We start from the raw sequence: 115,343 nt of genomic DNA, 5'->3' as shown, positions 1-115,343 counted from the left end.
GCCACCCGACGTTGCGCCAACTACTGACGAAGGCTCAGCGCCATAGACCTTTGAAGATCACAGATACACCATACGGAATCCTTACGCACAAGAACTGTCATTATGGTGTGTGTACGTTACGCCCCTTTTGTAGGCCTAGTTTATTGGATTATCGTTACCGACAAACCATCAATTGCCGCTGGAGGGCCCGTCCGTAGTTCCAGACCAAAACAACGCTAAGAACTGAGGGTTGATCAAAGGTCTGTCCCGAGCCATAGCGTGCCGTCCGTTTGGTGACGGCCGATGCTTAGGCGGTGGGTTCGTGGCGCCTCAGGATGTGTTCTCGGCGGAGGAACTGGCGCGGCTGACCCGGGGCCTGAACCTGGACCTAATCACGGACATGTGGGACGACCTGCTGCGAGTCTCCGCGAGCGTGCAGGGCGGGCACGCCACCGCGGCGTTGGTGGTCGGCAAGCTGTGCTCCTCGAAGCGGCAGCAGAACGCGCTGACCAGCGCGATCAAGGAATACGGAGCGCTGCACCGTACGGTCTACGCCGCCCGCTACCTGGCCGACGAGACGTACCGGCGGCGGATCTCCCGGCAGCTGAACAAGGGCGAGAACCTGCACGCCCTGCGCCGTTCCCTGGCCTACGCCGGCGAGGGAGCACTGCGGCGTCGGCACCACGAGCAGCAAACCGAGCAGATGTGGTGCCTCACCTTGGCCACCAACGCGATCGTCTGCTGGTCCACCCAGTACCACGGCCTTGGCGTGGCAGCGGTGCGCCGGACCGGCCGCGACATCGACGACGAAGTCGTGGCGCACATCTGGCCGACCCACCACGAGAACATGCACTTCTACGGCACCCACTCGGTCGACATCGACGGCGAGCTCGCCCAGCTCGACACCGACGGCTACCGGCCGCTGCGCGTCGCCGGACCGGGTGCGGCCGGATAAACGACGGGCCGCCGTCGGTGTTCGTGCAGAACACCTAGGCGGTGGTGGGAGTGCGGACGGTTGCGGAGTGTGGCCAGACGCAGCAGACGATGATGGCCAGGATCGGTACCAGGGATAGGATCGCGAGCGGCTCGGCTCCGTAGATCACGAAACCGCCCCAGTAAACCGCGGGGCCGGAGCCGTTGCGATCGGTGTTGGCCAGCAGGGAGCCGGTCGAGGTGGGGATGTTGCCAAGACAGGCTGGGGCAAGCATCAGCAGTGTGGCGAGGCAGAGTCGCGAGTACAGCCGCTGCATCCCGGGGCCGTACCGGCGCATGCGCTTGGCAGTGGACAGCCCAACCAGGGCGCCGAACAAAGCGCCGGCCAGACCGCCGACGATGGTGTCGCGTAGGTGGCCGGGCGGCTCGGCCCACATCAGGGCAAAACTCAGGGACGGCTGGTAATCGCCGGCCTGGGTGAATTGCACTGCGGCCAGGTATCCGTTGCGCGTGCCGGCCACCTCGGCGATCGCGCCGGGCGAAGTCAGCGCCCCATTCCGGCCCGTGGTGCGTACGTCCTGCCAGCCCTGTGCGCGCATCTGACTTGTGACGGCGGCGGCGACCTGTTCGATGCTGGTGTTCTGCGGCACGGTGCCGGTCACTTGCGCCCGGCCAACACGTACGCCGGTGCCGCCGTGCAGGCTTTCGTTGCTGTACGGGTTCCAGAAGGTCTGCCGCCCGAAGTATTCGACTTCGTCGTCGAAATGGCCCGGCAGGACCGCTTGCGCGAAGTTGATCGCTGTGGTCCGGTCCGGCGCCATCGAGTCCACGTCCCGCCAGGCCAGCCAGGACCCGAGCGCGATGCCATTCAGCCCGCCGAGCACGGCGGCGAATGCCGCGACCACGAACGCCCGACGCCCGAACTCGGCGACACGTTGGCCCAGGCCATGCCGGAGCAGCAGGGCGGCCTCGCGAGCGGCCGGCCGCGAGCGGCCGGGGCCAGCGGCGTCGAGCAGCGTCGCGAGGATCTCCGGACCACGCTCGTGTCGATATTCCGGGGGGTAGGACAGCAGCCACCGACGGTATCTGCGGGCCAGACGCGTGGTGCGGAGGTCGTCGGGCATGTTGATCCCTTCGGTGTTCGGGGTCTGTGAGGGCGATGCCGCTCGCGGGTCGGTCAGGCAGCGCGGGGAGCACCAGCGGGGCCGGCGCCGCGGAGCCGCTGAGCGACCATCCGTGCGTCGCGGCGCATCTGCTCGGCCTCGGCGGCCAGTGCGGCGATGCCCGGATCGGTCAGCCGGTAGTGCCGACGGAGCCTGCCGTCGACGGTTTCCTCACGGTCGACCTCGATCAGGCCCTCGTCGCTCAGCCGGTCGAGCGCCGCGTACAGCGTGCCGGCGGCGAGCTGCGTCCGGTCGCCCGACAGCCGCGACACTTCCTTGATCACCGCGTACCCGTGTAGCGGGCCCAGCGCGAGCGCCGACAAAATCAGAAAACTCGGTCGCCGCATGCTCGCCATGGAGGGTCAATATACAGATGATCGAGCTATAGGCGGAGCCGGATATCGATGTCAAGCCGACGTCGTGGGGTGAGGGACCCCGCTCGCGGTGTTCTACGACCATCGGTCTATCGACCCCTTCCGTCGAAGCAGGTCAATTCCAGACGCGCCCTCGTGGTTGCCCGCCATCCGAGCAGGGGCTGTTTCGCAGAAACGGTTGTGTTTGGTCTGGAAACTACGGACGGGCCTGGAGGGTACGCGACGACGCGGTGAGGTTTCGAGCGCCCTGTCCCTGAGTCGTTCCTACGAAACGACACCAGGCAGCGTGGGACGTGGACGCCCACGTATGGGCCCCCGATGCGGTTCAGCTCAACCGGCGGTGGTGCGACCTGATCAGCACGTGGATCCCGTCAAGGCCCGATACGCGTCAGCGTCCTCGCGGGGCCAGGGCGACTCAAAAGAACCGTCACCTCGGGTCGCCCACCAGCAGCGTCGCAGCTCAGAAGCGGTGACGACCGCGATCTCGGTGCTCCCGGCGACCTCCACCCCGACACGAGCACCGACGGCGGCGGAATCCCGGGTGGTGTCGGTGGCCGCGCGGGACACCACGCCGGACGCTGTGCTACTCGGCGTACCCCGAGTTGGAGGCGGCGCTGCGGCAAACCGAGCGTCTCGGCGGCGCCCGCGTGCCGGGACCGCATCCCAACCGCGACGGGACACTGGTGGTCGGCTTCTTCACCGACACCTCGTCAGGCTGGCCGCCGCCGGACAGCGGCGGTGATTTGACCCTCGACCGGGTTGAGGCCCGAGCATCGGCGACATGGACGACCAGCCGACCCCCGACCCGACCATGACGCGCATCATCGAAGCGGTGCAACTCGGCCAATCCGGTGCGCGACCGCAGGCCCGCGAGTTGCTGACCTCGCTGTGGGACGAGATCGGCCCCACCGGTGACGCCCTGCACCGCTGCACCCTCGCCCACTACCTCGCCGACCTGCAGGACGCCGCCGAAACCGAACTCGTGTGGGACGAACGCGCCCTCGCCGCCGTGGCCGACCTCACCGACGACCGTGCCCGGCACTACCACCACACGCTTCAGGTGCAGGGCTTCCTGCCGTCGCTGCACCTGAACCTCGCCGACGTACACCGGCGGTTGGGTCACGCCGGCCCGGCCCGCGAGCACCTGGCCACCGCTCGCATGCGCGTCGCGCAGCTGCCGGACGACCAGTACGGCGACCTGGTCCGCGCGGGCATTCAGCACGTCGACCAGGCCCTGGCGGCGGGCTCGACACACCGTCTCGACTCGCATCCCGCGGTGGACTGAGCGGCCCTCGGTCAGGGGGCGGTGAGTGTGTGTCGGTGACCGTCGAGGGGGAAGGGCGGCCGGGCCGCCAACACCTCCTGGAACAGGTAGCCGCTCTTCTGCGCCACCCGGCAGGACGCGACGTTGTCCACCTGGTGCAGCAGGTCGAGGCGCGCCAGCCCGGGGAACCGGTCGAACGTCCACCGGCTGAGCGCGGTGACCGCCCGCGGTGCGACGCCGCGCCCGCGCGCCCACGACGCCGTCCAGTAGCCCACCTCGGCCGCCGGCCGCTCGGGCGTGACCCCCTTGAGCACCACGTTCGCCACCAGCCGTGGACCGTCCACGGTGTCCTCGAGCACGGCGAAGCTGTACCGCCGGCCGTCGTCCCAGTCCTGCCGCGTGCGATTCAGCCACTGCCGGCCCTCGGCGGCGTTTGCCACCGGCACACGGGTCCACCGGCGCAGCACCGGATCCCGGTACGCGGCCAGCAACGCGTCCAGGTCGTCCTCGCACCAGGGGCGCAGGATGAGCGCCGGAAAGGTGTCCGACGCCTGTGACTCGATCAACATCAGTACAGTCTGCCGCTGCGGGGACCACCGTCGAGGGATGGGTGGTCGCCTGCGAGGCGACCACCCATCGCGTCACGGTCAGGTCCAGCTGATGCCACGGTTGCGGACGCTGCGCATGCGCTTCTCCTCTCCCCTAGGTGACGGCCCCCGTGCCCGCCAGGTGACCTCAGCGTCGCCCGCCGCCCGCTTCGACGGTAGGGCTGTCGGCGTTCGAAGTCGTTCGGCTTTGTTCGATCGGAAACTCGAACATCACCGGCGTGGAGGCAGGTCGCCGCGGCCACCGCGGTACGAAGGCGAGGACCGCCACCGCGCCCGACAATCCGCTGAACCCGATCACCGTGGTGGCCGGCCACCGGTCGGCGGCCAGACCCGCCATGACCATCGCCGTCCCCTGGAGCCCACTCAGACCGGTGATGGCCACCCCGAACGCGCGCCCTCGATACTCCGCCGGCACCGCCCGGCCGAACAACGCGTTCAGCGGGATGGCGAAAGCGCTCGCAGCGCCGGCCAGCACCAACAGCAGGAGCACCATCCACAGTGGAGGAACAAGCCAGGTCACCGCCAGCACCCCGGCCGACAGCGCGGCCAGAGGCAGGATGAGTCGTGGCCGGGCCGCCGGTGGACAAAGCCGGGTGAGGGCGACTCCACCGAGGGCCATCCCCAACGGCGCTGCCGCCAGCAACAGTCCGACGGTGCCGGCGCCGCCGCCGTACTGTCGGGCGAGCGGTGCCATCAGCCCCTCGGCGGCGTAGGTGAAGGCGCTGGCCGTCCACAGCACGAGGACGTAGGAGCGCAGCCGGGGATCGGCGAAGATCACCCGCAGACCGGCCGCCCGGCCACGGCGGGTCGAGCTCAATGGCGGTCGGGGCGCGGGGCGGGAACGGACGCCGATCGTGATCAAAAGGGCGGAGACCAGGAACGTGCCGGCATCCACCAGCAGCGCACCGCGCAGCGACAGCAACGCCACCAGACTCCCCCCGACGGCGAAGCCGACCACCTGCACGACCTGGGCGCAGATGTTGTCCACGCCGTTGGCCACCGCGTATCGGTCGCCGTCGAGAACTTCCGGCATCAACGCCGCCCGCGCGGTTACGAACGGTGGCCGCATCAGGTTGACGACGAAGAGGAGCACCACCAGGGCGGGCGCGGGGAGGTCCGGCAGCGCCGCCGCCGGGATGAGCACCACGCGGGCAAGGTCACACACGACCATGACGCGTCGCCGGGGGAACCGGTCGGCGAGTCCGGACAGCAGCGGTCCGCCTGTGAGCCAGGCCAGGTAGGAACTGGCGTAGGCGGCCGCCGCGAGCGCGGCGGAGCCGGTTCGGCTGTAGACGAGGTACGCCACGGTCACGGCCGTGAGCTGGTCGCCGGCCAGGGACAGCAGGTACGCCGCGAACAGATAGCGGTACTCGCGCACCGCGAACACCTCGGCGTACGTCGCGGCGCGCTCGGTCACTTCGCCCCCGTCGGGTCCCAGCGCCGACTGTCAGCAAGGCGCCCGGCCCAGACCGTATCCGCGCTGGCGCGGTCAGGGCCGGGACCAGGCGTTCGGATCCGTTCGGAACGAGTTCGGACGCGGCCGGCGGGGAGTTGCTGACGGGACGGGGGTCAGCCCCGGCGGCGCCAGCGCAGCCACCAGCCGTGGCGAGGCCGGCGGACCGGCGCGACACCGGTCACCGGCTCGGTGGCGGGCGTGCGGACCTCGCGCCGGGCGCGCCAGTGGTGGACCACCTCGTCGGCGTTCACCGGACGCACCACGACGCGAGGGCCGTCAGGGTTGCGCAGCCAGGCCACGATCTGCGCGTTCAACTGCCCCACGAAATCGCGTACGGACTGCTCGGTGGGCAGGTCGCGGACCTCGTCAGGGACCTGCTCGATGCGCCGGCGCAGTTGCAACGGGGTGGGCAGGAGCAGATCGCTGGGCAGCGCCTCACGCTCCAGGAAACTCTTGATCCACCACGACTCGTCGTACGGCGCGCCTCGGCCGGGGATCGGCTTGCCCATGCCGGGCAGGTCGTCGAACTCGCCGCGTTGCACGGCTCCCCGAATCTGCGCCTCCACCGCGGCGTCCCATGCCTCCGTCACCCTGCGGCACCTCCCCCGGCCACCGTAACGCGCAGCCTCCGGACGGCGCGCGCACTGCAACGGTCAGCGCACCCGGTCCGGTGACAATTCCCGGCGGACGCCCGCAAGGTGGCTTTCCGCCCTGGTGACCGGTTTGATTCGGCAGGCCACGACCTGCCCGTTGGCCCTGCTCGGGGATGGTCGCCTCACCTACGGTCGGTACGGGTATCGGTGAACGGGGGGATCGTCATGGTGGGTACGGGTGCACTGCTGGGCATCGCGCTGGTCGCGTTGGGGCTGGTGCTCACGCCCGGCCCGAACATGGTCTACCTGGTGTCCCGGTCGGTGGCGCAGGGCCGCCGGGCCGGCCTGGTCTCGCTGCTCGGGGTGGCAGCCGGGTTCGGCGTCTACCTGGCAGCGGCGGTCGCCGGCCTGGCCGCCGTCTTCGTCCTGGTGCCGACGCTGTACGCGGCGGTGAAGCTCGCCGGGGCCGGCTATCTGCTCTGGCTGGCCTGGCGAACGCTGCGTCCGGGTGGGCGCTCGCCGTTCACGCCAGCACCGCTACCGCCGGACCCGCCCCGGCGGCTGTTCACCATGGGCCTGGTCACCAACCTGCTGAACCCGAAGATCGCCATCCTCTACGTGTCGCTGCTACCGCAGTTCATCGACCCGACGCGGGGGCACCTGGCGATGCAGAGCCTGCTGCTCGGCCTGACCCAGATCGCCGTCGCGCTGAGCATGAACGCGCTGATCGTGCTCAGCGCAGGCGCGTTGGCCGGGTTCTTCGCCCGCCGACCGGTGTGGCTGCGGGTGCAGCGCTGGGTGACCGGGACGGCCCTCGCTGCGCTGGCCGTCCGGATCGCCGCGGACCGGTCCCGCGCGGCGGTCGCCACACCCTGAGCCGACGGTCACTGTCCCCGGTCGCGGCGGCGGACCATCGCGGCGGCCAGCGGCGCGGCGGCCAGGTCACCGGCGGCGAGCCGGGCGTGTGCCGGTCCGACCGCCATCTCCAGGCGTCCGCGCCGCTACACCCTCGACGCGACCGCCTGGGCCGCGAGCCGACCCTGCACGTGTCGTCCAGGTGCCGGCACTAGACTTCGCCCTCGATGGACGTCCAGCCCAACACCACCGAGACCCGCCCATGCGCCCACTGTGGACAGCCGGTGCCGCAACGGATCGGCGCGGGCCGACCGTTCCGCTACTGCCGGGACAACGACGGCGCCTGCCAGCGTGCCTCCCGCAACAGCCGGATGCGTCACCGCAACGCCCCCGGTCTGCCCGGGCAGGTGGCCCGCACCTGGGAGGCGGTGGACCGGCTCGACCAGATCGTCGAGACGTTGACCGAGTCGCTGCACGCCGAGCTGTCCCCGGTGGGTGTGCAGCGGCAACTCGCCCAGGTTCGCGCGGAGGCCGCGACCGAGGTCGCGGCGGCGCAGACCGAACGCGACGAGGCCCGCGACGACGCCGAGACCGCGGCGGCCGGCGCGGCGCGCGCCCGTGAGCAGGCCCGCGGTGCCCTCGCTGACGCCGACGACGCCCGGCAGCGCGCCGAGCAGGCCGTGCGACAGGCCACCGCGGCCGACGAGCGGGCGCAGCGCGCCGAGGTTGCCCGCGATCAGGCGCGGCACGACGTCAGCGCCGCCGAGGCGCTGCGCACCCAGGCCGAACGCGACCGCGACCAGGCCCGCGACGAGGTGCGGGACCTGCGGGCGGAGCGGGACGCCGAGCGGCAGCGGGTGGCCGACCTGACCGTCGAGCGTGACGCGGTGCGCGCCGACGCCGAGCGGGCCACCCGGGCCGCCGCCGAGGCGACCGAGCGGGCCGGGCGTTGGCAGGCCGAGGTGCAGGACGTGCGGCGGCAGATCGAGCAGGCCCGCGCTGACGCCGAGCGGGCTCGCGCCGAGGCCGCCGACGCCGCCCGTGCCCGGGAGCAGGCCGACCGGGCCCGCGACCGCGCGCAGGTCGCCACCCAACAGGCCGACGACGCCCGACAAGAGGTTGCGGAGCTGGCGGCGCGGCTGCGCGCGGAGCTGGCCGCCACGGCCGCCCACCGCGACACGCTCACCACCGAACTGGCCGCGGCCCGGCAGGCGGCGGCCACCGCCGAGGGCAGTGTCACCGCCCTGACCGTACGGCTCGACACCGCCGAAACCGACCGGGACCTGGCCCAGCGACGGGTAGCGCAGCTCGGTGACCAGGTCAGCGACCTGGCGCTGGCGCTGGCGCGGCTGAGTGCCGCCACTCCCGACGACGCCACCCGTTGATCGGAGCTGACACCGGCGCAACCTTCGCCGCGCTCGGGCGGTTAACATCCCCGGTGGCACTGGTTACCCGTCACCGTTGCGACCCGCCTGGGGATCACCTGGCCGGGTGACCGTCCCGGCCGGCTACCCTTGGCCTCGGCCCACCCGTGGACGCCTCACGCCCTCGGGCGGGAATGACTCGACGGGAACGCACCGTTACACCCAGAAGACCAGCACCACGAACGAGGGGAAGTCGATCATGGGCGACCGTATGCTGCGCGGAAGCCGCCTTGGCGCGGTGAGCTACGAATCCGACCGCAACACGGAGCTCGCGCCGCGTCAGACCCGCGAGTACCTCTGTGCCAAGGGCCACCAGTTCGAGGTGCCGTTCGCCGTCGACGCCGAGGTCCCGATGACCTGGGAATGCAAGTTCGACGGCAGCGTCGCCCGACTCGTCGACGGCAACGAGCCGGAGCAGAAGAAGGCCAAGCCGCCGCGTACCCACTGGGACATGCTGCTGGAGCGGCGCTCGATCGCCGAGCTCGAGGACATCCTCGCTGAGCGGCTGCAAGAGGTTCGGACCCGCCGCGGCCGCGCCTGAGCCGCGCGAACGCACGAACACGGCGCCCCCGGGGTTTCCCCGGGGGCGCCGTGATTTCTGTGCTCAGTGGCGACCGGGCTCGACGATCTCGCCCTCGATGGCCCGGCCGCCGTCGACCACCACCGGCTGTTCCGGCTGCGGGGTCGGTTGCGGCGCACCCTGGCGCACCCGCACGGTGCGGGGCCCGAACAGGTCACCGGCGACCATCGACGACACCCGCCGCTCGGTGACGCGTTGCACCCCTGCGCGGGCCAGCCGACGCATCGGCGGCACCAGCAGCAGCAGCCCGACCACCCCGCTGACCAGGCCGGGAACCGCGAGCAACATCGCCCCGGCCAACCCCACCATTCCGTCGGTCACCTGCCGACCCGGTGGTTGCCCTGCGGTGGCGGCGGAGCGGAAACCACGCCAGGCGCGCATTCCCTCGCGGCGCATCAGCACCAGCCCCAACAGGGACGCGGCGAACACGAGCAACACCGCCGCCCCGAACCCCAGCGCCCGCCCCACACCGACGAACACCGCCAGCTCCAGCACCACCGCCAGCAACAGGGCCAACGGCACGAACTTCAGTCCTCGGCGCATCTCACCTCATCGCCATTCCCGCGACACCACGGACGCGTCGCGTCCATCCAGCATGACACGGCCGCGCTCACGGCCACCGCGCCTGACCCGTGGCGGTGCCGTGCAGGCTGCGGCGTACCGCCTGCCGCCGGTCCTGCACACCCCAGGCGGTGATCCGCCACAGCGCCTCGGCCACGATCCGGGGGCTCATCTTGCTGTCCCCGCGTTCCCGTTCGGCGAAGGTGATCGGCACCTCCACGATCCGCACCCCCGCCTGGTGCGCCAACCGGGACAACTCCACCTGGAACGAGTAGCCCTGCGAGGTCACCGACCCCAGGTCGATGGCGTCCAACGCGCTGACCCGGTACACCCGATAGCCGCCGGTGGCATCCGAGACCGGCATGCCCAGCGCGAGACGCGCGTACAGGTTGCCGCAGCGCGACAGCAGCAGCCGCCGCAGCGGCCAGTTGAGCACCTGCGCGCCGCTGGTCCACCGCGACCCGATCACCACGTCGGCGTCCCGGGCGGCGTTCAGCAGCGCCGGCAGGTCCTCCGGGGCGTGGGAGCCGTCGGCGTCCATCTCCACGACCGCCTGGTAGCGGCGCTCCCGCGCCCAACCGAACCCGGCCAGGTACGCCGCGCCGAGGCCCTCTTTGCCCTGGCGGTGCAGCACCTGCACGTGCGCGTCGCCGTCGGCGAGCGCGTCGGCGATCGCACCGGTGCCGTCGGGGCTGTTGTCGTCGGCGATGAGGACCTGCACCGCTGGGGCGGCGCGCCGGACCCGGCCCACGATCGCGGCGATGTTGTCGGCCTCGTTGTAGGTGGGGATCACCACCAGCACCCGGCCCACACCGGGTACCTCATCCGGGCGTCGGATCGTATCGGTCGCCTGGATCACGGTTCCTCCGCTCCCGCCGGCGTACCGGCTGTTGCTATCCGGGCATGGCCCGCTGCCGTCGCCGCAGCACCGCCGCGCCGATCAGGGCCGCCGCGGCCAGCCCGGCGAGCGCCACCTCCGGCCACCAACCGAGCCGGGTGGCGAGGGTACGTCCGTCGTCGAGCCGCAGCTGCCGCACCACGACCTCTCGGGTGTTGAACCCGGTGGCATCGCTTACCCGCCCGTCGGGTGCGACGAACCCGGACACCCCGACCGTGGAGGCCATCAACGCCGGCCGGCCGTGCTCCACCGCCCGTAACCGCACCATGGCCAACTGCTGGCGGGCCTCCGCCTCGTCGAAGGTGGCGTTGTTGGTCTGCACCACCAGCAGCTGCGCGCCGCCGATGACGGTGTCGCGGACCACCCCGTCGTAGGCGACCTCGAAGCAGATCACGTCACCGAGCACGGCGGGGCCGGCGCGTACCACGCCCGGGGTGCTCCCGCCCACGAAGTCCGCCCGGATCAGGTCGACCTTGTCGCTGACCAGGCGGGCCACGTTGCGCAGCGGCACGTACTCGGCGAACGGCACCGGGTGGCGCTTCGCGTACAGCTGGTCCAGATCGGGGCCGGTGCCGGGCTGCCACAGGATGCCCACGTTGCGGACCTGCCCTGCGCCGGGGCCCAGCAGCACCGCGCCGACCAGGATCGGTGCGCGGATCGTGTCGGCCGCCTGGGAGATACGTGCCCCGGCGGTGGGGTTGCGCAGCGGGTCGATGTCGCTGGAGTTCTCCGGCCATACCACCAGGTCGGGTTGACGTTGGGTGCCGGCGGCGACCTGCGCGGCCAGCTCGATGGTGGCGTCGACGTGGTTGTTCAGAACGGCCTGCCGTTGGGCGTTGAAGTCCAGGCCCAGCCGCGGCACGTTGCCCTGCACGATCGCCACGGTGACCGTGGTGCCGGACCCGGCGGCAGCGACCGGCACGAGCAGGCACGCGGCGGTCAGCGCGACCGCCACAGCGACCGGTACGGCCACCGAAGCCCACCGACGCGCCGGCGTCCCGCCCTGCGGGCCGTGCGCGTGCGGCGCGTCGTCGGGTGGCGTCTCGCGAGCGGTGACCCAGCCCCGCCAGGCGGCGGTGACCAGCAACCCGCCGGCGAGCGCCACCGCGAAGGTCACCAACGGCGCCCCGCCCAGCGAGGCCAGGCGCAGCAGCGGTGAGGTGTCCTGGCTGAACGCCAACCGCCCCCACGGGAACCCGCCGAACGGGGTGCGGTCGCGCAGCGCCTCCTGCCCCACCCACAGCAGCCCGGTCAGCGCCGGCCACGCCCAGCGGCTCCGGTCGGCCAGCGGCGACACCCAGGCGGTGCCCGCGCCCAGCAGCGCCAGATAACCGGCCTGCAGCAGCGACAGCAGCACCCACGGCAGGTAACCGGTGTGCAGGTTCGTCCAGGCCAGCAGCGGGGCGAAGAACGCCACCCCGGTCAGGAAGCCCAGACCGGCGCCGGCGCGCAACCGCCGACGGTGCACAGCGGCGGCCAGCAACGCCACCCCCACCGGCGCGAGCGGCCACACCCCGTACGGGGGGAACGCCACCAGCAGGGCCAGCCCGGCGGCCACGGCCAAGGGCACGGCGACCCTCAGCGGCACCGGCCGGCCGGTCACGACCGGCTGCTGGGGCAGCACCGCCGGAGTGTGGGTCTCATCCCGGTCCAGGGTCGTCACCGCTTCACCTCGATCACGGGGCGAAGGTTACCTGGCTGGCGGCCGCGCCGGCCGCATCGGGCCGCCCGGCACAGACCCCCCAGCGGACATCAAATCGGGGCGCGGCTCTCGCCGCGCCCCGATGCTCCCAGGCCCTTCCCGGCCGGTGTGGCGAGGATGGGGCACGACGACCTTCGGACCGACCGGACGCGGACTGGCTGCCCCCGCCGGGCCGTTGTCTACTGGCCGTGCACCTCACCCTGCCCGTACACCGGTAACCGCGGCCGGTTCGCGCCGCCCCGCCGACCCCCGCCCGCTGGACCTGGCCGCCGCGACGATGACGCTCAAAAATGTCGCTCGGCCAGCGGACGAAGGGACGAAGCGAACAACAGCCGCTTCCCGTGGTAGGACTCAAAGACGGTACGTGCCAACCCCCGTCGGTTGTCAACCCACACCCGGCCTGTCGTGTGTTGCGACACGGCGTGTCGGGTCGGCGAGTCTCAATGCGTGCGGAGATGGTGGCGCAGCAGCGCCCCGGCCGCCGCCCGATGCTCCTCGGCGAGCAACCCCCCGGCGGCCAGCACATAGTCGGCGTCGACCACCGCGGCGGCGGCGCGCGGCAACGCCCACCCGCCGGCGTGATCGGCGAGGACCGCCGCCAGCACCTGCCCGGACGCGGCCGTCGGCGCGTGCCGCAGCACCCCACCGGAACCCACCATCAGCCGCACGTCGCGCAGGTCCCGCCCGGCCCGCTCGCCCGTGGACGCGCCCCGGGCGTGCCGCCGCAACGCCACCGTCGCCGCGAGGGTGGCGATGCGCCGGTCCACGGCCCGCTCGTCGTCGTCCACGGCCAGGAACGCCGGGTCGGCGGCCCGGCGCGCCGCGGCGGCCGCCAGGTCGTCGGACTCACCCGCGGCGAGCAGCCGCTCCTCGGTGGCCGCGCGCACGACCCCGGGGGCGCTCCACCGCATGCCCAGGTCGCCCTCGACGGTGCGGGCCCGCCACAGGTTACCGGCGACCTCCCGACCGGGCCCGGTGGCCCGCTCGTCGGGGGTGAGCACCGAATACACGTCGGTGGTGGCCCCGCCCACGTCGACCACGGCGAGGTCACCGCCGATGGTGTCGGCGAGCACCTCCACGCCGGTGAGCACCGCGTCGGGGGTGGCCGCCCGTACCAGCCGCGCGAATCGGGTGCCCTTCGACAGCCGTTTCCCACCGATGACGTGGCGCAGGAACACCGCACGGATCGCCGCCCGCGCCGACGCCGGTGCGAGCACCCCGATGCGCGGCAGGACGTTCTCCGCGCCCGTCACGGGCACGCCGGCGGCCTCCAGCAGCCCGGTCAACTCCTCGCGGACGTCGCCGTTGCCGGCGAGGACCACGGGCACCCGCCAGCGGGCGCGGGCCAGCCGGGTCGCGTTGTGGGTGATCGTCTCGGCGTCGCCGCCGTCGGTGCCGCCGACCAGCAGCACCACGTCCGGTCGGGCCGCCCGCAACGCCGCCAGGTCCGCCGCGCCGAGCCGACCGGCCGCCACGTGCACCACGTGCGCGCCGGCGGACAACCCGACCCGCCGGCCCGCCTGCGCGGTGACCAGCGGCTCGTAGCCGATCACGGCCAGCCGCAGCCCACCACCGGCCGACGAGCACACATACCACGGCGCGTCGGGCACACCGAGCCCGACGGTGGCCGCCGCGACGGCGGCGTCCAGGCCGTGCAGCACGTCGGTGCCCACCGTGGTGGGCGACGACGCCGCGCCCACCAGCACACCCGCGGCCAGATCCACCACCGCCACCTTGGTGTACGTGGACCCGACGTCCGCGCAGACCGCCAGGGTCACGACGCGGCGGGAACGACCACGGTGCCGGTCGCAGTGACCGCCACGATCGGCGGGTCCAGGACCTCGGCGGCGGACTCGGAACGGTCCGGGCGGCCCCGGCACACCACCGCGCAGCTCAGCTCCAGGGTGCGGCTGCGGGTGCCTACCCGGGACACCCGCGCGGTCACCTCCACCACGTCACCGGCGCGGATCGGCGCGTGGAACCGCACGTCGGCGTACCCGGCGAACAGGCCCTCGTCACCGTCGGTGCGGATACACACCTCGGTCGCCACGTCCCCGAACAACGCGAGGGCGTACGCCCCGTCGACGAGGTTGCCGGCGTAGTGGGCGTGGGAGTACGGCACGTACCGCCGGTGCGTCACCGTCAACCCGAGCCTGGATTCGGTCATGCCATCGCCTTCCGCTGTGTGATCAGGGCGTGCACGAGGTAGCTGGCCACCTCGCCGGGCGTGGTGCCCCGGCCGAAGATCCGGTCCACGCCCAACTCGTCGGTCATCGTCTCGTCGAACCGGGGACCGCCGACGATCAGCAGTGGCCGCCGCCCCGCCGGCATCGCCTCCCGGAAGGCCGCGGACATCTCCCGCGTGTTGTGCAGGTGCGCGTCACGTTGGGTGACCACCTGCGACACGAGCACCGCGTCGGCCTTCTCCACCCGGGCGGCCTCCACCAACTCCGGCACGCTGACCTGCGCACCCATGTTGGTGACTTTCAACTCCCGGTAGTACTCCAGGCCCTTCTCCCCCGCGATGCCCTTGACGTTGAGGATCGCGTCGATGCCCACGGTGTGCGCGTCGGTGCCGATGCACGCCCCGACCACCGACAGCTTGCGCCGCAACCGCTGCTTGATCACCGTGTTGACGTCCTTCGCCGACAACAACGCGAAGTCCCGTTCCACCACCTGCACCGCGTCCAGGTCAACCAGGTGATTGACCCGCCCGTAGACCACGAAGAAGGTGAACCCGTCACCCATCGGCTTGGCGTGCACGACCATCGCCGGGTCGATGCCCATCCGGTTGGCCAACTGCGTCGCCGCGCCCTCGGCCCGCTTGTCGTGGCTCACCGGCAGGGTGAACGACACCTGCACCATCCCGTCGCCGGTGGTGTCCCCGTACGGCCGCACGATCTGCTTCTGCGCCTCGCTGCTGTGCTTGCCGGTTCGCTCGCTCACGCCGCCGCCTCCAGGATCTCGGTGGCCGGGTTGCAGTAGTCCGCCTCGTGCGCCGCGACCCCGTCGAGGCCCTTACCCCGATCCGCGGGCCGCTTCATGATCCCGAACGTGCCCTCCGCGATCGCCGTGAGCAACGTCTGCTCCCCGATGCGCTCCAGCAGGTCCAGCGCCTCACCGAGCACCTGGTTGGCCCGGCGTCGGATGAACCCGCCCGGCGCCGGCACGAAGTCCTCGTGCAGCCCACCGGCCGCACCCAGCACGTACCGCACGTTCTGCAAGGCGATGTCCCGGTCCGACAACCACGGCGTCACCACCGCCTCGGTCATCATCCCCACCAGCAGAATGCCCTGACCGGTCAGCGCGCCCGCCAGGTTGAAGAACCCGTCGAGCAGATTGCCCCGGAACACGTCGCCGGTCATGTGCTTCGTCGGCGGCATCCACTTCAGCGGGGCGTCGGGGAACAACTCCCGGGCCAGCAACGCGTGCGCCAACTCCAACCGGAACGACTCCGGCACCTCCGGGTTGATCTCGAACGCGTGCCCCAACCCCAACTGCCAGTCCGCCAACCCCGCCTCGTGCGCGAAGAACTCGTTGAGCAGCTGCGACACCGTCACCGTGTGCGCCTCGTCGACGGCGTCGGCGGTGGTCAGGTAGTTGTCCTCACCGGTGTTGATGATGATCCCGGCGCGGGCGTGCACCTGCCGGGAGAACCGCTGGTCGACAAACGTACGAACCGGGTTGATGTCGCGGAACAGGATCCCGTACATCGAGTCGTTCAACATCATGTCGAGGCGTTCCAGGCCCGCCAGGGTCGCCATCTCCGGCATGCACAGCCCGGACGCGTAGTTGGTCAACCGCACGTAGCGGCCCAACTCCTTCGACGACTCGTCCAGGGCCGCGCGCATCAACCGGAAGTTCTCCTGCGTGGCGTACGTGCCGGCGAAACCCTCCCGGGTCGCACCCTCCGGCACGAAGTCCAGCAACGACTGCCCGGTGGAGCGGATCACCGCGATGACGTCCGCGCCGGCCCGCGCCGCCGCCTGCGCCTGCGGAATGTCCTCGTAGATGTCCCCCGTCGCCACGATCAGGTAGATCCACGGCCGCTGCTTCGGGTCACCGTGACGCTGGATGAGGCGGTCACGTTCCGCGCGCCGCCGGTCGATACGCCGGATGCCCGCACCGACCGCCTTGCGCGCCGCCGACCGGGGGGCCGTCGCCGCCCGACCGGTGGGCTGGGCGAAACGCACCGACCCGGCGGCCGCCTTCTGCGCCAACAACGTCACATCGGTGCTGCCCTCACGCACCAGCGCGTCGAACACCGGCACCGCCACCCCGTGCCCCAGCCCCACATCCGCGGCGACCGCGTCGACGAGCCGGTTCACCCACGGAATACCGTCCGGATCGGCACCGGTCACCCCGGCCAGCCGCAGCACCGCCCGCTCCACCGACACCGTGGTGTGGCTGCGCGCCAGGTCCACCACCGGCTGCCCGGCCCGACGCGCCAACTCCCGCGCCCGCGCCACCAGCACCGGATCAAGATCAAGCTTCCCGGTCACAACGACCCTTCCTCATAGATGACCTCACCGCGCAGCACCAGGCTCCGACACACCGGCAACGGCGTCGGGTCCTCCGGACCCCGCAACTCCGGGTCCTCGGCCAGCAGCACCGGCAGACCCCGCTCCACCCCCGCCGGCGTCGACCACACCGCGAACGTCGCCGGCGCACCCAGAGCGAGGACGCCCTCGACATCCAGGTGCACGGCCCGCCACCCACCACGGGTGTGCGCGGCGAACGCCGCCCGCACACTCATCCGCTGCGCCGGGTTGTGGTGCGCCGCCGCCGCCCGCACCGACCCCCACGGGTCCAGCGGCGTCACCGGCGAATCCGAGCCGAACGCCAACGCCACACCCACCGAGTGCATCGCACCCACCGGGTTCGACTCCAACGACCGGTCCAGACCCAACCGCGCCTCGTACATCCCGCCCGCGCCACCCCACAACCGGTCGAACGCCGGCTGCATGCTCGCCACGACCCCGTACTCCACGAACCCGGCGATCAACCGCTTGGTCATGACCTCCGCGTGCTCGATACGGTGCCGCGCGGCCCGCAACCGCTCCACGCCCACCGTCCGCGCCGCCCCCGCGAACCCTTCCAGCACCGTGCCGACCGCCGCGTCACCGATCGCGTGGAAACCGCCCTGCACGCCGTGCGCCGTGCAGTCCAGCAGGTGATCACGCACCTGCTCCGCCGACAGATACCCGTGCCCGCAGCCGTCACCGTCACCGTCGCCGTACGCCTGCGACACGTGCGCCGTGCGCGCACCCAACGCCCCGTCGGCGAACAGGTCACCACCGGCGCCCACCGCACCCAACTCCCGGGCCCGCGCCGCACCACCCAACTCACCCCAGTACCCGTACACCTCCGGCAACCCCGCACCGGAGATGCCCAACAGGCCGGTGAAGTCCTCCTCGTCGGAAATCTCCGGACCACCGCATTCGTGCACCGCCGCGATACCCAGCGACGCCGCGTGCGACAGGGCCACCCGCTGCGCGACGACCCGCTGCGCCCGACTCACCGACCCCTGCGCCGCGGCCCGCACCACATGATGCGCGTCACGACGCAACCACCCCGACGCGTCGTACCCGGCCGCCTCCACCACCTGCGGACACGCCGCCAGCAGCGCCGACGACACCAACGCCGAATGAATCGACGCCTGCGACAGGTACACCCTCCGCCCACTGGCCGCCCGATCCAATGCCGCCGCGTCCGGCAACGTCGCATCCGACCAGACCGACTCGTCCCAACCGTGCCCCAGCACCACCGCGTCCGCCGGCAGACCCGCCGCGAACCCGGCCACCGCGTCCAGCAACTGCCCCGCCGAGCGCACCCCGGACAGCTCCAGCCCGGACAACGCCAACCCGGTGTCGGTGGCGTGCACGTGCGCGTCGACGAACGCCGGCGTCACCAACGCCCCATCCAGCTCCACCACCCGGTCGGCCGGCGGCGCGTCACCGTCGGTCCCCAACCAGGCGATCCGCCCACCGGACACCAGAAGCGCGGTCGCGTTCGGGTCGGCGGGGCAGTGCAGCACGCCGCCGCGGTACAACGTCGAGGGGTTCGTCATGACCTCAGTCTGCCGCGACTCGCGCCGCGAACAGCTGACGCACCCCAGGCTCGGCGCGTAGCAGCCCCAACGCCAACTCCGCGTGCCCCGGCACGTACCCGTTGCCCACCAGCATCGTCACGTCCGCGGCCAGCCCCTCCGCGCCCAACGCCGCCGCGGAGAAGCTCGTCGCCATCGAGAAGAAGATCACTGTGCCGCCGTCCGCGGTCGCCAACACCGCCCCGTGCTCACACCCCGGCACGTCCACGCAGACCACCGTGACGTCCGCCGGAACACCCAGGGCGGTGGTCACCGCCGTGGACAGCCCCACCGGGTCCCGGGCGTCGGCCAACGCCACCACCGACGCCAGGCCGGCGGCCGTCAGCGCGTCACGCTCCGCCGCCACCGGCACCACCCCGACGGTACGCGCGGCACCCGCCCGCCGCGCCGCAGCCAACGACAGTGACCCACTCTTACCGGCCCCGCCGATGACCGCGACCCGCACCGGCGTCGGATCACCGGCCCGGCGACGATCCTCGACGTAGCGCGACACCACCCGCGCGGTCAACGCGGGCGCCCCGCACACGTCCAGCACCGCCAGGGACAACTGGGGGTCCTCGTCGTCGGGCAGCACCGCGGCGATGGAACGGGCGAACAGGATCGCCCACCCGTCACAGGGCACCTGCTCGCTGCGCCCGTCCCAGCGGGCCAACCCGTCGGTCACCACCAGCGGGGTCAGCGTCAACGACACCAGGGTGGCGACCCGCTCGCCGGGCCTGAGCCCGAGCGGGGAACGCCGGCCAGCCTCCTCGACCGTGCCGATCAGCATCCCGCCGGACCCGGTCACCGGGTTCTGCATCTTCCCTCGGGTCGCGATGATCTCCAGCACCTCCGCGCGGACCGCGTCGCCGTCCCCGCCGTGCTTCTCCGACAACTGCCGGAAGCTCGCCGCGTCCAGGTTCAGCCGCTGCACCCGGATCCGCACCTCGTTCGGCCCGATCGCCGCCGACGCGTCCAGGCGCCAAGCCGCCTGCGGCAGCACCCCCGCCGGTTGCACGACGCGGTGCAGTCCCACCGGTGACGTCACGCCGACCTCCCCTGTCCAGCCGCTCGAAGCCCCGGTCAAGGCTCGCGTAACGGGAAAACTTACGGCAGACTAGTTTCTGTACCGAATATTTTCCAGTAGCCTTCGGGCCCGTTGAACATCCGCTACACCGAGGAGGGGCCGTGACCCAGACCCAACCGGTTGAGACCATCCCTCAGCCCCGTCACGCCCCGGTCGCCGTACCGACCGCCGGGCAGCCCTACGAATACCACCGCCGCCCCCTGGTCGAACCCGACTGGACCCGCTTCCCCGGCTGGCGTCACATCACCCGCGACCAGTGGGAATCCGCCCAGTGGCAGCGCGTCAACTGCGTCAAGAACATCAAGCAGCTCCGCACCGTCTTCGGCGACCTCATCGACGACAGCTTCTACACCGACCTCGAGGCCGACCAGCAGGCCCTCGCCACCATGTCAATGCTGGTGCCACCCCAAATGATCAACACGATGGTGCCGTTCGCGCCCCTCACCACCGAGGCGCTGCTCGCCGACCCCATCCGCCGCTACATGATCCCGGTCGCCTCCGACCGGCGCACCGACTGGCCGTCACACCCCTACGCCAGCCGCGACAGCCTCCACGAGCACGACATGTGGGTCGCCGAAGGGCTCACCCACCGCTACCCCACCAAGGTCCTCGCCGAGCTGCTCTCCACCTGCCCCCAGTACTGCGGGCACTGCACCCGCATGGACCTCGTCGGCAACTCCACCCCCGCCGTGGACAAGCTCAAACTCACCCTCAAGCCCGTCGACCGCTACGACGCCCACATCGGCTACCTCAAAGCCCACCCCGGCGTACGCGACGTCGTCGTCTCCGGCGGCGACGTGGCCAACGTCCCCTGGCGCAACCTCGAGTCGTACCTCATGCGCCTGCTGGAACTGGACACGGTCCGCGACATCCGGCTCGCCACCAAGGCCCTCATGGGCCTGCCCCAGCACTGGCTGCAGCCCGACGTCGTCGAAGGCCTCGAACGCGTCGCCCGCACCGCCGCCCGCCGTGGCGTCAACCTCGCCATCCACACCCACGTCAACCACGCCCAGTCGCTCACCCCACTGGTCGCCAAGGCCGCCCAGACCGCCCTCGACGTCGGCGTCCGCGACGTCCGCAACCAGGGCGTGCTCATGCGCGGCGTCAACGCCACCACCCCCGAACTGCTCGACCTCTGCTTCGCGCTCCAGGGCGAAGCCGGGATCCTGCCGTACTACTTCTACATGTGCGACATGATCCCCAACGCCGAACACTGGCGGGTGCCGGTCTGGCACGCCCAGCAACTCCAGCACGACATCATGGGCTACCTACCCGGCTACGCCACCCCCCGCATCGTCTGCGACGTCCCGTTCGTCGGCAAGCGCTGGGTGCACATGCTCACCGACTACGACCGCGAGCGCGGCATCTCCTACTGGACCAAGAACTACCGCACCTCCATCGAGTCCGCCGACCTGGAGGCGCTCAACAAGCGCTACGCCTACTACGACCCGATCGACACCCTGCCCGAGGGCGGCCAGCAGTGGTGGGCAGACCACCGCGACGACTGACCCACCGAAGACGGCACCCCCGGAAGCTGGCCTCCGGGGGCCGTCCGTTCTGCCCGACGCGCTCAGGCACAGCCCAGCGCCTCGCGGTACCCGGCCGGCACAGCCCCGGCGACGACCCTGTCGGCGTTCTCCCAGAACACCTCCGGCCAGTCACCACGGTCGTTCATCTGGTGCAGCACCCGCCACCCGTGGCTGCTCCGCAGCGCGTCGCCGGCCCGCCGCACCGCGGCGTCGTCCCCGCTCGCCTTCGCCCGCTGCCACTGCGCGATCCACGCGCAGCCCACCCGAGACGTCACAGCGACGCCGAACTGGTAGGGATCGTTGACGCCAACGTCAGCCAGGGCCGCCACGTCGAAGGCCGGCGGGAGCGGCACGTCCGCGAGCACCTCGGCCGCCCGCGCCCGCACCCGCTCGGGAGTGACAATCTCCGCCGGAAGCGCGCCCAACCACGTACGCGCATCCGTCCGGACGACGTTCGCGAGGACCCGATCGAACTCCTTCCGGGACCAGTCACCCCCGGTACGCATCTCGACGAAGACACCGTCGCGGGGACGGAGCATCACCGCGAAGTCACCAGCGGAGTACTCGAACAGGTGCCCCGGCCAGCCGTCGACCTGCACGGCCTTCGGCGGACTGACGTTGAGACGGTCGGCGTAACGGTCGGCGTAATTACCAGCCGGATACCAGTTCATCTCCAGCTCGCGATCGCCTCGGCGAAACACGATGGTGCCCTGCTCCTGGGTGAACCCATACACGGTGGCCGCCTTCCAACCGGGCCGGTTGATCAGCAGCCGCGGATTCTTCTCCGCGGCCCGCATCGCCACCGGCGAGTAGACGACCGGAGCACCGGCGGTGGGCGCGGGATCCGCCTCACCGACCTCCTCGGGCTCACGCAGCAGAACGGACCCGGACAGGACGCTGGCGAGGACCGCGACCGCCGCCGCCACGCTGGCGAAGCGACGCACTCTCCGCCCCGCCCGCGGTTGCCGTTGCGGTGGTTCCACGAACCGATCGAGCGTCGAATCGGACATGATCTCCTCCAGGAGGGTCTGCTTCACCCCACTGAGGTGCCCGATGACGTCCAGTCGAGCGGGATCAGCTTCCCGAACCAGCCGGTCAAGGTGTTCCTCGGTCATCTCTCCTCCTTCCGGGTGGCTGCGGTCAGCACGTCGAGTACATGTCCAGGCGGGCCGAGGTCGTCACCGACCAGTTCGCGCAGCCTGGCTCGCGCGCGCGACAGTCGAGTCCGGACCGCGGCGGGACTGACCCGAAGGACCGCGGCCACCTCGCGCGGCCGCAAGCCCTCCCACACGGTGAGCATCAGCACCTCCCGGTCCAGCTCGCCCAGACCCGCCAGCACCGCCCGAACAGCGAGCCGTTCGGGCACCTCACTGCCCGGATCGGCGGCGACCGTGGCGACGATCTGCTCACGTAGCCGCTCACCCAACCGCTGCCGGCGAACGCCACCCCGGTGATGGTTGGCCAGCACACGCCGGGCCACCCCGTACAGCCAGAGGCGAGCTTCACCGTCGGCCGGAATGTCATGCCTGCGGCGCCACGCGACCAGGAAGGTCTCCGCAACGACGTCGGCCGCGTCCTCGGGATGCGCGACGCGCCGCAGCGCGTACGCCAACAACGGCTCGAAGTCCTCAAGGTAGACGCGCCGGAAGCGGTCCTCGTAGTACTCAATGCCGGAGCTCACGTTCACTCCATGTCCGAGGGGACCTCAACCGTGACAGGTCGCGCGAGCCCGTTCCCGGTACCTCGGTCTGCCCGCCCGCGTGACGCGGACATTGCGGTCTGCGCGCGACGGGCCGTCAGGCGGTCAACACCTCGGACAACGGCGCCGGCACCAGCCCTCGCTCGCGCAGCCCGGCCAGGATGTGCGGCAGCGCCTCGTCGGTCATCGCGGCGTTCGCCTCGGTCACATGCATGATCACGATCGACCCGGGGCGTACGTTGTCCAGCACTGCCCGCACGAGCGGCTTCCAGGAGGTGGCGAACGGGTCGCCGCTGACCACATCCCCGTCGACGACCGTCAGCCCGAGCGGAGCAAGCGCGTCCAGCGCCGCCGCGTCGTGGCAGAGCCCCGGAAAACGGAAGTACCGAGTCTGCCGCCCCCCGTACGGTGTGATCACCTGGAAGGTCTTCGCCACGTCGTCGGTCATGCCCTTCGCGGGCACCCGGGGCAGGTCGTAGCAGTTCGCGGTGAACGCCAGATGCCCGTACGTGTGGTTGGCCAGCTCGAAGCGCGGGTTGTCGGCGATCCGCCGGGTGAGATCCGGATACTGCTCCACCCACTTGCCGGTCAGAAAGAAGGTGGCCGGGACCTGCTCCCGCTCCAGCAGATCGAGGATGCGCAGGTTGGCGTACGACTTCACCCGACCGGCACGCAGGTTGCCCAGCATTCCGTCGGTCATGTCCGCGTCGAAGGTCAACGCAACCCGGTTACCGGTCCGCGGCCCATGATCGACTACTGGGGGCCGGCTTCCCACCCGCGTCGCGCCCGGGACAGTGGGAACCGTCTGCTGTGGAGTGGCGCTGACCGCCGGCACGGCCGGAGAGTCGGACGGGCCGACGAAGACCGGCCCGTCCGGCGATACCGCCCGGGAGGCCGCGCACGCGGTGCTGCCGAGAACGGCCGCCACAATCAGCACGAGACACAACGGGCGAAGCCGAGGCCGGATTATCACGGCGCTGATTGTCGCAGACGCGTGCGACGCGTCCCGTAGGCAGCCCGAACACCGAGGCCACAGCCGCTTCCGTGATCACCGGAACGCCCGCCTAGACCGGCAGCTGCCGCAGCCGGACACGCACCGCCTCCCGATCGACGTTCAACTTGCTCAACACCTCAGCCGCCGGATCCGGATGCGGCGCATCCACAATCGCCATCATCAGATGCGCCGGGGTGATCCGCCGACCCCCACCAGAACGCGTTGCCCCCACCGCACGCCGCAACACCGACCGCGCACCCGAGGTGAGCGGGGTGCGTTTGGACGACAGCGGCACCGGCGCCCGCTCCACCCCTCGCACGTCCACTCCCACCACCGCCAGCGCCTCCCGGTCCAGGTCGGCGAGCGTGGCCCGCACCCGACCCAGCTCAACACCGAACTCCCCCAGCGGCGCCAACTCACGCGCGTGCAGCACCCCCAGCAACAGGTGCTCGGTGCCCAGCCGACGGTCACCCCGCTGCCGGGCCTCCTCCAGCGCCGCCCGGACCGCGGCCCGCGCCTCTCCGGCGAACTGCTCGAACACCGCGCTCACCTCCCGTGCTTCACGTGCACCGACTGCCGGGACACGCCCAGCGCATCACCGATCTGCTCCCAGGACCAACCCGCCTCGCGGGCTCGGGCAACCGCCGCGGCCTCGACCTGCTCGGCCAGCCGGTGCAGCGCACCCACCGCCCGCAGCCCGACCCTCGGGTCCTGCGACCGCAGCCGGTCGGCCAGTTCTGCGCTCTCCACGGCGTCAGTCTGGCTTGACAGTGGTGAGTTTGTCAAGCCAGACTGACGAGAGTTGCCGTCAGTCCAGACTGACAGAACCTGCCGAGAGGACACACCATGACCAGCGACGTCATCATCATCGGCGCCGGACCCGCCGGCCTACTCCTGGCCGCCGAACTGCAACTCGCCGGCGTGTCCACCACCGTCCTCGACCAGAACGCCCGACCGGACACCACACCCCGCGCCAACGGCCTCGTCGGCCGGATCGTCCAGGCTCTGCACCTGCGCGGCCTCTACCAACCACTCTCCGGGCAACCAGACGCTCCCCAACCCACACCCAGATACCAGTTCGGCGGCCTTCCCCTCGACCTGAACACGCTGCCCGACAACCCGCTCTACACCCTGCCCGTACCCCAGCACCGCATCGAACAGGTCCTGCACGACCACGCAAGCGCCCTCGACGCCGACATCCGCCGCGAACACCAACTGACCGCCCTCAGCCAGACCCCCGACCAGGTGACCCTGCACGTACGCACCCCCGACGGCGAACGCGAACTCACCACTCGCTGGCTGATCGGCGCCGACGGCGCCCACAGCACCGTCCGCCGGCAAGCAGGCATCACCTTCCCGGGCCACACCGACCACCGCTTGGTCTCCCACATCGGCCACGCCCACCTGCCCGCCGACCGCCTCAACCCCGAGGGCACACTCACCCTTCCCGCCGGCGGCCACACTCGACCCTTCACCCACCACCGACTCCCCGGCGGAATCTTCACCTTTGCCCGACTGCCCGGCGCAGCCACCGGCGCCTACCTGATCGCCACGATGGAATGGACCGGCCCACACCACGGCACCGACACACCACCCTCACCGGCGTCAACCTCCGCCAGGCCGACACGTACCGCAGCGGACGGATCCTGCTCCTCGGCGACGCCGCCCACGTCTACCCGGCAGTCGGCGGCCCCGGCCTCAACCTGGGCCTCAACGACGCCCTCAACCTCGGCTGGAAGCTCGCCGCCCAGGTGCACGGCACCGCAGCACCCAACCTGCTCGACACCTACCAGACCGAACGAGTACCCGTCGCCCGGCGCGTCGCCCTGCAAACCCGCGCCCAACTCGCCCTACTCGCCCCCGGCGACGACGTCACCGCGCTCCGGGGCCTCTTCACCGACCTGCTCGACAGCGACCACACCCGCCACGAGGTGGCCGCACTGCTCGCCGGCGCAGACCGCCCGTACGACATGGGCGGCACCGACCCGCATCCGCTCACCGGATCCTGGTTGCCTGACCTGCTACCCCGACTCACCGAGGGCGCCGACGCCGTCCGCGACGCACTCCGAAGCGCCCGGGGCGCTCTGATCGATCTCACCACCGACGGCGTATCCCTGCCGCCCGCGTGGCGCGACCGGCTGGACGTGATCCCGGCTCGCGGCGGAATCACCGCGGACGCCGTGCTCGTCCGCCCCGACGGCTACCTGGCCTGGGCCGGCACCGGGACGGACGACGTCACCGAGGCGCTGCGACGGTGGTTCGGCCCCGAATCAGCCGCCGCACACGACGGGTCCCCGGGCGACGGTGCGCCCGGGGACCCGTGGACCGCTCAGGTCACTTCGTGAAGGAGTCCTTCACGTTGCGGCCAGCGTCCTTGACGTTCTGACCGGCCTGCTTGGCGCGCGCGTCGCTCTGCTGGCTGGCGCCCTCGCCACGCATCCGCTCGTTGTCGGTCATGTCGCCGACGCGCTCCCTCGCGGCGCCGGCCATCTGCTCAACCTTGTTTCGTGCCTTCTCGGTGAAGCTCATTGCGCCTCCTCGGTCTGGCGGTTGTCCTTCCTCGCTTGCCCGGTCCCTGGGTGCCGAAACCGGTGGTGCCGGTCGGCACACCCGGTAAGGCGTCCTAGGAAGATAGGTTGCGGGGATGACTGCGGTGTCCGTGCCCACCGCATGCCGACCTGGCCTCGATGGTTAACTGACGGCATGGGAGAGCTCCTGCTGATCCGGCACGGCGAGACCACCTGGAGCGCCACCCGACGGCACACCTCGTACACCGATCTGGAGCTGACCCCCGACGGCGAGCGACAGGCCCGCACCCTCGCCGCGTTCCTTGCCGGGCGGCGCTTCACGACCGTCCTGGCCAGCCCCCGCACCCGGGCGCTGCGCACCGCGCAGCTGGCCGGCCTCACCGTGGACGCCGTCGATGAGGACCTCAGCGAGTGGAACTACGGCGAGTACGAGGGCCGCACCACCGTCGACATCCACGACGACCAGCCGCACTGGAACATCTGGACCGACGGCTGCCCCGGCGGCGAGTCACCCGCCCAGGTGGGCGAACGGCTCGACCGCGTGCTGGCCCGCGTCACCCCGCTGCTCGACCGGGGCACCGTCGCGCTGGTCGGCCACGCGCACAGCCTGCGGGTGCTCGGCGCCCGCTGGATCGGCCTACCCCCGTCCGCCGGCGGCCTGCTGCGGCTGGACACCGCCACGGTCAGCGCGCTCGGTCACGAGCACGAGCGGCAGGTCATCCTGCGGTGGAACCAGCCGGCTCCTCCGGCACCCGGGACCGCGACCGAATCGGTTGCGCGGCACTGATCTTCGGCGGCCGGTTCTCGTACGGGGTGGACAGCACCACGGTGGTCCGGGTCGTGACGTTCGCCGAGGTGCGGATCTCCTGCAGCACCCGCTCCAGGTCGGTCGGGCTGGCCACCCGCACCAACAACATGTAGAAGTCCTCCCCCGCCACCGAGTAGCAGGAGTCGATCTCGGGCAGGTGGGCCAGCCGCTCCGGCGCGTCGTCCGGCTGCGACGGGTCGAACGGGCGGATCGCCACGAACGCGGTCAGCGGCAGGTCCAACGCCTCGAACGAAACCCGGGCGGCGTACCCCTTGATGACCTCGCGCTGCTCCAGCCGGCGCACCCGCTGGTGCACCGCGGACACCGACAACCCCACCTTCTCGGCCAGGTCGGTGTACGACAGGCGGCCGTCAGCGGTCAGCGCGGCGACGATAGCGCGGTCGATCTCCTCCACGGCGTGCAACCTACCGGGAAAACCGCCTGACGGCGATGAAGCGCCCGCCGCACCGCGCGGACGGCGGCTGCGGTAGACCCACCGCAGCCGCACCACCACGCACCGTTATCAGCCCTTCGCCAGCGCTCGGGAGATCACCATCCGCTGGATCTGGTTGGTGCCCTCCACGATCTGCAACACCTTGGCCTCGCGCATGTACCGCTCCACCGGGTGGTCGGCCACGTAACCGGCGCCGCCGAGCACCTGCACCGCGTCGGTGGTCACCCGCATCGCCATGTCGGTGGCGAAGAGCTTCGCCTTGGCCGCCTCGATCGCGTACGGGCGGCCGGCGTCGCGCAGCCGGGCCGCCGCGAGAGTCAACGCGCGGGCGGCGGAGATCTGGGTGGCCGCGTCAGCGAGGATGAAGCCGAGCCCCTGGAAGTCGATGATGGACCGACCGAACTGCTGCCGTTCCCGGGCATAGGAGACCGCGTAGTCGAGGGCCGCCTGGGCCAACCCGACCGCGCAGGCCGCGATGCCCAACCGGCCGGAGTCCAGCGCGGACATCGCGATGGTGAAGCCCATCCCCTCGCCGCCGATCAGGCGGTCCGCCGGCACCCGGGCCTCGTCGAACGCGATCTGCGCCACCGGGGAGGCGCGCAGCCCCATCGTCCGCTCGGCCGCCTGCGGGGTGATGCCCGCCGTGCCCGAGTCGGCGAGCAGGCAGGAGATCCCCTTCGGCCCGGGGCCCCCGGTGCGGCAGAACACGTTGTAGAAGTCGGCAGTCCGGGCGTGGGTGATCCACGCCTTGGTGCCGGAGACCAGGTACGCGTCGCCGTCCCGAACCGCCCGGGTGCTCAGCGCCGCCGCGTCGGAGCCGCCCTGCGGCTCGGAGAGGCAGTATGCGCCCAGCAACTCGCCGCCGAGCATGTCCGGCAGCAGCTTGCGCTGCGCGTCGCTGCCGAACCCGGCCACCGGGTAGCAGGACAGCGTGTGCACGCTGACCGCCTCGGCAACCGCGAGCCAGCGGCTGGCCAGGATCTCCAGCACCTGCAGGTACACCTCGTACGGCTGGGCCGCACCGCCGTACTCCTCGGGGTAGGGCAGGCCGAGCAGGCCGGCCCGGCCGAGGGTACGCAGCACCTCGCGGGGGAACTCGGCGCGCTCCTCGAAGGCGGCGGCCTTCGGCGCGAGCTCGCGGTCGGCGAGCTCGGTGGCGAGACCCAGCAGGTCGTGGGCCTCGTCGGTGGGGAGGATCCGGTCGACAGTCATAGTGCGATGAGCTCCGTGGGGGTGGTGTTGAGCCGTTGCACGCCGTCCGTTGTGCAGACGACGATGTCCTCGATGCGGGCGCCGTGCCGGCCCGCCAGGTAGATGCCGGGTTCGATGGAGAACGCCTCCAGCGGCCGGTCGTTGCCGGCCACCAGGTAGGGCTCCTCGTGACCGTCGAGACCGATGCCGTGGCCGGTGCGGTGCAGGAACGCGGGGCCGTAGCCGGCGGCGGCGATCGGCTCCCGGGCCGCGGCGATCAGCCGATCCGGCGGATACAGCTCCTCGATTCCCACACCACCCAGCTTAACGGTCGTTTGGGCAAACCCCATATCGACGCCGGCGGCCCGGAAATCCATCGTTGTTGATTGACGCGGACAGTTAACCTTCTTTAAGATTTGGCTGCCTCGAGGCCCACCCGTCCCTGCGTCCCCACCTCCCGCCCGTGGACAACCTGCGCGGGCGGGTGTCGTCCCTTGCCCACGGGAAGGCCCCCGATGTCCTCACCACTGCGCCGCGCCCTCGCCGCCGGCCTGCTCGCGCTGGCCACAGCCGGCGCCACCCTCACCGTCACCCCCACCGCCGCGCAGGCCGTGGTGCTGCCGAACAACTTCAAGAGCGTCGGCTACCTGCCCTCCTGGGCGGGCGACGTCACCAGCATCCAGTACAACAAGCTCACCCACATCAACTACGCCTTCGTGCTGCCCAACAACGACGGCAGCCTGCGCGCGGTGGAGAACCCGGGCAAGCTTTCCTCGCTGGTCTCCCTCGCGCACGTCAACAACGTCAGGGTGTCGATCGCCGTCGGCGGCTGGAACGACGGCAACGACTCGGCCTTCGAGGCCCTCGCGGGCAACTCCGGCAGCCGGACCACCTTCGTCAACAACCTGGTCAACTTCGTCAACCAGTACAACCTGGACGGCGTCGACATGGACTGGGAATACCCGGACCCGGGCACCTCGGCCAACAACTACACCCAGCTCATGACGCAGCTCAGCAGTGCGATGCACAGTCGCGGCAAGCTGCTCACCGCTGCCGTGGTGTCCGAGGGCGGCAGCGTCCAGGGCGTTCAGACGGCCGTGTTCAGCCAGGTCGACTGGCTCAACATCATGGCGTACGACGGCGGCAGCCCGCACGCCAACTACGACTGGTCGATCAACAGCATCAACCTGTGGAAGAACCGCGGCCTGCCGGCCAGCAAGGCCGTGCTCGGCATCCCGTTCTACAGCCGCCCCGGTTACTACACCTACACGGCGCTGGTCGCCCTGGACCCCGCCAACGCCAACCGGGACTGCACCACCGCCGGCGGCGCCCAGCAGTGCTACAACGGCATCCCGACGGTCAAGCGCAAGACCCAGTGGGCACTCGCCAACGCCGGCGGCGTGATGAACTGGGAGCTGTCCCAGGACAGGAACGACTCGACCTCGCTGGTCAGCGCCATGTACGACACCATCATGGGCGGCACCACCCCGCCGCCGACCGGCCGTACCGGCCGGATCACCGGAATCGCCGGCAAGTGCGTCGACGTGGCCTCGGCGAGCACCGCCAACGGCACCGCCATCCAGCTCTGGGGCTGCAACGGCACCACCGCCCAGACCTGGACCGTGGCCAGCGACAGCACGCTGCGCGCCCTCGGCAAGTGCGCCGACGTCGCCAGCGGCTCCACCGCCAACGGCGCGAAGGTCCAGCTCTGGGACTGCAACGGCAGCGGCGCGCAGGTCTGGCAGGCGCAGTCCAACGGCACCCTGCGCAACCCGCAGTCGAACAAGTGCCTGGACGCCAGCGACAACAGTTCCGCCGACGGCACCCGACTGCAGATCTGGGACTGCTTCGCCGGCGCCAACCAGCGCTGGACGCTCCCGGCCTGACGATGCGGCCCGCAAGGTCCCCGGTCGACGCCCAGCGTCAGCCGGGGATCCTTGCGTGCTCGCGGGCCAGGGTGAGCATCTCCTGCACCGAGCCGGCTGGATCAGTGACCGGGAACTGCACAGCCCGCACCACTGCCGTCGGGTCGACCAGCAGCGTCAGCCGCTTGAACCGGGTCACCCCGCCGGTGCGGAAGACGGGCAGCAGCAGCCCCGCGGCCAGCCGGCCGTCCTGCTCGGACAGCAGCGGAAACGGCAACTCGGCGTACGCGGCGAAGTCGGCGAGCTGGTCGGGCCGCTGGGTGCTGATCCCGTACACCCGTACCCCGGCGGCCTGGAAGTCGGGATGACGCTTGGCGTAGGTGGTCGACTCCAGGGTGCAGCCCCGGGCACCGGGGATCTCCGCCCAGCCCGGCGGATAGCCGTGGGTTCCCGGCGCGTACGCCCCGGGGAAGAAGTAGAGGACGGTCCACGCGTCCGTCGCGGCCAACGCGATCGGCTGACCATCGGGGCCGGGCAGGACGACCTCGGGCAACCGCCGCCCGATCAGGTCGTGCGCCCGGCGCGCCTCGGCCGAGCCGCCGGCGGCCGTCGCGGTCACCTCACCGTCACCCATCAGGTGCCTCGTCCCCCAGTCCTGTAGTGCGATCAACACCGGCAACAGCCCCTCGCCCTTCCCGGTCAGCACGTAGTCGTACCGCGGTGGGTGTCGGGAGTACGGCCGGCGCTCCAGCACGCCGTGCTCGACCAGAGCGGCGAGGCGTTCGGTCAGCGCCCGCCGGCTGACACCCAGCTCACGCTGCAGCGCGTCGAAACGGGTCGTCCCACCGGCGACGTCGCGCACGATGAGGAACGTCCACCAGTCCCCCAGTACGCCGAGCGCCTGCGCGATGCCGCAGTCCGCATCGGCAAGATCCTCTCGCCGCACCTGCTTCCTCCGTCCGTTCCCGCTCGACTATAGTCCGTTCCAAATTGGAACGCACCAGCTCGACGAACGGGGGCCGGCGACATGCGCGTCGACGAACGGGCCGGAGTGTTCTGGCGCTGGTGGACCGCCGGCACGACCAGCATGATCGGGTCGGCGGTCGGCGCGGTGGCCCTGCCGCTGACCGCGCTCACCGTCCTCGACGCCTCCGCGTTCCAGATGGGCGTGGTCGCCGCAGCCAGCTACGTCGCCTGGATCGTGATCGGGCTGCCCGCCGGCGTCATCGTGCAACGCCTGCCGCTGCGCGGCACCCAGGTGGGTGCCGACCTGGCCCGCGCGGTCGCCGTCGCGTCCATCCCACTGGCCTGGTGGTGGGGCCACCTCACCGTCGCCCACCTGGTGGTCACCGCGCTCGTGGTCAGCTTCGCCAACGTGCTCTTCGACGTGGCCAACTCGACTTTCCTGCCCAGCATCGTCGAACGGGAGCAGTTGCAGTCGCGCAACAGCCTCACCTCGGCCACCCATGCCGCGACCCTGCTCAGTGGCCCGTCCCTCGGTGGGCTCGCCGTGCAAGCGCTCGGCGCGGTGCCCACCCTTCTCGTCGACTCGGTCAGCTATCTCGTCTCGGCAGCGCTGCTGCGCACCCTGCCCGCCAGCCGCTTCGACATACCGGACCGCTGGCCTCCGGTCGGTGAAATGATCCGCGAGGGCTGGCGCTTCGTCGCGTACCACCCGGTGCTGGGGCCGAGCATGTGGGCCGCCACGGCGATGAACTTCGTCTGCGGCGCACAGTTCGCGCTCTTCCCGCTCTACCTGGTCCGCGAGCTGCACGCCCCGGCCGGCCTGGTCGGGGTCCTGCTCGCCGTCGAGGGCGTCGGCGCGCTGGTCGGGGCGGCGCTCACCACACGGATCACCACACGGATCGGCACCGCCCGCGCGCTGATCGCCGCCGGATTCACCACGGTCGCCGGTGCGTTCCTGATCCCCGGGGGCACCGGTTGGCTGGCGTACGCCGCCTTCGCCACCGGCAGCATCGTCTTCTCCCTCGGGACGGTGGTGCTCAGCGTGACGACCCGGACCTATCGGCAGATCGCCAGCCCACCCGCCCTGTTGTCCCGGGTGATGGCCACCGTGCGGTTCGTGTCCTGGGGCGCGATCCCGGTCGGTGGGCTGGTCGCCGGCGCGCTGGCCGGCCCGCTCGGCGCCCGCGCCACCCTGTTCGTCTTCGCGGCGACCCTGGTGTGCGCGCCGCTGGTGCTGCTGCTCTCCCCCGTCCGGCGCCTGCGCGACCTCACCGACCACGACGGGGACGACGACCCCCGTCCCGCCGCGCCCACCGTCACCGCGGGCAGCCGGTGACCGCGCTTCGCAGGATGGTTTCCTCATCGCGCGGCGCTGACACCACCGACGGCCCGGGCGTACCCCTGTTCGTCGGAGGGCTGTGCCAGGCTGTCCGGCGTGGCACACCGATCCCCGATCCTGCTGATCGACGCACCCAGCCTCTACTTCCGGGCCTACTTCGGCATTCCGGAGTCCGCCGCCCGAGCCGAGGACGGCACCCCGGTCAACGCGGTGCGCGGTTTCCTCGACATGCTCGCCACCCTGATCCGCGGGCGCGGCGCCGACCGGATGGTCTGCGCGATGGACTACGACTGGCGGCCGGCGTGGCGGGTCGACCTGCTGCCGTCGTACAAGGCGCACCGGGTGGCCCCCCAGGGTGGCGAGGTCGTTCCGGACACGCTCTCCCCGCAGGTGCCGAAGATCCTGGAGGTGCTGGCCGCGATCGGCATCACCGTTGTCGGCGCGACCGGCTACGAAGCCGACGACGTGCTCGGCACGCTCTCGGTAACCCAGCCGGGCCCGGTGGAGGTGGTCTCCGGCGACCGGGACCTGTTCCAGCTCATCGACGACACCCGGCCGGTCCGGCTGCTGTATGTCGGGCGCGGCGTGGCCAAGCTCGACGACTGCGACGACGCCGCGGTCCGGGCCCGCTACGGCGTGCCGGCCGACCGGTACGCCGACTTCGCCGCGCTGCGCGGCGACCCCAGCGACGGGCTGCCCGGGGTGGCGGGCGTCGGCGAGAAGACCGCCGCCCGGCTCATCGAGCGGTACGGCAGCATCGCCGGAATCCTGGCCGCACTCGACGACTCCGACTCGTCCTTCGCGCCGGGCCTGCGCACCAAGCTGGCCGCAGCACGCGACTACCTGGGCGTCGCGCCGACGGTGGTCCGGGTCGCCCTGGACGTGCCGCTGCCGGAGCTGCCCACCGCGCTGCCGACCGCCCCGGTCGACCCGGACCGGCTGCTGGAGCTTGCCCAGCAGTGGAACCTGGCCGGCTCCGCCCGCCGCCTGGTCGACGCCCTCGCCGCCCGCACCGACGCCTGACCGCCGGCCTCGGCGGCGCTCGACTGCCGCTGGCGCGTCTGTCACAGTGAACTGCACCCGCCTCACCGCGTAATCTCGGCACATGCGGATGGTGCGCGGTGCGAGGTGCCCCGGTGGCTGACGCGGATGACGTACGCCGGGTGGCGCTGGCCCTGCCGCACACGGCGGAGATCGCCAGTGACGGCTTCGACTTCCGGGTGGCGGACAAGGGCTTCGTCTGGTCCTATCCCGAGCGCAGACCGGGAAAGCCGCGGGTGATCCGACTCGACATCGCGGTGCTGTTCGTCGGCGACGAGGCCGAGAAGCAGGCTCTCCTGCTCGGCGAGCCGGACGTCTTCTTCACCACACCCGGCTACGACGGCCTACCTCTGGTGCTGTTGCGCCTGGCGACGGTCGACCTCGAACGCCTCAGCGAGCTCGTGACCGACGCGTGGCGGATGCGCGCGCCGGACGCGCTGCTGAGCGACGTCGAGGGCGCTGGCAAATAGCGACATCAGCACGCAACGGGTTGGACACATTGACGGGGATCTCAGTGCTCCACTACCGTGGCTGTGAGAGCGCTCTCTCACACGACCTTCCCCCCAATTCAGGCGCAACGCGTCGGACCCGGCACGGGCCGCACCCCGGCGCGCGCGATGGAGGCACCATGAAACCTCCCGTCCCCCACCGTCGATGGGCCCTGGCCGCCGCCACCGCTCTGGCCCTGGTCGTCGGCGGCCTCGCGATCCCCGTCACCCGCGCAGCCGAAGCCGCGCCTGTCGGCGCCGGCAGCTACACCACCACCCCGGTCGGCCCGCTCCCCAGCGGCTGCGGCGCGATGTCCAGCAACCCCCGGCAGTTCGCCACCGCCAACGCGCCCGCCGGACCGATACCCACCAACGACTGGTGGTCCTCGCTGCTGTGGAAGCGCACCGACTGCGCCTTCAGCGAGCCCCTGCACGCCCACCCGATCTCGTACGACACCTTCACCGATGGCCTGGGCTTCTCCGCCAACTCCACGCCCGCCATCAGCGGCACCGCGACCGGCGTCGGCGAGTTCCACTACCCGTACGTCCAGGACATCCGGGTCGGCGTGGCCGGGCTCGGCGCACCCCTGGTCAAGGTCGACGGTTGGACGGACTGGACGGTCAGCCCGCACTGGAGTGACGGCACGCGGACCATGCGCGCCACCATCGGCCACGGCCTGCCCTTCGCGTACTTCCAGACCACCGGCGGCGACGCGGTGATCAGCACCGCCGGGACCCCCGACGTCTGGTCCCAGAGCGGCGCCACCATCGGCTTCCGGGTCAACGGCCACGACTACGTCGGGTACGCGCCCACCGGCGCCAGCTGGACCGTCGCGGCGGGCCGGATCTCGTCCACTCTGGCCGGTCGGGGCTACTTCTCCGTCGCCCTCCTGCCACCGACGTCGAGCGCGGCGGAGCGCGCCGACCTGGCCGCCACCTACGGCCGGTACGCGCACGCCCACGTGACCGGCACCCAGGTGTCGTACGCCTACAACCCGGCGACCAGCGGCCTGACCACCACGTACGCGTTCACCACGACCGCCCGGGAGGGGACGGCCACGCAGACCGTGGTCAGCCTCTACCCGCACCAGTGGAAGTCGCTGAGCGGGTCCACCGCGATCACTCCGACCTACCCGTCGGCGCGCGGCCGGATGAAGGTGCTCACCGGCGTCAGCCAGTTCCGCACCGCCATGAAGTTCCAGGGCGTCCTGCCGGAGCTGCCGGCCGTCGGCGACGGCAGCGGAAGCGACCTGGCGACGCTCACCAGCCAGCTGGCAGCCGCTCGCGCGAACCCGATGGACCAGCGCGGCAACGACACCTACTGGACCGGCAAAGGGCTCGGCCGGGCCGCCCGAATCGCCGAGATCGCCGACCTGGTCAACGACACCGCGACGCGGGACAGCGCGCTGAACGCGATCCGCAGCACGCTCACCGACTGGTTCACCGCGACCAGTGGCAAGACCAGCAGGGTCTTCTACTACAACAACGACTGGGGCACCCTGATCGGCTACCCGGCGTCGTACGGCTCCGACCAGGAGCTCAACGACCACCACTTCCACTACGGCTACTTCGTCGCCGCCGCCGCGACGCTGGCCAAGTTCGACCCGGCCTGGGCCGCCACCAGCCGCTACGGCGGCATGGTGGACCTGCTGATCCGCGACGCCAACAACTACCGCCGCGACGACACCCGCTTCCCGTACCTGCGTGACTTCGACATCTATGCCGGCCACGACTGGGCGTCCGGGCACGGCTCGTTCGGCTCCGGCAACAATCAGGAGTCCTCGTCGGAGGGGATGAACTTCGCCAACGCCCTGATCCAGTGGGGGCAGGCGACCGGCGACACCGCCGTCCGTGACGCGGGCGTCTTCCTGTACACCACCCAGGCCGCGGCCATCCAGGAATACTGGTTCGACGTCAGTGACCAGAACTTCCCCGCCGCGTTCGGGCACTCGACGGTCGGCATGGTCTGGGGCGACGGCGGCGCGTACGCCACCTGGTTCAGCGGCGAGCCGGAGATGATCCAGGGCATCAACCTGCTGCCGGTCACCGGCGGACACCTCTACCTGGGCAACAACCCGGCGTACGTGCGGACGAACTACGCCGAACTCGTCCGCAACAACGGCGGGCAACCGACGGTGTGGCAGGACATCCTCTGGCAGTTCCAGGCCCTCGGCGACGCTGACGCGGCGCTGGCGAACCTCCGCGCGAACCCCGGCTACACCCCGGAGGAGGGGGAGAGCCGGGCGCACACCTTCCACTGGATCCGCAACCTCGCCGCCCTGGGCACCGTCGACACGACGGTGACCGGCAACCACCCGCTGTCGGCGGTCTTCTCGCGCAACGGGGCCCGCACCTACGTGGCATCGAACCCGACCGCCTCGCCGATCACGGTGACGTTCTCCAACGGCACCACCCTCACCGTGGGAGCCGGCAAGACGGCCACCACCGGGGCGTACACCTGGAGCGGCGGCAACGCGGCCGGCGGCGTACCCCCGGGGCCGACGCCCACGGACCCCCCACCGACGACCACCCCGCCGCCGACCCCGGGCAATCCGACGCGGTACCTGCTGCCCGGGGGTGGGTTGGGCGCCGCCGGCAGCGCGGCCACGACGACGGTCGTGGCGGCCAACGGAAACCACGACGGTACGCCCACCAACGCGCAGGTCTTCACGGCGACCGGCCTCAACCTCGCCTATTCCGGCGGGCAGACCGCGTTCGACCTGTTCGTGGACGCCGCAACGGCGGTCGGCAACGGCGTGCAGGTGCGGATCTCCTACGACCTCACCGGCAACGGCAGTTGGGAACGGGTGGAGACCTCGCGCTACTTCGCCACCGACCCGGTCCCCGGCTACGAGCACTACACCCAGAACACCGGCCTGTTCTCGGCGACCGGCACGTTGGGCGCGCTGAGCAACGGCACGGTCCGGGTGGAGATCTGGTCGGCGATCGGCAACAACCCCAGCACCGTGGGCATCGGCAACCAGTCGGTGCTGCGGCTTCCGTACTCCTGATCGACCCGCACGCCGCGACACCAGGTTGGCCGGTGCGGAGGACCAACAGCGGTCCTCCGCACCGGCCGACGCCGGGCGGGTCAGTCACTCATTCCGTGGTCAGGAGGCAGTGCAGGTGGGCGTCATGCCGGACCCGCTGCCATTGCCCTGGAAGCCGAACTCGGTGACCTGGCCCGCGCCGAGCCGACCGTTGTAGTCCACGTTGGTGAACCGCACCGTGCCCGTGGAGCCACTGGCCGTAGCACTCCAGGTGTTGGTGACACTCGCACCCCCAGGGAGCGTGACGCTGACATTCCACCCGTTCGTACCGGCGGAACCAGAGGTCACCCGAACGGTGGCGACGAAACCACCGGTCCACGAGTTCAGTGACACCGACGCCGAGCAACCACCCGGACCCGGCGGAGGCGTCGTGGGCGGAGGCGTCGTGGGCGGAGGCGTCGTCGGCGGCGGGGTCGTCGGCGGCGGGGTCGTCGGCGGCGGGGTCGTCGGGATGCCTACGCCGGCGTTGAGGGCGTTCAGGACGTTGGTGTACGCCGCCTTCTTGTTGCCGCTGCAGTCGAAGAGCAGGGCGTTGTCGGAGCCGCGCCAGGAGTCACAGTCCCGCACGCCCCACACCGTGATGCCGGTGCAACGCGAGACAGCCATGCAGGCGCGGGTGACCGAGCCGAAGATGTTGGCCTGGTTGCCACCGGTCATCACGTCCAGCTCGGTGATCTGCACGTCGACGCCAAGGTCAGCGAAACGCTGCAGATTCGCCTGATAGTCGCCCGCCAGCGAAGTGCCCAGGTGCGACTGGAAACCCACACAGTCAATCGGCACGCCACGAGACTTGAAGTCCCGCACCATGTTGTAGATACCGGTCGACTTCGCGTTGACCCCGTCGGTGTTGTAGTCGTTGTAACACAACTTCGCACCCGGATCGGCCGCCCGCGCCGCACGGAACGCCGCCTCGATCCAGTCGTTACCGGTGCGCTGCAGATTCGAGTCACGCCGCCCACCACCACCGCCGTCAGCGAACGCCTCGTTCACCACATCCCAGGCATAGATCTGCCCCCGAAAATGGGTCGCCACCTGGGTGACATGGTTGATCGCCGCATTACGCAACGCACTACCGGACATACCCTGCGCCCAACCCGGCTGCTGCGCATGCCACAACAGAGCATGACCACGCACACTCATACCATTGGCCCGAGCATGACTCACCAGACGATCACCGCCGGTGTAACTGAAACGGCCCTGCTGCGGCTCAGTCGCGTCCCACTTCATCTCGTTCTCGGGCACGACGCTGTTGAACTCACGGTTCAGGACAGTCACATACGTGTTGTCGGAGAGTTTGCCCGTCGCCACGGCGGCGCCGAAGTAGCGGCCCTTCTCGGCCGCCGACGCTCTCAGGGTCGTTCCGGCACTGGCCGAGGTGGTCAGCGCCATCGTCATGCCGGCGGCGAGGGCGCCAGTGACTGCGATGGTCACCGCCGCTCGCAGGGCTCTCTTGTGATTCATCCGAATTCCTTCTCTGTGGTGGTTCGGGGATGGAGGTACAGCGCCCGAATCTGCTTCCGCGACGTCGGTGACATCAGTCCAGCCACGGAGTCGTCCCACACCGGCGAGACCATGACGAGCGAGAGCCCGGTCGCCGTCACGGCAGCAGTGCACGAGAGGCCTGACACGACGTCCGGCATGCCCTGGGCGGACGTCGTGCTCCGAGGTGCGACCAGCAGGATCGCCCGGTGAACCACAGGTGCGTCGCCCTCAACCATCGACTGTGAGCGATAACATGGCGTTCGTCAAGTCGTCACGATCCGCGTCGCGAGCGAGTCGCTGTGGTCGTGCGGTCGGGGTGCCGGAGCCGCGCAAGCACGACTCCGGCACCTCAGATCACTGGAACGAGGCGTCGTCGACGAGGAGACTGTCGGTGCCCGCTGCCGTCTCGACGTAGAAGGTGGCGCTGGACAGCGTGCCGCTCCATGACGCCGTCGCCGTGCCGGTGAGCAGGGTCCAACCGTTGGCGTTCACCCCCGCCGCCGGGGTCAGCTGCACGTAGTTCGTCGTGCCGTTGGCGGTCAGCGCCAGGGTCGCCTTCGCGGACGGTGTGCCGCTCTGCGACCGTACCCAGACGTTCGTGGTGTAGCTCTTGCCGTTGGTGAGCTTCGAGGTCACGTCCTGGCTGGGGCCGTTCCACGCGGAGGCCCGGCCGGTGATCGACAGTGAGCCGGCGCCGCCGTGCACGACGGCGGTGTTCGACGACAGCGTCCCGCTGCCGTTCACACCCCAGCCTGTCGTGCCACTCTCCACGTTGCCGTTGGTGAGCAGGTTTCCGGTGCCGCCGGTGCCGCCGCCGAACTGCCACCAGTTCATGTTGAACAGGTTGCCGGTGCCGCCGGCGAAACGGAGGAACAGGTCACGCGTCCCGGTCGCCCCGTTCACCGCGCAGGTGGCGGTGGCCCAGGTCTGCCAGCCGCCGGTGCCCGGCACGGTGCAGGTGCCCATCAGTGGGCCGTTGCTGTTGTCGAGACGTACCTCGATGCGGCCGCCGCTGGTCGCCGAGGCTACCCGGGCGGTGAACGAGGTCGCACCAGCGCCGAACGCGACGCCCTTGACCTTGACGTAGTCGCCGTTCTCGATCCAGCCGACGTTCATACCGCCCTCGCTGGACGGTTCGGTCTCGATACCCGAACCCCACGCGATCGTCTCGGCCTCCTGCCGCACGTACGGGTCCAACGTGCCCACCTGCGGCGCACCCGTGGTGCTCATGGTGATCGTCGGGAACGTGCCATTGGAGTTGTAGGTGAACTTCTCCACCGCGACCGACCGGGTGTAGCCACCACCACCGGGCAACGCCCCGTTGTGATAGAAGAAATACGAACCGCCGTTGAAGTCCACGACACCCGCGTGATTGGTGAAACTACTGCCCTGCCGGGGCATGATCGTCCCCCGATACGTCCAGGGCCCGGTCGGACCCGGAGCAGTCGAGTACGCGATGAATTCCGAGCAGCACTCCGCCGCGAACACGTTGTAATACAAGCCGTTGCGCTTGAACACCCACGGCCCCTCCTCATACAGGGTGGGCCGACTCGCATTCCCGCTACGGGTGCCGAAACCCGCCGTGGTCAGCGGAATCCTGGTTGCGCTACCCGAGAACGAAATCATGTCCGCGTTCAACTTCACGTACCACAGACCCGGGTTGCCCCAGTACAGGTATGCCTGACCATCATCGTCAACGAACACGGTCGGGTCGATCTCATTGTTGCCCACCAGGGGCCGACCGATCGCGTCCCGGAACGGCCCGGTCGGGCTGTCCGCCACCCCCACTCCGATCACCATCTGCCCATTCGAGCGCTGGCGTACCGGCACGTACCAGTAGAACTTTCCGTTGCGGGCGATGACCTGACCAGCCCACGCGTTGGCGTCCGCCCAGGCGAAAGTCGCCAGATTCATCGGCGAGCCATGGTCGGTCCAGTTCACCATGTCGGCGGATGACCACACCCGCCACTCCCGCATGGTGAAGTACGTGGAGCCGTCCTCGTCATGTCCGGTGTAGAGGTACACCCGGCCGTTGTGCACCAACGGCGCCGGGTCCGCGGTGTAGATGTGCTGAACGATGGGGTTGTCGGCCTTGGCCGTGCCGGGGACCAGTGCGAGGACGCAGAGCAGGCTCGCCAGCCAGGCGATGGCGCGTCTGGCTCTGCGGTTGGTCCGATTTGTGGTGCCTCTTGTCACCTTCACAATTACTCCCAGAGAGGGGGCCGTGCACGATGTCGGGCTCGGTGTTATCGCTAACAGAAGGTCAACGGCGCCCCCTTACTCACTTGACCTGGGCTTTTGTCTGCGCGAGATGAGCGGCGTAACCCCACCGCAGCAGCGATGCAGCAGTGCTGACATCGAAGGGTTACGATGCACGGTACTGAGGGTCGATGTGGGCGTCAACGGAACGACAGCCGCTCACCCGGAGTCACCGCCCGCCACTCACCGCTGCGGCGCACCGGGTCATCAGCCCCACTGACGTCCATTTCGGACGTAGCCGGCAAGGCGACGACGCGGGGGTTGCGGGCATGTTACGGAACAACTATGTTAGCGATCACATCGACATGTCCCTATAAGCCTGGCCGTACGCGGAGTCCGCGCGGCAGCACCACCACACCAGACAGCGCGGACGCCTACCACCATCGATGGCCGCTCTGACGCGCTGCCGTTCCGGGCGGCGCTGGCCACCAACCCGTCCCGCTGTCAGAAAGGTCGCCTGCCGTGCCGCTGACCAGACGCGCGTTCACCCTGGGCGCACTGTCCACCGCTGCCGCCACCACCGGCATGCTGAGTCTCCCGCATGCCGCCCACGCTGCGGCGAACACCGCGTACGTCATGGCCTACTTCACCGAAACTCCCCAGTTCCAGGGCGCGGACTACGGCCTGCACCTCGCCGTCAGTCGCGACGGCCTCAACTGGACGCCGCTCAACCAGAACAACCCGGTCGTCACGCCGACAGCCGGCCAGTTGGGCCTGCGGGACCCGTTCGTCCTTCGCAAGCAGGACGGCACCTTCGTCGTGCTCGCCACCGACCTGAAGGGCACCAACTTCGGCCTGAACAGTCAGTACCTGCACGTGTGGGACTCGACCGACCTGACGAGCTTCACCGGATACCGCCGGATCCGGATGCACACGCTGAACACCCACACCTGGGCCCCCACCGCTTTCTGGGACACCGCCCGCGGCCAGTACGCCATCGTCTACTCGGCGAACAACGGCCAGGACGTCTTCCTGGTCAACTACACCAGCGACTTCCACACGGTCAGCTCGCCGCAGGTGTTCTTCAGCCCCGGCTTCGGCGTCCTCGACGGAGACGTCGTCGTCGACGGCGGCACCACCTACCTCTACTACAAGAATCTCGGCAACGGGAACCTCTACGGCGCCCGGTCCAGCACCGGTGCCCCGAACAGCTTCACCACGTACACCAGCGGGCTGTTACAGGGCACCGGCATCGAGGCCCCGCTGCTGGTCAAGGCGATCGACGGCAGTGGCTGGCGGCTGTGGGGCGACTCGTACGGCCCGGTCAACAACGACTACTACGCCTGGTCGAGCGCCGCCATCGGGGGCAACTCGTGGACCCCGATGAACCAGCGCGACTACACGCCGCCGATGAACGCGAAGCACGGCTCGATGATCGGTATCACGGACGCGGAGTACAACAGCCTGATCGCCCGCTGGGGGACACCGAACTGGGTCCGGTTGAAGTCCTCCAACCTGCCCGACCGTTACGTCCGGCACGCCGACAACGTGGCCCGGCTGGACGCGTACCCGTTCGACCCGTACCAGGACCAGATGTGGCGGATGGTGCCCGGCCTCGCCGACTCCACCGGGGTGTCCTTCCAGTCGGTGAACTATCCCGGCTCCTACCTGCGGCACTACAACTACGAGGTCCGGCTCGCCGCGAACGACAACACCTCGGTGTTCCGGGCCGACGCCACCTTCTACCGGACGGCCGGGCTCGCCGACGCCGCCTGGACGTCGTTCCGCTCGTACAACTTCCCGACCCGCTACCTGCGACACGCCAACTACGTGTTGCGCATCGATCCGCTCAGCGGCAGTTCCAGCGCCGCTGACCGCCAGGACGCCACCTTCCGACTCACCCCGTAGCACTCCCGTGGAGGATCCATGTCACCCCTGCCCCTCAGCCGCCGCCACCTCCTTCAGGCCGCCGGAGCCACCGTGGTGCTCTCCGCGACCGGCACCACCATCGCCGCCGGAAGCGCGGCCGCGGCCGTGGTGCCGCCGGCCCGTACGGACATCGGCGTCTCGGCGTATCCGTTCGACCTCGGTCAGGTGCGGCTGACCACCGGCCGCTGGATGGACAACCAGACGCGGACGCTGAACTATCTGCGGTTCGTCGACGTCGACCGCCTGCTCTACAACTTCCGTGCCAACCACCGGCTGTCCACCAACGGTGCCGCCACCAACGGGGGCTGGGACGCGCCGAACTTCCCGTTCCGGACCCACATGCAGGGGCACTTCCTGACCGCCTGGGCGTACGGGTACGCGGTGCTGGGCGACACCACCTGCCGGGACAAGGCGAACTACATGGTGGCCGAGCTGGCCAAGTGCCAGGCGAACAACGGGGCTGCCGGGTTCGGCGCGGGTTACCTCTCCGGTTTCCCGGAGTCCGACTTCACCGCGCTCGAGGCACGGACGTTGTCCAACGGCAACGTGCCCTACTACTGCATCCACAAGACCCTCGCCGGGCTGCTCGACGTCTGGCGCTACACCGGCAACACGCAGGCCCGCACGGTGCTGCTGGCGTTGGCGGGTTGGGTCGACACCAGGACATCCCGGTTGAGCTCCAGCCAGATGCAGTCGATGCTGGGCACCGAGTTCGGTGGCATGAACGACGTGTTGACCGACATCTACCAGCAGACCGGTGACAGCCGGTGGCTCGCCACCGCCCAGCGTTTCGACCACACCGCCGTGTTCAACCCTCTGGCTGCCAACCAGGACCAGCTCTCCGGGCTGCACGCCAACACGCAGGTGCCCAAGTGGGTGGGCGCCGCCCGGGAGTTCAAGGCCACCGGGACCACCCGTTACCGGGACATCGCCAGCAACGCGTGGAACATCACCGTCGGCGCGCACTCCTACGTCATCGGCGGCAACAGCCAGGCCGAGCACTTCCGGGCGCCCAACGCGATCGCCGGTTACCTCAGCAACGACACCTGCGAGCAGTGCAACACGTACAACATGCTCAAACTGACCCGGGAGCTGTGGCTGCTCGACCCGAACCGGACCGACTACTTCGACTTCTACGAGCGCGCGATGATCAACCACCTGATCGGTGGACAGAACCCGGCCGACAACCACGGCCACATCACGTACTTCACCCCGCTCAGGCCGGGCGGGCGTCGAGGCGTGGGCCCGGCGTGGGGCGGCGGCACCTGGAGCACCGACTACAACTCGTTCTGGTGCTGCCAGGGCACCGGCCTGGAGATCAACACGAGGTTGATGGACTCCATCTACTTCTACAACGGCACGACGCTGACCGTGAACCTGTTCACGCCGTCGGTGCTGACCTGGTCGCAGCGCGGCATCACGGTCACCCAGAGCACCAGCTACCCGGTCAGTGACACCACCACCCTGACGCTGTCCGGGTCGATGAGCGGCTCGTGGAGCATCCGGGTGCGGATCCCGTCCTGGGCCAACGGCGCGACGATCGCCGTCAACGGCGCGGTGGAGAACATCGCCACCACACCGGGCAGCTACGCCACGGTCACCCGCACCTGGGCCGCCGGCGACACCATCACCGTACGACTGCCGATGCAGGTCGCCGTCCGAGCCGCCAACGACAACGCCAACGTCGCCGCGATCACGTACGGCCCGGCGGTGCTGGCCGGCAACTACGGCAACACCGCCCTCAGCGCCCTGCCGTCACTCACCGTCTCCTCGATCACCCGCACCAGCACCACCTCGCTCGCGTTCACCGCCAGCGCGAACGGGTCCACGGTGCCCCTCGCCCCATTCCACGACGCCCACGGATACAACTACACCGTCTACTGGAGCACCACCGGCGGCACCACCGGCGGCAGCAGCCGCCTGGTCAACGTCGGTACCGGCCTGGTCCTCGGTATCCAGAACATGTCCACCGCCGACGGTGGACTTGCGGTGCAGTGGGGCGACAGCGGCACCGCGGACCACAACTGGGTGGTCGTCACCGACGGCAGCGCCGTCCGGTTCCGCAACGTCAACAGCGGCAAGGTGCTGGGCGTGGAGAACATGTCCACCGCCGACAACGCTCGGGTCCTGCAATGGTCGGACAACGGCACCGCCGACCACCGCTGGACCCTCGTCGACAACGGCGACGGCACCTACCGGATCCGCAACGTCAACAGCGGCAAGCTGCTCGGGATCCTGAACGGATCGACCGCCTGGGGCGCGCAGGCCGTACAGGATTCGGACAACGGCAGCGCGGACAACCGGTGGAGGCTCGTCCGCAACGCCTGACATCGCACCCGGGCGTGCGGCGGCGGTCCGCACCCACCGAGCAACCCGAGGGGTACGCGCGAGGCGGCGTGTGCCCCTCGGCCGCCCGCGCGGGTTCGGTCGCCGACCGATCGCCGGTAAGATCACCGGCACCTCGGCGAAGACTGTCGCCTGCTCGACCCGGAGTCCGCGTGGCCGACCGTTCGTACCGATTCCTGCGCCGAGCCCTGGCCGTCGGCTGCCTGATCGCCGCCGCCGGACTGCCGGCCGGACCGCCAGCCGGACCGCCGGTGGCCGTCTCCACCGACACCATGGAGACCCCCGAACCCACGATCCTGCGGGTGCTCCAGATGAACCTCTGCAACAGCGGCCGCGCCGGCTGCTACACCGGCCGGTCGGTGGCCACGGCCACCGAGGTGATCAGCGCCGAGGCACCCGATCTGGTCACACTCAACGAGATCTGCCAGGGCGACGTCGCCGCCCTGGCGCGCGTGTTCGAAGCCGTCCACACTGATCGGACCGTCGTGTCCGCGTTCCAGGCCGCCGGCGACCGCCCCAGCGGCGACGACACCCGGTGCCGCAACGGCCAGCCGTACGGCGTCGGGCTGCTGACCCACGTGGAGGCGCCGGACACCCCACGCGCCGTGTACGGCGGGATCCACCCGACGCAGGACCTCGCGGACCCCGAGGAACGCGCCTGGCTCTGCGTCAACGTCGACGGCATCCTGCTGGCCTGCACCACGCACCTGGCTGCCACCAGTCACCGTGTCGCACTCGCCCAGTGTGGCCATTTGCTGGACACCATCCTGCCGGCGATCAGCAGGAGCGCGGGATACGAGCCCAGCGTGCTGAGCGGCGACTTGAACCTTCGGGCCGGCGGGAGCCGCACCGTGCGGTCGTGTGAGCGGCCGGGCTATCAGCGGATCGACGACGGCAGACTGCAACACATCATGGCGACCGCCGACATCACGCTCTGTTGCCGCAGGTCGGTGCCCATGCACGGGGCGACCGACCACCCCGGGCTGCTGGCCACCCTCACCATCGATCGCAGCCGTCCCGGTCGCCCGCCAGCCTGACCCGCACCGGGCGCGGCTGATCGGCGGACGGATGGTCCCTGCGCACGTGACACGGCCTCAGCGGGGCGGCGTGTCCCCACGGGACGGAAACGGCGTACCCGGCTGACCGAGGGTGGAGCGGGCGCGCAAGCCGACCGGATCCGGGGCAGGGGTCGATGTCGCGGCTGCCGGTTCCGAGACCCGCCGCCCGTCCAGGTAGGCGGCGGCAGCCACATCGTCGTCGGTCGGCGCGGCGAGCAGCGCGTAGAGCAGACCGACCACCCCGAAGAGCACTGCCAGCACGATCGGCACCAACAACGTGCTTCCAGTGGCGCCGGTCGTCACCTCACCCACACGTTCGTGGCGGTGCACCGACAACGCGCTCATGCCGGTGAAGTGCATTCCGTTCACGGCGACGCCCATGACCAGCGCGGAGACGAAGATCGCCAACCCCCGGCGGACGGTCATCGCGAGCCACAGCGCGACGGTGGACGCCACGACAGCGATGACCACCGAGAGCGCGACCCGGAGGGTGTCGTAGCCGAGGCTGCCGTTGAGTCGCATCGCCGCCATACCGGTGTAGTGCATCGAGGCCACACCGGCACCGGTGAAGATGCCACCGGCGATCAGTCGTACCGGATTCAGTCGGCCGGTGCCCACGATGGCCAGGCCGATACCGACCGCCACCACGGCGATGGCCGTGCTGGCCACGGTCAGCGGCACGTCGTACCGGATGCGGGTGTTGTCGACGGCGAAGCCGAGCATCGCCATGAAGTGCATCGCCCAGATGGCGGTGCCGCCCAGAGCCCAGGCGGACAGAAGGCCCCACCAGGCCCGCTGGCCCGTCGTACGCGCCGTGCGGATACGCCCCGCGCAGACCAGCCCGAGGATCGAACCGAGCACGGACAGCGCGTAGCTCAGCGCGGGCGTGATCCACCCGTACTCAAAGTGATTAATTTCCGCCACGGCGGTCTCTCCCCATTCGTTACCGGCGCGTAAAGACGGTGCCCGAGCAATGATCAGGGGTGCCTCGAACAGGCACGACAGCACCCCCCGGGCTTTCCGAGGGGTGCTGTCGCGGTGACCGTCCGATGCGTCGATTAGCCAGTTCTAGTGACCGACAGTGATCTTCAGGCGGCGGTGTGGTATGCCAGGACCCCCCGGTTGACGGCGGCGATCGCCTGTCGGGCGGTGGAACGCAGTTCCGGAGACGCGCCGCCAGAGTCGGCAAGTTGACCCAGAAGGTCGACGACCTGTCGCGCCCACCGGACGAAGTCCCCGGCGGGCATCTCACCGTCGATCTCGTGACCACTGCCGAGCACCTTGGCCAGTGCCTCGCCCCGGGCCCACCGGTAGACGGGCCAGGCGAAGCCGAGATCCGGCTCCCGGGTCGCGGTCAGCCCACGCGCCGCCTCGTCGGCCTCGATCTCCCCCCACAGCTTCAGCGTCTCATCCACCGCGTCGGCCACCGGCCCGCGCGGCAGCGACGCCCGCTCGTCGACGTCGCGGCGCGCCTCGAAGACCACCACGGACACCGCGGCGGCCAACTCGGCCGGGGACAGCCCGTTCCACACTCCCCGGCGCAGGCACTCGGCGACCAGCAGGTCCGCCTCGGTCCAGATCCGGCCGAGCATCCGGCCGGCATCGGTGACCGCGCCGTCGCGGGCGAGGTAACCACGCTCGGTCAGCAGCGCCACGATCCGGTCGAACGTCCGAGCGAGGGACCCCGTACGCCCGGAGACCCGCTCGCGCAACTCCTCGGTGTCGCCTTCCAGCCGGCGACGCCGTTCCGCCCAGCGGGCGTGGTCCTCCCGCTCCGGGCACGCGTGGCAGGGGTGGTTGCGCAGCTCCGTGCGGAGCTGGGTGAGCCGGTGGTCCTCGCCGGTCACCTGCCGGGAACGGCCACCCCGTCGGCCGCCGTGCCGGTCCAGGCCGGTGCCGCTGACCTCGGCGGCAAGGTCCCGCCGGGCGGCCGGTGACCGATGGTTGAAGTGCTTCGGCACCCGGATCCGGGCCAGCACCTCGGCGGGGGTGGTGAAGTCGCCGGGACTGACCCGCCCGGCCCAGCGGTCCTGGGTGAGCACCAGCGGCCGGGGCTCACCGAACCCACCGGTCGCCGGGTCCAGCACGACGGCCAGCCCGGCCCGCCGGCCCGACGGCACCCGGATCACGTCGCCGACCCGCAGTCGCTCCAGCGACGTCACCGCGGCGGCCTTGCGCTGGGTCTGCCCCTGCCGGGCAATCGCCTTCTCCCGGTCGGCGATCGCCACCCGCAGCGCGAAGTACTCGTCGAAGTCGCCGTGATGGCAGGCGGCCTCGGCGCCGTACGCCTCGATGCTCTCGGTGTTGCGCTGCACCTGCCGGGCCAGGCCGACCACCGACCGGTCCGCCTGGAACTGGGCGAACGAGGACTCCAACAGAGCCCGGGCCGGCTCCACGCCGACCGTGCCGACGAGGTTCACCGCCATGTTGTACGAGGGCCGGAAGCTGGAGCGCAACGGGTAGGTGCGGGTGGAGGCGAGCCCGGCCACGTGCCGTGGGTCGGTCTCCGGGGACCACACCACGACAGCGTGCCCCTCCACGTCGATGCCACGGCGGCCAGCGCGCCCGGTGAGCTGCGTGTACTCCCCCGGGGTCAGGTCGACGTGCGCCTCGCCGTTGTATTTCACCAGCCGCTCCAGGACCACGCAGCGGGCCGGCATGTTGATGCCCAGCGCCAGGGTCTCGGTGGCGAAGACCGCCTTGACCAGGCCGCGGACGAACAACTCCTCGACGACCTCCTTGAACACCGGCAGCATGCCGGCGTGGTGAGCGGCCAGGCCGCGCTCCAGGCCGTCGAGCCACTCCCAGTACCCCAGGACCGACAGATCCTCGCCGGGAATGGCGGTGACCCTGGACTCGACGACCCTACGGATCTCGGTCCGCTCCTCGGACGAGGTGAGCCGCAGCCCGGCGGCGAGACACTGCTGCACCGCGGCGGCGCAGCCGGCCCGGCTGAAGATGAACAGGATCGCCGGCAGCAGACCCTCCCGGTCCAGGCGGTCGACGATGTCCGGGCGCAGTGGGCCACGCCAGCGCGGGCCACGCCGGCCGGCACCGGGCCCCGCGCTGCGTCCCTCGCCCAACTCCAGCCGCCGCGCGGTCTCCCGGGTGTAGCGCAGCAACTCCGGGTGCACATCGTGCTTGCGGGCGGCGTCGGCGTCGTGGAACAGGTCGAACATCCGCTTGCCGACCAGCATGTGCTGCCACAACGGCACCGGCCGGTGCTCACTGACCACCACGGCGGTCTCGCCGCGCACGGTGACCAGCCAGTCGGCGAACTCCTCGGCGTTGGACACGGTCGCCGACAACGAGACCAGGGTGACCGAGGGGGGCAGGTGGATGATCACCTCTTCCCACACCCCACCGCGGAACCGGTCGGCCAGGTAGTGCACCTCGTCCATCACCACGTACGCCAGCCCCTGCAGAGTGCTGGAGCCCGCGTAGAGCATGTTGCGCAGCACCTCGGTGGTCATCACCACCACCGGCGCGTCACCATTGATCGCGTTGTCGCCGGTCAGCAGGCCGACCTGCTCGGCGCCGTACCGGGCGACCAGGTCGTGGTACTTCTGGTTGGACAATGCCTTGATCGGCGTGGTGTAGAAGCACTTGCGCCGGGGCGGCCGGGTCGCCGCGTCGTCGGCGGGCACCGGATCGTCGGGCCGCCCGCGCAACGCCAGGTGGACGGCGAACTCCCCGACCACGGTCTTACCGGCCCCGGTGGGGGCGCAGACCAACACGCCGCTGCCCCGCTCCAGCGACTGACACGCCTTCCGCTGGAAATCGTCGAGGTCGAACCCCAGGTCAAGGGCGAACTCGTCCAACGCCGGAAACTCTACGGCCTGCGCGGCCCGGCGGCGCGCCGCTGTGTACCGCTCGGCGGGGCTCGACATGGCACCAAGATTAGTGCGTGCCGGGACACGACACCCCACAAGGCCGTCCGGAGGAGCCATCGGGGCCTGTCGGTAGGGTGCACGGCGTGCCGGACCATGCCGAACCGCCCCAGACCCGTCCGCCGGGCAGTGCCGAGGCCCCCGCCGCCCCCAGGGCGTCCCGACGGCCCGTCAAGGCGGTGCTCTTCGACTTCCACGGCACCCTGGCCCAGGTGGAGGAGCCCCGGCAGTGGGTGCTGGAGGCCGCAGCGGCGTGCGGGGTCACCCTGGACCGGGTCCGCGCCACGTCGCTGGCCGACCGGCTGCTCACCGCCGGACGCGCCGGCGGGCCACTGCCAGCGCGGGTGCCGCCCCGGCTGGCCGAGCTGTGGGCCGACCGGGACCTCTACCAACACGCCCACCGGGGCGCGTACACCGGGCTGGCCGAGACCGTCGACGCGGGCATCGAGGGCTTCGCCGACGCGCTCTACGAGCGGTTGTTGACTGCCGAGGGCTGGCTGCCGTACGCGGACACCGCGCCCACGCTGACCGCGCTGCGCGCCGCCCGGGTGCCGGTGGCGGTGGTCAGCAACATCGGTTTCGACCTGCGGCCGCACTTCGACGCCTGGGGGTTGACCGACCTGGTCGACGCGTTCGTGCTCTCGTACGAGGTGGGGCGCTGCAAGCCCGATCCGGCGATCTTCTGGCGTGCCTGCGGGATGCTCGGCGTCGACCCGGAGCAGACGCTGATGGTCGGTGACACCCCGGCGGACGCGGGCGCGGTGAGCGCCGGCTGCGCGGTGCTGGTGCTCCCGGCCGCCGACCCGGGTCGGGAAAACGGGCTGGGCGCCGTGCTCGATCTCGCCCTGCCGGGCTGACCGGTACCAGCCCGGCCCGCGTCGTGGCCCGCCCGGGAGTGGCCTCAGCGGCCGCTGTGCCGTCAGGTCGGGATGCGAATCACCGGTAGATCGCCGTCACCGTACCGGTCCTCCCCGGTGAGGATCGAGGCGTCGTGTTCGAGGACGGCCAACGCGGTGGTGGCCAGATCGGCACGGCCCGTCAGCGTGCGCCAGAAGCTGAGTTCGTGCCAGGAGCGCCCCTCGGTAGAGAGCACCTCGCAGGCGTCCAGGGTCAGCAGCCGCTGCAGGGTCGCCCGTTCTTTTGGGTCGCTGACCATTGCCAGGGCCTCTGCCGCCGTCACGGCGGTGACGCCGAACCTGTTGCGGTCCTGAATGACCTCGTGCAGCGGCTCACCGACGTGCACCGAGCCCGCCAGGTAGGCCAACAGTGCCGACCGGTCCAGCACAAGCCGGACCGGTCGATCGTTCTCGGCGGTCACGCTGCCGGCTGCTCGAAGGCGCCGGCGCCGGCGCCGACGTCCAGTGCGTGCTGACGTGCCCGCTCACGGATGGCATTCCGGCGCTCCGGCGACCACTCGGCTTCAACGGCGGCGCGGCGGGCGCGCGCCTCGGCCACGCCCTGCTCGGTGATGTGGATGCCCTGGTGGGCCAACTCCGCGTCCAGTGCGTCCAGGCGCATACGGTCCCGAACACCCTGCGTGACGTAGGCGCTGGCGTTGGCCTCGTGCTCCAGGCGCTCAGCCACGTCGGGTGGCACGGAGATCGACAGTTTTCGCATGCCGCTGGTCATACCTCGGACGGTACGCCGGTAGCACCGCGTTGGCGACCGTCCACGACCGTGTCGGCGCGCGCGGTCGGTTTCGTGTGGTGGACACCGCCGGAAGGCGGGCGGAGCTGCCCGCCTACCGTCATGCCCGTGACGGAAACCCTGCTGCCCGCGTCGAGCCCGCCGGACACACCACCGGCCCGGCGCGGTGGCGTCGTCGCCGTGGGCCTGGTGCTCGGCGGGGCCCTGTCGGTGCAGTTCGGCTCGGCCGTGGCCGCGCTGCTCTTCCCGCGCACCGGGGTGGCCGGCGCGGTGACCCTGCGGTTGACGATCGCGGCGGTGCTGCTGCTCGTCGTGTGCCGGCCCCGACTGCGCGGGCACGACCGGTCGGCCTGGCTCGCGGCGGGCGCGTTCGGGCTGGCGCTGGCCGGCATGAACTCGCTGTTCTACCAGGCCATCGAACGCATCCCGCTGGGCCCGGCGGTGACTCTGGAGGTGCTCGGGCCCTTGGCGCTGTCGGTGTTCAGCGCCCGGCGACTGGCCAGCTGGGGCTGGGCGGGGCTGGCGTTGGCCGGGGTGGCGCTGCTCGGCCAGGGCGGCTTCGACCGGCTGAACCCGGCCGGGGTGGCCTTCGCGTTCGGCGCCGGGGCCATGTGGGCCGCGTACATCGTGCTGAGCGCCCGGGTGGGCGGCCGGTTCCCGGGCGCCGACGGGCTCGCCCTCGCGCTGGCGCTCGCCGCGCTGGTCACCCTGCCGCTCGGCATCATCGACGGCGGTGCCGTGCTGCTCGACCCGACGGTGCTGGCGCTCGGCGCCGGCCTCGCGGTGCTCGCCTCCGGGCTGCCCTACACCCTGGAGCTGCTGGCGCTGCGGCGGATGCCCACCGCCACCTTCGCGGTGCTGATGAGCCTCGGCCCGGCCACCGCCACGCTCGCCGGGTGGCTGGTGCTGCGGCAGACGTTGACCCTGCTGGAATGCGCCGCCATCGTGCTGGTCATCGCGGCCAGCATCGGCGCGGTACGGGTCAACGCAACAGCCGCACGGCGCCCGGGACTGCGCTGATCGTCACCGGCAGGTCCAGGGAACGTTCCCCGTCGGCGTACGTGGTGATGCCCTCGGCGGTCAGCTCCACCGTGCGGGCACGGAAGCTGCGCACGAGCGGGTGACTGACGTGGGTGCCCTGGTAGATGCGCGGCTTCACCCGGATCAGGGTCCGCCGGTCGACCCGACCCGCCACCACCACGTCGAGCAGCCCGTCGGTCGGGTCGGCGTCCGGGCAGATCCGCATCCCGCCGCCGTACGTCGGGCAGTTGCCCACCGCCACCAGCACCGCGTCCAGCTCCTGCGGCACCCCGTCGAGGCGCAGTGTGTAGCGGCGGGGCCGCAGCCGGGCCAACTCGACCAGGATCGCCAGGTCGTACCGGCGTGGGCCACGCGGCCAGCGCATCCGGTTGGCCCGCTCGTTGACGATCGCGTCGAACCCGGCCGCGAGGACCGCGCCGTACCAACGCTCGGTGCCACCGACGCCGACCATTCGGGCCAGGTCGAGGGTGTGGCTGCGACCGTCGCGCAGCGCTGACGCGATCACGTCCGCCGCCGCCAGCGGATCGGCCGGGAAACCGGTGTCCAGCGCGAAGTCGTTGCCGGTGCCGGCGGGGATCGGGCCGAACGGCACGTCGGTGCCGGCGACCGCCTGCAGCGCCCGGTGCACGGTGCCGTCCCCGCCGATCGCCACCAGGGCGCCAGCGCCATCGGCGACCGCGGCACGGCAGGCCGCCTCCGCCTCGGCAGGGCTGGACGCCGGCAGCAACCGGACCGGCCGGCCGGCGGCGGCCAACCCGTCCAGCAGCCGAGGCAGCAGGGCACGGTGCCGTCCCCGACCAGCGGTCGGGTTGGCGAGCACGGCGACCGGGCCGGGCAGGTGATCGTCTGCGGTCACGGGCAGCACCGTACCGGTCGGACACCCGCCGTTCACAGGGGCGGGTGCCGTCAGGATCAGTCCCGCTGTCGAGGCTCGGGGTGAGGTCGCGACACGACGCCGACGCCGCCCCCGGGAAACGGGGACGGCGTCGGCGGAACGGTTGGCGCGGGGCCGTCAGGTCATGTCGTCGTAGCGCCGCTCGATCGGGGCCGGTGGCGCGATCGGATCCGGTACGCCGATCGGCGCGGTCGCGTCGACCCGTTGCCCGGCCACGACCGGATCCGCGTCGTGCTCCAGCGGCGACACCTCGTCGTCGTCGAGGCCCGCGTAGATTTCCTTGCCGCGCCCACGCCGCTTGTCGTTGAGGAACGCGATGCCCACCGCACCGAAATAGAGCGCGGAGAGGCAGATCGCTAGAGCGGTCATCCCGAACGGGTCCGGGGTGGGGGTGACCACGGCGGAGAAGGCGAAGAACACGAAGATCGCCACTCGCCACCAGCTGAGCAGCCGCTTCGCGCTCGTGATGCCCACGAAGTTGAGCATGAGCACCAGCAGCGGGAACTCGAACGCCACACCGAACAGCAGGATCAGGTTGGTGACGAAGGAGATGTATTTGGTGATCTCCAGTGTTGTGCTGATCTCGCTGTCCGCGATGCTGAGCAGGAACTCCAGGCCCTTTGCCGTGACGAAGTACGCCAGCACCGCGCCGGCCGCGAACAGCGGCGCGGCCAGGGCGGTGAAGACGTAGGCGTAGCGCCGCTCGTGCCGATGCAGCCCGGGCGCGATGAACGCCCAGAGCTGATAGAGCCAGACCGGCGCGGCGACGATCAACCCGACCCAGAGCGCGACCTTCAGGTTGAGCAGGAACAGGTCGGCCGGCCCAAGCTGGACGAACTCACACTTGCCGTTGACAATCCTGGCCTGCGGCAGGTCACAGTAGGGCTGCTGAAGCAGGTGCAGCACCGGCTTGGCCAGCCAGAGGCCGACGCCGAAGCCGATCATGATCGCCACGGAGGCGCGGAACAGACGGTTGCGCAGTTCGCGGACATGCTCGATGAGCGTCATCGAGCCGTCGGAGGCCCGCTCGAACGTGCTCGGGCCGCGTTTACGCAGTGCGAAGGCCACGGTGGTGGGGCCCTTCGGTCAGTTGTCGCGGACGCGGTGCACCGGTTCGACGACCGGCTGCTGCGTCGGTGCCGGCTGGTAGGGCGCCTGCTGCGGCTGCGCGGCGTAGGGCGCCTGCTGCCCGGCGTGCGGCGGCAGCGGCTGGTAGCCGGCCTGCGCGTCGGCCTTCTCGGCGAGGTCGCGGTCGTCGTCCTGCAGGCTCTTGGTCTCGGCCTTGATAATCCGCAGCGACCGACCCAGCGAACGGGCCGCGTCGGGGAGCCGCTTCGCACCGAAAAGCAGGATCAGCACAACCACGAGAACAGCGATGTGCCACGGCCTGAGGGCACCCATGAGAAGCTCCAGTCGCTCTATGTCCGAGGGGTGGTACGCAGCCCATCATACGTGCGGATCGACTGCCTGGCACCCGCCGGGTGGTGGTGGTTCGGCCCGAAGGGTGAAGTCTTGACCAACGCGCGATGATCCGTCAACCGTCGCCGGACGCACGCTCGGGCGGAGGCCCGATCAGCCGCGCTTGGCCTTGATCAACGCGAGCCGCTGCTGCGTGGTGTCGAGTTGACGTTGGACACCCTCGGCACGCTGTTGCAACGCCTCGGCGGTCTCCCGCAGCGCCTCGGCCTCGGCGGCCCGCCGCTGCAACGCCACCGCGGCGCGGCGTAGCCGGGGCAACCGGGTCAGCACCGGGCGCACGGCCAGCGCGAGCGCCACGAGAGGGAGCAGCACCACCGCGAGCACGATCCAGATCAGCACGGCGGTCAGCCTACTGGGTGCGGCCGGCCATTGCCGGGTCGCCCGACGGCACGCCCACCGGACTCGCGAGGTCGGTCGGCCCGGAATCCGACGCGGGCCGCCGGAGCGCGGCTGTGGGCACGGCGTACGCGTCCAGAGCGGCGGCCACCGTCGCCCGCACCTGCTCGGCCAGCTCGACCGGGGCGACCACTGTGGCGTCCGGGCCGAGGCCGAGCACGAACCGACGGGCCCACCCCAGGTCGGTCACCCGCAGGGAGACGAGCCACTGGTCGCCGTCGCCGGCCTCGACCCGCTCGCACGGGTAGTACTCGGTGATCCACCGCTCGCCCCGACCGATGCGCAGCGTGATCAGCGGCAGGTCGGGCGAGGGGCGGAAGACGCCCTCGGTGAGGTCGTGCGGGACAGCCTGCGGCGGAACGGTGGCGGGCTCGGCCAGCTCGGTGATCGCGTCGATCCGGTCGGCCCGGAACAGGCGGACCGCCTCCGCGCGCCGACACCACGCCTCCACGTACGCCCGGCCGCCGACCATCAGCATCCGCAGCGGGTCGATGACGCGCTCGGTGGTCTCGTCCCGGGCCGCCGTGTAGTAGGTGATGCGCAGTGCCTTCCCGCCCTCCACGGCGGCGCGCAGCGCCTCGACCCGCCGGGTGTCCCCGGGCAGCCGGACCGCCACCGGCGCGCCGACCAGGTCCCCCGCGTCCTCGATCTTCGCCAGGGCCCGTTCGACGGCCTCGCGGTTGGCCACCCCGGGCGTCTCGGCGAGCATCCGCAGCGCCACCACCAGCGCGAGGGCCTCGTCGGGGGTGAGTCGCAACGGCCGGTCGATGCCGGCGTCGTAGGTGATCGTCACCCGGTCACCGTCGAACGCCATGTCGATCAGGTCACCGGGACCGTAACCGGGCAGCCCGCACACCCAGAGCAACTCCAGGTCCTCGCGAAGCTGCCGCTCGGTCACGCCCAGGTCGCCGGCCGCCTCGGCGATCTCGATGCCGGGCCGGGCCAGCAGGTAGGGCACCAGGTTGAGCAGCCGGGCCAGCCGATCGGCGGACGCTCGGGAGCCGCCTCGGGCGGCCGGGCGGGTCACCGGGCACCCCCGGTGACGGCCAACTCGTCGTGTCGGACGGCGATCTCCTTGAGTCGTTGAATGACCGCCTCGCGGACCTCCGGTGGGTCGAGCACCCGGATGTCCGGGCCGTAGCCGACGAGGTGGCCGGCCAGCCCGTCCGGGTCGGCGTACGGCAGGATCAGCCGGTCGCCGTCCGGCCCGGTGGTCACCTCCACCGCCCAGCGGCGCAGCCCGGCGGCCCGACCCGGTGCGGCCAGCACGGTGGCCCGGCCGGTGCGCTCCACGGGACCCGACCAGCGGGCCACGTGGCTGATCAGGTCGACGTTGGCCGGCGGCTCGTACGCACCGGGCGCGCCGGTCACCCGGACCGCGCCGACGACCCGGGACAGCCGGAAGCATCGGGTCGCTTCCCGATCCTGGTCGTGGCCGACCACATACCACCGGCCGCGCCAGCAGACCACGCCCCACGGTTGCAGCCGACGACGGCTGGGCGCGTCCCGGTCGGGCACCCGGTAGTCGAACCCGACCTCGCGGCGGTCCCGGGCGGCGGCGGTCAACGGCGTGAACGCCGGGTCGACCGTGACCATCGGCTCCAGGCCGAGGGTGGCCTGCGGGTCCACGTCCACGCCGGCGGCACGCAGCTTGGCCAGCCCGGACGATGCGGCGGCGGCCAGGCCGGCGTGCTGCCACAGCCGTGCGGCGATGCCGACCGCGGCGGCCTCGTCCGGCTCCAGGAGGATGTCGGGCAGCGCGTATTCGCGGTGGGCGATCCGATAGCCGGGCTCAGCGTCGAAGGCGCTCGCCGTGCCGGTCTCCAGGGGCACACCCAGCTCGCGCAGCTCGGCCTTGTCCCGTTCGAACTTGCGCTGGAACGCTTCGTGGTCGCGCGCGTCGTCAGGATCGTGCTCGTAGCCGGGCACGGTCGCGGCGATCTGCGCGGCGGTCAGGAACCGTCGCGTGGACAGCAGGCAGATCACCAGGTTGACCAGGCGTTCGGTGCGGGTCCGCGACACGGGTAGACGCTAGCAGTCGACGCGCCCGCGACGTGCACCCGCGCGGGCGTGCCGCACATCTGTTCGGATCGGGCTCACTCCGGGCCACTCCCCCAGCGCGTCGCCGTCACCAACATAGGGTGACTCTCATGTCGCAAGCGGACGACAAGACCGAGAGCGAGAGCGTCGGCACCGTGGTCGTCGCGGGCGCCGCCAACCTCGCCATCGCGGTCGCCAAGCTGGTCGCCGGGGTGATCTCCGGCTCGGCGGCGATGCTCTCCGAGGCGGCGCACTCGGTGGCCGACACCACCACGGAGGCGCTGCTCTACCAGGCGCTGCGCCGCGGCGCCCGGCCGGCGGACCAGCGACGCCCCTTCGGGTACGGCAAGGAGAGCTACGTCTGGGCGTTCTTCGCCGCGATGTTCACCTTCGTCGCCGGCGCCGGTTTCGCCGTCACCCACGGCATCACGACCATCCTCGTGCACAAGCACAGCGGCGATTTCCTGATCTCGTACATCGTGCTGGGAGTGTCGTTCGTCATCGAGTCGATCTCCCTGGCCCGGGCCGTGCGGCAGGTCCGCAACGAGTCGCGGCGCTGGAAGACCACCCCCCGACGCTTTCTGCGGCTGACCGCCGACACCACCGTCAAGGCGGTCTTCCTGGAGGACAGCGCGGCCCTGATCGGTCTGCTGCTGGCCGGGGCCGGCGTCGGCCTCTCCCACGCCACCGGCGACGAGGTCTGGGACGGCCTCGCGTCGATCCTGATCGGGTTCCTGCTGCTGACGGTCGCCGGGATCCTCGCCAGCAACAACCTGTCGCTGCTGGTCGGCCGAGCGGTGCCGAAGCGGCTACACCACGAGATCGAGCAGGAGTTGACCGGGCTGCCCGAGGTGAAGCGGATCGACACCCTGATGACCATGCAGCTCGGCCCGGACGACATCCTCGTCGCCGCGAAGGTCGACTTCCACGACGAGGCCACCGGCGCGGCCATCGAGGCCACCGCCGACGATGCCGAACGGCGACTCACCGGGCGGTACCCGGAGATCAGTTACGTCTTCCTCGACCCCACCCGCTCGTTGCCCGGCGCCACCGGCCGGGCCCGGCACACCCAGGCCGAGCCGGACCCGGGCGCCGGCGACGAGCCCGACCGCCCCTGAACCCACGGCCACGGCAGCACCCGGGCGCGGACCGGCGGGCCCGCGCGGCTAGCGTGCCCGTCATGGTGCGATGGCGTACGGGGACGGTGGCGACGCTGCGACGGCAGTGGACCGGGGCGGTGGAGCTGGACGTCGACCTGTCCGACGGCACACGCATGCGGGCGCTGGCCTATCCCGAGCTGGTCGGCACACCCGAGCCCGGCGACCGGGTGCTGCTCAACGCCGGGGCGCTGCTGATGGGGTTGGGCACCGGTGGGTACGCCCTGGTGGTCGCCCTGCCGGACCGCCTGCCGCCGGACCCGCCGGACGTCGGCGACACCCGTGACGCCGGGCACCTGGTCAAGGCCCGCTACACGCCGTTGCAGCCGATCCTGCTCGGCGTCGACGAGGAGGCGTCCCCGCACCGCGATGTGCTGGCCGATGTGGACGACCTGGGCGGTCTGCCGGTGGTCACCGCCGACCTGCACTCGGCGCTGCCGGCGATCCTGGCCGGTATCCGGGTCGACGCCCCGCAGGCGCGGGTGGCGTACCTGCTCACCGACGGCGGGGCGCTGCCAGCCTGGTTCTCCCGCACCCTCGCGGGCCTGCGCGCCGAGCTGGCCGGCACGATCACCGTCGGGCAGTCCTTCGGCGGTGACCTGGAGGCCACCACCCTGCACGGCGGCCTGCTCGCCGCCCGGTACGTGCTGGACGCCGACGTGGCCATCGTGGCCCAGGGACCGGGCAACCTGGGCACCGGCACCCGGTGGGGCTTCTCCGGCGTCGCCGTCGGTGAGGCGGTCAACGCGATCGCCACGCTGGGCGGTCGGCCGGTCGGCTCGTTGCGCATCTCCGACGCCGATCCCCGCCCCCGGCACCGGGGCGTGTCGCACCACAGCCTCACCGCGTACGGCCGGGTGGCACTCGCCCCGGCGGAGCTGGTGGTCCCCGACGACCTGGATCCGGCGCTGGCTGCCGAGGTGGACGCGTCGCTGGCCCCCCTGGCGGCCCGGCACCGGATCGTCCGGGTGCCCACCACCGGACTCGACGTCGCGCTGCGCGCCAGCGCCGTGCCGCTGTCCACCATGGGCCGTGGTCTCGACGCCGACCACGCGTATTTCCTGGCCGCAGCCGCCGCCGGCCGACACGCCGTCACCCTTCTCCCCTGACGAGCCCGGTGGGCGCGACGGGAGCACGGGGATCAGGCGAAATAGATCAGGGCGAGCCAGCCGCCCACGATGAGCGCCAGCGCCAGGGCCAGCACCCACGTCGGCACGGTGTATTCACCGCGCCGGTTACGGTCGACCTCGGCGCGGATCTTCTCCCGCCGGCGTTCGACCCAGTTCTGCCGCTCGGTGCCGCGCTCGGAGCGGTCGGAAGGTCCAGAAGTCGTCATGGCGCGCCCAGCTTACCGGGCCGCTCACCTGGCGGGCCGCGGAGCCCACCGAACCGGCCAGCCCCGCCGGTGGACACCACCGCCGGGGCCGGCACCTCGGTCACATGCTGGCGATCAGCCGCTCCACCCGCTCGTCGTACGCCCGGAACGGGTCCTTGCAGAGCACGGTGCGCTGCGCCTGGTCGTTGAGCTTCAGGTGCACCCAGTCGACGGTGAAGTCCCGTCGCTTCTCCTGGGCGTGCCGGATGAACTCGCCCCGCAGCCGGGCCCGGGTGGTCTGCGGCGGCGTTTCCTTGGCCTCGAAGATCTCCGGGTCGGTGGCCACCCGGTCGACCTCGCCGCGGCGCTCCAGCAGCCCGTAGAGGCCCCGGCCGCGGCGCACGTCGTGGTAGGCCAGATCCATCTGCGCCACCCGGGGGTGCGACAGCGGCAGGTCGTGCTTGCGCTGGTAACGCTCGATCAGCCGCAACTTGCTGACCCAGTCGATCTCCCGGGAGACCGGCTCCAGGTCGCCCGACTCGACCGCGTTCAACACCCGGCCCCACAGCTCGACCACCCGCTTGGCGGCCTGGTCACCACCACGGCGCTCGACGAACTCGGTGGCCTTGGCCAGATATTCCTGCTGGATGTCCAGCGCGCTGACCTCCTTGCCGGAGGCCAACCGGACCTTGCGCCGGCCGGTGATGTCGTGCGACACCTCCCGGATCGCCCGGATCGGGTTTTCCAGGGACAGGTCGCGCATCACCACCCCGGCCTCGATCATCCGCAGCACGATGTCGGCCGTGCCGACCTTGAGCAGCGTCGTGACCTCGTTCATGTTGGAGTCGCCGACGATCACGTGCAGCCGCCGGTAGCGCTCGGCGTCGGCGTGCGGCTCGTCGCGGGTGTTGATGATCGGGCGGCTGCGGGTGGTCGCCGAGGAGACGCCCTCCCAGATGTGCTCGGCCCGCTGCGAGAGGCAGTAGACCGCGCCGCGTGGGGTTTGCAGCACCTTGCCAGCCCCGCAGATCAACTGCCGGGTGACCAGGAACGGGATGAGTACGTCGGCGAGCCGACCGAACTCGCCGTGCCGGGAGACCAGGTAGTTCTCGTGGCAGCCGTACGAGTTGCCGGCCGAGTCGGTGTTGTTCTTGAACAGGTAGATCTCACCCGCGATGCCCTCGTCGTGCAGCCGCTTCTCCGCGTCGACGAGCAAGCCCTCCAGGATCCGCTCGCCGGCCCGGTCGTGGGCGACGAGATCGGTCACCGAGTCGCACTCCGGTGTGGCGTACTCCGGATGCGACCCGACGTCCAGATAGAGCCGGGCCCCATTGCGCAGGAAGACGTTGCTCGACCGACCCCAGGACACCACGCGGCGGAACAGATACCGCGCGACCTCGTCCGGGGACAGCCGCCGCTGCCCGCGATAGGTGCAGGTGACGCCGTACTCGGTCTCGAGGCCGAAGATTCGCCGCTCCATGGTGTGACATTAGCCGCCCGGAGGCCCGGTTCGTCACTGTCAGACCACAGGTCGTGCCCCGAGCGCGGTCACATACCGGTTGAGTGCGACATTCCGTCCGGGCCGAGGCTCGCCACGAACCGCCGGCAGCTCTCGTACTCCGGCAGCAGGCCACGCTCGCGGGCCTGCGCCAGAGTCGGCGCGGCGTCGTCGCGCGCGGACAGCAGCGGGACGTCGGCGGGCCACTCGATGCCCAACTCCTCGTCCAGCGGGTGCACCGCGTGCTCACCGGTCGGGTTGTAGGTGGCCGAGCAGAGGTAGCTCAGCGTCGCGTCGTCGGTCAACGCGCAGAACCCGTGCCCCAGCCCCTCGCTCAGGTAGACCGCCCGACGGTCGGTGTCGTCCAGCCGGACGCCCTCCCAGCGGCCGAAGGTCGGCGAGCCCACCCGAAGGTCCACGATCACGTCGAGGACCGCGCCGCGCACACAGGTCACGTACTTGGCCTGCCCGGGCGGGACGTCGGCGAAGTGGACGCCGCGCACCACGCCACGCGCGGACACCGAGAGGTTGGCCTGGGCCAGCCGCAGCGGATGCCCCACCGCCTCGGCGAGGTGGTCGAAGCGGTACCACTCCATGAACATGCCGCGCGGGTCGCCGTGCTGCTGGGGGGTGATCTCCCAGGCGCCCTCGATGCTCAGCTCCCGGATCTTCATCGGCCGGCCTGCGCGCCGTGGTTGTCGGCCAGCAGACCCAGCAGGTAGTCGCCGTAACCGCTCTTGGTCAGCGGCTCGGCGAGCGCGCGCAGTTGCGCGTCGTCGATCAGACCAGCCCGCCAGGCGACCTCCTCGACACAGCCGATCTTCAGTCCCTGCCGCTCCTCGACCACCCGGACGAACTCGGCGGCCTGCATCATCGAGGTGAACGTGCCGGTGTCCAGCCAGGCGGTGCCCCGATCCAGCACCGTCACCGACAGCTCCCCGATCTCCCGGTACGCCTCGTTGACCGCCGTGATCTCCAGCTCGCCGCGGGCGCTGGGGGTGAGCTTGCGGGCGATGTCCACGACCCGGTTGTCGTAGAAGTAGAGGCCGGGCACCGCGTAGCGGGACTTCGGCCGGGCCGGCTTCTCCTCGATCGAGAGCACCCGACCGGCGGCGTCGAAGTCGACCACGCCGTACTCCTGCGGGTTGGCCACCTGGTAGGCGAAGACCCGCCCACCGATCGGGTCACCGTGGGCGGCGAGCTGCCGGCCCAGACCCACGCCGTGGAAGATGTTGTCGCCGAGGACCAGCGCCACCGACTCGGCGCCGATGAAGTCCGCACCGAGGATGAACGCCTGCGCGATGCCCTCCGGGCGCTCCTGGCTGACGTACTCCAGTCGCAGCCCGAACTGGCTGCCGTCGCCGAGCAGCCGACGGAACTGGTCCTGGTCGTCCGGGGTCGTGATCACCAGGATCTCCTTGACCCCGGACATCACCAGGGTGGAGAGCGGGTAATAGACCATCGGCTTGTCGAAGACCGGCATCAGCTGCTTCGAAACCGCCCGGGTAATCGGCCAGAGCCGAGATCCGGTGCCGCCAGCAAGTAGGATTCCACGCACCCGGGAAGCCTAGCGGCACGGGCACGAACGTGCGGGGGGTCGCGTCCCGGGAGTTGCGCCGGACTTCGCGTATACTTCCGGACCCGTGAGGATCCTCGTCACCGGCGGAGCCGGATTCATCGGGTCAGAGTACGTTCGACTGCTGTTGGGCAAGCCCTTCGGCAGCGCCGAGGGCGTACCGCCGATCGAGCCGGCGCTCGTGACCGTGCTCGACAAGCTGACCTACTCGGGCAACCTGGCCAACCTCGAGCCCGTGCGCGACGACCCGCGGCTACGGTTCGTGCAGGGCGACATCTGCGACCCGGTCGTGGTCGACGAGGTCGTCGCCGAGCACGACGTGATCGTGCACTTCGCCGCCGAATCGCACGTCGACCGGTCCATCGCCGGGGCTGCGCCGTTCGTCACCACCAACGTGCTGGGCACCCAGACGCTGCTCGACGCCGCGCTGCGCCACGGCACCGGTCGATTCGTGCACGTCTCCACCGACGAGGTCTACGGCTCGATCGACGAGGGCTCCTGGACCGAGACCTGGCCCCTCGCCCCGAACTCGCCGTACTCGGCGTCCAAGGCCGGCTCGGACCTGCTCGCCCTGTCGTACCACCGCACCCACGGCATGGACGTGGTCGTCACCCGCTGTTCCAACAACTACGGTCCGTACCAGTTCCCCGAGAAGGTCATCCCGCTGTTCGTCACCAACCTGCTCGACGGCGGCACCGTCCCCCTCTACGGCGACGGCGGCAACATCCGCGACTGGCTGCACGTGCACGACCACTGCCGTGGCATCGCCCTGGTCCAGCAGAAGGGCCGCTCCGGCGAGGTCTACAACATCGGCGGCGGCACCGAGCTGACCAACAAGGAGCTCACCGGCCAGCTGCTCGAGGCGTGCGGCGCCGGCTGGGACCGGGTCGTCCCGGTCGCCGACCGCAAGGGCCACGACCGCCGTTACTCGCTGGACATCTCCAAGATCAGCGACGAGCTGGGGTACGCCCCGAGCATCGACCTGGACCGCGGCCTCGCCGAGACGGTTCGCTGGTACCAGGAGAACCGGGCCTGGTGGGAGCCGCTGAAGTCGGCCCCGACCGCATGAGCCGAGTGCTCGTCACCGGCGCCGGAGGGATGCTCGGGAACGACCTGGTCGCCGTCCTGGCGACCCGGCCCGACCTCAAGGTGACCGCCGCCACCCGGGCCGACCTGGACATCACCGACGCCGCCGCGGCCCTGAGCGCGGTGGCCGGCCACGACGTGGTGATCAACGCGGCGGCGTGGACCAACGTCGACGGCGCCGAGACCGACGAGGCGGCGGCCACCGCCATCAACGGCGGTGGCACGGCCAACCTCGCCGCGGCGTGCGCGACCAGCGGCGCCCGACTGATCCAGGTCTCCACCGACTACGTCCTCGCGGGCGACGCGCACACCCCCTACCCGGAGGACGCGCCCACCGCGCCGGTCAACGCGTACGGCCGCGGCAAGCTGGTCGGTGAACAGGCCGTCGCGCGGCTGCTGCCCGACAACGGGTACGTCGTCCGCACCGCCTGGCTGTACGGCGCGCACGGCCCGAACTTCGTGGCCACCATGCTCCGGCTCGCCACCCAGCACGAGCACCTCGACGTGGTCGACGACCAGCACGGCCAGCCCACCTGGTCCCACACGCTCGCCGAGCGGCTGGTCGCGCTCGCCGACGCGGCGCTGGCCGGTCACGCGGCGCCCGGCGTCTACCACGGCACCTGCGCCGGACAGACGACCTGGTACGGGTTGGCCCGCGCGGCGTTCACGCTGGCCGGGTTGGACCCGGACCGGATCCGACCTACCACCAGCGACCGGTATCCGCGTCCCGCCCCCCGACCTGCGTACAGTGTGCTAGGGCACAGCCGCTGGGCTGCCGCGGGTCTGCCGCCGCTACCGGACTGGCACAGCGCCCTGGTTGACGCGTTCGACTCCCCCGCTCCACCCGCCCCGTGGAAGGTCGCATGAAGCTCACCCTCGTCACCGGCCTGACCGGCCTGCTGCTCCTCGGCACCATCGTCGAGTTGCTGCGCCGTCGTCAGCTGCGCGAGAAGTACGGCATGCTCTGGCTCGCCGTACTGGTCGTCGTGATCCCGCTGTCCCTGTTCCCCCGGCTGCTCGACAACGTCGCCGGGCTCCTCGGCGTCGCCTCCGGTGTCAGCCTGGTGCTCTTCCTCGGCATCGTCTTCCTGCTGCTCGTGTGCGTGCACCTGAGCTGGGAGGTCAGCGCGCTGGAAGAAGAGACCCGCACCCTGGCCGAAGACTTCGCCCTGCTCCGCGCCCAGATCGACGCGGACCGGGCAGCCCGAGACGAACTGGTGTCCAGCGATGGTTAACGGCAAGCGCACCTTGATCATCATTCCGGCCCTCAACGAGTCGGGTTCCATCGCCGAGGTCGTCGGCGAGGTCCGCGGTGAGCTGCCCAGCGTCGACGTCCTCGTCGTCGACGACGGCTCCACCGACCGCACCGCGGCCGTCGCCGCCGCCGCCGGCGCCCGCGTCGCCAAACTGCCGTACAACCTCGGCGTCGGCGGCGCCATGCGCCTCGGCTACCGCTACGCCCGCGACCACGACTACGACGTGGCCATCCAGATCGACGCCGACGGCCAGCACGACCCCCGGTACGTCCCGAAACTCGTCGACCTGCTCGAAGACAACGACCTGGTCATCGGGGCACGGTTCGCCGGTGAGGGCGACTACAACGTCCGCGGCCCCCGCCGCTGGGCCATGGTGATGCTCTCCGCCGTGCTGTCCCGGGTCGCCCGCACCAAACTCACCGACACCACCTCCGGCTTCCGGGCCGCCAACCGGCGGGTCATCGAGATGTTCGCCACCTGGTACCCGGCCGAGTACCTCGGCGACACGGTGGAGACCCTGGTGCACACCGCCCGGCGCGGGTACCGCATCCGGCAGGTGCCGGTCGCCATGCGCAAGCGGATGGCCGGCACGCCCAGCCACTCCCCCGCCCGGGCGATGATCTACCTCGGTCGCGCGTTCGCCGTCCTCACGCTGGCGCTCATTCGCCGGTGATCCGCCGCCTGCTACGCCTGATCCCGCCCGGCACCATCGCTGTTGGTGCCGGGCTGGGTCTTCTTGGCCTCGCCTCCTACGTCCACCTCGCAGTCGCCGGCCACAGCCTCAGCAAGGCCGACTACTCGTCCCTGTCGGTGCTCTGGTCGATCGTGTTCACCCTCGGCATCGGCGTGTTCATGCCCATCGAGCAGGAGGTCGCCCGGGTCGTCGCCGCCCGACACAGCCAGGGGCTGCCCCCGGGGCCGGTGCTGGCCCGCGGCGTCACCGTCGCCGCCGTGCTGCTCGCCGTGCTGGTACTGGCCGTCACCGTCGGCCGTCAGCCGCTCGCCGACAAGCTCTTCGCCGGTGACGGCAACCTGGTCACCGTGCTGATCGGCGCACTCGCGGCGATGGCCGTCGCCTACGCCACCCGCGGCGTCCTCTCCGGCCTGCAACTGTTCCCCTGGTACGGCACCCAACTCGGGATCGACGGCGGCCTGCGCATCATCATGGTCGCGCTGCTCGGGCTGGCCGGGGTGACCTCCCCCGTCTGGTACGGGCTCGTGCTCGTCGCCGCCCCGCTGGTCAGCGTCCTGCTCACCCTGCCACCGGTGCTGCGCACCATCGGCGGAGGCCCACCGGTGGCCTGGGCCACCCTGCTGCGCGGCCTCGGCCTGCTCACCGCCTCCAGCCTGCTCTCCCAGGTCGTGGTGAACATCGGCGTGATCAACGTGCAGCTGCTCGCCCCCTCCGACGCCGCAGCCGCCGGCGCGCTGCTCTCCGCCCTCGTGCTGGTCCGCATCCCCCTGTTCGTCTTCGGCTCGCTGCAGGCGTCACTGCTGCCCGGCCTGGCCACCACCGCCACCACCGGCGACCAGGCCGGCTTCCACAGCCTGCTGCGTCGGGCGCTCGGCATCGTCACCGCGCTCGGCCTCACCGGAGCCCTCGGTGCCGTGCTGCTCGGCCCGTGGCTGGTCGACACACTGTTCGACGCCCCCGGCGTCCTCGGCCACGGCGACTTCGCCTGGTTGGCAGGCGCCACGCTCGCCTACCTCTGGGCGATGGTGCTCGGCCAGGCCCTGCTCGCCCTCGACCGGCACCGCGCCCAGGCCCTCGCCTGGACCGTCGGCGTCGCCGCCCTGATCGCCGTGACGCTGGTCCCGGCTCCGGTCACCCTGCGAGTCGAGTTGGCATACACCATCGGCTCCGTCATCGTGTCCGCCACCATGGCGGTACTGCTGCTGCGCGGCGGCGTCCGTCGACCCACCACCCCCACCCGGCCGCTCGCCGAGGCCGCCGCCCCTGCCGTATCCGGAGGCATCCGATGACCCGCCCACAGGTGACCGCGGTAATGCTCGCCTACGGCACCGAGCCGTACCTGGTCGACGCCGCTCGGGCCGTCCTGGCCAGCACCGACGTCGACATCGAGCTGGTTGTCGTCGACAACGGTTGCACCGGCGACGGCATCGACATCGTCAAGGGCTTCCCCCAGGTCCGGGTGGTCCGCCCCGAACAGAACACCGGCTACTCCGGCGGCTGCCGGGTCGGCGCCGCCGAGGCCACCGGAGACTGGCTCGCCTTCGTCAACTCCGACGCCATCGTCGCCCCCGACGCCCTCGCCAAGACGGTCGCGGTCGCCGCCGAACCGGGCGTCGGCGCCGCGATGGCCTCCATCCGGCTCGCCGACACTCCCGAGCTGATCAACACCTCCGGCAACCCGCTGCACTTCACCGGGCTGTCCTGGGCCGGCGGCAACGGTGAGCCGGCCACCGCCCACGCCGTACGCGCCAGCGTGCCGTCTCTCAGCGGTTGCTGCTTCGTGATCAGCCGCCAGCGTTGGCAGGAGCTCGACGGCTTCGCCGCCGAGTACTTCGCCTACCACGAGGACACCGAGCTCAGCCTGCGGCTCTGGCAACGCGGCCTGCGCCTGGAGTACGTTCCCGACGCCGTCGTGCGCCACCACTACGAGTTCTCCCGCAACGACCTGAAGCTCTACCTGGTGGAACGCAACCGGTTGGTCACCCTGCTCACCGCGTACCAGACCCGGACGCTGGTGGTGCTCGCCCCGATGCTGCTGCTCACCGAGGTCGCCATGCTCGCCGCCGCGCTCGCCGGCGGTTGGACCAGGCAGAAGACCCGCGGCTGGGGTTGGCTGTGGCGCAACCGGTCCTGGGTCGGTGCCCGCCGCCGTCAACTCCAGGCCGAACGTACCGTGCCCGACGGGGTGATCGCCGAGCTGATGACCGCCCGCGTCGCCCCGTCGAACGTCGACTCGCCCCCCGGTATGGGCGTGTTCAACGCGGTCGCCGCCGGCTACTGGGCCCTCGCCCGGCCCCTGCTCCAGCGCCGCTGACCCGGCCCACAAACACGAGTGTCGGGGACCGCACCTGCGGTCCCCGACACTTTTGTCACACGATCAGCCGTCGGCCTGCCCCGGCCGATCCTCCAGGTCCGCGGAGCCCGCCGAACTGGTCGGCTTACCCGCGTCCCCGGTCGGCACGCTCGGCGTGTCCGGCAGGTCGCTCGCCGGCGGCGCCGCCTTCCCATCCAACAGCGCGGTCAGCGCGGCACCGGTGATCCGCCGGAACGTCCGGCCGACCCGCTGACGATCGAGCACCGCGACCTCAAGCTGGTTCGCGGCGATCGTCCGGGCGGCGCCGCCCTCCCCGCCGACGCTGCTCAGTGCCTGCACCGCGACCTGGACCGCCTCCCCGAGCGACATGTCCGGCCGGTGGTTGGACTTCAGCACGCCGGTGATGGCCTCAGCCTGACCGCCCATCGCCATCCGCCCAGGCTCGTCGTTGACCGAGCCGTCGTAGGTGAGCCGGTACAGCTCGTCATCGGCGGCCGTGGCCCCGACCTCCGCCACGCAGATCTCCACCTCGAACGGCTTCGACTGCTCGGTGAAGATCGCACCCAGGGTCTGCGCGAACGCGTTGGCCAGGGCCCGACCGGTGACATCCCGGCGGTCGTAGCTGAGCCCGTTCAGGTCGGCCATTCGCACGCCGGCCCGACGGAGGTTCTCGAACTCGTTGTAACGGCCGACTGCGGCGAAGCCGATCCGGTCGTAGATCTCACTGACCTTGTGCAGGGCGCTGGAGAGGTTCTCCGCGACGAAGAGCACCCCGCCGGAGTAGCTCAGGACCACGGCGCTGCGCCCCCGAGCAATGCCCTTACGGGCCAGCTCGGAGCGGTCACGCATGATCTGTTCGGGCGAGGCGTAGAACTGCATGGCCACGGCGGCGGTTCTCCTTACGGCGCTGTGCTGTCGATGCTGGCTGGTGGGGTGGGCGGGGACTAACCGCCCGGGTTCTCCATCCGGCCGGCGACCACGCCCTCGGCGATCGTCGCCGTCTCGGCGTCGGTGAGCCGGTGGGTGCCCTCGGCGGTCGCGGTCATCACCACCGGATAGATCCGCCGGGTCAGGTCGGGTCCGCCGGTCGCGGTGTCGTCATCGGCCGCGTCGTAGAGCGCCTCGACCGCGAGCCGAGTCGCGTCGGCGACGGACAGCCCGGCCCGGAAACGCTTCTTCAACGCGGACTTGGCGAACAACGACCCGGACCCGATCGCGTCGTAGCCGGTCTCCTCGTACGGACCACCGGTCACGTCGAAGCTGAAGATCCGACCGGCCCTCGCCGGGTCGGCGGCAGCCAGGTCGAAGCCGGCGAAGAGCGGCACCACGGCGAGCCCCTGCATGGCCGCGCCCAGGTTGCCCCGGATCATCGAGGCCAGCCGGTTGGCCTTGCCGTCCAGCGAGAGCATCGCGCCCTCGATCTTCTCGTAGTGCTCCAACTCCACCTGGAACAGTCGCATCAGCTCGATCCCGATGCCCGCGGTGCCCGCGATGCCGACCAGCGAGTACGCGTCGGCCGGGTGCACCTTCTCGATGTCGCGCTGGGCGATCAGGTTGCCCATGGTCGCCCGTCGGTCGCCGGCCATCACCACGCCCTCCGCGGCCGCGATGGCCACGATGGTCGTCGCGTGTGGTGCCAGGTCGGCGGCCATGCCCGGTGGCAGCGGTCGCCGGCCGGGCAGCATCTCGGGGGCCACCCGGCTCAGAAACGTCGTGAAGGAGGACGTCCCCGCGTTGGTGAACACATCTGGTAGACGCCCGGATGGATCAAAGCCCGCTGCCACGTGGTTCCTCTCAGGTACGTGATCGCCCTGGCCAGCCTCATCGGACTGTCACGGAACTGGCCAAGACCACCGTTGCAGTTGAAGCAGAGTATCCCGCGCACCCATCCGGTGCGATGGTCGTGGTCCAGATGTTGCGGGTCGGCGCCGCCACAGATCGCGCAGATCCCACCCTGCTCGGGACCTTCCGCGCCTCACGCACCTCACGGCCGTGTTCCTTCTTCACTCGCTTCGCGTAGCTGGCCTTCGACCGCTGGTTGAAGCACGGCTTGCAGTAGCTGCCGCGACCGCTGGGGCGCTTACTGCTCGAACAGAAATCGTCGAGCGACTTCCACTCCCCGCAGTCGCGGCAACGCCGTCGGCCATCCTGGTCGTCCGAAGAAAGTGGCATGTCCAATTCAAGCCGGTTTGTCTACTGACCGCCTTTTTGTACGTAACCTCTCACGAATTCTTCCGCGTTTTCTTCGAGGACGGAGTCGATCTCGTCGAGGAGGTCGTCGACGTCCTCGGTGATCTCGGCGTGCCGCTCGGCCACCTCAGGGTTGGCCTCGGTGGTGACGTCCTCGATTTCCTCGCCCTGACGGGACTTGCCGGACTGCGACTGGCCGCCGCTGTCATGAGTGGCCACTGCTGCCTCCTCCACGATCGTCTGCGATGAACTTACCTCGCGCGGGCGACGAAAAGCCCGCCGCGCGCCGGCTTGCGGCACACGACGGGCATTCGGCTTCCGGACTAACCCCCGGTCAACGTCTCCAGCAGGTCCTTGGCGCTGGCGCAGCGATCGAACAATGCCCCGACGTGCGCGCGAGTGCCCCGCTCCGGCTCCATCATCGGCACCCGGACCAGCGACTCCCGCCCCACGTCGAAGATCACCGAGTCCCAGCTCGCGGCGACCACCTCCGAGGCGTACTGGGCCAGGCAGCGACCGCGGAAATAGGCCCGGGTGTCCTCTGGGGGCTCGGTCATCGCGGTGCGGGTCTCGTCGTCGCTGAGCAGCGTCTTCATCGCCCCACGGGAGACCAGGCGGTGGTAGAGGCCCTTCTCCGGCCGGACGTCGGAATACTGCAGGTCGACCAGCTGAAGCTTGTGCGAGCCCCAGCCAAGCTTCTCCCGCTCCCGGTAGCCCTCCAGCAGCCGCAGCTTGGCCACCCAGTCCAACTCGTCGGCGCAGAGCATCGGATCACGGCCCAACCGGTCCAGCACGCTCTCCCAGCGGTCGAGCACGTCGATGGTCTGCTCGTCGGCGTCGGTGCCGTAGCGGTCGTCGACAAAGGACCGGACCCGCTCCAGGTACGCCCATTGCAGGTCGAGTGCGGTGAGCCGACGGCCGTCGCGCAGCCGCATGCGGTGTGACAGGGCGGGGTCGTGGCTGACGGCGCGCAGCTCGCTGACCGGGTCGGCGATGCCGAGGTCGGCACCGAGCGCCTTCTCCTCGATCATCGTGAGGATAAGCGCGGTGGTGCCGACCTTCAGGTAGGTGGAGATCTCCGAGAGGTTGGCATCGCCGATGATGACGTGCAGCCGGCGGTATTTGTCGGCGTCGGCGTGCGGCTCGTCGCGGGTGTTGATGATCGGACGCTTGAGCGTGGTCTCCAGGCCGACCTCGACCTCGAAGAAGTCGGCGCGCTGGGAGATCTGGAAGCCGCTCTGGCCGCCGTCCTGCCCGATGCCGACCCGGCCGGCGCCGCAGACGATCTGCCGGGTGACGAAGAACGGCGTCAGGTACGCCACGATGTCGGCGAACGGGGTCTGCCGGCGCATCAGATAGTTTTCGTGGGCGCCGTAGCTGGCCCCCTTGTTGTCGGTGTTGTTCTTGTACAGGTGGATCGGCTGGCTGCCCGGGATGGTAGCGGCCCGGCGGGACGCCTCGGCCATCACCCGCTCGCCGGCCTTGTCCCAGCGCACGATGTCCCGGGGGGTGGTGACCTCCGGGGTGGAGTATTCGGGGTGGGCGTGGTCGACGTAGAGCCGTGCACCGTTGGTGAGTATCACGTTGGCCAGGCCGAGGTCTTCGTCGGCCAGCGCCTCAGCGGGGTCGTAGGCGGCTCCGGAGTAGGTGAAGCCACGGGCGTCGCGCAGCGGCGACTCTTCCTCGTAGTCCCAGCGGGCCCGCCCGCCCCGGTTGAGTTCCGGACGTGCCCCATAGGCGTTGACCACCTGCGATGAGGTGACCATCGGGTTGGCCCCAGCTTGTCCGGGCACGGAGATGCCGTACTCGACCTCGGTGCCCATGATCCGACGTACCGTCATGCGACCACTCGCTTCGCTCGCCCACGGAGCCGGCGTGCCCGCCGCTCACACCATCGAGACTAGTCCGCCCGGTGGCACGCCGCGCGACCCTGACTGTCGGCGCGGCGCGGCTACCGGGGCGTGGCGGGTTTGAGCGGCACCACGGCCAGGCCTTCGCGCAGGGCCGGGTCTGCCGTGAGCGCCCCGTCGATGGCCTGCTGGGCCGCCGGGTCGGCCACGATGAGACGCAGCGGGCGGGGAACGCGGCGCAGGATCTCCGCGGTCCGGGCGGGCTCGTCGTAGATTTGGAAGTAGATGCCGGGCTCGGTCTGGCCGCTGGTGCCCTGCATGGCGGACAGGAAGATCGACTCCCGGTAGCCGTGCAGGCCCTGCTTGTCCACGACCAGGGTGACGGTGCCGGGGATCGCGGGATAGGCCCGGTAGGCGACGTTCGTGACCGATGCAGGGCGGGTGATGGCCCGCACGTCGCGGCCGGCCCAGTCCTTCGCCCACGTGCCGTTACCACCGTTGCGGTGGAAGAAGCCACCGGTCCAACCGACCAGGCCGGTGCCGGCGAGCACCGCGAGCGTCACCAGGGCGGCGGTGGCGACGGCGGGGAGGGCACCGGTGATCGGGCGGCGGCGCGGCTCGGTTTCGGTGCTCTGGGCGGGCGGCACCGGGAGCAGGCGGGCGAGCGCGGCGGCGCCCACGATGAGCACGAGGATAACCAGGTGCGCGGTCTTGCCGAAGTAGTAGGCGGGTTGGGTGCCGTTGGCGAGGTTCACGGCGGCCATGCTTGCGGAGAAGAGCAGGGCGACGGTCAGGACGACGAGGAAGCGCCGCCAGGTGGATTCACCGAGGTTGCTCCGGACGAGCACGGCGGCGACGACGACCGCGCCGAGCCCGAGGATGGTGTTGTAGGTCTCGACCGGCGGTGTGCCGCCGGGGGCCGCGAGCGCCTCGCTCTGGCCGGCGACGAGCACGCCGATGAGGGCGACCAGCGGGGCGAGCACGGCGGTGAGGACTCCGACGATGGCGACGGTGCCGGTGCGGGTACGCAGCCGGCGCCGGTCGGCGATCAGCCAGCAGAACACCATGGCGCCGGTCGGGAAGAGGAAGAGGTAGTAGCTGAAGCCGATGCCGATCAGCAGCGCCCCGACGAGGATGAGTTGTTCGCGCAGCCGGTGCAGGGGGCGGGCGACGAGGGCGACGAGAATCGCCGCGAGGCTGAGCCCGAACGTCTCGCTGGGGTAGCCGGCGACCAGCAGCCGGGGCAGCTCGGTGCCGAGGACGAGCGCGGTGACGGCGACGACGAGGACCAGTCGGCGTAGCGGGTGCAGAGGACCGGCGACGTGCTGGGCGGCCCAGATCAGCGCGAGCAGCAGCAGTCCGAAGGTGGCGAGGCACCAGAGCACGTAGTGGTCCATGAGCCGTGCCCCGGTGGGCGGGTCGCCAGCGCTGCGCAGGAAGCCGTCGAGCAGTGCGGTGGTGAGGTGCCAACCCTGCGGATAGTGGACCAGGCCGGAGAAGATGTGCTCGCGGGCCGTGTCGGGGTCGAGGAAGAGGTATCCGCCGAGGCGGCCGATCACGTCGAACAGGGCCGGGTGGCGGCCGTTGTCCTCACCGACCATGGCGAGGTTGAGCCGCTGACCGAAGCCGCTGGCCCGCAGGTAGGGGGTGGCGAGGTAGCCGGCGGCGAGGGCCGCGGCGGCCAGCGAGACCAGGTCGGACCAGCCGGGACGGGGCAGCCGGGGAGTGCGCCGGGACAGCACAGCGGCCAGGGTCAGGATGGTGAGCGCCAGGCCGGTGACCGGCACCGGGTGCAGGCCCCAGGGCCAGACGGTGAAGAGCAGCCCGACGGCGCCGGTGAGGCCGGCGAGCAGGGCCAGGGCGAGCACCACCCGGTCGAGCAGGCTCCGGCCGGAGCGCAGCAGGCTGGCCGTTCCGAGCAGGACCACCGGGGGTAGCAGCCATGCGGCGTGGACGGCGTTCGCGGCGAAGGAAACGAGCCAGCAGGCGAGGAGTATGCCCAGCAGCAGACCGATGCGGGGACGCCGAGCGGCCGGCGAGGCGCTTACCGGATCTTGGCTGTCCGTGGTGTCTGGCACTGCTGGCGTTTCCACGGTGGCGTCGGCACGCACGGGAATCCTCGATCGGTAGGTCAGCAAAGTCGCCGCAGTCTAGCCGGAACGCAAAGGAACGTAGTCCCGCTGATGGCGGTGGTCGCGACTCGGACGCGCGCAGCGGCGGCACCGGAGGAGATCCGGTGCCGCCGCTGGACGGTCAGAGGTACTGGCCGGTGTTGCTGGCGGTCTCGATGGACCGGCCGGCCTCGGCGCCCTTGCCACCGGAGACGAGCGTGCGGATGTAGACGATCCGCTCGCCCTTCTTGCCGGAGATGCGCGCCCAGTCGTCGGGGTTGGTGGTGTTGGGGAGGTCCTCGTTCTCGCGGAACTCGTCGACGCAGGCGTCGAGCAGGTGCTGCAGGCGCAGCCCCTTGCGGCCGGAGGTGAGGAATTCCTTGATGGCCATCTTCTTGCTCCGGTCGACGATGTTCTGGATCATCGCGCCGGAGTTGAAGTCCTTGAAGTAGAGGACTTCCTTGTCACCGTTGGCGTAGGTGACCTCAAGGAAGCGGTTCTCCTCGGTTTCCGAGTACATCCGCAGCACCACGGCGTCGATCATCGCGGCGACGGTGGCCTGAGGGTCGGCCCCGTGCTCGGTCAGGTCGTCCGGGTGCAGGGGCAGCCCGGAAAGGATGTACTTCGAGAAGATGTCCTTGGCCGCTTCGGCGTCCGGTCGCTCGATCTTGATTTTCACGTCGAGCCGACCGGGGCGCAGGATCGCCGGGTCGATCATGTCTTCCCGGTTGGAGGCGCCGATGACGATGACGTTCTCCAGCCCCTCCACGCCGTCGATCTCGCTGAGCAGCTGCGGGACGATGGTGTTTTCCACGTCGGAGGAGACACCGGAGCCGCGGGTCCGGAAGATCGAGTCCATCTCGTCGAAGAACACGATCACCGGGGTGCCCTCGCCGGCCTTCTCCCGTGCGCGCTGGAAGATCAGCCGGATGTGCCGCTCGGTCTCGCCGACGTACTTGTTGAGCAGCTCGGGGCCCTTGATGTTGAGGAAGAAGCTGGTGTGCTTCTCCTTGCCCTGCCGTTCGGCGATCTTCTTGGCCAGCGAGTTGGCCACCGCCTTGGCGATGAGCGTCTTACCGCAGCCGGGCGGGCCGTAGAGCAGGATGCCCTTGGGCGGACGGAGCTGGTGCTCACGGAACAGGTCCGCGTGCAGGAAGGGCAGCTCGACCGCGTCACGGATCTGCTCGATCTGCGACTGGAGGCCACCGATGTCGCCGTAGTCGACGTCGGGCACCTCCTCCAGGACCAGCTCCTCGACCTCGCTCTTCGGGATCCGCTCGTACGCGTACGCCGAGCGGGGCTCGATCATGAGCGAGTCGCCGGCCCGGATCGTCGAGCCGATGAGCGTCTCGGCGAGGTGGACGATGCGCTCCTCATCGGAGTGGGAGACCACCAGCGCCCGGTCTCCCGGCCCACCGCCTGGCCCCTCCAGGATCTCCTTGAGCATCACGACCTCGCCGACCCGCTCGTAGCCGAACGCGTCGACGATGTTGAGCGCGTCGTTGAGCAGGACCTCCTGGCCGCGGCGCAGCTCGGCCACGTCCAGTGAGGGCGAGACCGCGACCCGGAGCTTGCGGCCGCCGGTGAAGACGTCCACCGAGCCGTCGTCGTGCTTGGCGAGGAAGACGCCGTAGCCACTCGGCGGTTGCGCGAGTCGGTCGATTTCCTCCTTGAGCGTCACGATCTGCGTGCGAGCCTCCTTGAGGGTGCTCACCAGCCGGTCGTTGTTCTCAGTCAGCCGCGCCAACTGCGCCTGGGTGGCCGCCAACCGCTCTTCGAGCTGCCGGACGTGTCGGGGGCTTTCGGTCAACTTACGCCGCACCAGGGCGAGTTCCTCCTGAAGGAACGCGACCTGCGTGGAGAGATCGTGGGCTTCCTTCTCCCACCGTGCGGCGCGCGAGTCCGCGTCGTCGCTGCGTGCTGCCACGTCCCACCTCCCCGGGGGGCTTGAACGTTCTGCCCTAACACTAGCCGCTATGAGGCCGATTCGGTCCCATGCAACACCCTCGTCACCGAACCTTGATCGCCAAGGGTGGCCTGACGGGCCGTTACTGGCGTTCAGGTACCGTCGAAGCGTGGGACAGGAGAACATGGGGGGTGCACCGGTGGCCGAGGTCGCGACCGACCAACTGCAGGTCTGGGTGGACCAGGATCTCTGCACGGGCGACGGGCTCTGCGTGCAGTACGCGCCGGAGGTCTTCGAGTTCGACGTCGACGGCCTCGCCTACGTCAAGGGCGTTGACGGTGAGCTGCTGATGGCACCGGGCAGCCGGGTCGACGTTCCCGTGCACCTGCGGCTCGAGGTGATCGACTCCGCGAAGGAATGCCCCGGCGACTGCATCCACGTGGTGCGCAGCGACGGTGTCGAGGTCGCCGGCCCGGAGGCCGAGGAAGACTGAGGCCACCCGCCGGCCGGGCCAGGAGGGGTACGCCTCAGAGCATCGGACGACCGACCACCGAGGCGACCAGCCGCGCGAACTCCTCCAGCCGGGCGATCTGCCCAGCCCCGCCGTCGTCGAGGGTCTTGCCGAAGCGCAGCGCGTCGTGCCGTGGAGCGCCGGTCATCTCCTCGCTCGGCGGCGCCTCGTCGAGTGAGGTGAGCAGCAGATAGACGTCGATGCTGTCGACCCGGATCTCGCCGCTGTCGGAGCGGTTGAGCCGCCGCCGGCAGCCGACCTCGGTCACGGTCGACACCGGAACCACCCGCAGCGACGAGGTCATCGAGCCCGGTGGGCCCTCCTCCGGCGGCACGTCCTCGCCGTGCCAGAGGATCAGCCGGCTGCCGTCGCAGACGACAACCTCCTGCCACACACCGTTGACCTCGTTGACGAAGCGTTCCAGGGTGAAGCCGAGCACCGACGCGCCGCGCAGCACGCCGCCGAGCGCCTCCAGGGCGACGTCCGGGTCGCGCAGGTAGGCCCGCGCCGCCGATTCCAGGTCCTGGTAGGGCGACCAGTCGGGAAAGACCGCAGGGAGGTCACCGCCGCCGTAACCCGGTCGGCTCATGCCAGCGTCTCCCCCTGCTCGGCGGTGCCGGCGTCCAGCTCGATGGTCACGGCGTGTCCATCTCCCCCGTACCGTTGGGTTGCGCACCTGCGGCCTGCGCGGCGGCGGCCTGTCGGGTCGCCTGCGCCGCACGCAGGTCCTGGCGGCGCTGCGCGTACGCCTCGGTGCCCTTGCTGGGCTTGCGTCGGCGCGGCGGCGCGGTGACCCCGGGGGCCAGTTTGCGCGCCGACACGAGGAACGCGGTGTGCGCGATCATCCGGTGGTCCGGCCGGACGGCGAGGCCCTCGGCGTGCCAGTCGCGCACCAGGGACTCCCAGGCCCGCGGCTCGGTCCAGCCGCCGCGCTCGCGCAGCGCCTCCACCAGCTCGGAGAGCTGCGGGGTGGTGGCGACGTAGCCGATGAACACCCCACCGGGCACCAGCGACCGCTCGACCATGTCGAGGGTCTCCCAGGGGGTCAGCATGTCCAGGATGATGCGGTCGAAGCCGGTCTCCTGACACTGCGCGACGTCACCGACGTGCAGGTGCCACGACGGGTGCGGCCCGTTGAAGAACGCCTCGACGTTGCGCTTGGCGATGTGGGCGAAGTCGTCGCGCAGCTCGAACGAGTGCAGCTCACCCTCGGTGCCGACGGCGCGCAGCAGGGAGCAGCTCAGCGCGCCGGAGCCGGCGCCGGCCTCGAGGACCTTCGCGCCGGGGAAGATGTCGCCCATCGCGACGATCTGCGCCGAGTCCTTCGGGTAGATCACCTGAGCGCCGCGCGGCATGGACAGCACGTAGTCCGACAGGAGTGGCCGCAGGGCCAGGAACGCGGTGCCGCCACCGGAGGTGGTCACCACGCTGCCGTCGGGAAGCCCGATCAGCGCGTCGTGCGCCAGGATGCCCCGGTGGGTGTGGAACTCCTTGCCGGGCTCCAGCGTCACGGTGTGCATCCGCCCCTTGGGGTCGGTCAGCTGAACCCGGTCGCCGGGCCGGAACGGCCCACGGTGCACGGGTGTCAGCGCCGGGGTGGCGGGGTCGGCCGGGACGGTGGAGGGAGTTGCGGTCACGGTGTCATCTTCCGGTTGGGTTCGAGGAGCTGTGCCAGGTCCGCGATGTGCAGAATGCCGACGACATCTTCGCCTGACGTCACCACGTACTGCGCGCCCGGGTGGGTCTGTACGGCCTCCATCACCCGCTCGCCGTCCCACCCGACCGACAGCGTGGGAAGTGTGCCCAGTGACCGGGCGACGGCGTCCACCGCCAGCCACGGTCGGCGTTCGACGGGCACCGCGTCGGCGGCGGCCGGGTCGACCAGCGCCACCGGGCGGCCGGTGGAGTCGGTGACCAGCAGGGCGGAGCCGGGCTGGCCACCCTCGGCGCGTCGGCGCTGGGCCTCGGCCAGGGGCGTACCGGTGGACACCGGCCACGCCGGACGGGCCAGCCGGGAGAGGTCGATCAGCGAGAACCGGCGGCTGACCCGGGCGACCCGGATCGACTGCCCGGCGCCACGCCACAGGGTGACGGCGACCAGCAGCATCAGCGGCAGCGCCAGCGGCGCCAGGTAGTCGGCGAGGGTGAGGAGCAGGACCAGGGCTGCGGTGCCGACGGCGACGACGCGGCCGACCCACCCGGCGACCTCGGTGCCGAGGTGCCGGTCGCGGGTCAGCCCCCACACCGCGGCGCGCAGCGCCCGGCCCCCGTCGAGCGGCAGCCCGGGCAGGCTGTTGAACACGGCGACGATGACGTTGCTGACGGCGAGCTGAAAGGCGAGCTGGTGGGCCAGCGTCCGCTCGGGCAGGGCGAGAGTGGCGGCGACCGCGAGGACGCCGAGCACCGCGGAGACCGCGGGGCCGGCCAGCGAGACCAGCAGGTCGACGCGGGGGGACGGGGCGTCCCGGTCCATCTCGGTGTAGCCGCCGAGCAGTTCGAGGGTGATTCCGCGCACACCGATGCCGTGCCGCCGGGCGGTGAGGGCGTGGCCCAACTCGTGCAGCAGCACCGAGCCGAGCAGCGACACCACGAATCCGAAGCCGATCAGGTAGCCGCTGATCTGCGGCAGGTCCAGCTGTCGGCGGGCGAACTCGGCGTACAGCACGGCGATGAGCACCGCGAGCAGGACCATGGAGCCGTTGAGGTGCAGCGGGACCCCGAACACCCGGCCGACGTTCAGGCCGAGGCGCCGGTCGGGTCGGCGCGGCGGCTGGGATGTCTGCTCCATCGCAACGATGCTACGGACCGTCGCTGTGCGGGGCGGGCGGCGGTCGGGTGTCACACCGGTGCCCTAACCTTTGCCGACATGACGGCGGAACCGGTCACCACTCCCCAGCCCCCCTCCCCGGCGCAGGCGCCGCCGACGGTGCGGGCCTCGCTGTCCCCATCGCGTGCGGCTGATTTCAAGACCTGCCCGCTGCTCTACCGGTTCCGCAGCATCGACCGACTGCCCCAGCGGACGACCGTCGAGCAGGCCCGGGGCACGTTGGTGCACGCGGTGCTGGAGCGCCTGTTCGACCTGCCGGCGCCCGCCCGCACGCCGGCGGCCGCCGGTGACCTGGTGGCCCCCCAGTGGGACCGGCTCGTCACCGAGCAGCCGGATCTGGCCGAGCTCTTCGACGGCGCCGAGCCGGCCGGTCCGGTGGAGTTCCTGCGGTCCGCCGCCGGGTTGCTGGAGGGCTACTTCGCGGTGGAGGACCCGACCCGGCTGGAGCCGGCTGAGCGCGAGAGTCTGATCTCGGCGGTGGTCGACGACGAGCTGCTGATCCGGGGTTACCTCGACCGGCTCGACGTGGCCCCGGACGGCGCGCTGCGGGTGGTCGACTACAAGACCGGTGGCGCTCCGCGGGAGGCGTTCGAGGCGCGGGCGCTGTTCCAACTGAAGTTCTACGCGCTGGTGCTGTGGCGCACCCGCGGTGTGGTGCCCAAGGTGCTGCGACTGCTCTACCTGCGCGACGCCGAGGTGTTGGATTACACGCCGGACGCCGACGAGCTGGTCCGCTTCGAGCGCACGGTCGTGGCCCTGTGGCGGGCGATCGAGCAGGCCACCGCCCGGCAGGATTTCCGGCCCCGGCCGAGCCGGCTCTGCGACTGGTGCAGCCACCAGGCGCTGTGCCCCAGCTTCGGCGGCACCCCGCCGCCGTTCCCCGTCACCGCGGCGACCGCCGATCCGCTGCGCGACTCCCGGTCCGCCCCGGTGGCCCCGGGCGTCGACGAGTAGCAGCCTCCGGTCCGCCCCGGTGACCCGGCAAGCGACCGGAACGGTACCGCTCCGGTCGGGACAGGGCGACGGGCGGCCTCTACGGTGATCCGCGACGCACCGGCCCGCGTACGCGAGGATGACCGGTGCGGCAGCACGACGTCGGCTGGACGGGAGACGAAATGACCGATCGGGGGGCCTCGGCGCGGCCGGTGCGGATCCTGCTCGCCGACGACCAGCCACTGTTGCGTACCGGGTTCCGGATGGTGCTGGGCGCCGAGGGCGACCTGGACGTGGTGGCGGAGGCCGGTGACGGCCTGGAGGCGGTGGAGCTGTCCCGCCGGCTGCTGCCCGACGTCGTCCTGATGGACATCCGGATGCCCCGGATGGACGGGGTGGCCGCGACCCGGGCGATCGTCGACGCCCGACTGCCGGTGCGGGTGCTGGTGTTGACCACCTTCGACCTGGACGAATATGTGGTAGGTGCTTTGCGCGCCGGCGCCAGCGGGTTCCTGGCCAAGGACGTGCCGGCCGAGGAGTTGATCTCAGCGATCCGCACGGTGGCCGGTGGGGACGCGGTGGTGGCGCCACGGATCCTGCGGCGGCTGCTGGACCGCTTCGCCGAGCTGCTGCCAGACCCGGCGGCAACCCCGGCGGCAGCGCTCAACGCGCTCACCGACCGGGAACGCGAGGTGCTGGTGCAGGTCGCCCGAGGGCTGTCCAACGCCGAGATCGCAGCGGTGCTGTCGGTCAGCGAGACCACCATCAAGACGCACGTCGGGCATGTGCTGACCAAGCTGCGGCTACGCGACCGGGTGCAGGCGGTGGTGCTGGCGTACGAGTCGGGGCTGGTCCGCCCTCGGGCGTAGCTCCGCCGGCCCGGATACCTCACCCGGCGTACTCGAAGATCCCTCCATGGGGGGACGGCGACCGTTGCGGTCGTCACCTACCGTGACCGGGGATGGCGTGGCGCGGTTGACCCTCCTGTGGCGTCAGGTGGAAGTGTCCGGGTCGGCCGCCCGTCGCCGGGCGGAAATGCGGTCGACCGGTCGTCGGGTCAGGGGCAACCCTGATCCGGCATGGGGGTGCACCCGCAGCGGGAAATCCGCACAGGGTCCCCCCACGGGCGGACGGGATGGGCGTGAGCAGCGCCGATGATGGAACAGTCGCGCCGGACCATCGGGGGGCGGCGTGGATACGGACAGACGGAAGAGGTAGATGACGTGACCGCGACGGTAGGCCAGCAGGCGCAGGCCGCGGCCCGGGCGAACGACGTGTGGAAGGTGTACGGCAGCGGTGAGGCTCAGGTCATCGCGCTGCGGGGGGTCAGCGCGGAGTTCGAACGTGGCCGGTTCACTGCGATCATGGGGCCGTCGGGTTCCGGCAAGTCGACGCTGATGCACTGCCTGGCTGGCCTGGACTCGGTGACCCGGGGGACGGTGGCGATCGGTGAGACGACGGTCACCGGGCTGGGTGACGCGGGGCTGACGAAGCTGCGCCGCGACAAGGTGGGCTTCATCTTCCAGCAGTTCAACCTGCTGCCCACACTGACCGCCAAGGAGAACATCCTGCTGCCGCTGTCGATCGCCGGGCGTAAGCCGGACCCGGCCTGGTACGACACGGTGATCGACACGGTCGGCCTGCGGGACCGGCTGGACCACCGGCCGGCGCAGCTCTCCGGTGGGCAGCAGCAGCGGGTGGCGTGCGCCCGGGCGCTGGTCTCCCGCCCCGAGGTGATCTTCGCGGACGAGCCGACCGGCAACCTGGACTCGCGCTCCGGCGCGGAGGTGCTCAACTTCCTGCGTAACTCGGTCCGCGAGCACGGCCAGACCATCGTCATGGTCACCCACGACCCGACCGCCGCCGCGTACGCCGACCGGGTGGTCTTCCTCGCCGACGGCCAGATCGTCTCGGAGCTGATCGAGCCGACCGCTGAGACGGTGCTGGACACCATGAAGAAGCTGGACACTCCCGCTGAGGTGGGCAACTGATGTTCCGCGCGACACTGAAAAGTCTGCTGGCCCGCAAGGTCCGGCTGATCCTGTCCGGGTTGGCGGTGGTGCTCGGGGTGATGTTCGTCTCCGGCGCCTTCGTCCTCACCGACACGTTGGGCCGGTCCTTCGACTCGGTCTTCGCCGACGGCTTCTCCGAGGTCGACGTGAACGTCGCGGCCAAGCCGAAGGTGCAGCTCAGCGAGATGGAGGGCGAGCAGACCGCCGCCCCGCTGCCCGCCGCCGTCGTGGACCGGGTCAAGCAGGTGCCGGGGGTGGCCTCGGCGACCGGCATCGTCAACGCCGACGGCGCCCGGGTGATCGGCAGCAACGGCAAGGTGGTCACGTCGTTCGGTCCACCGCAGCTCGGCGAGAACTGGACCGGCGAGAGCGACCTGCTGAAGCTCCGTGAGGGCCGCGCGCCGCAGGCCGACGACGAGATCGTCATCAACAAGTCGCTGGCCACGGCAGCGAAGGTGCAGGTCGGGCAGAAGGTCGGCGTGCTCACCGCGTTCGAGTCGAAGAAGCGGGACTTCACCCTGGTCGGCGTCTTCGGTTACAGCGGCGACCGGGACTCGATCGGCGGGGTCAACGAGGTCTACTTCACCACGCCGGTGGCGCAGCGGCTGATGCTGGGCGCGCCGGACACGTTCAGCAGCATCACCGTCCAGGCCGCCGGTGGGGTGTCCGACGAGAAGCTGCGCGACGACGTGGGCCGCACCCTCGGCGCGGACTACGAGGTGAAGACCGGCAAGCAGGTGGCCGCGGACGCTTCAGCCAGCCTGAAGGAGGGCCTGTCCTTCTTCAACAAGATCCTGCTCGGCTTCGCCGCGGTGGCGCTGCTGGTGGGCACCTTCCTGATCCTCAACACCTTCTCGATCATCGTGGCGCAGCGGACCCGGGAGTTGGCGCTGATGCGCGCCATCGGGGCCAGCGGGCGGCAGATCATCGGTTCGGTGGTGCTGGAGGCGATCGCGGTGGGCCTGATCGCCTCGGTGCTCGGCCTGGCCGCCGGCATCGGGATTGGCGCGCTGCTGGCGTTCCTGTTCGGCAAGCTGGCCGGTGGGCTCACCCTGGCCGGGATCGGTGTGCCAGCGGCGGCGGTGATCGGCTCGTTCGCCGTCGGCCTGATCATCACCGTGGTGGCGGCGTTGCTGCCGGCGCTGCGGGCGTCCCGGATCCCGCCGATCGCGGCGATGCAGGACGTGGCGACCCCGGACCGGCCGTTGACGAAGGTCACCGTGGCCGGGTCGGTGGTCACCGGCATCGGCGCGGTGCTGCTCTTCCTCGGGCTGAGCGGCAACGCCCACGGTCAGACGCTGGCCACCATCCTGGGCGGTGTGCTGTTCGCCTTCATCGGGGTGGCGCTGCTGACCCCGCTGATCAGCCGGCCGGTGGTGAGCCTGCTCGGCGCGATCTTCTCCTGGTCGGTGCCGGGCAAGCTGGGCCGGCTCAACTCGGGGCGCAACCCGCGCCGCACCGCGATCACCGCCGCGGCGCTGATGGTCGGCATCGCGCTGGTCACCGGCGTCACGGTGATCCTCGACTCGGCCAAGGGCAGCATCAGCGCCCTCGCCGAGGACACCATCAAGGCCGAGCTGGTGATCTCCGGGGTGCAGGGCGGCCCCCGTCCGCCGAGCTTCGACCCGGGGGTGCTGGACCGGGCCAAGGCCCTGCCCGGTGTGCAGTTGGTCGACGGCGAGTACGGCGACATGGCGAAGGTGGACGGCACCAGCACCTGGGTCGCGGCGAGCAGCGATATCGCGTCGCTGCGGCAGATCTTCGGCGCGAAGGCCACCGCCGGTGACATCGACCGGCTCGGGCCGACCCAGATGCTGGTCAGCTCGGACACCGCCACCTCACGTGGCTGGTCGGTGGGCTCGACGGTGAACGTGCAGCTGGCCCGGGGTGAGTCGCGGACGTACACGGTCAGCGGCATCTACGAGGCGTCCCAGCTGACCAACCCGGTGACGTTGCCGGCGACGGCGGCGAAGGACTTCACCATCCCGCAGCCCATCCAGGGCTTCATCCAGTTGGCACCCGGTGCCCAGGTGTCCGACGTGCAGCCGCAGGTGGAGACGCTGCTCGCGGACAGCCCCGAGGTGTCGGTTGCCGACCGGGACGCGTTCATCAAGCAGCAGACCGGTCAGCTGGACGGGCTGCTCACGATGATCCAGATCCTGTTGGCGCTGGCCATCGTGATCGCCGTGCTCGGCATCATCAACACCCTGGCGCTGTCGGTGCTGGAGCGGACCCGCGAGTTGGGGCTGCTGCGGGCGATCGGCCTACGCCGGTCGCAGACCATGGGCATGATCACCGTGGAGGCGGTGGTGATCTCCGTGTTCGGAGCGCTGCTCGGCGTGGTGGTCGGCACCGGTCTCGGCGCCGCGGTGGTCGAGGCGCTGAAGGACGAGGGGATCACCGACCTGATCCTGCCCTGGGGGCAGATGGGGGTCTTCCTCGGTCTCGCCGCCCTCATCGGGGTGGTGGCCGCGGTGCTCCCGGCGATCCGGGCGGCTCGAATCAACGTCCTGGGCGCGATCGCCCACGACTGATCGGCACCGCCGAAGCCCCCGGTCGCCAGGTGCGATCGGGGGCTTCGGCCGTCCAGCCTGGCCGTTGTGTCCTCGGCTGCCAGCGCGCCGACCGCGTCAGCCGGTCGCGCCCGCGCGGTCGGTCAGCAGCCCGGTGAGGAACTCCAGGTCCGCGCCGGTCAGGCTTTCCAGCTGGTGTACGCCGACAGTGCTCGGAAGCGCCACCTCCGCCGGTACGGCCAGCACCGCCGCGCCGGAAGCGAGCGCGCTGGCCACCCCGGTCGGTGAGTCCTCGATTGCCACGCAACGCTCGATCGGCACGCCCAGCAGTCGGGCCGCGGTCAGGTAGGGCTCGGGGTGCGGCTTGGTAGCCACCACCTCGTCGCCGCAGACCACCGCGTCGAAATTGTCCCGGCCCAGGGTGTCCAGGGCGATCTCGACCAACGCCCGACCGCTGGAGGTGACCAGCGCGGTGGGGATCGCCGCCGCACGGACCGCGCGCAGCAGGGCGAACGCACCCGGCCGCCAGCGCAGCCCGGTGTGGAACAGCTCCAGGATCCGGGCGTTGATCCACGCCGCGCTGATCGCCGGATCCCGTTCGGGCTGCCCCAGGTCGTCGTGCAGCATACGCATCGACTCGGCCATGCTGGTGCCGATGATCGCCCGGCGGGCGTCGGCAGAAAGCTCCCCGCCGTACTCCCTCGCGAGTTCCTGGAGCGCGACGTCCCACAGCTTCTCGCTGTCGACCAGCGTGCCGTCCATGTCGAAGAGCACGGCGGCGGGGTAATGGCTGCTCAGCGGATCCTCCAGGGTCGTAGCGGACACCGGCGATCCTGCCAGGACCGACCACCGCCGGCGGTCACGGTGGGCGCCGACGTGATCCGGGCAACCCGCTCAGCCCAGGTCGCAGGCCTCAAGTGAGCGCTCGTAGCCGCGGAAGAACGAGTCGGTGCGCTGCTCCGAGGTGCCGTGCGAGCCCTCCGCGAACCACGGCTGGTCCGGGTCGTCGCCGACCGCCGCCACCCCCTCCCGGAACTCGTCCAGGTCACCTTCGGCCAGGGTCAGGACGCCGGAACGCACCGAGTCACCGAGGTATGCCCCGGCCATGCAGTCGGCCTGCAACTCCTGCTGGATGGTGAAGCTGTAGTTGATGCCGAGCCGCACCTGCATGCCGTGGGCGTACTCGTGGCCGAGCAGGTAGAACACGAACGCGTCGCCGACCTGGCGGAACGCCGCCACCGACCAGTTGACGTCGTACGCGATGAAGTCGCCCTGCGAGCAGTAGACGGCGTTGTTGCGGGGCAACGGCTGGCCGCCGCAGGACACCTCGCCCGCCCGCTGGTACGGGGTGATCCGCCGGATCGGTTGGAACCGCTGCCCGGACGCCTTGAACTGGGCCGCCCAGTACCGCTCGGCGATCGCCTGCGCGTCGGCGACGTCCTGCTCGAACTCGGCCACGCTGGTGGTGCTGTCGGCCCGGGTGGTGCTCGGCCCCGCGGGTGCCTGCGACCGGTCCGGCACCGGGCGCTCACCCTCCGGCTCGGCCAGCCCACCGCCGGCGCAGGCGAGGGACACCAGTGCGGCGATCAGCAGGCCGGCCAACGGGCCCCGGGCCTCACGTCCTGGCCGTGCTCCCACTGTGCCCTCCCCTGGCGTCGGTGCTCACGCTGCGCAGTACCCCGAGGATACGACCGCCACGCCTACGCACCGGTTTCACGTGCGCCAGCGCCGAACGGTTCACGGCTACGGTCGCTCGACGGCTACGGCCCTGCGGCGCGTGGTGCTGGGCGGCCACAATGGGCCGGGCGGGTCTGGCCGTCCGGTGAGGAGGGTCGTGGTGCACGAACTGGGCAGCAGGCTCCGCCGTCAGCCGGCCCCGCCGCACATCGTGTGGCGTTCGCTGCGCGACCCGTACGAGGCCGGCAGCCGGCCCTGGTTGGAGTTGCGGGACGACGAAGTGCCACCTCGGGTGGTGGCGGGGTACGCGCCGGTGCTGCTGGTCTGGTCGTCGCTCTGGCCGCACCGGCCGCTCGACCGGATCCGCTTCGACCTGGCCGCCGCGCCGACCAGCCAGGACTGCGCGCTGCGCTGGACGCTCACCACCGACGGGGAGGTGCCGAGTGAGAGCACCCTCGGACACCTGCGGCACCGGCTCAACTACCTGATCAACAACCGCCTCCGCCGCTCCTACGGTCAGTGATCGGTCAGCCGTTGGACTCGCGGCCGCGCTGCCACGTGTCACCCTGTTCACCGTGCCGCTCAGCCTCGTACCGCTGCTGCCGAGCCCGGGCATCCCGCCCAGCTGCCGGTTCGTCGCCATAGCTCGACGGTGCCCGCCCGCGCCGAACCAGGACCCCAGCCGCCAGACCCGCCACCACCGCGAAAAGCCCTACCACCACCCACACCGTCGTCATGCCCGCCAACCTAGCCACCACCCACAACCCCCTCCCGGCCCTATCCCCTCCCGGCCCGGTCGATCATGAAGTTGTTGCCCTCGATGCCGGCGTGTCGCGGCAACACCTTCATGATCAGCGAAAGAGGGTGGGTGGGGGTGGGCACCGCCCTGTACTAGGTGCTGCTGGACATTTCCGACAACCCGCGCGGTGGCGGTGGCGATGAGTCGCGGCGCGTCGGCCGGGTTGGCCCTGCTCGCCGACCTGGCCGACGACCCTCGGCTGGCCGAGGACCCTCGGCTGCCGGCCGCCCGCGCCCACCTGTGGGAGCTGGTCGGTGAGCGGGTCGCGGCGCGGGAGGCGTACCGGATGGCGGCGGCACGGTCGACGAACCTGGCGCAGCAGCGTTATCTGAACGCCCGCGCGGACCGCCTCGCGGGCGACCCGCCGGCCGTCGGCTGAGCCGGCGGGGGCGGGTCAACGGCCGGCGGGGCGGGTCAGGGGCTGGCGGGGCGGGTCAGGGGCTGGCTGGGTGGGTCAGGGGCTGGCGGCCAGGAAGACGAACGCGGCCATCAGCACCAGGTGTACACCGCCCTGCAGCACGTTCGCCCGGCCCGGCACCACGGTGAGCACCGCGGTCACCGCGGTGAGCGCGAGCAGTGCGAGTTGGGTGCCGCCGAGGCCGAGCAGCAGTGGGCCCTCCAGCCAGATCGAGGCGATCGCTATGGCCGGGATGGTCAGGCCGATGCTGGCCATGGCCGAGCCGAGCGCGAGGTTCAGGCTGGTCTGCACCCGGTCGCGGCGGGCGGCGCGGGCTGCGGCCAGGGTCTCCGGCAGCAGCACCAGCAGCGCGATGATGACACCGACGAACGCGTGGGGCAGGTTCGCCGCCGCCACCCCGGCCTCGATGGTCGGGGAGACGGTCTTGGCGTCGCCGACCACGGCGACCAGCGCCACCAGCAGCAGTCCCAGGCTGACCAGCGCGGCGCGATTCGTCGGCGGCTTCGCGTGCTCCTCCGCGTCGATCACCCGGCCCTGGCTGTCGACCGGCAGGAAGTAGTCGCGGTGCCGGCCGGTCTGCACCAGCACGAACAACCCGTAGAGCGCCAGCGACGCGACGGCGGCGAACGTGAGCTGGGCCGGGCTGAACTGCGGGCCGGGCCGGGCCGTGAACGTCGGGATGACCAGGCTCAGGGTGGCCAGGGTGATCACGGTGGCCAGCGCCCCGCCGGTGCCTTCCGGGTTGAACACCGCGACGCGACGGCGTAGCGCCCCGAGCAGCAGGGACAGGCCGAGTATTCCGTTACACGTGATCATGACGGCGGCGAAGACGGTGTCCCGGGCGAGCGACTGGGTCTTCTCCGGCCCGCTGATCATCAGCGTGACGATGAGGGCGACCTCGATCACGGTGACGGCGACAGCGAGGACCAGCGAGCCGTACGGCTCCCCCACCCGGTGGGCGACCACCTCCGCGTGGTGCACGGCCGCGAGCACCGCACCACCCAGCAGCACCGCGACCAGCACGATGATCGGCCCAGGCAGGTTCCGCCCCCAGGTCACGATCAGCACCAGGGCAGCGAGCACGGGTACGACAAACGTCCAGTCGGTCATGCGGGGGCGAAGGAAGGCGGGCATGTCGTACAGACTGCCAGGCCAGGTGATCATGTGCCCACCATCGACGCGGTGGTATGCGGGTGGTGGTGCCCCCACTACGCCAAACCGTAACTTGTGGGTTACGCTTCCGGGGTGGATGAGGTGGCCACCGCGATCGCGGACCCGGTACGACGGCACATCCTGACCCTGCTGCGCGACGAGCCGCTGTCCGCGGGCGACATCGCCCAGCGATTCGTGATCAGCCGACCCGCGATCAGCCGCCACCTGCGGGTGCTGCGCGAGAGCGGGCTGGTCCACGACGAGATGGTCGGCCGACAGAGGATCTACCGGCTCGATCCGCGCCCGCTCGCCCCGCTGGTCGACTGGCTCGCCGGGCTCGCCGCCCCCCACCTGTGGGAGCGGCACCTCGACGCGTTGGAGACCGAGGTCTATCGCACCCGCCGAGAGCGCCGCAGCCGCGGCCCGGCGGAGCACCGAAGGGAGCACACGGCATGACCCGTACACCCGCCGGACGCCTGTTTCGCACCGCCACCGGCCACGATCTCGTGCTGACCCGGACGTTCCGCGCCCCGGCGGCGGACGTCTGGGCCAGCCTGACCGAGTCGGAGCGCACGGCCCGCTGGTTCGGCCCCTGGGAGGGCGACGCCGCGCCCGGACGGACCATCCGGGTCCAGATGGCGTACGAGGAACAGCAGCCCTGGTGTGAGGTCCGCATCGACGCGTGCGAGCCACAGCAGCACCTGGCCGTCTCGATGATCGACAGCTACGGCACGTGGCTGCTGGAGCTGACGTTGGCCGAGACCGACGGCACCACCGAGCTGCGGTTCGTCCAGCACCTCAGCAGCCTGGAGAGCATCGCCGAGGTAGGCGCCGGCTGGGAGTACTACCTGGACATGCTGGTCACCTCGCGGGACGGCTCACCCCGTCCCGAGTTCGACGACTACCACCCCGCGATGCAGCCCTACTACCAGGCGCTGACCGCCGAGGCCGGCACACTGCACGGCTAGGGCCTTTGACAAGGCCCTAGGGGCCGAGCTCCCGCCGCAGGTTGGCGAACTCGGCGGTCAACGCCGGCAGCGGGAAGTGCGCGTTCAGGCCACTGGGGTTCGGCAGCACCCAGACCCGGGCCGGGCCCAGCCGGTCCGGCTGCGGACCCAGCCCGGCCTTGGGCCGAACGAACGCGATCCGGTACGCGGTCACCCCGAGGATGGCCACCCACCGCGGCCGGTACCGCTCGGCCTTCACCGCCAAACCCGTGACCCCGGCCACCAGCTCCGCCGACGTCAGCTCGTCGGCGCGGGCGGTGGCCCGATTGCTCAGGCTGGTGATGCCCAGGCCCTGCCGCAGCAGCTCATCGTGCTCCCACGGGTGCAACTCCCGGTCGGTGAAGCCGCCACCGTGCAGAGCCGGCCAGAACCGGCTGCCCTTACGGGCGAAGGGCAGCCCCACGGCGGCAGAGTAGAGGCCCGGGTTGAAGCCACAGAACAGCACTCGCAGGCCGGGGCCGAGCACGTCCGCCAGGCCCCGGCCGGCGGCTGCCGCCACCTCCTGCGGGGTCGGCCGCCGCACCGGCCCCCCACGTCCCACGTCCACGCCACCGATCCTGCCGTACGCCCGGGCACCGGACCCGCCGCACGCCGACGATCACGACTTGGCACCGTCAACGCATGCAGTCAACCGACCACCTCGCCGCCAGCCGCTACGCCCGGATGCGCTGGAACACTCCACTGTCCCAGGAGCACGCGTCGGTGCTGCTGCAGCGACTCGACGTCCGCCCGGGCGCGCGCGTCCTCGACCTCGGCTGCGGTTGGGGTGAGCTGCTGCTGCGGGCGGTCGCCGCCGGTGGTGTGTCCGGCCCGGTCGCAACGAGGGGCGTCGGCGTCGACACCGACGATGCCGCCCTCGACCGGGGGCGGCGGCTGGCCGCGGGTCGGTCGCTGAACCGGCACGTCGCCTTCGTGATGGGGGAAGCGGCGGCCTGGCAGGAGCCCGCCGACCGGGTCCTCTGCATCGGCTCGGCACACGCCTTCGGCGGCACCGGCACCGCCCTCGACGCGCTCGCCACCGTGGTCCGACCCGGTGGAAGGCTGCTGTTCGGTGACGCGTACTGGGAACGTCCCCCGACGCCGGAGGTCGAGCAGATCTTCGGCACGGAGGTCACGCCCCTCCCCGGGCTCGTCGAAGCCGCCCGCGAGCGCGGCTGGCGGGTGCTGCACCTGAGCACCGCCGACCAACGGGAGTGGGACGACTTCGAATCCACCTGGCTCGCGGGCCGCCAGGAGTGGCTGCTGTCGTACCCGGAGGATCCCCGCGCGGCCGACGTCCGCGCGGAACTCGACGACCGGTTGAGCCAGTACGTCGGCGGCTACCGAGGCGTCCTCGGCCTCGCCTACCTCGTCCTCGGCCGCTGACCGCCCCCGTGGTCACCTCTGACCCGGCTGGTGCCTGCGGAGCCTGGACAGACCGGGGCCGCCGCCGTCTTCGGACGGCGGCGGCCCCGGGTCGTACGGCCCGACGTCAGCGTCGGCGGGTCACGTGGTCCTGGTCGGCGTCGACGTGCACCTGGTCGAAGGCGGGAGCGCCGTCGACCGCGTCGGCGGCGACGGCCGCCGCCGTGGCGGCGTCCGGCAGGTCGAGGCTGGTCCGCAGGGTGACCGGCTTGAGCAGGAGCGCGGCGATGATGCCGACGACCCCGATGGCGGCGGAGATGAGGAAGATGTGTCCGGTGGCATCGCCGTACGCGGCCCGGACGATGCCCTGGACCTGCTCGGGCAACGCGGTGATGTTGAGGTTGCTGCCGGCACCCGCGCTGCCGGAGGTGGGGATCCCGGCGGCGGCGAGGTCGTGGGTGATCTGGTCGCTGACCCGGCGGGCGAGGACGGCGCCGAGCACGGAGACACCGATGGTGCCCCCGAGCGACCGGAAGAACGCGACGCTGGAACTGGCCGCGCCGATGTCCTTGAGCGAGACCGTGTTCTGAACGGCGAGAACGAGGTTCTGCATGGTCATGCCGACGCCGACGCCGACGATGAACATGGCGGCGCCGACCAGGACGAGCGACGTCTCGTGGTCGATGGTGCCGAGCAGGGCGAACCCGGCGACGAGGAGGATCGAGCCGGCGACGATGTACGGCTTGACCTTTCCGCTCTTGGTGATCAGCCGGCCGGCGACGATCGAGGAGCCGAGGACCCCGGCCATCATCGGGATGGTGAGCAGGCCTGCCTCCGTCGGGCTGTAACCGCGGCCGATCTGGAAGTACTGGCCGAGGAAGACGGCGCCGCCGAACATGGCCATGCCGACCGCGAGGCTGCCGAGGATGGCCAGCGCGGTGGTGTGCTGGCGCACGATGCTGAGCGGGACGACCGGCTCGGCCGCGCGCGACTCGACCCAGACCGCCAGGGCGAGCAGGACGACCGCACCGCCCACCATGGCCGCGGTCTGCCAGGAGGCCCAGGCGAACGAGCCGTCGACGAAGGAGATCCAGATCAGCAGCACGCTGACGCCGGCGGCGATCAGGCTGGCGCCCAGGTAGTCGATCTTGACGTTCTCGCGTCGCGCGGTGGGCAGGCGCAGGGTGGCCTGGAGCAGGAACAGTGCGATGGCGGCTACCGGCACACCGACGAAGAAGCACCAGCGCCAGCCGAGCCAGGACGTGTCGACGATGAGGCCGCCGAGCAGCGGACCGCCGACGGTCGCGACGGCCATGACACCGCCGAGGTAGCCGTTGTAGCGGCCCCGCTCACGCGGCGGGATCATGGCTGCGATCGCCACCTGGACGAGCGCCTGCAGACCGCCGACCCCGATGCCCTGGAACGCGCGGGCGGCGATGAGCTGGCCCGCGCTCTGCGAGAAGCCGGCAATGACCGAGCCCACCAGGAAGATCACGATGGCGACCTGGATAAGGGTCTTCTTGTTGTACAGGTCGGCCAGCTTGCCCCAGATCGGGGTGGTCGCGGTCGCGGTGAGCAGGGTCGCGGTGACCACCCAGGTGTACTGGTTCTGCGAGCCGTTCAGTGATCCGATGATCTTGGGTAGCGCGGTCGAGACGACCGTGCTGCTGAGCATCGCGACGAACAGCACGAGCAGCAGCCCACTGAGCGCCTCCAGCGTCCGCCGATGGGTCATCGGCTCAGCGCCGGTCGTGATGGTGGGTGCGCTCATCGCGCGGCCTCCAGGTTGTCGTGATTTCAAGGGCGACCTTGATGTCGCCGGTGAACGGGCCGAGGGCGCCGCTCAGCGCCGCCGCTGTCGGTCGGGTCGGGCCGCCGCTCGACCAGGCCGTGCGCGACGAGCGCCGTGACGGAGCGGCTGACGGTCGACGGGTCGAGCCGAATCGATCAGCTCTCCAGCGACTGCCACGCCCGCCAGCTGGCTGCCCACGTCCACTCCACGCCGTATATTGGTTGCCTCAAGCAAGCATCTACCGATCTTGCCCAACAGGCAAGTTTGCGCATTGAGAAGTCCGTCACCCGCACGTACCGTCGGAGCGATGGAGGAGACCACCGGGCTGCGGGAGCGCAAGAAGGCGGCGACCCGCCTCGCCCTGCACGAGGCGGCCCTACACCTCGCCGCCGAACAGGGAATCGACGCGGTGACGGTCGAGGCGATCGCCGACGCCGCCAACGTCTCCCGGCGAACCTTCTCCAACTACTTCTCAAGCAAGGAACAGGCGCTCTTCCACGGCGACACCATGCGCCTGCACCGGCTGTTGCAGCTGATCCGCGAACAGCCCGTCAACGAACCGCCCTGGAGGGTGCTGAGCCGGGCAGCCGAACGCGTCACCGAGGAGGTCTTCGGCGATTCTGAGCCTTCCTGGCTGACCCAACGCCGGAAGCTACGAGGGCACCCTGGCCTGGCCCCCCACCAGGTCGCGGCGTACGCCGCGATCGAGCGCGAGCTGGCCGCGGAACTCACCCACCGTCTCGCCGAGGCCGAGGCCGACGCCGACGTGGCACTGCGCTCCCGCCTCCTGGCCGCGGCCTTCCTGGCCATCCTGCGGGTCGGAGTCCAGCACTGGGTCGAGCACCCGGACATCCCCCTGGTGGAGATCATCCGGACCGCGCTCGCCGCGGCCGCTCCCGCGGTGGCCACCGAGGGCCGCCGGACCGGCACCGGCAACTAGCCCGATCACGTCGGCCTCGTGGCCGGCCCGGCCGCGCCGAACTGCAGACAGCGTGCGGCCAGTCCGAGGACGTGGTGCGGCGGCGCCTCGACAGGCTGCGGGCCAGCGCACGCGGAGGTGGAGTTCGCCGCCGCGGCCACCGGCCGGGTGAACATCGTCGCGGCCGTTCGCTGCCGGGGCACCGAGGAGCTGTACGCGTACCTGAATGACAAGATCGGCGCCCGGAGCGGCATCCGAACCGTCGAGACCGCGCTGATCCTGCGCCAGATCACACAGCTGGCACTCGCGCCGGCAGCCCTACCGGGTTCCTCGTCGGCGCCGCCGAGCGGGGCTTGACGCCGCGTAGACATCGGAGGTTTACTGCGTCAGCGATACAAGTCGATGGCTCTGACCCTCCACACTGGTCGGGTCCAGGTCGTCGGCGGTGCCATCGCAAACGGTCGCCGCTGTCACACCAGCCGTCTCCTGGCGCTGTCAGCCGCGACATGACGATCCCCCCTCGGCGGGTGGGGAGCACCGAACGGCAACACCGCGCCACCCCGCACCATCTCAGCCGAGCATCGGCGGCCCGGCTCCGTACCACCGCCAACCCGGCCCCGGCGAGCCCGCGCGCGTGCCCGGGTCGACGCTCAGCAGAGGAGCAAGACCATGCGTTCCCGTCCCCGTTTGTTAGCGCTCGTCACCGGCCTGGCCGTGTTGCTGGCCACCCTGGTAACCCTCCCGACTCCAGCCTCGGCAGCACCGCTGACCAAGGTCCTGGTGTTCAGCAAGACCGCCGGCTTCCGCCACTCGTCCATCCCGAACGGCATCGCCGCGATCCAGCAACTCGGCTCGGCCAACGGCTTCACCGTGACCGCCACCGAGGACGCCGCTCAGTTCACCACCTCCAACCTGGCCCAGTACCAGGCGGTGGTCTTCATGTCGACCACCGGTGACGTCCTCAACGCCAGCCAGCAGACGGCGTTCGAGTCGTACATCGCCGCTGGTGGCGGGTACGTCGGCGTGCACGCCGCCGCCGACACCGAGTACAGCTGGCCGTGGTACGGCGCGCTGGTCGGGGCGTGGTTCGACTCGCACCCGGCGATCCAGAACGCGACCGTGCGGATCGAGGACCGGACGAACCCGTCGACCGCCCACCTCAGCGACACCTGGGTCCGCTCCGACGAGTGGTACAACTACCGCACCAACCCCCGGTCGAGCGCGCGGGTCCTGGCCAGCCTCGACGAGTCGTCCTACAGCGGCGGCAACATGAGCGGCGACCACCCGATCACCTGGTGCAAGGCGTACGGCGGCGGACGGGCCTGGTACACCGGCCTCGGGCACACCGAGGCGTCGTACACCGATCCGAACTTCACCCGGATGCTGCTCGGCGGCCTCCAGGTCGCCGCGGGCTCCGTGACGGCCGACTGCTCGCCGCGTACGACCACCCCGCCGCCCAGCGGCTCCAGCCTGCGGGCCCGGGCCAACAACCAGTACGTGAGCGCGCTCAACGCCACCACCGCGCTGATCGCCAACCGCAGCGCCGTCGGCACCACCGAGCGGTTCGACCTGGTCAACCTCGCCAACGGCAACGTGGCGCTGCGCGCCAAGGGCAACGGGCAGTTCGTCGCGGCCGAGAACGCCGGGGCTTCGGCGCTGATCGCAAACCGGGCCACCTCCGGCGCGTGGGAGACGTTCCAGCTCGTGCGCAACTCCGACGGCACGGTGAGCCTGCGGGCCACGGTGAACAACCGTTACGTCTCCGCCGACAACGGGGGCGCCTCCCCGCTGATCGCCAACCGGACCTCCATCGGTCAGTGGGAGAAGTTCGACCTCGTCACCGGCTGACCTGGCCCTCGGCCGCTCTCCACCACCCTCACCTGGTCGTGGTGCGCCCCCGCGCGCCCGTCCCCCGGTCGTCGAGGAAGGACGATCATGTTCTCGTACCCCCGGCGCTGGTCCCGGGCCCTCGTCGCGGCGCTCACCGCCGCCGCGAGCGTGACCCTGGCCGTTGCCGCACCGTCCACCGCTCAGGCGGCAGTCATTCCCGCCTCCGACTACCAGCAGGTCAAACTCGCCACCGGCTCGGCGGAGCTGGGTGAGGCCATGTCCCTGGCCGTCCTGCCCAACCGCTCGGTGCTGCACACCGCCCGCAACGGCGTCCTGCGGGTGACCGACGTGGCCGGCAACACCAAGGTCTCCGGCACCCTGTCGGTCTACACCCACGACGAGGAGGGGTTGCAGGGCGTCGCCGTCGACCCCAACTTCACCACCAACCGGTGGATCTACCTGTACTACTCGCCCACGTTGAGCACCCCGTCCGGGGACGCCCCGACCACCGGCTCGCAGTCTGACTGGGACCGGTGGAAGGGGCACCTACGGCTGTCCCGGTTCACCCTCAACACCGACGACACGCTCAACCTGGGCAGCGAGAAGATCGTGCTCCAGGTCGCCAACGACCGTGGGCAGTGCTGCCACGTCGGCGGTGACCTGGACTTCGACGCCGCCGGCAACCTGTACCTGACCACCGGCGACGACACCAACCCGTTCGAGTCGTCCGGCTACGCGCCGCTTGACGAACGGACCAACCGCAACCCGCAGTTCGACGCCCAGCGTTCGGCGGGCAACACCAACGACCTGCGGGGCAAGCTGCTGCGGATCAAGCCGCAGGCGGACGGCACCTACACGATCCCGTCGGGCAACCTGTTCGCTCCCGGCACGTCCGGCACCCGGCCGGAGATCTACGCGATGGGTCTGCGCAACCCGTTCCGGATGAGCGTCGACAAGGCGACCGGCGTCGTCTACCTCGGTGACTACGGCCCGGACGCCGGGAGCACCAACTCCAGCCGGGGCCCCCAGGGTCAGGTGGAGTTCAACCGCATCACGGCGCCCGGCAACTTCGGCTGGCCGTACTGCACCGGCAGCAACACGAGCGCGGAAACATACAATGAATACACCTTCCCGTCCGGGCCGTCGCAGTCCAAGTACAACTGCACGGGCGGGCCGACGAACAACTCGTTCCGCAACACCGGGCTCGGCACGCTGCCCGCGGCGAAGCCGGCCTGGATCAAGTACGCCGGCGACTCCGGATCGCCCCCGGAGTTCGGCAGCGGCTCCGAATCACCGATGGGTGGGCCGGTCTACCGGTACGACGCCTCGCTCAACTCCAGCATCAAGTTCCCGGCGTCGCTGAACGGCCAGTTCTTCGCCGGTGAGTACGGCCGCCGCTGGATCAAGGCCATCGCGGTCAACGCCGACGGCTCACGCGGGGAGATCTCCAACTTCCCGTGGAGCGGCACCCAGGTCATGGACATGGCCTTCGGCCCGGACGGCGCCCTGTACGTGCTGGACTACGGCACCGGCTCGAACAACCAGGCGCTGTTCCGGATCGAGTACATCGGCGGCGGCAACCGCAGCCCGATCGCGGTCGCCTCGGCGAACCCCACGTCGGGGGCCAACCCGTTGACGGTGAACTTCTCGTCGGCTGGCAGCTCCGACCCCGAGGGCGGGGCGCTGAGCTACCTGTGGACCTTCGGCGACGGCACCACGTCGACGGCGGCCAACCCCACGAAGACGTACACCACCAACGGCACCTACTCCCCCACCTTGAAGGTCACCGACCCGGCCGGCCTGTCCGGCACGGCGAGCCTGGTCATCACCGTGGGCAACACCGCGCCGACGGTGACGCTGACCTCGCCCGCCGACGGGCAGCTGTTCAGCTTCGGTGACACGGTGCCGTACCAGATCAGCGTCAGCGACCCGCAGGACGGCACGATCGACTGTTCCAAGGTCAGCCTGACGTACGCGCTGGGCCACGACAGCCACGCCCACCAGATCACCTCGAAGAACGGGTGCAGCGGCTCGATCACCGTGCCGACCGACGGGGAGCACGACTCGGCGGCCAACATCTACGGGGTCTTCGACGCCGCGTACACCGACAACGGCGGGCTCACCACGCACAGCATCAGGACCCTGCAACCGAAGCACCGCCAGGGTGAGCACTTCGGCGCCCAGTCGGGTGTCCAGGCCACCGACCACACCAGCGCCGAGGGCGGCCGCACGGCCGGGTTCATCGAGAACAACGACTGGATCTCGTACCAGCCGTACAACCTGGCCAACGCGACGCGCTTCACCGTGCGGGCGTCGTCGGCCGGCGCCGGCGGCACCATCGAGGTACGGGCCGGATCGGCGACCGGAACGCTGCTGGGCACCGTCACGGTGCCGGTGACCGGCAACTGGGAGACCTTCACCGAGGTGTCCGGCGCCATCACCAACCCGCCCGCCTCGACGACCACCCTGTACCTGGTGTTCAAGGGTGGGTCCGGCTACCTGTTCGACGTCGACGCGTTCACCTTCACCACCGGCACCAGCAGCGGCACCGGGGCGATCAGCCTGCGGGCGCAGGTGAACAGCCAGTACGTGTCGGCCGTCGGCACGAACCCGCTGATCGCCAACAAGGCCACCGTCGCCTCGACTGAGCAGTTCGACCGAGTGGACGCCGGCAACGGCGCCATCGCCCTGCGGTCACGCGCCAACGGGCTGTACGTCTGCGCCGAGAACGCCGGCGCGGAACCGTTGGTGGCGAACCGCACGACGATCGGAGCGTGGGAGACCTTCCAGCTCATCACGAACTCCGACGGGACGGTCAGCCTGCGCGCCACGGTCAACAACCAGATCGTGGCCGCCGAGAACGCCGGTGCGGGGTCTCTGATCGCCAACCGCACCACGGTCGGAGCCTGGGAGAGGTTCACGCTGACCGGTTGACTCCGGTGGTGGGTCCGGCCCGCCCTGGTCGGCGGCCGGGCCGGACCCACCGAACCGCCGGCTGTGCAGAGCCCTAGATCGGGAAGCGGCCGTGCCGCCACTGCCAGTGGCGGCCGGCCTTCAGGTGGTCGACGATTGCGCGCTGGAGCACGGTACGGCGGGGCAGCTCGTCGAGGGGCGTGCTCAGGGTGCGGAACACGAAACGCAGCACCTCGACGTCGGCGTCCGGCCCCTCCTGCTCCTCGTAGGGGGTCAGCTCGAACCGCCGCTGGAACCGCGCGATGTTGGAATCCGCCGGCAGATATTCCAGCAACTGCGGGTCGAGCAGCCACGAGCCGCAGGAGAACGCCTCGTAGCGCTCGTCGGGAAAGTGGCGTGGGAAGAACGCGCGGGCCTCGTCGAGCGACGCGTCGATCGCGTCGGGGGTCAGCGGCCCCGCATCAGGGACGTGCAGGGCGATGGTGGCGCCACCACGGTGGTGCTGCAACCGGCCCAGCTCGTAGACGCTGCCGCGGACGTGCAGCGTCAGCCAGCTCTGCATGATCGGCCAGCCCTCGCGGTGCATCCGCCGATCGATCGCGAGGTTGCGGCCCAGGTCGGCGAGAGCCAGCCAGGACACAGCATCGGCGATGCCGTGGTCGCGGTGGTACCCCCGGACGACGTCGACCATGGCCAGGTACGCGTACACGTAGAGATGCCGCCAGGCGAGGCCCCGCTCGCGCGGCAACGCTGGACCGGGCGACAGCCAGACGTGGCCCCCGAGATCGGCGCGGAGCAGGGCGATCGAGCGGTCGAGCAGCCAGCGCAGCTCGGGCGTCCACAACGGAGAGTCAGCGTCGGGCCAGCCCGCCATGATCTCGGCGACGTCGTCCGGCAGCACGGCGAGCCGGTCGAGGATCGCGGGAGCGTCGGCCTTGCCTGGCAGCGGAGCCGACGGCCCGTCACCGGCGAGCCGGTGCACCCGGTCGACGTCCTCGACGGGCACCCCGAGTCGCGAGGCGATGTCGTCCAGTTCCACGCGGACGACCCTACCGGCCGGTGGGGATTTCAGGAGTCCGCAGGCACGCCGGCGTCGAGTTGCCCGATCATCGGCGCAAGCAGGTTGTTGAGCTCCCGAGCCAGCACCACCACGGCTCTGCGCGCCGTGGTCGCCACGGAGTCATCCGGACCGTCCGGGGCCGGCGGGAGATCGTCGAGCGGAACCGGCGCCTCCACCTGGAGCATCGCCCGCAGATGCGGGCTTCGCGTCTGGTCCTGCTCGGTCGGTGTCGTGTACTGGCCGAACAGCTGGGGCCAGTCCCGCCAGCCACGGTCGCGCTGCCACTGTTTTGTCCAGGTGAGCTCAGCCGGCCAGCGGGAGATCACCATCACCGCGCAGACCATGCTGCCGTCCCACGGGCTTCGCGCGCAGGTCGCCGAGACAATCCGCCGATGCCAGCGGACGAAGCCGGGCGACAGCTCACTGGCCACCCGCCATGCCGTCGCGGCGAACTCGACCGGCGCGATGTCGCCCCAGGTGTCGGTGAAGTCGTCGATCCGGCTCAGCACCTCGGCCTCGTAGCGACCACACCCGTCGGCGGCGTGCTCGCGGTCGAACTGCTCGTCCAGCCAGAAGGCGCGCGGTTCCGGCATCCTCAACCCCGTTCATCGCGATCGCATCGATCGCGTCATCCTCGTCTGAGCAGCGGCCCGAATCAGCTCACCGGCGTCCACCAGCCCGGATTGCCCGGTCCAACGTCGAACCTACCCGCCATCGCCCGCGTAACAGGGATTGTCAGCATCAATGCGTGTGGCTGATCATCCGGGTCGGTCCACTCACCAGCTGATGCCCATTGCGGCTTGACAAGCACCAAACTCCAGAGTGGACGATGCAGCGTGCGAATTCTCGTGGTGGGTGGCAGTGGCCTGATCGGCGCTCATGTCGTGGACGTGCTGCGCGAGCGGGGTCATGCCGCGACCACGGTGGCGCGTACCGCCCATCCGGGTGTCGATCATTTGCTCGATGTCGAATCCGCCTCGATCGACGATCTGCGGCCGCTGCTCGCCGGTCATGACGGCGTCGTCTACGCCACCCGCACCGACGAGCAGCGACCGCTGCCCAAGCCGATCTACCCGGCGTTCCGCCGAGACAACGTCGAGCCGGTGGTACGCCTGTTCGCCGCCGCCCGCCTCGAAGGTCTCAGCCGCGGGGTCATCATGGGCTCGTACTACACCTATTTCGACCGGCTGCATCCGCAGTGGCGCCTCGCGGAGCATCACACGTACATCCGTTGCCGCCTGGAGCAGGCCCAGGAGGGACGGTCGGCGGCCGGCCCGGAGCTGCCGGTCGCCGTACTCGAATTGCCGTTCATCTTCGGTCGGGCCGGTGACCGGCTACCCAACTGGTCCGGGCCGCTGGACCGGTGGGCGCGGTCGCGTACACCCTTGGCTGTTCCCACCGGCGGAAGCGCCGCGGCCTCGGCCCGCAGCGTGGCCGACGCCGCGGTGGACGCTCTGGAGCAGGCGAGCGGTGCGGACATCCCGATCGCCGACGAGAATCTCACCTGGAACGACATGATCGGGCGCATCGCGGAGGCCGTCGGCCGACGCCGCCGGGTCGCCCGCCTCCCGGCCGGTGCGGTGAAGGCCGCGCTACGCCTCGGCGGCGCGCTCCAGGCCCGCAGCGGCAAGGAGTCCGGCATGAACCCGAGCCACCTCGCCAACCTCCTGCTCGCCGAGTTGTTCATCGAGCCGACGACCGGCCGATCGTTGGACCCGGCGCTGCGTGAAACCTTCCCCGACAGTGGGGCCGCCTAGCCTTCGGGTCGCTAGCCCTGCATTCCGCATGTCGGCGATCGTCAGCACCATTCCAGCGGATTGACGTCGAGCAGGTCGAGGATTTCGAGTTGCAGGGGTGTGGGTTGAGGGATGGTGTGTGGGTTGCCGCTGGTCGCGGGGATGAGTCTCATGCTGGCGAGGGCTTGGAAGATCAGTCGGGTGGTGGGGACGGCGGGCCGGCGGGCGTAGAGGCCGGCGACGGTGGTCCGGCCCTGTGCGCGTAGAGCTGCTCTGACCTGGCGTTCGATGAGGCTGAAGATGAGCAGCGCGAGGCAGACCACGGTGATCATGGCGGTGATCCGGCGGTTGGTCTTCAGGTAGATCGCGGCGACGGCGAGGGTGCCCTTGAACGCGGAGTAGCGGCGTTCGACGGCTTCCTGGCCCTTGTAGTGCAGCAGGACCTGGGCGGCGTCGGCCTGGTCGGCCTCCAGGTTGGTCAGCAGCGCGTACCAGCCGTCGCCGGCTGCTTCGGCATCGATCGCTTCTTGGTCGAAGTGCCAGCTCAGGGTGGGCTTGCCGGTGTCCGGATCGGTGCCGGTGGTCGTGCGCAGGTAGGCGACGACCCGGCGGGTCTTCGCGATCACGGCCAGCCGGGTTTCGACCGCGGCGGTATCCGGGTAGTGCCGTGAGCCCAAGCCCCGGGTCAGCCGGGCGAGGTCGTCGGTGGCCCGGTCGAGTTTCTTGGCCCGGGCCACCGTCGCGGCCTGCGCTCGGGCGCTGGAGTGCACGAACACCCGGCGCAGGGTGAGCACGGGATCCTTCTTGCGGGGCCCGGCCAAGGTCATGGTGTCCTCGTACACGTGCCACGTTCCCAGCGTGGCGGGGTCTTTGCCCTGGTCACGGGCAGCGACGTAGTCGACCGGGGTGGCCAGGTCCAGGTCCAGGCCGGCCAACGTTTCGGCACTGACGTACACCTTCGACGCCGGCGCCACGAACGTCACCTTGTCGGCGTGCATCGCGGCCAGGTTGTTGTAGGAGACCAGCTTCGTGTCCCCGACGATCAACAACCTGCGGGTGGTAGCGATCTCCTGCAACGCTTTCATCATCGGGATCACCTGGGCGACCTCACCCGCACCGCCGTCATACGCCCGGTGGAACACCGGAACCCCGCCGTCCGCGGCTACCGCGAGCCCGGCCTGGACCTGCTTCAAGTCAGGCCGTCGGTCTTTCGGATGCCCGAACTTCGGCACGGCGTACTCCTGCTCGGCATGCTCGTACTCGCCATACACCGAGAACGACGTCATATCCCAGTGAATTCGGGACACATCGATCCCGAACACCTCGATCGCCTGCGCGCCGACCGACCCGACGATCGAATCCACCTGCGACGCGATCGCATCCAGCGCCCGGCCGACCCGGTCATCGTTGAGCTGCTGCGGCCGCACGCCGAAGACCTCTTCGACCGCGTACCCGCCCGCCCAGTCCTGGACCCGCACAAGCGGTTCCGGCGAGGTCAACCGGTTCGCTACCAGGGCCTCGATCACCTGCCCATGCGTCAACTCCGACCGGTCATCCACCGGGCACAACCCATCGATGACATCCCGGATCCGCAACCGGGCAGCGAACGCCGCGACCACCGGCAACGACCCCAACGCCTTCTCCACCGACGGCACCGCGCCGTACCGCGCACGCTCTCTCACAGCCCGGCACGCTGCCACCGGCCGCCCTCACGACCAACCCGCCGCGCCGAACCCCACCCACGATCACCGACGTGCGGAATGCAGGGCTAGCGGGGAGGGCTCAACCTCAGTAGGCGGCGCCACCAAGGGGAGGTGGCACGCCCGTTTCCTCGTGCGGACGGATCAGGAAGGCCGCGACTGCCGCAGGCGGGTTCGGATTGCCTCTCACGGGCGGTGTCGCGACGTCGTGGCCCGCCGAGTTCGGATACTCCGTGAGCCGCCGCCTCCAACGCCGCCGTGGTGTATCCGAGCGTCGTGCCTGGTTCGGCATGGACCGACGAATCACGCCTCAGGACATCAATCGCGTGACCGTAGCAACCCTGGAGCACGGTGTCGCCGTCGCGCACGCGGATCAGGTCGCGCGGCCCCTCGCACTGCCGGTCATCGTCGTTTGCCGGCGCGCATTGGCACCGCTGCTCCTGCATGGCCCCGAGATCCTCGACGGTGGGAGCGGCGGCCTCCTGCGCTTCCCGACTCGGCGCAAGATCGACAAAGAACTCCGGGCCCTTCTCTCCCACGGCGAGGTCCCGTCCACCCATCCGTTGACACAGCAGCCAGGTCACGTCGTCCGTTCCGTGGAAGTTCGGGTCCAACCTCCGCTGCGTCTCGTGACCGGGGACCAGCGGGTGCGTGGCGAACCAGACGTGCGGCCGCACCATGACCGGTTGGCGACCCTCCCCAGCGGGGGCCGGGGCTGGGGTCACACTGATGCTGCCGCCGAAGGTGTAGTCCACATCGCCCCACTCGGCGGCCCGCTCCAGCAGCGCTGGAGGTTCGGTGACGCCGCGGACGCGAAGCTCATCCAGCAGGTCTGCCAGGTCTCGGTGAAACGTGGACGCGACTGAACTAGCGTAAATCCACACCGTGCACCTCCCGAGTTCATCACAGCCCCGCACCACGACGTTGTCCAGCTTCGTGACACCTGACCGACGCAACTGGCACATCGGCGATGCCCGGCTCCCTGGGTGGGTCGCGATCGAGGCTCACCTTTGTCGCGATCTTGCACTTTCTGCCTCGACTTAGGGGGCATTGCACGCATCTCGGCGACCGAAACTGCAAGATCGCCCGCGGCGGGGCGCTCTGGAGTGGCGAACCTGGGTGTCGGGAGTGCACCGTGCCACCTTGGCCCAGCAACCGAACGCTCAACGCAACGGTGTTGCCCCCGACAGGGCCCTGCCGCTGCCACCATCGACCAGCGGTTCATGCTCCTCCACCGTGAGTTCGAAGCCAGCTACATCGACAACGGCTGGTGCGTGGGGCCAGGTGACGGCATGACCGATGTGCAGACCGCGCACGCCCAAGACGAGATGAAGCTCAACCAGGTGCTCACACCGTGGAGCACCGAGCCGCCAGCTTACCTACGCTCATCGGACCGACTATCCGGTCTGACATCGTCCCAGGGCTTGCGGAAAATAGGAGCGTCCACTTCGCCGGCAGCCGGCTGTCCCGTCTCGGGACCTGCGTGACAGATCGGTATCAGCGCCTGGGTGAACTCCGCCGAGTGTTGGTGAAGTTGAGCGTGGTGGAGCAGCGGTATCAAGCTGTGTCGGGGATGGGTGCCGGGGGCGACGGTCACGGACGTCATTCGCGGCGAGCGGTCGGCCTGGCGAGCTCGTCTAACGGGTTGGTGCGCCGACTCTGCCACCACGGCAAGAGTTGGACGAGGCCGAATACCACCTCGATGACGAAGAACGCCCACAACAGCCGAAAGGCGCCGTTGGCCAGCGCGTATGCCTGCCACATCGCGAACAGCGTGCGTGCGACGCCGTCGGCCAGTCCGTGCACCGGCAGCGGCTGGATGATGCGCAGCAGGGCCCAGACGACTACGACCGATCCCATCAGATTCGCGTACAGGGTCTGTATCGGGTCGAGGGCGGGTAGCACGCCCAGCCCGAGGGTGCTACCCAGCGACGACAGCGCACGGTGCAGCAGCGCGTACGTCCACGGCGTCGCGAATCCCGCCGTGATGACGAGGTCGTACCAGGCACTCGCGCGTACGACGCGCAGATAGGCGGGGCTGGAAGGGGCGAAAAGACGGATCACGATGAGGCTCCTGCTGGTCTCACGGCAGCGACGCTTCACGGTAGACATTGGAGTAGGCTCCAAGGTCAAGCCCACAACTCGCCGGAGTGTCATGCGTATCGGGGAACTGGCCGCGCAAGCGGGGATAACCACGGACACCATTCGGTTCTACGAGAAGGTTGGCCTCGTCGCGGGTGGACGGCTGTCCAACGGCTATCGCGACTTCCCACCCGAGACGGTGGCCTGGCTGCACTACATCCGCACGGCGCAGACGCTCGGGTTCTCGCTTGCGGAAATCGCGCGGCACGGTGAGGAACTGCGCGACGCACCAGACGAGGCGGTGGCGTTGTCGGCGCTGTTCGAGGAAAAGATCCGGGTCATCGAGGCCCGGATGGCCGAACTCGCCGCCCTGCGGGCCGACCTTGAGGCGCGCGTCGGCACGGGGTGTCCAATGCGGGCGGCCGGCCAAGCCGGCTGAACGCGCCACGCACCAGATCGCCGGTCCGCGTTCCGCCAAGCGCTGGTTCGAGGCCCGCGAGCCTGAACCTCCGCGAGCTACGCAACGATGACCCGGTGGACGAACAGCCTATCGTTACCGACCCGTGGTGGGACCTGCACCGAGGTGTCCCAACCGAACACCCTCGAAGAAGACATCCACGAGCCAGGCTGAGCAGGTAGAGACGCACGAGGACCGTTTAGCCAGACATGTTATGGATCATCCGACGCTGATCTCTCGACCTACCTCGGCCATGCCGACCCGGGATTCACCGCATGATCATGGTTGAGCGGCCTTCCGGGCGACCTGAAGTGCAGGTCAGGGCACCTGAGCCCGTCACTTGGCGTTGTATTGATGCCCCTGCCGGGAATAGGCATCCGAACTGGACGAGACACGCTTTGACCTGGACCGGGACTAGTCATGGTTGGTCATCAGTTGCCACCATCGGCCTACGTTAGACGGCCTACGGACGGCATGATCTTGATGCTGGACCTAGCCATCTGGCGGCCGACCTCTTCGGTGTGAAGGAACCATCGCCGGTCGATGACCTGCGCGAGTAGCCGGTTGAGCTGCCCGCACGGTCCGCCATCGCCATCGTCCATCGTCCGTCGACGTCCGCCTTGGCCCGCCTCCGTCGTCACCCAATTGGTCACCCAGCCCAAGTCTCGCGCGGCCCAACCCGCTCGACTCGCCCTGTCAAATTACATCTATGCAGTTCAGCGAAGCGTCGGTTGTGGCCCTGGCCGCCATCGGCGGCAACATAGTCCTGACATGGGCGACTCTTCGAGGTCAGCGCACGTCGCTCCACCTTGGTCGGCTCTGGGAGCGGCGTACCGCTGCTTACGACGATTACGTCGCAATGCTGCGGACGGCGGAACAAGCTCGGAGTGAGACGATGGACACCGAACGATCGGAAACGGCACCTGCGCTGCCCGACCGGGCCGAGCAATCAGCTGTCATCAGCAGGACCGAGCTGTATGGCTCGAAGCCGGTTCGTGAAGCAGTGTCGGACTGGGCTGAAGCCGATCGAGACTGGCACGCTAGTGTTCTGTCTCAGTTTTGATTAGCCGTTTGTTGGAGGGCAACTCGTCCACGTCGGACCTTGGCCAGGATCGATTCGGCGGCGGCGGTCCACACGAACGGCTTCGGGTCGTCGTTGTGTACGCGCAGGTACTCCTCGATCGCGGTGACGAGGTCGCCGACGCTGCGGAACACGCCGCGGCGGATCATCTTCTCGGTCAGGTCGGCGAACCAGCGCTCAACCAGGTTGAGCCAACATGTTGTTCTGCAGGTGAGCAGCGGTGAGACTGGTGGCGTAGTACGCAGCGATGGGGCTGAGACAGCGCTGGGTGTGTTGTTGGCCGGTGTTGACCGCTAGATCGGGCACGTGTCGGGCACGTCGCCGACGGAGGAGTGGGACCTGTCCGCACCGACACCGGCGACGGTCGACGAGGCCGGGTCGGCAACAAATGGGTCACGATGGTGCTCTTTGTCCTAGGCGAGCACCCCGAGCCGATGCGCCACTTCCAGGTGCAGCGTGCCATCCCCGGTGCCTCGAAGAAGATGCTCACCCAAACGCTGCGCAACCTCGAGGGCGACGGACTCGTCACCCGGACGGGGACGAGCACTACCCCAAGATCGAGGCAGCGCGCTCCGCGAGGTAAGGGCGCTCCAACGCCTCGGAGGAAGTTCCATCCTGGTGCCTTCACCGAGCCCTGAGAGGGTTCGTCGAAACGCCGGTCCGGTTGCGGCACGGCCGTGTCGTTCAGATGGGCGGCATCCGCTGCGATACCCGTCTGCGACGTCGCAGCGTCAGCGCGCCAGCCGCCCCGGTCAGCGCCCCCGCTCCGAAGGCAAGGATCAACGTTTGTCGGATGCTTTGGTTTTTCCTGCGCGCCATGATTGCTCCTCACACCCGCCGTGTCTGCATGGCCTTATTGTCCGACTCGGCCACTGAAGCCACGCACCTAATCGACAGACTCATATGCCGCCCATGGGCGTCAGAACTGAGGACGGCACGGGGACGATCCAGGCTCACCCCTGCTCGGACAGGAAACCGACGGCAGCTGCGACCTCACATCAGTCCTTGACATCAACGACGGCGGGCACGAAGCCTCCAGTGATCACAGAGTGTAGACAACTCGATGATCACCGACTTCGTGCCCGTTCCACTACCCCACGTCCTCGCCCTCTCCTACTGGCGGAGGCTCTTAAGCTTCTGACCCTGCACCTGGCCGAGCCCGCTCCAAGCTCCGTGCACGCTCGCCAGCGTGCTTGGCCGCCAGATAGGCGAACACCAAACCCTGCCCGAGGGTCGCACCCGGCCCGGGATAGAACTTGCCGAAGGCGTTCGCGGCGGCGTTGCCCACCGCGTAGAGCCCATCGATCGGCGAACCGTCCTCGTGCAGCGCGCGGCCCCACTCGTCGGCGGTGATGCCGCCACACGTGCCCAGGTCAGCCGGCACCGTCTTCACCGCGTAGAAGGGCGCCTTGGTGATGGTGCCCAGGTTCGGGTTCGGCGTGTTTGTGGGGTCGCCGTAGTAGCGGTCGTAGTGCCCCAGGCCACGCTTGAAGTCATCGTCCTGGCCCTGCGACGCGAGCACGTTGAAGTGCGCGGCGCCGTCGACCAGCCCAGGCACCCCGATCTTGCGGCTCAGCTCGGCGATCGACTTCGCCTTCACCACCACACCTGATTCGTAGAAGATCTTCGGCATCGGCATCCCCGGCATCACTGAGCCGGCGAACAGATAGCGGTTCCGGTGCTTCTGGTCGAAGATCAACCAGATCGGCAGGTGGTCGCCCTTGCCGTCGTCGAGGCCGAGCATGGCCCGGCCGGCCGTCATGTAGTCGGTGGCCTCGTTGAAGAAGCGGTGCCCGGTGGAGTCGACGATCATCGACCCCGGCAGCGACCGCTCCGACAGCATGAAGATCGGATCAGCCCCAGGTGTCAGCGGCGAAATCGATGGGAACCACCACGCCTGATCCAGGAGATCGAGGCCCGCGCCCACCTGCTCGGCGATCGCGAATAGGTCGCCGGTGTTGTCGGGGTTGCCGAAGCTCCAGTCTTCGGTGAGTGCCTGCGACTGGTACTTGCGGCGCTTCTCCCCGGCGTGGTCGAAGCCTCCGATGGCTAGGATGACGCCACCCTTGGCCGCCACCCGTATGCGCTCACCATCCTTCTCCACGACGACGCCCGTCACCCTCCCGTCCTCGACGACCAGCTCCTTGAGCGGGCTGTTCAGCCAGATGTCCACTCCTGCCCGACGCGCGCCGGCGATCAGCCCCGCACCGAGAGCTCGGCCACCCGCGGCCATCTCCTTCTTCAACAGCTTGCCGCCGACGCCTTGCAGTACCCGCTTAAAGATCGTCGGGAATGCCTGCAGGGGTCGACGGGCCATCAGATTCATCAACCTGAAGTCCTTGGACGTGATGGGCATCGGTACCGGCGCGGCGATGGCGCCGCTGGTGCGGATGCGGGCGACGCCCTCAGCACCGAGGGTGTTGATGTTAAACGGCTTCGACTCGACCGACCGCCCGATCGCCGACCCTCCTTCGAGGTCCGCGAAGTAGTCCGCATACTCGGTCATGTGGCCGAGCTTCAGCGGAGTGGCCGCGAGCAGCTCGTCGACAACCTCCGGAGCGTGCTCGACGAACGCTTCCCTGCGTGCGCGCGGAGCGGTGTCCCCGACGAGCGTGTCCAGGTAGGTCAGCACCCGCTCCTTCGTGTCCTGGACGCCTGCATTCTGCAACACCTTGTTGTTCGGCATCCACATGCCGCCGCCCGACATTGCCGTCGAGCCTCCGAAGTAGGCGCCCTTTTCCACCACTAGGGCTCGAAGACCTCTTCGCGCTGCGGTGATGGCACCCATCAGGCCGGTGCCTGAGCCCACTACTACCACGTCGTAATTGTCGTGCCAGCTCGCCGTCTCGTTCATTTCCGAGCCTCCTAGCAGGTCACCACGGACGAATGATTAAAACCAATCTCCACCGAAGAATGCTTCTTAAGAGCAAGAAGAGTTGAACATTCACTTATTGCATCGAACTGTGGTGTGACTTTTCACCGAGACGCCGGACACCCTCCGCCCCCGCCCCCGCCCCCGCCCCCGCCATTGTCATCCCTGAAGCAGTGGTGCCGTGTCAACTTCGTCGGCCGGGTAGTTTGTGACCGGTTTAACCTGTTTCCAGACTCGGATAGAGCGGTTCGACCCCGATCCACTATTGAAGCCATCCCGTGTGCCGTCGACCCGCCCACCGGGGAGCGGGCCGCCGCCCGGCCCGCCATGGCAAGCGGACCTTGACACAGGTTCGGACGCTGGCGGGTCGAGGGCGGTCTGCTCGGCTCGCCCGGGACGACGGCAGGCGGGATGGCCTACCGCCACCACGCACGGACCGCGACCCGCCGACGGAGCCCCGACCATCCTGGAGCCGGAGCGCCCCGCCGGAGGCGCCCTAACCGCAACCCCACGACCGCCGGCCAGCTCGCCGACGCAGCCGGCGTGCGCTTCCCTACGCCGCGCGGGCGCTTGACCGCGCGGCCCGGCGGCTGCCGGCCCACCACACCACCGGTCAACGTTCGGTGAGGACCAGGCCGCCAAGGACGGCCCGGAAGCCGTTGACGGCCTGGAGACGGCATGATCATGGTTCAGCGGTCCTACAGATGGCCTAAGACGCAGGTCAGCAACGCGGCGCCGTCTTCGAGGCGCACCACGGTGTGCGAAGATTCGGCGCCGGTTGCTGGTTGCGGCCCGACTGTGTTCGGGCGGATTGTGATGGGGTTCGTCGTGGTCGACCCCGAATGCTCTGTGGTGCTGATGAGCCTGTAGGTCAGCATGGTGGCGGAGGGCTTCCACGGGAACCGTGGATTGGTGCCAGTGAGCCCGAGCGTCAGACTTTCGAATCTCCCTGCCCTCCCCGCGACGGACGCCGTGGTCCGCGTGTGAAGGAGGCTGGTGATGGAAGTCGTTCACTCCCGCTGCGCCGGGATGGACATCTCGAAGAAGGACGCCAAGGTGTGCGTGCGGATCGCGGGGGCTGGTCGCCGTAAGACGACTGAGACGGTCACGACCTGGGGGTCGATGACAAGCCAGATCCTCGCGTTGCGTGACCACCTCGTCGATCAGCAGGTGACGTGTGTGGTGATGGAGGCGACCAGCGACTATTGGAAGCCGTTCTACTACCTGCTTGAGGACGCCGGCTTCGAGGTCATGCTGGTCAACGCCCGGCACGTGAAGACGCTGCCAGGTCGTAAGACCGATGTCGCGGACGCGACCTGGCTTGCTCAGCTCGGTGCGCACGGCCTGGTGAGGGGGTCGTTCGTACCGCCCGAGCCGATCCGTCAGTTGCGGGATCTGACCCGGGCACGCACGGCGATCACGAGGGAACGTGGCCGGGAGGTCCAGCGGCTGGAGAAGTTGCTGGAGGACGCCGGGATCAAGCTGTCCGCGGTCGCGTCCGACATCCTTGGAGTGTCTGGGCGGGCGATGTTGGAGGCGTTGATCGCTGGTGACAGGGATCCGGCCGCGCTCGCGGATCTGGCCAAGCGTCGGCTCCGGTCAAAGATCCCCCAGCTGACCGAAGCGTTGAACGGCCGGTTCACCGAGCACCATGCGTTCCTCGCTCGCGTGCACCTGGACCTGATCGACTGGCATACGGCAGCGATCAACAGGCTCACCGAGCGGATCGAGGTGATGATGGAGCCCTTTCAGGGCTTCCGTGACCTGATCTGCTCCATCCCCGGCATCGGCATTCTGACCGCCGACGTGATCATCGCCGAGACCGGCGCCGACATGACTCGCTTCCCGACTGCGAAGCACCTGGCCTCGTGGGCCGGTACGACACCCGGCAACAACGAATCGGCGGGCAAGGTGAAGTCCAGCCGAACCCGACCCGGCAACCCCTACCTACAAGGAGCGTTGGGGGCGGCGGCGATGGCGTGCTCCCAGAACCCGCGCAGCTACCTCGGCGCCCGATACCGGCGCATCGCCTCACGCCGTGGACCGCAGAAGGCCAACATGGCCATCCAGCACTCCATGCTCATCGCGATCTGGCACATGGGCACCACCGGCACCTTCTACGACGACCCCGGCGCCGACTACTTCACCCGCCTTCACCCGGACCGATCCAAGAAACGAGCCATCCATCAACTCGAAGCCATGGGGTACAGCGTCACCCTGGAGAAGGCATCGTGAAGCGAACCAACCTCTGACGCGAAGGGGAATCTTCGCGTCAGAGCACCTGTGGGCGTTACTTGGCGTTGAAGTAGCTCGCCTCCGGGTGGTGGACCACGATGGCGTCGGTGGCCTGCTCCGGCATGAGCTGGAACTCCTCGGACAGCTCCACCCCGATCCGCTCCGCCCCGAGCAGATCCACGATCTTCGCCCGGTCCTCCAGATCCGGACAGGCCGGGTAGCCGAACGCGTACCGGCAGCCCCGGTAGTCGTTGCGCAGCAGGCCAGCCAGGTCCGTCGGGTCGTCGTGGCCCAGCAAACGGCCGTCGGGCAGGGTCAGCTCGGCGCGGATGCGCCGGTGCCAGTGCTCCGCGAGGGCCTCGGTGAGCTGCACGGAGAGCCCGTGCACCTCCATATAGTCGCGGTACTCGTTGCGGGCGAACAGCTTGGCCGCGTACTCGCTGACCGGCTGGCCGACGGTGACCAGTTGCAGCGCGACCACGTCGAGCTGGTCGCCCTTGGGCTTGAAGAAGTCCGCCAGGCAGAGCCGGCGCTCCTGCCGCTGCCGGGGGAAGGAGAACCGGGCGCGCTCCGCGTGCCCGTTCTCGTCGAGCACCACCAGGTCATTGCCTTCGGAGTACGCCGGGAAGTAGCCGTACACCACGGCTGCCTCGAGCACCTGGTCGGCGATCAGGCGGTCCAGCCAGTACCGCAGGCGCGGCCGGCCTTCGGTCTCGACCAGCTCCTCATAGGAGGGTCCGCTCCCGCCGCGGGCGCCACGCAGCCCCCACTGCCCGAGGAAGGTGGCCCGCTCGTCCAGCAGCGCCGCATAGTCGGACATCGGCACGCCCTTGATCACCCGCGTGCCGAAGAACGGCGGGGTGGGCACCGCCACGTCCACGGCCACGTCGGAGCGGACCGACGAGTCGTGCAGCTCCGGCAGCGACTCGGTGACCATGGACCGCTGCCGTTCCCGGCGGGCTCGCCGCGCCGCGAGGGCCGCCTCCCGCTCCGGGTCGATCACCGGTGCGCCGCCCCGTTTGGCGGTCATCACCTTGTCCATCAGGGACAGCCCCTCGAACGCGTCCCGCGCGTAGTGCACCTGCCCGGGGAACGTCGACCGCAGGTCGTCCTCGACGTACGCCCGCGTCAGCGCCGCCCCACCCAGCAGGACGGGCCAGCGCTCCGCGACCCCGCGCGTGGCCATCTCGGCCAGGTTTTCCTTCATGATGACCGTGCTCTTGACCAGCAGGCCGGACATGCCGATCGCGTCGGCGCGGTGCTGCTCGGCGGCGTCCAGGATGGCGCTGATCGGCTGCTTGATGCCGATGTTCACCACCTCGTAGCCGTTGTTGGACAGGATGATGTCGACCAGGTTCTTGCCGATGTCGTGCACGTCGCCGCGCACGGTGGCGAGCACGATGCGACCCTTGCCGCCGTCGTCGACGGTTTCCATGTGCGGCTCCAGGTACGCCACCGCGGTCTTCATCACCTCGGCGGACTGGAGCACGAACGGCAGCTGCATCTGCCCGGAGCCGAACAGCTCACCGACCACCTTCATCCCGTCCAGCAGGATGTCGTTGATGATCGACAGTGGGGGCCGACCGCCGGCCATCGCCTCGTCCAGGTCGGCTTCCAGGCCGTTGCGCTCACCGTCGATGATCCGCCGCTTGAGCCGCTCGTCGAGCGGCAGCGCCGCCAGCTCCTGCGCGCGGCTGGCCCGGGCGCTGGTCACGTCGATGCCCTCGAAGAGCTCGAGGAAACGCTGCACCGGGTCATACCCCTCGCGGCGCCGGTCGTACACCAGATCCAGTGCGACCTCGCGCTGCTCCTGCGGGATCTTCGACATCGGCAGGATCTTGCTGGCGTGCACGATCGCCGACGTCAGGCCGGCCTGCACGCACTCGTGCAGGAACACCGAGTTGAGCACCTGCCGGGCCGCCGGGTTGAGCCCGAACGAGATGTTCGAGACGCCCAGGGTGAAGTTGACCCCCGGGTAGCGGCGGGTGATCTCCCGGATCGCCTCGATCGTCTCGATGCCGTCACGGCGGGTCTCCTCCTGCCCGGTGGCGATCGGGAACGTCAGCGCGTCGATCAGGATGTCGGCGCGGTCCATGCCCCACCGGCCGGTCAGGTCGTCGATCAGCCGCGCCGCGACCCGGACCTTCCAATCCTGGGTACGCGCCTGCCCCTCCTCGTCGATGAGCAGCGCCACCACCGCCGCGCCGTGCTCGCGGACGACCGGCATCACCCGCGCGTACCGGGAGTCGGGGCCGTCGCCGTCCTCGAAGTTCACCGAGTTGACCACGCACCGGCCGCCGAGCATCTCGAGCCCGGCCTCGACGACGTTCGGCTCGGTGGAGTCCAGCATGATCGGCAGGGTCGACGCGGTGGCGAACCGGCCGGCCAGCTCCCGCATGTCCTGGGTGCCGTCGCGCCCGACGTAGTCCACGCACAGGTCGAGCAGGTGCGAGCCGTCGCGCGCCTGGCTGCGGGCGATCTCCACACAGGCCCGCCAGTCACCGGCCAGCATCGCATCCCGGAACGCCTTGGAACCGTTGGCGTTGGTCCGCTCCCCCACCATCAGCACCGACGCGTCCTGCGCGAACGGCACCGGATGGT

107 protein-coding genes and 4 pseudogenes (1 of these 111 cut by a window edge) are annotated in these 115,343 nt (G+C 70.4%); 47 read left to right on the top strand and 64 right to left on the bottom strand.

The window, feature by feature from the left end:
- Positions 1–337: 337 nt before the first annotated feature.
- Positions 338–934: pseudogene (locus OG811_RS26765) on the top strand (Tn3 family transposase); the annotation flags it as partial.
- Between the two features lie 34 nt (positions 935–968).
- Here the strand turns inward: OG811_RS26765 and OG811_RS26760 are convergent.
- Together OG811_RS26760 and OG811_RS26755 are read right to left on the bottom strand one after the other, a co-directional pair.
- Entirely contained in the window at positions 969–2,036 is a 1,068-nt protein-coding gene (locus OG811_RS26760; protein WP_406069654.1) for a hypothetical protein, read from the bottom strand.
- 53 nt (positions 2,037–2,089) lie between these two features.
- Positions 2,090–2,431 carry a PadR family transcriptional regulator gene (locus OG811_RS26755; RefSeq protein WP_406069652.1) on the bottom strand — a complete coding sequence of 114 codons (342 nt, stop codon included), beginning with the start codon at positions 2,429–2,431 and terminating at the stop codon, positions 2,090–2,092.
- 799 nt (positions 2,432–3,230) lie between these two features.
- Between OG811_RS26755 and OG811_RS26750 the strand changes: the two genes are divergently transcribed.
- Complete coding sequence (locus OG811_RS26750) at positions 3,231–3,734, top strand: hypothetical protein (protein WP_406069651.1); 504 nt, start codon at positions 3,231–3,233, stop codon at positions 3,732–3,734.
- Between the two features lie 11 nt (positions 3,735–3,745).
- On the opposite strand, the gene OG811_RS26745 is transcribed toward OG811_RS26750, so the two are convergent.
- From OG811_RS26745 to OG811_RS26735, 3 genes are all read right to left on the bottom strand, one after another.
- On the bottom strand, positions 3,746–4,282 hold the full coding sequence (locus tag OG811_RS26745) for a GNAT family N-acetyltransferase (RefSeq protein WP_406069649.1): 537 nt from the start codon (positions 4,280–4,282) through the stop codon (positions 3,746–3,748).
- Positions 4,283–4,448: 166 nt separating this feature from the next.
- The gene (locus OG811_RS26740; protein WP_406069647.1) at positions 4,449–5,738 is read right to left on the bottom strand and encodes an MFS transporter; all 1,290 of its coding nucleotides are present in this window, start codon (positions 5,736–5,738) and stop codon (positions 4,449–4,451) included.
- Between the two features lie 152 nt (positions 5,739–5,890).
- Positions 5,891–6,367 carry a DUF1992 domain-containing protein gene (locus OG811_RS26735; protein ID WP_406069645.1) on the bottom strand — a complete coding sequence of 159 codons (477 nt, stop codon included), beginning with the start codon at positions 6,365–6,367 and terminating at the stop codon, positions 5,891–5,893.
- A gap of 228 nt (positions 6,368–6,595) precedes the next feature.
- On the opposite strand from OG811_RS26735, the gene OG811_RS26730 reads away from it, so the two are divergent.
- The 3 genes from OG811_RS26730 (at position 6,596) to OG811_RS26720 (ending at position 9,190) form a co-directional block, all read left to right on the top strand.
- Positions 6,596–7,246 (top strand): LysE family translocator, encoded by a 651-nt coding sequence (locus OG811_RS26730; RefSeq protein ID WP_406069644.1) that lies wholly within the window; start codon positions 6,596–6,598, stop codon positions 7,244–7,246.
- A gap of 206 nt (positions 7,247–7,452) precedes the next feature.
- On the top strand, positions 7,453–8,610 hold the full coding sequence (locus tag OG811_RS26725; RefSeq protein ID WP_406069642.1) for a hypothetical protein: 1,158 nt from the start codon (positions 7,453–7,455) through the stop codon (positions 8,608–8,610).
- Between the two features lie 238 nt (positions 8,611–8,848).
- Complete coding sequence (locus OG811_RS26720) at positions 8,849–9,190, top strand: RNA polymerase-binding protein RbpA (protein WP_200215782.1); 342 nt, start codon at positions 8,849–8,851, stop codon at positions 9,188–9,190.
- Between the two features lie 63 nt (positions 9,191–9,253).
- Here OG811_RS26720 and OG811_RS26715 read toward each other — a convergent pair whose 3' ends face one another.
- The 9 genes from OG811_RS26715 to OG811_RS26675 form a co-directional block, all read right to left on the bottom strand.
- The gene (locus tag OG811_RS26715; protein WP_406069641.1) at positions 9,254–9,772 is read right to left on the bottom strand and encodes an FxsA family protein; all 519 of its coding nucleotides are present in this window, start codon (positions 9,770–9,772) and stop codon (positions 9,254–9,256) included.
- A 67-nt stretch (positions 9,773–9,839) separates the two neighbouring features.
- Positions 9,840–10,649 carry a polyprenol monophosphomannose synthase gene (locus OG811_RS26710; RefSeq protein WP_406069639.1) on the bottom strand — a complete coding sequence of 270 codons (810 nt, stop codon included), beginning with the start codon at positions 10,647–10,649 and terminating at the stop codon, positions 9,840–9,842.
- Positions 10,650–10,683: 34 nt separating this feature from the next.
- On the bottom strand, positions 10,684–12,342 hold the full coding sequence (lnt, locus tag OG811_RS26705; RefSeq protein ID WP_406075934.1) for an apolipoprotein N-acyltransferase: 1,659 nt from the start codon (positions 12,340–12,342) through the stop codon (positions 10,684–10,686).
- 488 nt (positions 12,343–12,830) lie between these two features.
- The gene (locus OG811_RS26700; protein ID WP_406069637.1) at positions 12,831–14,168 is read right to left on the bottom strand and encodes a glutamate mutase L; all 1,338 of its coding nucleotides are present in this window, start codon (positions 14,166–14,168) and stop codon (positions 12,831–12,833) included.
- Complete coding sequence (locus tag OG811_RS26695; RefSeq protein ID WP_406069635.1) at positions 14,165–14,557, bottom strand: hotdog domain-containing protein; 393 nt, start codon at positions 14,555–14,557, stop codon at positions 14,165–14,167. The genes OG811_RS26700 and OG811_RS26695 overlap by 4 nt, the downstream gene beginning before the upstream one ends.
- Positions 14,554–15,336 carry an OAM dimerization domain-containing protein gene (locus OG811_RS26690; RefSeq protein ID WP_406069634.1) on the bottom strand — a complete coding sequence of 261 codons (783 nt, stop codon included), beginning with the start codon at positions 15,334–15,336 and terminating at the stop codon, positions 14,554–14,556. The genes OG811_RS26695 and OG811_RS26690 overlap by 4 nt, the downstream gene beginning before the upstream one ends.
- The gene (locus tag OG811_RS26685; RefSeq protein WP_406069632.1) at positions 15,333–16,892 is read right to left on the bottom strand and encodes a lysine 5,6-aminomutase subunit alpha; all 1,560 of its coding nucleotides are present in this window, start codon (positions 16,890–16,892) and stop codon (positions 15,333–15,335) included. Before OG811_RS26685 ends, OG811_RS26690 begins: the two co-directional genes overlap by 4 nt.
- Positions 16,889–18,460 carry an amidohydrolase gene (locus OG811_RS26680; protein WP_406069630.1) on the bottom strand — a complete coding sequence of 524 codons (1,572 nt, stop codon included), beginning with the start codon at positions 18,458–18,460 and terminating at the stop codon, positions 16,889–16,891. The genes OG811_RS26685 and OG811_RS26680 overlap by 4 nt, the downstream gene beginning before the upstream one ends.
- 4 nt (positions 18,461–18,464) lie before the next feature.
- Positions 18,465–19,514, bottom strand: a complete 1,050-nt coding sequence (locus OG811_RS26675) for a zinc-binding alcohol dehydrogenase (protein WP_406075932.1) — start codon at positions 19,512–19,514, stop codon at positions 18,465–18,467.
- A gap of 152 nt (positions 19,515–19,666) precedes the next feature.
- Here OG811_RS26675 and OG811_RS26670 point away from each other — a divergent pair, with 152 nt between their 5' ends.
- A complete protein-coding gene (locus OG811_RS26670) occupies positions 19,667–21,073 on the top strand; it encodes a KamA family radical SAM protein (protein WP_406069629.1) in 1,407 nt (468 codons plus the stop codon).
- Between the two features lie 62 nt (positions 21,074–21,135).
- Here OG811_RS26670 and OG811_RS26665 read toward each other — a convergent pair whose 3' ends face one another.
- From OG811_RS26665 to OG811_RS26645, 5 genes are all read right to left on the bottom strand, one after another.
- Positions 21,136–22,209 carry a hypothetical protein gene (locus OG811_RS26665; protein WP_406069628.1) on the bottom strand — a complete coding sequence of 358 codons (1,074 nt, stop codon included), beginning with the start codon at positions 22,207–22,209 and terminating at the stop codon, positions 21,136–21,138.
- Positions 22,206–22,775 (bottom strand): RNA polymerase sigma factor, encoded by a 570-nt coding sequence (locus OG811_RS26660; RefSeq protein ID WP_406069627.1) that lies wholly within the window; start codon positions 22,773–22,775, stop codon positions 22,206–22,208. The genes OG811_RS26665 and OG811_RS26660 overlap by 4 nt, the downstream gene beginning before the upstream one ends.
- Before the next feature lie 115 nt (positions 22,776–22,890).
- Positions 22,891–23,568, bottom strand: a complete 678-nt coding sequence (locus OG811_RS26655) for a polysaccharide deacetylase family protein (protein WP_406075931.1) — start codon at positions 23,566–23,568, stop codon at positions 22,891–22,893.
- Positions 23,569–23,857: 289 nt separating this feature from the next.
- Positions 23,858–24,337, bottom strand: a complete 480-nt coding sequence (locus OG811_RS26650) for a Clp protease N-terminal domain-containing protein (RefSeq protein WP_406069626.1) — start codon at positions 24,335–24,337, stop codon at positions 23,858–23,860.
- Positions 24,334–24,537, bottom strand: a complete 204-nt coding sequence (locus OG811_RS26645) for a helix-turn-helix domain-containing protein (RefSeq protein WP_406069625.1) — start codon at positions 24,535–24,537, stop codon at positions 24,334–24,336. The genes OG811_RS26650 and OG811_RS26645 overlap by 4 nt, the downstream gene beginning before the upstream one ends.
- 96 nt (positions 24,538–24,633) lie before the next feature.
- Here OG811_RS26645 and OG811_RS26640 point away from each other — a divergent pair.
- Positions 24,634–25,101 (top strand): annotated as a pseudogene (locus OG811_RS26640) (FAD-dependent oxidoreductase); the annotation flags it as partial.
- The gene (locus OG811_RS26635) at positions 25,083–26,132 is read left to right on the top strand and encodes an FAD-dependent monooxygenase (RefSeq protein ID WP_406075930.1); all 1,050 of its coding nucleotides are present in this window, start codon (positions 25,083–25,085) and stop codon (positions 26,130–26,132) included. The pseudogene OG811_RS26640 and the gene OG811_RS26635, both read left to right, overlap by 19 nt.
- On the opposite strand, the gene OG811_RS26630 is transcribed toward OG811_RS26635, so the two are convergent.
- A complete protein-coding gene (locus OG811_RS26630; protein WP_110568553.1) occupies positions 26,122–26,316 on the bottom strand; it encodes a CsbD family protein in 195 nt (64 codons plus the stop codon). The two genes, OG811_RS26635 and OG811_RS26630, sit on opposite strands and share 11 nt — an antisense overlap.
- A gap of 174 nt (positions 26,317–26,490) precedes the next feature.
- On the opposite strand from OG811_RS26630, the gene OG811_RS26625 reads away from it, so the two are divergent.
- Positions 26,491–27,102, top strand: a complete 612-nt coding sequence (locus OG811_RS26625; protein ID WP_406069623.1) for a histidine phosphatase family protein — start codon at positions 26,491–26,493, stop codon at positions 27,100–27,102.
- Here OG811_RS26625 and OG811_RS26620 read toward each other — a convergent pair.
- The 3 genes and pseudogenes from OG811_RS26620 to OG811_RS26610 all read right to left on the bottom strand — a co-directional run.
- Entirely contained in the window at positions 27,032–27,538 is a 507-nt protein-coding gene (locus tag OG811_RS26620; RefSeq protein ID WP_406069622.1) for an Lrp/AsnC family transcriptional regulator, read from the bottom strand. The two genes, OG811_RS26625 and OG811_RS26620, sit on opposite strands and share 71 nt — an antisense overlap.
- A 108-nt stretch (positions 27,539–27,646) precedes the next feature.
- Positions 27,647–28,789: an acyl-CoA dehydrogenase family protein gene (locus OG811_RS26615; protein WP_406069620.1), complete on the bottom strand. Its 1,143-nt coding sequence runs from the start codon at positions 28,787–28,789 to the stop codon at positions 27,647–27,649.
- Positions 28,786–29,043: pseudogene (locus OG811_RS26610) on the bottom strand (M24 family metallopeptidase); the annotation flags it as partial. The gene OG811_RS26615 and the pseudogene OG811_RS26610, both read right to left, overlap by 4 nt.
- A gap of 240 nt (positions 29,044–29,283) precedes the next feature.
- Here OG811_RS26610 and OG811_RS26605 point away from each other — a divergent pair.
- Positions 29,284–30,654 (top strand): glycosyl hydrolase family 18 protein, encoded by a 1,371-nt coding sequence (locus tag OG811_RS26605; protein ID WP_406069618.1) that lies wholly within the window; start codon positions 29,284–29,286, stop codon positions 30,652–30,654.
- Between the two features lie 37 nt (positions 30,655–30,691).
- Here OG811_RS26605 and OG811_RS26600 read toward each other — a convergent pair whose 3' ends face one another.
- Positions 30,692–31,579 carry a winged helix-turn-helix transcriptional regulator gene (locus OG811_RS26600; protein WP_406069616.1) on the bottom strand — a complete coding sequence of 296 codons (888 nt, stop codon included), beginning with the start codon at positions 31,577–31,579 and terminating at the stop codon, positions 30,692–30,694.
- An 81-nt stretch (positions 31,580–31,660) separates the two neighbouring features.
- On the opposite strand from OG811_RS26600, the gene OG811_RS26595 reads away from it, so the two are divergent.
- From OG811_RS26595 to OG811_RS26580, 4 genes are all read left to right on the top strand, one after another.
- Positions 31,661–32,935 carry an MFS transporter gene (locus OG811_RS26595; protein WP_406069615.1) on the top strand — a complete coding sequence of 425 codons (1,275 nt, stop codon included), beginning with the start codon at positions 31,661–31,663 and terminating at the stop codon, positions 32,933–32,935.
- 99 nt (positions 32,936–33,034) lie between these two features.
- On the top strand, positions 33,035–33,961 hold the full coding sequence (locus tag OG811_RS26590; RefSeq protein WP_406069614.1) for a 5'-3' exonuclease H3TH domain-containing protein: 927 nt from the start codon (positions 33,035–33,037) through the stop codon (positions 33,959–33,961).
- 113 nt (positions 33,962–34,074) lie between these two features.
- Positions 34,075–34,449, top strand: a complete 375-nt coding sequence (locus OG811_RS26585; protein WP_406069612.1) for an MmcQ/YjbR family DNA-binding protein — start codon at positions 34,075–34,077, stop codon at positions 34,447–34,449.
- Between the two features lie 158 nt (positions 34,450–34,607).
- A complete protein-coding gene (locus OG811_RS26580) occupies positions 34,608–37,478 on the top strand; it encodes a glycosyl hydrolase (protein WP_406069611.1) in 2,871 nt (956 codons plus the stop codon).
- Positions 37,479–37,577: 99 nt separating this feature from the next.
- Here the strand turns inward: OG811_RS26580 and OG811_RS26575 are convergent, their stop codons facing one another.
- Positions 37,578–38,978 (bottom strand): endo-1,4-beta-xylanase, encoded by a 1,401-nt coding sequence (locus tag OG811_RS26575; RefSeq protein WP_406069610.1) that lies wholly within the window; start codon positions 38,976–38,978, stop codon positions 37,578–37,580.
- A 375-nt stretch (positions 38,979–39,353) separates the two neighbouring features.
- On the bottom strand, positions 39,354–41,147 hold the full coding sequence (locus OG811_RS26570) for a family 43 glycosylhydrolase (protein ID WP_406075929.1): 1,794 nt from the start codon (positions 41,145–41,147) through the stop codon (positions 39,354–39,356).
- Between the two features lie 573 nt (positions 41,148–41,720).
- Here OG811_RS26570 and OG811_RS26565 point away from each other — a divergent pair.
- The 3 genes from OG811_RS26565 to OG811_RS26555 all read left to right on the top strand — a co-directional run bounded on the left by OG811_RS26565 (position 41,721) and on the right by OG811_RS26555 (position 46,510).
- Complete coding sequence (locus tag OG811_RS26565) at positions 41,721–43,106, top strand: glycoside hydrolase family 43 protein (RefSeq protein ID WP_406069608.1); 1,386 nt, start codon at positions 41,721–41,723, stop codon at positions 43,104–43,106.
- Between the two features lie 18 nt (positions 43,107–43,124).
- Entirely contained in the window at positions 43,125–45,455 is a 2,331-nt protein-coding gene (locus tag OG811_RS26560) for a beta-L-arabinofuranosidase domain-containing protein (RefSeq protein ID WP_406069607.1), read from the top strand.
- Between the two features lie 170 nt (positions 45,456–45,625).
- The gene (locus tag OG811_RS26555) at positions 45,626–46,510 is read left to right on the top strand and encodes an endonuclease/exonuclease/phosphatase family protein (protein ID WP_406069605.1); all 885 of its coding nucleotides are present in this window, start codon (positions 45,626–45,628) and stop codon (positions 46,508–46,510) included.
- A gap of 57 nt (positions 46,511–46,567) precedes the next feature.
- Here the strand turns inward: OG811_RS26555 and OG811_RS26550 are convergent, their stop codons facing one another.
- Together OG811_RS26550 and OG811_RS26545 are read right to left on the bottom strand one after the other, a co-directional pair.
- Positions 46,568–47,455 (bottom strand): MHYT domain-containing protein, encoded by an 888-nt coding sequence (locus OG811_RS26550; protein ID WP_406069603.1) that lies wholly within the window; start codon positions 47,453–47,455, stop codon positions 46,568–46,570.
- 164 nt (positions 47,456–47,619) lie between these two features.
- A complete protein-coding gene (locus tag OG811_RS26545) occupies positions 47,620–50,421 on the bottom strand; it encodes a DEAD/DEAH box helicase (RefSeq protein ID WP_406069602.1) in 2,802 nt (933 codons plus the stop codon).
- An 86-nt stretch (positions 50,422–50,507) separates the two neighbouring features.
- On the opposite strand from OG811_RS26545, the gene OG811_RS26540 reads away from it, so the two are divergent.
- Positions 50,508–51,278 (top strand): HAD family hydrolase, encoded by a 771-nt coding sequence (locus OG811_RS26540; RefSeq protein ID WP_406069601.1) that lies wholly within the window; start codon positions 50,508–50,510, stop codon positions 51,276–51,278.
- Between the two features lie 62 nt (positions 51,279–51,340).
- On the opposite strand, the gene OG811_RS26535 is transcribed toward OG811_RS26540, so the two are convergent.
- Together OG811_RS26535 and OG811_RS26530 are read right to left on the bottom strand one after the other, a co-directional pair.
- Entirely contained in the window at positions 51,341–51,739 is a 399-nt protein-coding gene (locus tag OG811_RS26535) for a hypothetical protein (RefSeq protein WP_406069600.1), read from the bottom strand.
- Positions 51,736–52,050, bottom strand: coding sequence for a hypothetical protein (locus tag OG811_RS26530; protein ID WP_406069598.1), 315 nt, complete (start codon positions 52,048–52,050; stop codon positions 51,736–51,738). Before OG811_RS26530 ends, OG811_RS26535 begins: the two co-directional genes overlap by 4 nt.
- Positions 52,051–52,170: 120 nt before the next feature.
- Here OG811_RS26530 and OG811_RS26525 point away from each other — a divergent pair, with 120 nt between their 5' ends.
- Positions 52,171–53,088, top strand: coding sequence for an EamA family transporter (locus OG811_RS26525; RefSeq protein ID WP_406069597.1), 918 nt, complete (start codon positions 52,171–52,173; stop codon positions 53,086–53,088).
- Here OG811_RS26525 and OG811_RS26520 read toward each other — a convergent pair.
- The 6 genes from OG811_RS26520 to OG811_RS26495 all read right to left on the bottom strand — a co-directional run bounded on the left by OG811_RS26520 (position 53,051) and on the right by OG811_RS26495 (position 57,901).
- The gene (locus OG811_RS26520; protein ID WP_406069596.1) at positions 53,051–53,974 is read right to left on the bottom strand and encodes a diacylglycerol kinase; all 924 of its coding nucleotides are present in this window, start codon (positions 53,972–53,974) and stop codon (positions 53,051–53,053) included. The genes OG811_RS26525 and OG811_RS26520 overlap by 38 nt on opposite strands.
- Positions 53,975–54,121: 147 nt before the next feature.
- Entirely contained in the window at positions 54,122–55,072 is a 951-nt protein-coding gene (gene tatC, locus OG811_RS26515) for a twin-arginine translocase subunit TatC (RefSeq protein ID WP_406069594.1), read from the bottom strand.
- 18 nt (positions 55,073–55,090) lie between these two features.
- Complete coding sequence (gene tatA / locus OG811_RS26510) at positions 55,091–55,405, bottom strand: Sec-independent protein translocase subunit TatA (protein WP_406069593.1); 315 nt, start codon at positions 55,403–55,405, stop codon at positions 55,091–55,093.
- A gap of 171 nt (positions 55,406–55,576) precedes the next feature.
- Complete coding sequence (locus OG811_RS26505; protein WP_272619022.1) at positions 55,577–55,822, bottom strand: hypothetical protein; 246 nt, start codon at positions 55,820–55,822, stop codon at positions 55,577–55,579.
- A 10-nt stretch (positions 55,823–55,832) separates the two neighbouring features.
- Positions 55,833–56,906: a helix-turn-helix transcriptional regulator gene (locus OG811_RS26500; protein ID WP_406069591.1), complete on the bottom strand. Its 1,074-nt coding sequence runs from the start codon at positions 56,904–56,906 to the stop codon at positions 55,833–55,835.
- The gene (locus tag OG811_RS26495; RefSeq protein WP_406069589.1) at positions 56,903–57,901 is read right to left on the bottom strand and encodes a helix-turn-helix transcriptional regulator; all 999 of its coding nucleotides are present in this window, start codon (positions 57,899–57,901) and stop codon (positions 56,903–56,905) included. The genes OG811_RS26500 and OG811_RS26495 overlap by 4 nt, the downstream gene beginning before the upstream one ends.
- 128 nt (positions 57,902–58,029) lie before the next feature.
- Here OG811_RS26495 and OG811_RS26490 point away from each other — a divergent pair, with 128 nt between their 5' ends.
- Together OG811_RS26490 and OG811_RS26485 are read left to right on the top strand one after the other, a co-directional pair.
- A complete protein-coding gene (locus tag OG811_RS26490; protein WP_406069587.1) occupies positions 58,030–59,037 on the top strand; it encodes a cation diffusion facilitator family transporter in 1,008 nt (335 codons plus the stop codon).
- A 62-nt stretch (positions 59,038–59,099) separates the two neighbouring features.
- Positions 59,100–60,185, top strand: coding sequence for a DUF3866 family protein (locus OG811_RS26485; RefSeq protein WP_406069585.1), 1,086 nt, complete (start codon positions 59,100–59,102; stop codon positions 60,183–60,185).
- Between the two features lie 32 nt (positions 60,186–60,217).
- Here the strand turns inward: OG811_RS26485 and OG811_RS26480 are convergent, their stop codons facing one another.
- The 4 genes from OG811_RS26480 to rfbA all read right to left on the bottom strand — a co-directional run bounded on the left by OG811_RS26480 (position 60,218) and on the right by rfbA (position 63,447).
- Positions 60,218–60,412 (bottom strand): hypothetical protein, encoded by a 195-nt coding sequence (locus OG811_RS26480; RefSeq protein WP_406069583.1) that lies wholly within the window; start codon positions 60,410–60,412, stop codon positions 60,218–60,220.
- Positions 60,413–60,512: 100 nt separating this feature from the next.
- Complete coding sequence (pafA, locus tag OG811_RS26475; RefSeq protein ID WP_234581936.1) at positions 60,513–61,871, bottom strand: Pup--protein ligase; 1,359 nt, start codon at positions 61,869–61,871, stop codon at positions 60,513–60,515.
- Positions 61,872–61,939: 68 nt separating this feature from the next.
- Complete coding sequence (rfbC, locus tag OG811_RS26470) at positions 61,940–62,563, bottom strand: dTDP-4-dehydrorhamnose 3,5-epimerase (RefSeq protein ID WP_406069581.1); 624 nt, start codon at positions 62,561–62,563, stop codon at positions 61,940–61,942.
- On the bottom strand, positions 62,560–63,447 hold the full coding sequence (gene rfbA, locus OG811_RS26465; protein ID WP_406069580.1) for a glucose-1-phosphate thymidylyltransferase RfbA: 888 nt from the start codon (positions 63,445–63,447) through the stop codon (positions 62,560–62,562). Before rfbA ends, rfbC begins: the two co-directional genes overlap by 4 nt.
- 85 nt (positions 63,448–63,532) lie before the next feature.
- Here rfbA and rfbB point away from each other — a divergent pair, with 85 nt between their 5' ends.
- From rfbB to OG811_RS26435, 6 genes are read left to right on the top strand one after another with little or no spacing between them, the layout of a single operon-like run.
- A complete protein-coding gene (gene rfbB / locus OG811_RS26460; RefSeq protein WP_406069579.1) occupies positions 63,533–64,534 on the top strand; it encodes a dTDP-glucose 4,6-dehydratase in 1,002 nt (333 codons plus the stop codon).
- Entirely contained in the window at positions 64,531–65,418 is an 888-nt protein-coding gene (gene rfbD, locus OG811_RS26455) for a dTDP-4-dehydrorhamnose reductase (RefSeq protein ID WP_406075927.1), read from the top strand. Before rfbB ends, rfbD begins: the two co-directional genes overlap by 4 nt.
- The gene (locus tag OG811_RS26450) at positions 65,415–65,786 is read left to right on the top strand and encodes a DUF2304 domain-containing protein (protein WP_406069577.1); all 372 of its coding nucleotides are present in this window, start codon (positions 65,415–65,417) and stop codon (positions 65,784–65,786) included. Before rfbD ends, OG811_RS26450 begins: the two co-directional genes overlap by 4 nt.
- On the top strand, positions 65,779–66,480 hold the full coding sequence (locus OG811_RS26445; RefSeq protein ID WP_406069575.1) for a glycosyltransferase family 2 protein: 702 nt from the start codon (positions 65,779–65,781) through the stop codon (positions 66,478–66,480). The genes OG811_RS26450 and OG811_RS26445 overlap by 8 nt, the downstream gene beginning before the upstream one ends.
- Positions 66,477–67,790 carry a lipopolysaccharide biosynthesis protein gene (locus tag OG811_RS26440; RefSeq protein ID WP_406069574.1) on the top strand — a complete coding sequence of 438 codons (1,314 nt, stop codon included), beginning with the start codon at positions 66,477–66,479 and terminating at the stop codon, positions 67,788–67,790. Before OG811_RS26445 ends, OG811_RS26440 begins: the two co-directional genes overlap by 4 nt.
- Positions 67,787–68,815, top strand: a complete 1,029-nt coding sequence (locus OG811_RS26435) for a glycosyltransferase family 2 protein (RefSeq protein WP_406069572.1) — start codon at positions 67,787–67,789, stop codon at positions 68,813–68,815. Before OG811_RS26440 ends, OG811_RS26435 begins: the two co-directional genes overlap by 4 nt.
- 63 nt (positions 68,816–68,878) lie before the next feature.
- Here the strand turns inward: OG811_RS26435 and prcA are convergent, their stop codons facing one another.
- From prcA to arc, 7 genes are all read right to left on the bottom strand, one after another.
- Positions 68,879–69,700, bottom strand: coding sequence for a proteasome subunit alpha (prcA, locus tag OG811_RS26430; RefSeq protein WP_406069570.1), 822 nt, complete (start codon positions 69,698–69,700; stop codon positions 68,879–68,881).
- Positions 69,701–69,759: 59 nt separating this feature from the next.
- Positions 69,760–70,599 carry a proteasome subunit beta gene (gene prcB, locus OG811_RS26425; protein ID WP_406069568.1) on the bottom strand — a complete coding sequence of 280 codons (840 nt, stop codon included), beginning with the start codon at positions 70,597–70,599 and terminating at the stop codon, positions 69,760–69,762.
- Complete coding sequence (locus OG811_RS26420) at positions 70,518–70,727, bottom strand: endonuclease domain-containing protein (RefSeq protein ID WP_406075925.1); 210 nt, start codon at positions 70,725–70,727, stop codon at positions 70,518–70,520. The genes prcB and OG811_RS26420 overlap by 82 nt, the downstream gene beginning before the upstream one ends.
- Before the next feature lie 281 nt (positions 70,728–71,008).
- Entirely contained in the window at positions 71,009–71,224 is a 216-nt protein-coding gene (locus tag OG811_RS26415) for a ubiquitin-like protein Pup (protein ID WP_030332902.1), read from the bottom strand.
- Positions 71,225–71,328: 104 nt separating this feature from the next.
- Positions 71,329–72,846, bottom strand: a complete 1,518-nt coding sequence (gene dop / locus OG811_RS26410) for a depupylase/deamidase Dop (RefSeq protein ID WP_406069566.1) — start codon at positions 72,844–72,846, stop codon at positions 71,329–71,331.
- 110 nt (positions 72,847–72,956) lie between these two features.
- A complete protein-coding gene (locus OG811_RS26405) occupies positions 72,957–74,933 on the bottom strand; it encodes a hypothetical protein (RefSeq protein ID WP_406069564.1) in 1,977 nt (658 codons plus the stop codon).
- 175 nt (positions 74,934–75,108) lie between these two features.
- Complete coding sequence (gene arc, locus OG811_RS26400; RefSeq protein ID WP_406069563.1) at positions 75,109–76,893, bottom strand: proteasome ATPase; 1,785 nt, start codon at positions 76,891–76,893, stop codon at positions 75,109–75,111.
- Between the two features lie 178 nt (positions 76,894–77,071).
- Between arc and OG811_RS26395 the strand changes: the two genes are divergently transcribed.
- A complete protein-coding gene (locus OG811_RS26395) occupies positions 77,072–77,365 on the top strand; it encodes a ferredoxin (RefSeq protein ID WP_406075924.1) in 294 nt (97 codons plus the stop codon).
- Positions 77,366–77,399: 34 nt separating this feature from the next.
- Here the strand turns inward: OG811_RS26395 and OG811_RS26390 are convergent, their stop codons facing one another.
- From OG811_RS26390 to OG811_RS26380, 3 genes are read right to left on the bottom strand one after another with little or no spacing between them, the layout of a single operon-like run.
- Positions 77,400–77,972, bottom strand: a complete 573-nt coding sequence (locus tag OG811_RS26390; protein ID WP_406069561.1) for a hypothetical protein — start codon at positions 77,970–77,972, stop codon at positions 77,400–77,402.
- Positions 77,973–78,018: 46 nt separating this feature from the next.
- Complete coding sequence (locus OG811_RS26385; protein ID WP_406069559.1) at positions 78,019–79,020, bottom strand: tRNA (adenine-N1)-methyltransferase; 1,002 nt, start codon at positions 79,018–79,020, stop codon at positions 78,019–78,021.
- Positions 79,017–80,171, bottom strand: a complete 1,155-nt coding sequence (locus OG811_RS26380; protein WP_406069558.1) for a site-2 protease family protein — start codon at positions 80,169–80,171, stop codon at positions 79,017–79,019. Before OG811_RS26380 ends, OG811_RS26385 begins: the two co-directional genes overlap by 4 nt.
- Before the next feature lie 78 nt (positions 80,172–80,249).
- On the opposite strand from OG811_RS26380, the gene OG811_RS26375 reads away from it, so the two are divergent.
- The 4 genes from OG811_RS26375 to OG811_RS26360 all read left to right on the top strand — a co-directional run bounded on the left by OG811_RS26375 (position 80,250) and on the right by OG811_RS26360 (position 85,689).
- Positions 80,250–81,164 carry a RecB family exonuclease gene (locus OG811_RS26375; RefSeq protein ID WP_406069557.1) on the top strand — a complete coding sequence of 305 codons (915 nt, stop codon included), beginning with the start codon at positions 80,250–80,252 and terminating at the stop codon, positions 81,162–81,164.
- Positions 81,165–81,325: 161 nt separating this feature from the next.
- A complete protein-coding gene (locus OG811_RS26370; RefSeq protein ID WP_406069555.1) occupies positions 81,326–82,012 on the top strand; it encodes a response regulator in 687 nt (228 codons plus the stop codon).
- A gap of 354 nt (positions 82,013–82,366) precedes the next feature.
- Positions 82,367–83,134 carry an ABC transporter ATP-binding protein gene (locus tag OG811_RS26365; protein WP_406069554.1) on the top strand — a complete coding sequence of 256 codons (768 nt, stop codon included), beginning with the start codon at positions 82,367–82,369 and terminating at the stop codon, positions 83,132–83,134.
- Positions 83,134–85,689 carry an ABC transporter permease gene (locus OG811_RS26360; RefSeq protein ID WP_406069553.1) on the top strand — a complete coding sequence of 852 codons (2,556 nt, stop codon included), beginning with the start codon at positions 83,134–83,136 and terminating at the stop codon, positions 85,687–85,689. The genes OG811_RS26365 and OG811_RS26360 overlap by 1 nt, the downstream gene beginning before the upstream one ends.
- A gap of 96 nt (positions 85,690–85,785) precedes the next feature.
- Here the strand turns inward: OG811_RS26360 and OG811_RS26355 are convergent, their stop codons facing one another.
- The gene (locus OG811_RS26355) at positions 85,786–86,442 is read right to left on the bottom strand and encodes an HAD family hydrolase (protein ID WP_406075923.1); all 657 of its coding nucleotides are present in this window, start codon (positions 86,440–86,442) and stop codon (positions 85,786–85,788) included.
- Between the two features lie 120 nt (positions 86,443–86,562).
- Positions 86,563–87,306 carry a neutral zinc metallopeptidase gene (locus OG811_RS26350; RefSeq protein WP_406069551.1) on the bottom strand — a complete coding sequence of 248 codons (744 nt, stop codon included), beginning with the start codon at positions 87,304–87,306 and terminating at the stop codon, positions 86,563–86,565.
- A gap of 196 nt (positions 87,307–87,502) precedes the next feature.
- Here OG811_RS26350 and OG811_RS26345 point away from each other — a divergent pair, with 196 nt between their 5' ends.
- Positions 87,503–87,868, top strand: a complete 366-nt coding sequence (locus OG811_RS26345; RefSeq protein ID WP_406069550.1) for a hypothetical protein — start codon at positions 87,503–87,505, stop codon at positions 87,866–87,868.
- A gap of 4 nt (positions 87,869–87,872) precedes the next feature.
- Here the strand turns inward: OG811_RS26345 and OG811_RS26340 are convergent, their stop codons facing one another.
- Positions 87,873–88,082 (bottom strand): hypothetical protein, encoded by a 210-nt coding sequence (locus OG811_RS26340; protein ID WP_406069549.1) that lies wholly within the window; start codon positions 88,080–88,082, stop codon positions 87,873–87,875.
- Positions 88,083–88,283: 201 nt separating this feature from the next.
- Here OG811_RS26340 and OG811_RS26335 point away from each other — a divergent pair, with 201 nt between their 5' ends.
- Positions 88,284–88,523, top strand: coding sequence for a hypothetical protein (locus tag OG811_RS26335; RefSeq protein ID WP_406069547.1), 240 nt, complete (start codon positions 88,284–88,286; stop codon positions 88,521–88,523).
- A 75-nt stretch (positions 88,524–88,598) separates the two neighbouring features.
- On the opposite strand, the gene OG811_RS26330 is transcribed toward OG811_RS26335, so the two are convergent.
- Entirely contained in the window at positions 88,599–89,696 is a 1,098-nt protein-coding gene (locus OG811_RS26330) for a calcium:proton antiporter (protein ID WP_406075922.1), read from the bottom strand.
- Between the two features lie 111 nt (positions 89,697–89,807).
- On the opposite strand from OG811_RS26330, the gene OG811_RS26325 reads away from it, so the two are divergent.
- Both OG811_RS26325 and OG811_RS26320 read left to right on the top strand, forming a co-directional pair.
- Positions 89,808–90,170: a metalloregulator ArsR/SmtB family transcription factor gene (locus tag OG811_RS26325; protein ID WP_406069546.1), complete on the top strand. Its 363-nt coding sequence runs from the start codon at positions 89,808–89,810 to the stop codon at positions 90,168–90,170.
- Positions 90,167–90,682: an SRPBCC family protein gene (locus OG811_RS26320; protein ID WP_406069544.1), complete on the top strand. Its 516-nt coding sequence runs from the start codon at positions 90,167–90,169 to the stop codon at positions 90,680–90,682. The genes OG811_RS26325 and OG811_RS26320 overlap by 4 nt, the downstream gene beginning before the upstream one ends.
- 16 nt (positions 90,683–90,698) lie before the next feature.
- On the opposite strand, the gene mug is transcribed toward OG811_RS26320, so the two are convergent.
- On the bottom strand, positions 90,699–91,268 hold the full coding sequence (gene mug / locus OG811_RS26315; protein ID WP_406069542.1) for a G/U mismatch-specific DNA glycosylase: 570 nt from the start codon (positions 91,266–91,268) through the stop codon (positions 90,699–90,701).
- Between the two features lie 74 nt (positions 91,269–91,342).
- Here mug and OG811_RS26310 point away from each other — a divergent pair, with 74 nt between their 5' ends.
- Positions 91,343–92,086, top strand: coding sequence for a methyltransferase domain-containing protein (locus OG811_RS26310; RefSeq protein ID WP_406069541.1), 744 nt, complete (start codon positions 91,343–91,345; stop codon positions 92,084–92,086).
- A 106-nt stretch (positions 92,087–92,192) separates the two neighbouring features.
- On the opposite strand, the gene OG811_RS26305 is transcribed toward OG811_RS26310, so the two are convergent.
- Both OG811_RS26305 and OG811_RS26300 read right to left on the bottom strand, forming a co-directional pair.
- The gene (locus tag OG811_RS26305; protein ID WP_406069539.1) at positions 92,193–93,836 is read right to left on the bottom strand and encodes an MDR family MFS transporter; all 1,644 of its coding nucleotides are present in this window, start codon (positions 93,834–93,836) and stop codon (positions 92,193–92,195) included.
- 26 nt (positions 93,837–93,862) lie between these two features.
- Complete coding sequence (locus OG811_RS26300; protein ID WP_406075921.1) at positions 93,863–94,009, bottom strand: MarR family transcriptional regulator; 147 nt, start codon at positions 94,007–94,009, stop codon at positions 93,863–93,865.
- 155 nt (positions 94,010–94,164) lie between these two features.
- Here OG811_RS26300 and OG811_RS26295 point away from each other — a divergent pair, with 155 nt between their 5' ends.
- The 4 genes from OG811_RS26295 (at position 94,165) to OG811_RS26280 (ending at position 99,540) form a co-directional block, all read left to right on the top strand.
- The gene (locus OG811_RS26295) at positions 94,165–94,797 is read left to right on the top strand and encodes a TetR/AcrR family transcriptional regulator (RefSeq protein ID WP_406069537.1); all 633 of its coding nucleotides are present in this window, start codon (positions 94,165–94,167) and stop codon (positions 94,795–94,797) included.
- Positions 94,798–94,914: 117 nt separating this feature from the next.
- Positions 94,915–95,133: an Lrp/AsnC ligand binding domain-containing protein gene (locus OG811_RS26290; protein WP_406069536.1), complete on the top strand. Its 219-nt coding sequence runs from the start codon at positions 94,915–94,917 to the stop codon at positions 95,131–95,133.
- Positions 95,134–95,445: 312 nt separating this feature from the next.
- Positions 95,446–96,624, top strand: coding sequence for a ThuA domain-containing protein (locus OG811_RS26285; protein WP_406069534.1), 1,179 nt, complete (start codon positions 95,446–95,448; stop codon positions 96,622–96,624).
- Between the two features lie 87 nt (positions 96,625–96,711).
- Complete coding sequence (locus OG811_RS26280; RefSeq protein WP_406069532.1) at positions 96,712–99,540, top strand: PQQ-dependent sugar dehydrogenase; 2,829 nt, start codon at positions 96,712–96,714, stop codon at positions 99,538–99,540.
- A 73-nt stretch (positions 99,541–99,613) separates the two neighbouring features.
- Here the strand turns inward: OG811_RS26280 and OG811_RS26275 are convergent, their stop codons facing one another.
- Positions 99,614–100,558, bottom strand: a complete 945-nt coding sequence (locus OG811_RS26275; RefSeq protein ID WP_406069530.1) for an acyltransferase domain-containing protein — start codon at positions 100,556–100,558, stop codon at positions 99,614–99,616.
- Positions 100,559–100,587: 29 nt separating this feature from the next.
- A complete protein-coding gene (locus OG811_RS26270) occupies positions 100,588–101,172 on the bottom strand; it encodes a hypothetical protein (protein WP_406069529.1) in 585 nt (194 codons plus the stop codon).
- A gap of 243 nt (positions 101,173–101,415) precedes the next feature.
- Between OG811_RS26270 and OG811_RS26265 the strand changes: the two genes are divergently transcribed.
- The gene (locus OG811_RS26265; RefSeq protein WP_406069528.1) at positions 101,416–102,336 is read left to right on the top strand and encodes an NAD-dependent epimerase/dehydratase family protein; all 921 of its coding nucleotides are present in this window, start codon (positions 101,416–101,418) and stop codon (positions 102,334–102,336) included.
- 41 nt (positions 102,337–102,377) lie between these two features.
- On the opposite strand, the gene OG811_RS26260 is transcribed toward OG811_RS26265, so the two are convergent.
- Positions 102,378–103,997, bottom strand: coding sequence for an IS1634 family transposase (locus tag OG811_RS26260; protein WP_406067849.1), 1,620 nt, complete (start codon positions 103,995–103,997; stop codon positions 102,378–102,380).
- Positions 103,998–104,341: 344 nt separating this feature from the next.
- Here OG811_RS26260 and OG811_RS26255 point away from each other — a divergent pair, with 344 nt between their 5' ends.
- Positions 104,342–104,881: a hypothetical protein gene (locus OG811_RS26255; RefSeq protein ID WP_406069526.1), complete on the top strand. Its 540-nt coding sequence runs from the start codon at positions 104,342–104,344 to the stop codon at positions 104,879–104,881.
- Between the two features lie 736 nt (positions 104,882–105,617).
- Here OG811_RS26255 and OG811_RS26250 read toward each other — a convergent pair.
- On the bottom strand, positions 105,618–106,079 hold the full coding sequence (locus tag OG811_RS26250; RefSeq protein WP_406069525.1) for a hypothetical protein: 462 nt from the start codon (positions 106,077–106,079) through the stop codon (positions 105,618–105,620).
- Positions 106,080–106,170: 91 nt separating this feature from the next.
- Between OG811_RS26250 and OG811_RS26245 the strand changes: the two genes are divergently transcribed.
- Entirely contained in the window at positions 106,171–106,536 is a 366-nt protein-coding gene (locus tag OG811_RS26245) for a MerR family transcriptional regulator (protein WP_406069523.1), read from the top strand.
- A 727-nt stretch (positions 106,537–107,263) separates the two neighbouring features.
- Positions 107,264–107,617: a hypothetical protein gene (locus OG811_RS26240; RefSeq protein ID WP_406069521.1), complete on the top strand. Its 354-nt coding sequence runs from the start codon at positions 107,264–107,266 to the stop codon at positions 107,615–107,617.
- Here the strand turns inward: OG811_RS26240 and OG811_RS26235 are convergent.
- A pseudogene (locus tag OG811_RS26235) lies at positions 107,608–107,832 on the bottom strand (IS630 family transposase); the annotation flags it as partial. The gene OG811_RS26240 and the pseudogene OG811_RS26235 sit on opposite strands and share 10 nt — an antisense overlap.
- 135 nt (positions 107,833–107,967) lie before the next feature.
- Between OG811_RS26235 and OG811_RS26230 the strand changes: the two are divergent.
- Entirely contained in the window at positions 107,968–108,273 is a 306-nt protein-coding gene (locus OG811_RS26230; protein ID WP_406069520.1) for a winged helix-turn-helix transcriptional regulator, read from the top strand.
- 491 nt (positions 108,274–108,764) lie between these two features.
- On the opposite strand, the gene OG811_RS26225 is transcribed toward OG811_RS26230, so the two are convergent.
- Positions 108,765–110,489, bottom strand: a complete 1,725-nt coding sequence (locus OG811_RS26225) for an FAD-dependent oxidoreductase (protein ID WP_406069519.1) — start codon at positions 110,487–110,489, stop codon at positions 108,765–108,767.
- A 1,017-nt stretch (positions 110,490–111,506) separates the two neighbouring features.
- Here OG811_RS26225 and OG811_RS26220 point away from each other — a divergent pair.
- A complete protein-coding gene (locus OG811_RS26220; RefSeq protein WP_406069517.1) occupies positions 111,507–112,742 on the top strand; it encodes an IS110 family transposase in 1,236 nt (411 codons plus the stop codon).
- Positions 112,743–112,797: 55 nt separating this feature from the next.
- Here OG811_RS26220 and metH read toward each other — a convergent pair whose 3' ends face one another.
- A protein-coding gene (gene metH, locus OG811_RS26215) for a methionine synthase (RefSeq protein ID WP_406075919.1) crosses the window boundary here: on the bottom strand, positions 112,798–115,343 show its 3' portion. Its footprint extends 955 nt past the window's final position; 2,546 of the gene's 3,501 nt are visible here — the last part of the coding sequence; its start codon lies off the right edge, out of view; it ends in the stop codon at positions 112,798–112,800.

Origin of the sequence: Micromonospora sp. NBC_01638, from assembly GCF_045209745.1 — a bacterium.
Taxonomy (GTDB): Bacteria; Actinomycetota; Actinomycetes; order Mycobacteriales; family Micromonosporaceae; genus Micromonospora.
Note: the sequence above shows the minus strand (reverse complement) of the source record. Positions and strands in the feature narration are given on the sequence as shown.

What these genes read in the sequence shown, in the direction of transcription:
- OG811_RS26760 (WP_406069654.1), bottom strand. Translation starts at nt 2,036, where the DNA reads ATGCCCGACGACCTCCGCACCACGCGTCTGGCCCGCAGATACCGTCGG.
- OG811_RS26755 (WP_406069652.1), bottom strand. Translation starts at nt 2,431, where the DNA reads ATGGCGAGCATGCGGCGACCGAGTTTTCTGATTTTGTCGGCGCTCGCG.
- OG811_RS26750 (WP_406069651.1), top strand. Translation starts at nt 3,231, where the DNA reads ATGGACGACCAGCCGACCCCCGACCCGACCATGACGCGCATCATCGAA.
- OG811_RS26745 (WP_406069649.1), bottom strand. Translation starts at nt 4,282, where the DNA reads ATGTTGATCGAGTCACAGGCGTCGGACACCTTTCCGGCGCTCATCCTG.
- OG811_RS26730 (WP_406069644.1), top strand. Translation starts at nt 6,596, where the DNA reads ATGGTGGGTACGGGTGCACTGCTGGGCATCGCGCTGGTCGCGTTGGGG.
- OG811_RS26725 (WP_406069642.1), top strand. Translation starts at nt 7,453, where the DNA reads ATGGACGTCCAGCCCAACACCACCGAGACCCGCCCATGCGCCCACTGT.
- OG811_RS26720 (WP_200215782.1), top strand. Translation starts at nt 8,849, where the DNA reads ATGGGCGACCGTATGCTGCGCGGAAGCCGCCTTGGCGCGGTGAGCTAC.
- OG811_RS26715 (WP_406069641.1), bottom strand. Translation starts at nt 9,772, where the DNA reads ATGCGCCGAGGACTGAAGTTCGTGCCGTTGGCCCTGTTGCTGGCGGTG.
- OG811_RS26695 (WP_406069635.1), bottom strand. Translation starts at nt 14,557, where the DNA reads ATGACCGAATCCAGGCTCGGGTTGACGGTGACGCACCGGCGGTACGTG.
- OG811_RS26680 (WP_406069630.1), bottom strand. Translation starts at nt 18,460, where the DNA reads ATGACGAACCCCTCGACGTTGTACCGCGGCGGCGTGCTGCACTGCCCC.
- OG811_RS26665 (WP_406069628.1), bottom strand. Translation starts at nt 22,209, where the DNA reads ATGACCGAGGAACACCTTGACCGGCTGGTTCGGGAAGCTGATCCCGCT.
- OG811_RS26630 (WP_110568553.1), bottom strand. Translation starts at nt 26,316, where the DNA reads ATGAGCTTCACCGAGAAGGCACGAAACAAGGTTGAGCAGATGGCCGGC.
- OG811_RS26625 (WP_406069623.1), top strand. Translation starts at nt 26,491, where the DNA reads ATGGGAGAGCTCCTGCTGATCCGGCACGGCGAGACCACCTGGAGCGCC.
- OG811_RS26615 (WP_406069620.1), bottom strand. Translation starts at nt 28,789, where the DNA reads ATGACTGTCGACCGGATCCTCCCCACCGACGAGGCCCACGACCTGCTG.
- OG811_RS26605 (WP_406069618.1), top strand. Translation starts at nt 29,284, where the DNA reads ATGTCCTCACCACTGCGCCGCGCCCTCGCCGCCGGCCTGCTCGCGCTG.
- OG811_RS26595 (WP_406069615.1), top strand. Translation starts at nt 31,661, where the DNA reads ATGCGCGTCGACGAACGGGCCGGAGTGTTCTGGCGCTGGTGGACCGCC.
- OG811_RS26580 (WP_406069611.1), top strand. Translation starts at nt 34,608, where the DNA reads ATGAAACCTCCCGTCCCCCACCGTCGATGGGCCCTGGCCGCCGCCACC.
- OG811_RS26575 (WP_406069610.1), bottom strand. Translation starts at nt 38,978, where the DNA reads ATGAATCACAAGAGAGCCCTGCGAGCGGCGGTGACCATCGCAGTCACT.
- OG811_RS26560 (WP_406069607.1), top strand. Translation starts at nt 43,125, where the DNA reads ATGTCACCCCTGCCCCTCAGCCGCCGCCACCTCCTTCAGGCCGCCGGA.
- OG811_RS26545 (WP_406069602.1), bottom strand. Translation starts at nt 50,421, where the DNA reads ATGTCGAGCCCCGCCGAGCGGTACACAGCGGCGCGCCGCCGGGCCGCG.
- OG811_RS26530 (WP_406069598.1), bottom strand. Translation starts at nt 52,050, where the DNA reads ATGACCAGCGGCATGCGAAAACTGTCGATCTCCGTGCCACCCGACGTG.
- OG811_RS26525 (WP_406069597.1), top strand. Translation starts at nt 52,171, where the DNA reads ATGCCCGTGACGGAAACCCTGCTGCCCGCGTCGAGCCCGCCGGACACA.
- tatA (WP_406069593.1), bottom strand. Translation starts at nt 55,405, where the DNA reads ATGGGTGCCCTCAGGCCGTGGCACATCGCTGTTCTCGTGGTTGTGCTG.
- OG811_RS26490 (WP_406069587.1), top strand. Translation starts at nt 58,030, where the DNA reads ATGTCGCAAGCGGACGACAAGACCGAGAGCGAGAGCGTCGGCACCGTG.
- OG811_RS26485 (WP_406069585.1), top strand. Translation starts at nt 59,100, where the DNA reads ATGGTGCGATGGCGTACGGGGACGGTGGCGACGCTGCGACGGCAGTGG.
- OG811_RS26480 (WP_406069583.1), bottom strand. Translation starts at nt 60,412, where the DNA reads ATGACGACTTCTGGACCTTCCGACCGCTCCGAGCGCGGCACCGAGCGG.
- pafA (WP_234581936.1), bottom strand. Translation starts at nt 61,871, where the DNA reads ATGGAGCGGCGAATCTTCGGCCTCGAGACCGAGTACGGCGTCACCTGC.
- rfbC (WP_406069581.1), bottom strand. Translation starts at nt 62,563, where the DNA reads ATGAAGATCCGGGAGCTGAGCATCGAGGGCGCCTGGGAGATCACCCCC.
- rfbD (WP_406075927.1), top strand. Translation starts at nt 64,531, where the DNA reads ATGAGCCGAGTGCTCGTCACCGGCGCCGGAGGGATGCTCGGGAACGAC.
- OG811_RS26450 (WP_406069577.1), top strand. Translation starts at nt 65,415, where the DNA reads ATGAAGCTCACCCTCGTCACCGGCCTGACCGGCCTGCTGCTCCTCGGC.
- OG811_RS26445 (WP_406069575.1), top strand. Translation starts at nt 65,779, where the DNA reads ATGGTTAACGGCAAGCGCACCTTGATCATCATTCCGGCCCTCAACGAG.
- OG811_RS26435 (WP_406069572.1), top strand. Translation starts at nt 67,787, where the DNA reads ATGACCCGCCCACAGGTGACCGCGGTAATGCTCGCCTACGGCACCGAG.
- dop (WP_406069566.1), bottom strand. Translation starts at nt 72,846, where the DNA reads ATGACGGTACGTCGGATCATGGGCACCGAGGTCGAGTACGGCATCTCC.
- OG811_RS26390 (WP_406069561.1), bottom strand. Translation starts at nt 77,972, where the DNA reads ATGAGCCGACCGGGTTACGGCGGCGGTGACCTCCCTGCGGTCTTTCCC.
- OG811_RS26380 (WP_406069558.1), bottom strand. Translation starts at nt 80,171, where the DNA reads ATGGAGCAGACATCCCAGCCGCCGCGCCGACCCGACCGGCGCCTCGGC.
- OG811_RS26375 (WP_406069557.1), top strand. Translation starts at nt 80,250, where the DNA reads ATGACGGCGGAACCGGTCACCACTCCCCAGCCCCCCTCCCCGGCGCAG.
- OG811_RS26370 (WP_406069555.1), top strand. Translation starts at nt 81,326, where the DNA reads ATGACCGATCGGGGGGCCTCGGCGCGGCCGGTGCGGATCCTGCTCGCC.
- OG811_RS26360 (WP_406069553.1), top strand. Translation starts at nt 83,134, where the DNA reads ATGTTCCGCGCGACACTGAAAAGTCTGCTGGCCCGCAAGGTCCGGCTG.
- OG811_RS26340 (WP_406069549.1), bottom strand. Translation starts at nt 88,082, where the DNA reads ATGACGACGGTGTGGGTGGTGGTAGGGCTTTTCGCGGTGGTGGCGGGT.
- OG811_RS26335 (WP_406069547.1), top strand. Translation starts at nt 88,284, where the DNA reads ATGAGTCGCGGCGCGTCGGCCGGGTTGGCCCTGCTCGCCGACCTGGCC.
- OG811_RS26330 (WP_406075922.1), bottom strand. Translation starts at nt 89,696, where the DNA reads ATGCCCGCCTTCCTTCGCCCCCGCATGACCGACTGGACGTTTGTCGTA.
- OG811_RS26320 (WP_406069544.1), top strand. Translation starts at nt 90,167, where the DNA reads ATGACCCGTACACCCGCCGGACGCCTGTTTCGCACCGCCACCGGCCAC.
- OG811_RS26310 (WP_406069541.1), top strand. Translation starts at nt 91,343, where the DNA reads ATGCAGTCAACCGACCACCTCGCCGCCAGCCGCTACGCCCGGATGCGC.
- OG811_RS26305 (WP_406069539.1), bottom strand. Translation starts at nt 93,836, where the DNA reads ATGAGCGCACCCACCATCACGACCGGCGCTGAGCCGATGACCCATCGG.
- OG811_RS26295 (WP_406069537.1), top strand. Translation starts at nt 94,165, where the DNA reads ATGGAGGAGACCACCGGGCTGCGGGAGCGCAAGAAGGCGGCGACCCGC.
- OG811_RS26285 (WP_406069534.1), top strand. Translation starts at nt 95,446, where the DNA reads ATGCGTTCCCGTCCCCGTTTGTTAGCGCTCGTCACCGGCCTGGCCGTG.
- OG811_RS26280 (WP_406069532.1), top strand. Translation starts at nt 96,712, where the DNA reads ATGTTCTCGTACCCCCGGCGCTGGTCCCGGGCCCTCGTCGCGGCGCTC.
- OG811_RS26270 (WP_406069529.1), bottom strand. Translation starts at nt 101,172, where the DNA reads ATGCCGGAACCGCGCGCCTTCTGGCTGGACGAGCAGTTCGACCGCGAG.
- OG811_RS26245 (WP_406069523.1), top strand. Translation starts at nt 106,171, where the DNA reads ATGCGTATCGGGGAACTGGCCGCGCAAGCGGGGATAACCACGGACACC.
- OG811_RS26240 (WP_406069521.1), top strand. Translation starts at nt 107,264, where the DNA reads ATGCAGTTCAGCGAAGCGTCGGTTGTGGCCCTGGCCGCCATCGGCGGC.
- OG811_RS26225 (WP_406069519.1), bottom strand. Translation starts at nt 110,489, where the DNA reads ATGAACGAGACGGCGAGCTGGCACGACAATTACGACGTGGTAGTAGTG.
- OG811_RS26220 (WP_406069517.1), top strand. Translation starts at nt 111,507, where the DNA reads ATGGAAGTCGTTCACTCCCGCTGCGCCGGGATGGACATCTCGAAGAAG.